The sequence below is a fragment of the Rhizomicrobium sp. genome (assembly GCA_037200985.1).
Lineage (GTDB): Bacteria > Pseudomonadota > Alphaproteobacteria > Micropepsales > Micropepsaceae > Rhizomicrobium.
In genome coordinates, this window is the sequence record JBBCGJ010000001.1 from 911,857 (window position 1) to 1,022,663 (window position 110,807).

The window sequence follows — 110,807 nt, forward strand, 5'->3', positions numbered from 1 at the left end:
GCATTTCCGAATCGCTGGCAAGTGAACGCTTAGAGAACGTTGACGATTCTGTATCACATTGATATCGGCCTAACCCTTTTGTCCGTATAAGGATTTTCGACTTCGACACGTTGCCCCACCGAATCAGACACTTAAGCGACAGTTCCGTGTCGCTGCGTCGCAGCAATGCGCCTGTACAAAGAATTTCAGTCTACGGACAATAAAACGCCCGCCGCAATGCGGTAACGGAGAATCCTCAAAAGGACTCAGCTATTCGCCGAGCTTGGCGAGCCGCTTGGTGAGGCGCGAGACTTTCCGGGCGCCGGTGTTCTTGTGCAGGATGCCCTTGGAAACGCCCCGCATGATCTCCGGTTCCGCCGCCTTGAGGGCCGCCTGCGCCGCCGCCTTGTCGCCTTTGGTCAGCGCTTCCTCGACCTTGCGGACGAAGCCGCGGACGCGCGTCTTGCGCGCCTGGTTGATCTGGGTCCGCTTGGCCGTGGTGCGGACGCGCTTCTTGGACGAGGCGATATTGGGCATCAGGTCTTCCTGCTCGAAATCGGAGGCGGGCGTATAACCCCGTCCGGGTCGGGGGTCAAATCACGAAGGCCGCTTTTCGCGGCTTTTTTCCGCGAGGCGCTGCATCGCGTCATCCTCGTCCATCGGCTCGGAAAATCCTAGCTCCTTCCGGATGCGGCCGGTGTCGACCGCCATGTCTTGGCGGTAGTCGAAAGGCGGTGCCAAGCCGCCGCCGCCGCGGCCGGGAAGCCGCGCCAGCCTCTCGCCCATGGTCGGGGTCGCCGCCTCGCCGACATTGTAGGTGCGGCCGGCCGCCGCCGGATGGCCCGCCGCCAGCGCGATGGCGGCGGCGACATTGTCGACATGGCCATGGGTCCAGCGCCAATGCGGCTGCGACGCGAACCCGTAGACCGTCGCCAACCCCGCATTGTCTTCCGGCCCATAGACTTTCGGCAGGCGCAGGATCGTCGAGGGCAGGACGGCCTCGCGCAGGACGATCTCGGCGAGGATCTTCTCGTAGTCCCGGGCATAGGCGCCGAGCGCCGCCGCCTGGGCGCGGTAGGGATAGAGCGCGCCGCGCAACGGGGCATCCTCGGTCAGCGGTACCGGATCGGGCGGTCCCGGCTCATGCCCGGTCAACCGCCCATAGGCGCGATAGACGTCGCCGCTGGAGATCAGCACAAGGCGTTCCGTCCTGCCGGTGAAACAGTCCACTGCCGCCCGCGCATCGGCCTCGCCCATCGTCACCATGAGGACCACGACGTCCCAATCCCGCGCGCGAACCGCTTCGGGATAGGCCGCGATGGGATATTCGGCCGACGGATCGCGGATATGCATCACCGGCGGCAGGATCGGATTGTCGGTGGTGCCGCGGTGGAAGACCGTGACCGCGGCGCCCGCATCGAACAGTCGTCGCGCGACATGGGCGCCGATGAAGCGCGTGCCGCCGACGATCAGGACGCGCGGAGCCATTATCTGTCCGTGAAATTCGCCTTCCGCTTCTCGGCGAAGGCGGCCATACCTTCCTTCTGGTCGGCGGTGGCGAACATGGAATGGAACAGCCGCCGCTCGAAACGCACGCCCTCGCTCAGCGTCGTCTCATAGGCGCGGTTCACCGCCTCCTTGGTCATCATCACGATGGGAAGCGACTGCTCGGCGATCTTGGCGGCCGCCTTCATCGCCTCGGCCAGCAGATCTGCTGCCGGCACGACGCGGCTGACGAGGCCGGCGCGCTCGGCCTCGGCGGCGTCCATGTTGCGGCCCGTCAGGCACATCTCCATCGCCTTGGACTTGCCGATGAAGCGCGTCAGCCGCTGGCTGCCGCCGATGCCGGGCATGACGCCGAGTGTGATCTCCGGCTGGCCGAATTTCGCCGTGTCGGCCGCGATGATGAAGTCGCAGAGCATGGCGAGCTCGCAGCCGCCGCCCAGCGCCCAGCCGGCGACGGCGGCGATAATCGGCTTGCGGATCGCCGAAATGCGGTCGTTCGCCTCGGCGAAGAAATTCTCCCGGTACATGTCCATGTAGGATTTGGGCGCCATCTCCTTGATGTCGGCGCCGGCCGCGAAGGCGCGCTCCGATCCGGTCAGCACGATGCAGCGCACCGCGTCGTCGCGGTCCCAGGCTTCGAGCTGGGTCACCAGCTCGCCGAGCAGTTCGGAGTTGAGCGCATTGAGCGCCTTGGGCCGGTTCAGCGTGACGACGCCGACCTTGCCCTCGATCGTGGCGACGATGTTGAGATGGTTGGTCATGCCTGGCTCCGTGCTCCTATGCGCGCAATCTTACACCGCGGCCGCCGCCGGTGCTGGCAGTGCCCTCGTTCAGAAGCTCGATCCCGAGTGTTTCCAGCGCCCGCACCAGCTTCATCAGCGAATCGACATTGCCGCGGATCACGCCCTCGCTGGCCTCCATCCGCTGGATGGTGGGAACCGACAGTTCCGACTTCTCGGCGAGCTGGCGCTGGTCGATGCCGGCCAGCGCCCGGGCGGCTCGCAATTGGGCGGCGGTGATCATGCGACATCCCCTGGTTCCGGCACATAGGTACGTTTACCACGTGTCAAATCCATAAATTGATGTTTAAGACATGACATCTTATGTATGGAAAGCATATCCGAGTGGTACAAACCGTGGATTCCGCGGCAGATTTCGAGCCTCCCCACAGTGTGGAAACCCCCGCCCCCGCGCAAGGCGGCGGCTGGCATCTTTTCGTGCCCAAGCTCTACTCGGCCCTGCGGGAAGGCTACCGCCTCGGCGATCTGCGCGCCGACATCTTCGCCGGCCTGACGGTCGCCATCATCGCGCTGCCGCTGTCTCTGGCCCTCGCCATCGCGAGCGGCGTGTCCCCGGAGCGCGGCCTCTTCACCGCCATCGTCGCCGGCTTCTGCATCTCGGCGTTCGGCGGCAGCCGCTTCCAGATCGGCGGCCCGACCGGCGCCTTCGTCGTGGTCGTGTTCAACGTCGTCGCCAAATACGGCTATGACGGGCTGGCGGTCGCGACGCTGATGGCGGGCGTGCTGCTCATGATCGCCGGTCTGGCGCGCCTCGGCTCCTATATCAAATACATCCCCTTTCCCGTGGTGACGGGCTTCACGTCCGGCATCGCGATCATCATCTTCTCCAGTCAGGTCGGCGACATCCTCGGCTTGACGCTGCACGGCGTGCCCGGCGACGTCTGGGGCAAATGGCAGGCCTATGCCGGCGCCATCGGCACGCTCAACCCGGCGGCTTTCGCGGTGGCGGGCGGTACGCTCGGCCTGATCGTGCTGATGCGCCGCTTCGCGCCGAAACTCCCCGCCTTCCTCGTCGCGCTGGTCGCGGCGGCGCTCGCCGTCTGGTTCCTCGGCCTGCATGTCGAGACCATCGGCACCCGCTTCGGCCAGTTGCCGAACCTGCTGCCGGCGCCGCACCTGCCGCATGTCGGCTTCGCGCAGCTGCGCGAACTGGTGCCCTCGGCCTTCACGATCTTCGTGCTCGGCGGCATCGAGTCGCTTCTGTCCGCCGTCGTCGCCGACGGCATGACGGGCCGCCGCCACCGCTCCAATGGCGAGCTTGTCGCCCAGGGCATCGCCAACATCGCCAGCGCCTGCATGGGCGGCATCCCCGCGACCGGCGCCATCGCGCGCACCGCGACGAACATCCGCTCCGGCGCCCGCACGCCGGTCGCCGGTATCGTGCACGCGCTCGCCATCCTCGCGACCCTGGCGGCGCTGGCGCCGCTGGCCTCCTTCGTGCCGCTGGCGGCGCTGGGCGCGGTGCTGCTGATCGTGTGCTGGAACATGGCGGAGATCGATTCCTTCCGCCGCATCCTGTCGGGCCCCACGGGCGACAAGGTGATCCTGCTCCTCACCTTCGCGCTCACCGTGTTCGTCGACCTCTCCATGGCCATCGGCGTCGGCCTGGTGCTGGCTTCCTTCTTGTTCATGCACCGCATGGCGGAGGTCGCGGAGACGCGGCTGAACCTGTCGCTGCTGGAGGACGAGATCGACGAGCTGATGCTGCCCGACGGCACCGCCCTCACGCGCCGCTCGCTGCCGCCGGGCGTCGAGGTGTTCCGCCTGAGCGGCCCGTTCTTCTTCGGCGCCGCGGCGGCGTTCGAGGACGTGCTGGCGCGCGCCGGCGGACGGCCGAAGACGCTCATCCTCTCGATGGACGCGGTGCCGCTGATCGACGCGACCGGCGCGGCCACGCTGGCGAAGTTCATCGCCGCGGCGCGCGACCGCGGCACGCGCATCATCCTGAGCGGCCTGCAGCCCGATCCGGCGCATGTGCTCGACCAGATGGACGTCGTCGCGCCCCGCAGCGCGGATCTGGGCCAGGCACTCCTGCTCGCACGCGGTTAGCGTTCGTCGCGATTTCCGGTCGACGTCATTCCACGCTTGACATGCAACAAAATGGTTGCATATTAGGACGCATGAGCACGGATGCGGTTTTCAAGGCGCTGGCGGACAAGAGCCGCCGCCGCCTGCTGGACCGCCTCCACAAAGAAAACGGGCAGACATTGGGTGAGCTGTGCGAGGGATTGGCGATATCGCGCCAGGCGGTGTCCAAGCATCTGGACATTTTGGAGGACGCCAATCTCGTGGCGACCGAGCGCCGGGGCCGCGAGAAGCTGCATTTCCTCAATCCGGTGCCGATCTTCGACATCGCCGACCGTTGGATCGGCAAATTCGAGCGCGGCCGCCTGCGTGCGTTGTCGGATCTGAAGAAGGGACTCGAAAGGGAAGAGCCATGAGCCAATATGTCTACGTCACCTATATCCGCACCACGCCGGAGAAATTGTGGGAGGCGCTCACCAGGCCCGAGTTCATCAAGCAGTACTGGTTCGGCATGACCCAGGAATCGGACTGGAAGGTGGGAGCCTCCTGGGCGATGAAATTCTCCGACGGCCGCGTCGCGGACGCCGGCGAGATCCTGGAAGTCGATCCGCCGCGCCGCGCCGTGATCCGATGGCGCAACGAATTCCGCCCCGAGCTGAAGGACGAGGGCTTTGCCATCTGCACTTACGAGATCGCCGCCGAGGGCGATGTGTGCAAGCTGACGGTCCGCCACGAGAACGCGGTGGAAAAGGATTCCAAGTTCATAGAGGCGGTGTCGGGCGGCTGGCCGAAAATCCTGTCGAGCCTGAAAAGCCTGCTCGAAACCGGCACGCCCCTGCCGCGGCCTGGGTGATAGCTGGGATTGCCTGCTGCCCTCCCTCAAGGGGAGGGTAGGCTTACCGCTGACACTTCGGGCAATAGAACGTCGAGCGCCCCGCCTGCACGATGCGTTTGATCGTGCCGCCGCCGGGGCAGGGCCCGCCCTCGCGGCCATAGACCGCGAAATTGTGCTGGAACATGCCGAGCTCGCCGTCGGTCCGCTTGTGATCGCGCAGCGAGGAGCCGCCCGCCTTGATCGCCTCGCGCAGCACCGCCTTGATCGCGGGCACCAGCCGCGCGATCTGGTCGGCGCTCACCTTCGCCGCCAGCCGCTTGGGCGACACCCCGGCCCGGAACAGCGCCTCGCACACATATATATTGCCGAGCCCCGCGATCACCCGCTGATCGAGCAGCGCCGACTTGATCGGCGTTTTTTTGCCCTTGAGCGCCGCCGCCAGATAGGCCGCGTCGAAACCGTTCGACAGCGGCTCGATGCCCAGCCCCTGGAACAGCTTGTGCTCCTCCAGTTGCGCGGTCTCGACCAGCAGCATCAGCCCGAAGCGGCGGTGGTCGTTGAACACGATCCGCGCCGGCGCGTCGGTATCCATCACGACATGGTCGTGCTTGTCCGTCCCGACCGTTGCGTCGCCCAGGTCGTGGACATAGGTGCCGAGCTTCCTCGCATGGCCCCCGACATGCACGCTCATCCGCCCGCTCATGCCCAGATGGATGACGAGCGTCTCGCCGTCGTCGAGATCGCCCAGGATGTACTTCGCCCGCCGCCACAGCCGCGTCACGCGCCGCCCTGTCAGCCGCCCGGCGAAATCGTTGGGGAACGGGACCCGCAGGTCGCCGCGCCGCGTCTCGACATGGGTGAAGCGATGGCCCTCCATCACGGGCAAAAGCCCCATCCGGACGGTTTCCACTTCGGGCAGTTCGGGCATGCATTAATCCTGTCATCCCGGCCAGCGAGCGAAGCGAGCGCGAGCCGGGCCCCATGGCGAAACGTCACAATAGGTCCCGGATCGCTTCGCTGCGCTACGCGTCCGGGATGACAATATTGTATGGTTCGGTCAATGAGCGACAGCAACACCACCGCCAGCTTCGGATTTCGCGACGTGCCGGAGGCCGAAAAGGAACGCCTCGTGCGCGAGGTGTTTTCCTCCGTCGCCTCGAAATACGACCTGATGAACGACCTGATGTCGGCCGGCGTCCACCGGCTGTGGAAGGACGCCTTCGTCGAATGGCTCAATCCGCGCCCCGGCTGGCGCGTGCTCGACGTCGCCGGCGGCACCGGCGACATCGCCTTCCGCATCGCGGACGTCGTGCGCAAGCACGGCGGCGAGGCGGAAATCGTCGTCTGCGACATCAATGCCGACATGGTGGGCGAGGGCGTCCGCCGCGCCGAAGTGAAAGGCGAGCGCGCCATCGAATGGATCACCGGCGATGCGGAAGCTCTGCCGATCCCGAGTGCCAGCATGGACGCCTATACGATCGCCTTCGGCATCCGCAATGTGACGCATATCGACAGGGCGCTGGCCGAGGCGCGCCGCGTGCTCAAGCCGGGCGGACGGTTCCTCTGCCTCGAATTCTCCCGCGTCGACGCGCCGGGACTCGACGCGCTCTACGACGCCTATTCGCTGAACGTGCTGCCCCGGCTGGGCGCGATGGTGGCCGGCGACGCCGAGGCCTATCGCTATCTCGCCGAAAGCATCCGCCGTTTCCCGCCGCAGGCGACGTTCGCGAAGATGATCGAGAAAGCGGGCCTCGCCCAGGTGAAGGTCCGCAACCTCACCGGCGGCATCGCGGCGATGCATTCGGCGTGGAAGATATGAGTGCCTTCGCGGACTATCGCCGCCTCTGGCATGCCGCCCGTGTGCTCGCGCGCAACGACGCGCTGTTTCCGAAGGAATACGAAGCCCTGCTGCCGCCCTCGGCGCGGCTGGCGCGGCGCCTGCTCGGCAGCGGCCGCGCGAAGAACGACACCGCACCGCCCGGCGTGCGCCTGGCGCGCGCGCTGGAAAGTCTCGGCCCCGCCTATATCAAGCTCGGCCAGGTGCTCGCGACGCGGCCCGACATCGTCGGCGAAGACGTCGCGACGGCACTCGAACAGCTCCAGGACCGCCTGCCGCCTTTCCCCACCGCCGAGGCGCGCAAGGTCATCGCCGACGCGCTCGACCGTCCCGTCGACAGTCTCTTCGCCGCGCTGTCGGAGCCCGTCGCCGCAGCATCGATCGCCCAGGTCCATGACGGCCTCACCGCCACCGATCCGCCGGTCCGTGTCGCGGTGAAGGTGCTGCGCCCCAACATCGCCGCCGATTTCGGCCGCGACCTTTCCGCCTTCGCGCTGGCCGCGCGCCTGGCCGAACGCTGGTTGCCGGACGCCCGGCGCCTGCGCCCCCGCGCGGTGGTGGAAACGCTGGCCGTATCGGTGGCGCTCGAACTCGACCTGCGCATGGAAGCCGCCGGCGCCTCGGAGCTGGAGGAGCGCACGCGCGCCGATCCCGATTTCCGCGTGCCGCATATAGATTGGAACCGCACCTCCGACCGCGTGATGACCAGCGAATGGATCGACGGTATCGGGATCCGCGACCGCGACGCGCTGATCGCCGCCGGCCACGATCCCAAGCGCATCGCCATGCTCGTGATTCGCAGCTTTCTCAACCAGGCGCTGCGCGACGGCTTCTTCCATGCCGACATGCATCCGGGAAATCTCTTCGTCGACGCGGAAGGCCGCCTCGTCGCGGTCGATTTCGGCATCATGGGCCGGCTCGACGAGTCCATGCGCCGCTTCATGGCGGAGACGCTGGCCGGGTTCCTCGCCCGCGACTACCGCCGCGTGGCGCAGGTCCATTACGACGTCGCCTTCGTGCCGGCGCATCATCCGGTCGAGACCTTCGCCCAGGCGCTGCGCGCCATCGGCGAGCCGATCTTCGGCCGCCCGGTGAAGGAGGTGTCGATGGCGCGGCTGCTGCAGCAGCTGTTCGACACCACGCGCCGCTTCGAGATGGAGGCGCAGCCGCAGCTGCTCCTGTTGCAGAAGACGATGATGGTGGTCGAGGGCGTGGCGCGTTCGCTCGATCCGGATTTCGACATCTGGGAGGCGAGCCGCCCCGTGGTCGAGACATGGATGATCGAGCGCATGGGTCCGGAGGCGCGGCTGCGCGACGCCGCCGACGGGCTGACGGCGATGGGCCGCGTGGCGCAGAACCTGCCGCAGCTCCTGCGCAATGCCGAGATCGTCTCGGCGATGCTGGCCGATGGCGGCGTGCGGCTGCATCCGGATTCGGTGAAGCTGATCGCCGCTGCGCAGGTGTCGCAGACCCGTCACGTCCGCATCGCGATCTGGATCGCCGCCGGCGCGCTGGGCGTGATCGCGGTGCTGCCGTTTATCTAGGATTGATATATAGAGGTGATATCACTATGATATCGCTATGCGCACGCTGGTCGACATCCCGGAAAAGCAGCTCAAGGAGCTGACGCGTCTTTCGAAGGCGCGCAAAACTTCGCGCGCGGCGATCATTCGCGAGGCGGTGACCGACTATCTCGGCCGGAAGCGTTCCTTCGGCGAAGACGATCCCGCGTTCGGGCTGTGGGGAGACCGCAAGATCGACGGTCTGGAATATCAGCGCAAGATCCGCTCCGAATGGTAGGCGTGCTTGTCGATACGAGCATCCTGATCGACTATCTCAATCGCGTTCCGCCGGCGATCGCGGAGCTTTCGCGGCATCCGGGCGCGGCGATAAGCTCCATCGGGTGGATCGAGGTCATGGTCGGCGCCACGCCCGCCTCGGAGGTCGGCACGCGGGCATTTCTGGATCGCTTCGAGATTGTTCCACTGGACGGCGCCGTGAGCGAGCGTGCCGTTCGGCTGCGCAGGGTCTATCGGCTGAAAGTGCCCGACGCGATCTCGCTGGCGTCGGCGCAGGTCACGGGCCGTCTCTTCGTTACGCGCGATGCAAAGGATTTCGCGAAGATCGATCCGACGATTCGGATTCCCTACAAACTCTGATCAGACGATCCGCACCCGGCCCGCATCGCAGGCCCGCGTGCCCTTCGCGTCGGTGACGTAGACCCGCACCTTCACCGTGTGGTTCGCGAGATCGGGAACGTCCGGCACCTCGACCTGCACCGCATGGCGCGCCACGGTCTGCCGCGTCGCCAGCACCGCCGAATAGCCCGTCGGCGCGTCATTGCCGTCCAGCGACATCACCACGCGCACGTCGGTGCTGCTCGACGCAATGCCGTCGCAGGCGATCGCGAATTGCGTGCCGCGCGTCATGGTCGGAATCCCGTCGCCGCCCATGTCGGCCGGGGCATAGGTCGTGATGCGGGCCGTGATGGTCGCGATGCCGTTGGCGAAGGCCGGCGCGGCCGTGGCCAGAAGGACTGCGAAGGCGATACCCAAGGCGCGCATGGCGTATTTCCCGAACCTCATCGAATCCACCATACTCCGGTCTTATGAACTTACCAATAGTGGTTTGCGGCCCCGGGCCCCGTCCGAGGCGGTAGATAGCGACGTTTCCGCCTGAAACGACCGGCGGAAACGCCGCATCTTACCGGCCGCGCGACAGGTACCAGAACCGCCAGCACAGCAGCACGGCGGCGACCAGAAGCCCGAAGGCCAGCCCGATCCAGATCCCGAACCCCTGCATCCCGAGGCCGAAGCCGAGGAAAATGCAGACCGGAAACCCCGCCAGCCAATAGCTCGCGCCCGCGATCCACATCGGCGCCCGCGCGTCCTTCAGGCCGCGCAGGCTGAGCGCCGCCGCCACCTGTACGCCGTCGAACAGCTGGAACGCCGCCGCCACGTGCAGGAACGTCACCGCGAGCGCCAGCGCCGGCAGGTTCTCCTTTGTCGCCGGCAGGATCAGCGAAGCGATCTCGAACGGCCACAAGGCCAGGATCACCGCGCAGAACGACATGAACAGCGCCGCGACGCCGATCGCCGTCCAGCCGGCGCGGCGCACCGCCTCCGCGTCGTTGGCGCCGGCGGCCAGGCCGACGCGCACCGTCGCCGCCATCGCCACGCCCAAGGGCACCATGAAGGTGACCGAAGGGATGTTGAGCGAGACGATATGCGCCGCCAGCACGTCCTTGCCGAGATGGCCCATGATGAAGTTCGAGGAGAAGAACAGCAGCGCCTCGAACAGCATGGTGAACCCGATCGGCAGGCCCAGCACATAGACCTCCTTGAGCTTTGCCCAGTCCGGCCTCAGCGCGTCGATGAAGATGCGATATCGGTGCAGCTTCGGCGTCACCCGCACCACCGCCAGCATGGCGAGGAAGGTGAAGGCGAACGACGTCGCGCTCGCGATGCCAGATCCCATGAGCCCCAGCCGCGGCGCGCCGAAATGGCCGAAGATCAGCGCATAGTCGAACAGCGCGTTGAACAGCACCGCGAGCGAGACCACGATCAGCGACGCCCGCGGCTTCGACAGCGCCGTCGAATAGTTGCGCAGCACCTGGAAGCCCAGGCTGAAGGGCAGGCCGAAGCTCAGCGGCACGACGAATTTGCTCGCGGCTTCCGCGAGTTCCGGCGTCTGGCCGAGCAGGATCAGGATCGGCCTCGCGCACCACAGGAACACCATCAGCGGCGCCGCCACCATCACCACCGACCAGAAGCCCATCCGCGCCACCACGCGCACGTCGCGCGTATTGGTCGGATCGGCGCCCAGGATATGCGCGATCATCGGCGACACCGCCGCGGTGGGCCCGCTTCCCAGGATCCAGCAGAAATAGAACAGCGTGTTGCCCAGGACCGCGCCGGCCAGCGCCGTGGTCGAGAACCGCGCCAGCATGGTGGTGTCGGTCACCCCGATCGCCATCTGCGCGAGCTGGGTGAGGATGAGCGGACCGGAGAGCTTCAGGAGCTCGCGGCCTTCGGCGATCCAGGCGTCGAGGCCGTGCCCCGTTACCGGAAGGCCGGCATGTTCGAGATCGAGTTCGGCGATATCGGTCATGGTACGGACTTGTCTTTTTTAGACCCGAACCCGACACGAAGGTGGCAGCAAGCCAACAAAAAACCCTCCGGAGCCGGGCTCGGAGGGTGGACGTCTGCGCCAGGGCGATCCCCTAGCGCGCGGTTGCCTCGCGAGCGACGAAAGCGGTCTTCCCGCCATTGCGGCGGAAGGGCGCTGTCGTGATGACCTTGAGTACGGAACTGTGCATCAGTCTCGCTCGGTTGCCTCCGCGGGCCCCATGCCCGCGAATGCGTTGGGGTTACGCCCCGAATCTTTCGAAGTCAACACACCGAATTGCGACGCCGCGCATTGCTGCAATGCGTGGCCATGAAGTCACGTTCGCGGGTGCGAAAACAAAAAAAGCGCCGGCAGCTTTCGCCGCCGGCGCCATGGAGCGCAACAGGCAACCGACTTCGGTTGTGGTAAGTTGCGCGACCAACGAAGAGTCTTCAGCCCTTCACGCACACGACCTGGCGCAGCGTGTGGACGATCTCGACGAGATCGGCCTGCGCCGCCATCACCGCGTCGATGTCCTTGTAGGCCATCGGCGTCTCGTCGATGACGCCGGCGTCCTTGCGGCATTCGATGCCCTGGGTCGCCTTGACGTGGTCCTCGACCGTGAACCGCGCCTTTGCCGCCGTGCGCGACAGGGCGCGGCCCGCGCCGTGCGAACAGCTCTCGAACGATTCCGGGTTGCCCAGTCCGCGCACGACGAACGACTTGGCGCCCATCGAACCCGGGATGATGCCCAGATCGCCCTTGCCGGCCTTCACCGCACCCTTGCGGGTCACCCACACTTGCGCGCCGAAATGCGTTTCGCGCGACACGTAGTTGTGGTGGCAGTTGACGGCCAGCTTGTCGGTCGTAAAGCCGCGCAGCGAATTGCGGAGCACGCGCAACACGCGCTCCATCATCGCCTTGCGGTTTTCCATCGCGAAGTCCTGCGCCCAGAGCATCGCCTCGACATAGTCGTCGAACGCGGCTTCGCCCTCGGCCAGCCAGGCGAGGTCCCTGTCCGGCAGATGAACCGCGCGTTGGGTCAGGAGCTCGCGCGCCTTCTCGATATAGGTGCGGCCGATCGCATTGCCGATGCCGCGCGAGCCGGAATGCAGCATCACCCAGACCTCGTCCTGCTCGTCCAGGCAGAGTTCGATGAAGTGGTTGCCGCTGCCGAGCGAGCCCAGATGGATGAGCGCGTTCTCCTTGGCGAGGTGCGGGGTCTTCGCGCAGATCGCCCTGAAGCCGTCGTCCAGCTTGGCCCAGCGCGCCGAGATGGCATTGGGAATCCCTCCCAGCTTTCCCTTCCACCCCGAGCCCGCGCCCTGTCCGCCGACCGGCACCGCGCGCTCGATGTCGGAGCGGATCTCCGCCAGCGAGTCCGGCAGGTCGCTCGCCGCAAGCGAGGTGTGGACCGCCATCATGCCGCAGCCGATGTCGACACCGACCGCCGCGGGCACAATGGCGCCCTTGGTCGGGATGACCGAACCGACCGTCGCGCCGCGCCCGAAGTGAACGTCCGGCATCACCGCGATGTGATCGTGAATGAACGGCAGCGCCGCCGCATTGACGAGCTGATTGCGCGCGGCGTCCTCGAGGGGTACGCCCTCGATCCACGCCTTGATGGGCGCGCCGCCCTCGTGAATGATTTTGTACATGTGAATACGCCCGGACGCGTTGTTGGCGCGCCCGGGCCCCTTGTTGTGATGATAATGATTAGGACGCCGGCTCTTCGGCGGCCGCGATCCAGTCCAGGATCGCTTCCGAAAAGCCGTTGACCCTCGTCCACGCATCGCTGCCGACGCCGTTCTGGTAGGACGCGACGTTGATCAGGTAGTTATGCGTGCCGAACGGTGCTGAGTGAGCGTAGCGAACGAAGCGGAGGGGGCCTGCCCAGCCCTCTCCACCGCTTCGCGGTCCCCCCGCAACAGCGGGGGAGAAAATTATGGCCCCGACAGCGCAGCAGCATGACGCGGCGCGGTCAAGGCGGAAGCGATCACGCGATCCGGGAACGGTCGATGCTGAGACGCTTCCGGGCTTTCGCCCTTCGGCTAGCGCTCTATCCGCTGAGCTACGGGCGCATGGAACGCCCGGCGGGATTCGAACCCGCGACCTCTCGTTTAACAGACGAAGTAACAGCAATCTTCACCACGGATCGCGTGTGATAAGGCGCCGGGGAAGGGGAACGGTCGATGCTGTCGCTGCCCGAAGGCCGAGCTGAGCTACGGCCTCGCGGCCGGCAGGCATTGAACCCTGCGCCTCCGCGCTTTCGCGCGGCGCTCTATCCGAAGTAACAGACATCTTCACCACCGCCTTCGCCCTTGCGGGCGAACGGATGAGACACCGGGGAACGGTCGAGTCCCGTATTGCCTCTTGCGAGGCGATGACGCTCTGCCGCTGAGCTACGCCGGCGCTTGCGCGCCGCCGGGCGGGTCTCGAACCCGCCGGCCTTCACCGTGGCGATGCAACAGGACTCTTCACCACCGGCAGTTTGAAAAAGTACGCTGGGGAACGGGCGATCTCGGCGTTCGACAATCGAAACGCAGGTTCGGCCTTGCGGCTTCCCCGAGACCCGCGACGCACCCGTCTCTCCAGACGGATTCCACGGTACGATCGATTGAAGGCGGTTTCCCGCAGGTGGAGAGAAGTATCCGAAATCTTCACCACCAGCGTTCGCGGAGCCCGCTTCCCGCGGGCAAATCGAAAAACAAATTCAGTCGCGGCGCTCTGGACAATGTCGCGCCGCCATAGCGAACCCTCTTTGGTTCGCCCTGCCATCGGTGGACCGCGATCGCTCGCGCCGTTCCCTCCGGCAGGCCCCGCGCTTGCGACGCGCGCGCGTCTTCGCGCGAGCGCCCGGGATCCGGGTCTCCCGTGCCGGCTCGGGGCCGGCGTTTTTGTTTTCGAACGAGACGCCGCAAAGGAAACAAAAAACCCTCCGGAGCGCGGCTCGGGAGGGTCTGCGGTAAGGCAGATGTCGGCCCGCTTTAAGCGAGGCCGCTCCCATGAGCCGGGCGTGCGCCGTCAAACGGCCGATAGCCGCTTGGCAGTTTCGCGATGCCATTCCATTCGCGCTGCATGACTTGCTCATGTTCGATTCACGGACACGATTGCCCGCGACGACGCGGCTTCTAGGCGCGTGAAAAAACCAAGTCAAGCGACCCGTGAAAAAGAATTCGCGGCGCGATTACTTTGCAACGGCGGGCGCCGTCTCGCGCAGGCCGAAGGCGAGCAGGCCGCCGGCCAGGCACAGCCCGATCATGATCCACAGCGGCGCTGCAAGGCCCCATCCGTCGGCGGCATAGCCGGCCAGGGCCGGGGCGAGGACGCCGCCGACGATTTCGCCCACGCTCATCACCATCGCGATGGCGGTCGCCATGTGATGCGGCCCGACGGATTCGCTCGGCACCGTGCCCATGAACAGCGGGAAGAGTCCCGTCAGCACCCAGCCGACCGCGAACAGCGCCGCCAGGATCCAGACCGGGCCGTCGAAGAAGATCGCGCCCAGGGGCAGGATCACCCCCATGAAGGAGGCGACGATCATCACCGGCTTGCGCCCGAAGCGGTCGGAGATGCCGCTCACCGCGAAGCTGCCGATGGCCGCGGAGACGCCGAGGATCGCCATCAGCCAGCCCATCGCCTCCGGCGAGAAGCCGCGTACCGCGGTCAGGAACAGCGGCATGAACGCCCAGCACACCACCAGATAGGACACCAGCAGGATCGAGATCAGCCCGCAGATCACGATGTTGCGCTGGGCGAGGACGAAGCGGAAACGCTCGGCGAAGGTTTCGTCGGACGCGCCTTCATGGGCCTGCGCCTCGGGCTCGCGCACGAACAGCCACAGCAGCAGCGCCGACACCAGGCCGGGCAGGGCGGTGATGTAGAACGCGGTGTGCCAGCCATAGGCGGTCGCGAACATCACCAGCAGCACCGGCGCGAAGATCGAGCCGAACAGGTTCGAGCCGAGATTCTGCATGATGCCCATGGCGAGGCCGCGCCGCTCCGGCGCCACCGCCAGCGCCGTCATCGATTGCGAGATCGGCGCCACGCCGCCATCGGCCACGCCCATCAAAAGCCGCGCGCCCATCAGCGTCAGGAACGATGCCGCCAGCCCGCTCAGGACCGAGCAGATCGAGAACGCGATCGTGGCGGCGATCAAGAGCGGCTTGCGCCGCCCGCTGCGGTCGGAGGCGGCGCCGATGACGATGGTGGCGATCGCCCAGCTGAAGGACAGCGCCGAGGCGGTCAGGCCGACCTCCGTGTTGCTGAGCCCGAGATCGGGCTTCACGAACGGCATCAGGAAATTCAGCGCGTTGCGGTCGAAGAACAGGATGCCGAAATTCAGGCTGAGCAGGCCGACCAGCAGCACCTGGTACCCCGGGCTTGCCGCCCGCGCCGCCGGCTGGATCGTGTCGTCGAGTACCGCCATGAAAGCCCGCTCTCCGTTTTGCGCAGGGCCAAAGTGTGGCGGACGCCGACGGCGTCGACAAGCCGACGCGTTCGCTCACCGCGTCTTGTTCTTCGCGCGAACTGATCGCGTTCCGCTCGCGAACAAGCGGTGCCAACACGCTCGGCAGGATGCGAAACGCTTTCGCATCCGCACACGCGGAAAATCGTTGCGGCCGAAGCCGTCACGACTCTGTTATGCTCGCGCGACCGAGCGGTCGTCGATTGTTTGGAGTGGTCCCGCGGTGACGCCAGAAGACCGGCACAGATATTATTCCGAGCCCGTGCCCGCGGACATCTTGCCGGCCGCGAGCGTCGAAGACGCCAATCTGCGCTTCACGCTCGACTATTGGGGCAGGCTGAAAGGCGAGCGGCGCATGCCGGCGCGCGCGGACGTCCTGCCCCGGGACATCAAGCACTGCTTGCGCTACATCCACATCTACGACGTGATCGACGGCGGCGCGGATTTCCGCGCCCGCCTCGTCGGCACCAGCGTGTTCCCCGGCCTCGACGACGACCAGACCGGCAAGCTCGTCTCGCAGCATCCCGATCCCGGCATCCGCCTGCGCTTCGCGGCCCTGCTGCGCCATGTGGCGGCCACGGGCGAGCCGGCGCGCAGCATCTCGCGGCGCATCACCGGCAGCCTGCTGCACGATCTGTACACGGAAGGTCTGTGGCTGCCGCTGGGCGAGGGCGACCGGGTGCGGCACGTCCTGGCGCAGTCCTGCCTGCGCCAGGTCGCGCCGGGCGCCGCGCCGACCGCCGCCAAATCGCCGTCCTGAGGGCGCCGACTTCCGCTGCGTCACCGCCCGCTCGACCGCGCGCGCGCCGCCGCGCTACGCTTCGCGCAACCACTATCCCGGAAGGATGCCGCCATGGACTTCGCCATTCCCGACCACATCAAGACGCTGCTCGCCGACATCGACGCCTTCATCGAGCGCGAGATCGTTCCGCTGCAAAAGCAGGACGACAACGACCGTTTCTTCGATCACCGCCGCGAATGGGCGCGCACCGATTTCGAGCATGGCGGGCTGCCGCGCAAGGAATGGGAGCTGCTCTTGCGCGAGATGCGCAAGCGCGCCGATGCCGCGGGTTTCCTGCGCCTGGCGCTGCCCGAGGAATTCGGCGGCAAGAATATCGGCAACCTCGCCATGGCGATCATCCGCGAGCATCTCGCCGCCAAGGGCCTCGGCCTGCACAACGACCTGCAGAACGAAAGCTCCGTCGTCGGCAATTTCCCGCAGGTTCTCATGTACCGCGACTTCGGCACGGAGGAGCAGAAGAAGACCCTGCTGCCCGGCATGCTGAACGGCACGATCCGCATCGCCTTCGGCCTCACCGAGCCCAAGCACGGCTCCGACGCGACCTGGATGGAGACCCGCGCGGTCAAGGACGGAAACGGCTGGCGCATCAACGGCGAGAAGATGTGGAACACCGGCGTCCATGTCGCGACCCACGACATGGTGTTCTGCCGCACCTCGGGGCCGGACGGCGACGCGCGCGGCCTCACCTGCCTGATCGTGCCGATGGATGCCGAGGGGGTGAAGATCGAGGAATATATGTGGACCTTCAACATGCCGACGGACCACGCCCGCGTCAGCTTCACCAATGTCTGGGTGCCCGACAGCGCGGTGTTCGGACCGGTCGACAACGGCCTCGTCCTGGCGCGCCATTTCGTGCACGAGAACCGCATCCGCCAGGCCGCCTCCGGCGTTGGCGCGGCGCAGTATTGCATCGACGAGAGCATCGACTACGCCAATACGCGCAAGCCCTTCGGCAAGCCGCTCAGCCGCAACCAGGCGATCCAATGGCCGCTGGTCGAGCTCAACACCGAGGCGGAGATGATCCGCTGGCTGATCTACCGCACCGCCTGGGAGATGGACCGCATGACCGGACCGGAGATCCAGCTCTATCTCTCCGACAAGGTCTCGATGTGCAACTACCGCGGCAACCGTCTCGTCTGCGAGGCCGCCGACTGGGCAATGCAGGTCCATGGCGGCTGGGGCTATTCGCGCCACAAGCAGTTCGAGCACATCTACCGCCACCACCGCCGCTACCGCATCACCGAGGGCAGCGAGGAGATCCAGATCCGCAACGTCGCCGGCCACATGTTCGGCTTCATCGGCAAGAACCGCAAAGCGGATTGAACGCGCCGCGCGGACGGCATCGGGATATCTACCTAGGCCGTCCGCGCGATCCGCATTGCGCCAGCAAGCGCGCGGGTTTCCGCGCGCGGCGCCGCGCCGGACGGGGCGCGATGGATTCAATTTGACGGCTTGGATTAACCGCCGCCGCCGCGCCATGCGCTATCCTCCGTGGCGCGCCGAAACGCGCCGAGCCCATCGCGCTCGCCCGTATTTTCCACGAAAAGGCAGCCGGACATGCGTTCAGCCTTGCAGCACGCACCGATCGAGGAGAGCGGGCTGGTCAATCACTTCGTGCCGGTTCTTGAGCCGCGCCATCCCGGTGCCCGGCGGCTGCTCGACTATTGGCAGGCCGTGATGGCGCGGGGCGACGGCTTCGTCGCCGGCCGCGACGTTCCGGCCCGGGCCATCGCCGCGCTCCTGCGCAACATCATGCTCAACCAGCCGCTGGTGGACGGCACGGACATCAGAGTGCGGCTGGCCGGATCCTCGGTGCGCCGCCGGTTCGCCACCGTCGACCGGAATACGCTCCTGTCGGCGCTCTTTCCGCCGGAGGATTTTCGCCATCATCTGGCGGCGGCCCTCCAGGTCGTCGCCACGGGACGGCCGCTGGTCGTCGATTCCAGCCTGAAACGCGGCGCGGTGGAGGAACTTCACATGGAGCTCATCATCCTGCCGATCCTGGACAGCGACCGCGCGACGCCGCTGCTTCTCGTCGGCGTCTTCTATTTCGGGTAAAAGCGCGTCTCCCCGAGAGGCAGCGACATGCCCACCCTGAACTTCGCCCATCGCGGCGGTGCCGGACTATATCCAGAGAACACGCTGGCCGCGTTCCGTGACGCGGTGGCGCGCGGCTGCGACGGCAGCGAGCTCGACGTCCAGCTGTCCAAGGACGGCGAGGTCGTCGTGTTCCACGATTTCCGCCTGAAGCCCGAGATCTGCCGCCTCGGCGGCAAATGGCTGACCAGGCCGACGCCGCGCATCAAGGACCTTACGCTGGACGAACTCACCGCCTTCGACATCGGCCGCCTCGATCCCGCCAGCCCCTATGGCCGGTCGCATCCCCACACCATGCCGATCGACGGCGAAACGATCCCGACGCTGGCGCAGGTGCTCGAGATCACGTCCGCCGCGAGGAAGCCGTTCAAGCTCCAGGTCGAGCTCAAGACCTCCTTCGCCGACCGCGACGTCTCCGCCGATCCTATCGCGCTCGCGGAAGCCACGGTCGCCGTCCTGAAGAAGGCGGATTATCTCGACCGCACCATCTTCGTCGGCTTCGACTGGTCCGGCCTGATCCATGCGAAGAAGATCGCGCCCGGCGTCGAATGCTGGTTCACCACCATGGAACTCGACACCTTCCTCGGCCCGGCCAGGGAAGGCGACAAGCCGGTCAATATCCTGCTGCGTCATTGGGCTGAGACCGGAACATCGCCCTGGGCGGCGGGGTTCGACGCGGTGAATTACGGCGGCTCGATCCAGCGCGCGATCAAGGCGGCGGGCGGCGATGGCTGGTTTCCCGCGTATATCGATGCGACGCCTGAGGCGGTCGCGCATGCCAGATCGCTCGGCCTCAAAGTCGGCGCCTGGACGGTCGACGATCCCGCCGACATGAAGCGTCTGATCGCGCTCGGCCTCGACGGCATCTGCACCGACCGGCCCGATCTCCTGGCCAAGGCCTTGAAAGCCGCGGCACCGACCCCATAAGGAATCCAGGTACCAACCTCGCGGAGTACGCATGGCCAATCTCTTCGATCCCTTTACGCTGAAAGACGTCACGCTCAAGAACCGCATCGTCGTCGCGCCGATGTGCCAGTACTCCGCCGACGACGGACGCATCACCGATTGGCATCTCGTGCATCTGGGCAGCCACGCCGTCGGCGGGGCAGGGCTGATCATCGCCGAAGCGACCGCGGTGTCGCCCGAAGGGCGCATCACGCCGGGCGACACCGGCATATGGTCCGACGATCGCGGCAGCCAATGGGAGCGCGTCGTGCGGTTTCTCAAAGCGCAAGGCGCCGTGCCCGGCATCCAGATCGCCCATGCCGGCCGCAAGGCCTCCGCCAACCGGCCCTGGGAAGGCGACGACCATATGAAGCCGGATGATCCCCGCGCCTGGGAGCCCATCGGCCCCTCCGCCGAGGCCTTCGGCGGCAACCTGCCGCGCGTGCCCCATGCGATGACGAAGGACGAGATCGTCCGTGTCCGGAACGATTTCGCCGCCGCCGCACGGCGCGCCGCCGCCGCCGGCTTCGAATGGCTGGAGCTGCATTTCGCCCACGGCTATCTGGCGCAGAGCTTCTTCTCGCCCATCGCCAACAAGCGTACCGACGACTATGGCGGCAGCTTCGAGAACCGCAGCCGCTTCCTCCTGGAGACCTTCGCCGCGGTGCGCGAGGTATGGCCGGCGAACCTGCCGCTGACCGCGAAGCTCGGCATCTCCGACTTCGTGCCGCAGAGCCAGACGGTGGAGGAATCGATCGAACTGGTTCGCCGCATGAAGGCGCTGGGGCTGGATCTGGTGGACGTCTCCATCGGCTTCAACACGCCGGACATGTCGGGCGTGCCCTGGGGTCCGGCCTTCATGGTGCCCTTCGCCGAGCGCTTCAAGAAAGAGGCCGGCATTCCGGTCGGCGTCGGCTGGTTCATCAATGAGCCGAAGCAGGCCGACGGCATCGTCCGCGACGGTAAGGCCGATCTCATCATGCTGGCGCATGCCATGCTCGACGATCCGCAATGGGCCTATCACGCGGCGAAGGCGCTCGAGATCAAGGACTACAAATGGACGCTGCCGGCGCCCTACGCCCATTGGATACAGGCGTGAGCATAGAGGTCCGCATGCTGGAGACGGGCGAGGAAGCGATCCTCGCCCATGTCGCGCCGGCCGTGTTCGACAACGACATCGAGCCCGAGCTGGCGCGCGAATTCCTCGCCGATCCGCATCACCACATCGCGGTGGCGATCGACCAGGGCGTGGTCGTCGCCTTCGCCTCGGGCGTCGACTACATCCATCCGGACAAGGCGCGCGAATTGTTCGTCAACGAGGTCGGCACCGCGCCGACCCATCGCGGCCGCGGCCTGGGCCGGGCGGTGCTCGGCGCGCTGCTGGACCGCGCCCGCGCCGTCGGCTGCAAGATCGCGTGGGTGCTGACCGATACCGACAACGCGGCGGCGCGCGGTCTCTACGCCGCGTTGAACGGCAAGGAACTGACGCTGGACACGGTCCATATCGAATTCGATCTATAACGGGGGGAACGCATGATCGAGAAGGACATCGCCTATTCCTGCGGCGACAAGAAGCTCACCGGCTATCTCGCCGACGGCGCGAACGGCAAACCGGCGCCGGGCATCCTGGTCTGCCACCAGGGCGGCGGCCTGCGCGATCACGAGAAAGAACGCGCCCGCATGCTGGCCGAGCTCGGCTATATTGCCTTCGCGGCCGATCTCTACGGCGAGGTCGCGACCGAGCGCGACGACGCGATGCGCCTTCTGGGCGGCCTTGTCGGCGACCGGCCGCTCTGGGCCGCGCGCATGCTGGCCGGCGTCGCGCAATTGAAGGCGCAGCCCAATGTCGACGCGTCGCGCCTCGCCGCCATCGGCTTCTGCTTCGGCGGCATGACGGTGCTGGAGCTGGTGCGCGTCACGACCGAGGTGAAATGCGTCGTCGCCTTCCATCCCGGCCTGACCGGCTTGCCGGAAAGCGACCCGCGCCCGGTCGCCGGCAAGGTAATGGTCTGCGCCGGCCAGCTTGACCCGCTCATTCCGGACGCGGCGCGCACGCAATTCCTGAAGCTGATGCGCGACGCCGATGCCGACCTGCAATACATCAACTATTCCGCCGCCGGCCACAGCTTCACCGACAAGTCGGTGGACGCCTTCGGCATCCCGAACTTCAAGTATCACGCGCCGACCGACCGCCGCTCCTGGGCCGCGATGCGCGATCTGTTCGGCGAGACGCTGACCTGACTCAGCTCCCCCTTGCGGGGCGGTCCAAAAATCGCGCAGCGATTTTGGGGTGGGGGCGGTGCCGGGCGTCAGCACCACCCTGCGCCTACAGCCCCTCGAACAGCGCCGTCGACAGATAGCGTTCCGCGAAGGAGGGGATGATCACCACGATCGCCTTGCCCGCCATGTCCGCCCGCGCGCCGACCTCCAGCGCCGCGGCGATGGCCGCCCCGGACGAGATGCCGACCGGAATGCCTTCCAGCCGCGCCGCCTTGCGCGCGGTCTCGAACGCCGTCTCGTTGGAGATCGTGACGACCTCGTCGATCACCTTGCGGTCCAGAATCGCCGGCACGAAGCCCGCGCCGATGCCCTGGATCGGATGCGCCCCCGGCGGCCCGCCCGACAGCACCGGCGAATCCTCCGGCTCGACCGCGATCATCTTCACGCCCGGCTTTTTCTCCTTCAGCACATGGCCGACGCCGGTGATGGTGCCGCCGGTGCCGACGCCGCTGACCACCATGTCGACCTTGCCCTCCGTGTCGTTCCAGATCTCCAGCGCCGTCGTCTTGGCATGGATCTCCGGATTGGCGGGGTTCTCGAATTGCTGCGGGATCACCGCGCCCGGCGTCGCCGCCACGATCTCGTGCGCCTTGGCGATGGCGGCGCGCATGCCGCCCTTGGCCGCCTCGGTCAGCACGATCTCGGCGCCGAGCAGGCTCAGCATCTTGCGCCGCTCCAGCGACATCGAATCCGGCATGACGAGGATGAGCTTGTAGCCCTTCGCCGCCGCGACGAAGGCGAGCGCGATGCCGGTATTGCCGCTGGTCGGCTCGACCAGGGTGGACTTGCCCGGCGCGATGATGCCCTGTTTCTCCAGCGCCTCGATCATGCCGACGCCGATGCGGTCCTTGACGCTCGACAGCGGATTGAAGAATTCGAGCTTGAGCAGGATGTCCGCGTGGACGCCCGCCTCCTTCGGCAGGCGGCGCAGCCGCACCAGCGGCGTATCGCCGATGGTCTCGGTGATCGACTCGTAGATACGCCCGCGCCCGGGTTTGCCTTGTTGCATATCAGTCTCCTGCGGGCGTTGTTGCGGCCCAACCATCAAATTCGTCATTGCCCGGCTTGTCCGGGCAACCCAATTTTCTCTCCGCAAAAAGGAAATTGGGTCGCCCGCATTCGCGGGCGATGACGATGAAAGGAAAAGAAGCGCTCATATTGTGAAATCCGCGGCGGTGCCGCCGCCGCAATCGACGCCGGCGGTCCGCGCCCGCTGGCAAAGGTCCTCGATCGAGATCGCGTCCAGCCGCGCCATCACCTCGTCCTGCAAAGTCTGGATCAGCGGCGCCACGATCCGCACGCCGAGCTCGGAGCGTGGATCGATCGGCTCGGCGTCCTCGTCCTCCAGGCTCTCGGCCACCCGCACCACGTCGCCCACCGAGATGCGCCGCCGCTCCTTGGCGAGGCGATAGCCGCCGCGCGGGCCGCGTACGCCCTTGAGCACGCCGGCGCGGACGAGCTGCTGCATCACCTGTTCGAGATAGCGCTGCGGCACGCCCTGGCGCGCGGTGATCTCCTTGGCCTGCACCGGCTCGGGCCGCGCATTGAAGGCGATGTCGATCACCGCTTCGAGCGCCAACAGGGTCTTTCGCGAAAGTTTCAGCATCGTCATGTCGGTTTCACGGAATGGAGTCCGGTGGAGCCGTGCCCGCCCGCGCCGCGCGCGGTGTCGGACAGTGCGGCGGTCTCGACGAGTTCGACATGCTCGTGGCGCGCGATCACCATCTGCGCGATGCGCATGCCGCGCGAAATCCTGAACGGCGCCTCGCCGAGATTGATCAGCACGACCTTGAGCTCGCCGCGATAGTCCGAATCGACGGTCCCCGGCGCGTTGAGCACCGTGATGCCGTGATTGGCGGCGAGGCCGGAGCGCGGCCGGACCTGCGCCTCGAAGCCGGGCGGCAATTCGATGGCGATGCCGGCGGGCACGAGCAGCCGCTTGCCGGGCGCCAGTTCGTAGTCTTCCGGAAGCGCCGCGAGCAGATCCATCCCGGCCGCGCCTTCGGTGGCGTAGGCGGGCAGCGGCAGGTCGCGGGCATGCGGCAGGCGGAGTACGGGGAGCTTCATGTCGACCACTTTTTTCCTCCCCCGCTGTTGCGGGGGAGGTGGCACGCCGAAGCGCAGCGTAGGCGTGACGGAGGGGGCCCCCTCCGCCTCGCTGCGCTCGGCACCTCCCCCGTAACAGCGGGGGAGGAAACGCAATGTATTGGCATGCCAGACTCCACTACGCCGCCCCCTTGAGCGCATCGGCGATCCGCGCCGCCAGCCGCGTGCCGACAGCGGTCTTCGCCATCTCCGGCCAGTCCTCGACGCCGCCCGCCGTCACGATATGCACCGTGTTGCGATCCCCGCCCATGATCCCCGTCGCCGGGCTCACATCGTTCGCCACGATCCAGTCGCAGCCCTTCTTCCTCAATTTCGCCTGGGCATAGGCGACGACATTGTCGGTCTCCGCCGCAAAGCCGATGACGAGGCGCGGCCGCCGCGCGTGCTTCGACAGCGTCGCCAGGATGTCGGGATTCTCCACCAGCCGGATCGAGGGCGTCGCCGCGCCGGCGTCCTTCTTGATCTTGCTGTTGGCCACGATTTCCGGCCGCCAGTCGGCCACCGCCGCCGTCATCACCGCGATGTCTGCGGGCAGGGCGCCCTCGCAGGCCGCCAGCATCTCGCGCGCCGTCGTCACTTTGAGCAGCTTCACCCCGGCCGGCGCCGCCAGCTCCACCGGTCCCGACACCAGCGCCACCTCGGCCCCCGCGCGCGCCAGCGCGTCCGCGATGGCATAGCCCTGTTTGCCCGACGACCGGTTGGCGATGAAGCGCACCGGATCGAGCGGCTCCTGCGTCGGGCCCGCCGTCACCAGCGCCTTGAAGCCGTCGAGGGCACGCGATCCGGCGAGCGCCCGTTCGACCGCGGCAACGATCTCCTCCGGTTCGGCCAGCCGGCCGAGGCCGGTTTCGCCATCCGCCATCTCGCCGTCATTCGGCCCGACGAACGTCACGCCGTCCGCCGCGAGCCGCGCCACGTTCCGCTGCGTCGCCGCGCGATGCCACATCTGCACGTTCATCGCCGGCGCCATCACGACGGGTTTGTTCGTTGCCAAAAGCGTGGTCGAAGCCAGATCGTTCGCCAGCCCGTTCGCCGCCTTGGCGATCAGGTCGGCCGTCGCCGGCGCGACCACGACCAGATCGGCCGAGCGCGACAATTCGATATGGCCCATCTCCGCCTCGTCGGTCAGGCTGAACAGGTCCTGAAAGACCTTCTCCTTGGTAAGTGACCCAACGGAAAGCGGCGTCACAAATTCCGCTCCGGCCTTGGTCAGGATCGCGCGCACGCCGATGCCGCGCTTTTGCAGCAGGCGTATCAAGAGCAGGGACTTGTAGGCGGCGATCCCGCCGCCGATGATGAGCAACACGCTTTTGCCGCGCATGCGGATGAAACCTCTGCCGGAGACCGGCAATTATACCGGTCCTTGCGGGCAAATATAATGATTCACGGACCCGAAGTGTAGTTCGGGCCGCCAGGGAGCAAGTCCATGAATATCCAGGTCAAAAACGCCGACCTTCCGCCGTTTCGCCCACTGCCGCAGAAGCCGCCGGCCGTGGATTGGCGCAAAATGCCCGACGGCACGGTGTACATCGCGCAGACTCACGAACTCGGCGCCATGCACCGCTCCATCGCCCATCTGTTCGCGGATCGGGCCCGGCGCCATCCCGAGCGCAACTTCATCGGCGAGCGGACGCCGCTCGAAGGCGGCAAGACCGGCGAGTGGCGCTTCATCACCTATGGCGAGATGTACGAACGCGCCCAGGCCATCGCGCAGGCGCTGCTCAGCCGCTGCCTGAACGCCGACACGCCGCTCATGATCCTGTCGGGCAACTCGATCCGCCACGCCACGATGATGCTGGGGGCGATGTTCGCCGGCGTTCCCGTCGCGCCGGTCTCCGTCGCCTATTCGCTGATGTCCGGCGATCACTCCAAGCTGAAACACGTCTTCGCCGTCGCCGAGCCCAAGATGATCTTCGCGGAGCAGGGCCCGCTCTACGCCCGCGCGCTCGCCGCGCTCCCTCTCGAAAAGGTCGAGGTCGTGACCGCGATGCCGGTCCCCGGCCGCGAGACGACGTCGTACGAAGACCTGATCCGCACCAATCCCTCACCCGACGTCCCAAAGGCGCTGGATGCGATCGATCACGACACGACGGCGAAATATCTCTTCACCTCGGGCTCGACCGGCATGCCCAAGGGCGTGGTGCAGACCCATGGCATGATGTGCGCGGTGATCGCGGCGCAGGAGGCGCTGCGCACCGAGCCGCCCAATCCGGACGAAATCCCGCAGAGCCTGGAATGGATGCCGTGGAACCATATCAGCGCCGGCAATATCGGCTTCAACAACCAGATCAACGCCGGCGGCACGATCTATCTCGACGCCGGCAAGCCGGTTCCCGGCCTGTTCGACGAGACCATCCGCAACCTGCGCGACATCGTCCCGCTCGGCATCGGCACCGCGCCCATCGCCTTCGGCTGGCTGTGCGACGCGATGGAGCGTGACGAGAGCCTGCGCGACCACGTCTTCAAGAAGCTGCGCATGGCCGGCTATGGCGGCGCGACGCTCAGCCAGGACATCTATGAGCGCTTCCAGGCCCTCGCCGTCGCCTCCACCGGCGAGCGCATCCCGATGACGACGATGTACGGCGCGACCGAGACCCAGGGCGTCACCGTGGTCCACTGGATCACCGAGCGCGTCGGGCTGATCGGCCTGCCGCTGCCCGGCATCACGCTCAAGCTGGTGCCCAATGGCAGCAAGCTCGAAGTGCGCGTGAAAGGCCCCACCGTCACGCCCGGCTATCACAAGCGCCCCGACCTCACCGCCGCTGCGTTCGATGAGGAAGGTTTCTACAGCCTCGGCGACGCCGCCCGCTTCATCGATGAAAACGATCCGGCGCAGGGCCTGGTCTTCGACGGCCGCGTGACGGAGGATTTCAAGCTCGACAGCGGCACCTGGGTCAGCGCCGGCACGCTCCGCGCGCAGGCCGTCGCCGCCGCCTCGCCGCTGATCTTCGACTGCGTGGTCTGCGGCCAGGACAAGCCTTTCGTCGGCCTGCTCGCCTGGCCGGTCGCCGCCGCGGCGGCCGCGCTCAGCGGCAAATCCGATCCCGCCGAGATCGTGAAGGACGAAAAGGTCCGCGCCTTCGTCGCCGAGAAATTCGCCGCCTATAATCGCGCACAGACGGGATCGGCGTCGCGCATCAAGCGCGTCATCCTCATGGCCGAGCCGCCTTCGGTCGACGGCCACGAGATCACCGACAAGGGCTATGTGAACCAGCGCGCCACGATGGATCGCCGCCGCGCGCTGGTCGACAAGCTGTTCGCCGCATCGCCCGATCCCGAGGTGATCGAGATTCCGTAGCTTTCCGCGCGCAACGCGGGTGCGTAGAAAATGCGTATTTTCGGGCCGGCGCAAAGCATTAACTTGGCGCTCAGGTCTTTCTGCTGAGATGACGCCATGCACGCGACGACCCTTCTGACGGCCGACGACATGTGCCGCATCGCGGCCGACCTGGTCGACGAGCATGGCACGGGCGCGCGCGACTATGCGCGGCGCGCGGTCCTGTGCTTCGAGGCCGAAGGCGCCCGCGACCGGGCGCAGTTCTGGCTGGCGCTTTGCGCCTTGCTGGACGACATCGCCGAAAACCGCCTCGATCCGCTCTGCCCGGTGACGCTGAATTGAACCTACCCTCCCCTTGAGGGGTCAGTAGCGCCAGCGTGCGGACCCCTCAAGGGGAGGGTAGAGTCCCTCCCACCTTGCGCGGCGCGCGCGCTTGCCCTCACACTCCCGGTCCGCAACTTGGCACCCGGAACCCCATGCCGCTCGATCCCATCGTCAAGAGCCTTCTCGACCAGATGAAGGCCGCCGGCATGCCCAAGCTCCAGGAGGTCGGCGCCGTCGCCGGCCGCGAGCAGATGGCCGCGATGATGCAGATGGTCGGCCCGCGCGACGTGCCCGTCGGCAAGACCGAGAACGTCACCGTGCCCAGCGCCGCCGGCGGCATTCCCGTGCGCGTCTACACGCCGGTCGCGGCGGGCAAGGAAGCGATGCCGACGCTCGTCTATTATCACGGCGGCGGCTTCGTCATCGGCAGCGTCGATGTCGTGGACGGCCTCTGCCGCATCATGGCGAACGAGGGCGGCCTGCGCGTGATCTCGGTCGACTACCGCCTCGCGCCGGAGCACAAATTCCCCGCCGCGCTCGACGATGCCTTCGCCGTCGTCGCCTGGATCGCGGAGAACGCGGCGGAGATCGGCGTCGATGCCAACCGCGTCGCGGTCGGCGGCGACAGCGCCGGCGGCGCGCTGGCGGCCGAAGTGGCCCAGCTCGCCAAGGCCAGGGGCGGCATCAATCTCGCCGCCCAGATGCTTTTGTTTCCGGTGGTGCAGGTGGGCGAGGAGACCGCCTCGATGCGTGAATTCGCCGTCGGCTATTTCCTCGAAAAGGACACGCTCGACTGGTTCTATGCGAGCTACCTCCCCGCCGACGCCGATCGCAGCGATCCGAGGATTTCGCCCTTGCGCGCCAAGGACCTTTCGGGCCTGCCGCCCGCCTATGTCATGCTCGGCGGCTACGACCCCTTGCATGACGAGGGCATGCAATATGCCGACAAGCTGCGTGCCGCGGGCGTGAAGGTCGAGGTCGCCGACTTTACCGACATGGTGCACGACTTCATCTATTTCCAGGCGATCCTGCCCCAGGCGCGCGAGGCGCTCGCCGGCGCGGTCAAGGCCGTCGCGGCGATGCTGGGGTAGGGATATATGGATGTCATCCCCGGCGAGCTTCAGGCGCGAAGCGCATGAAGCGAGGGAAGGGGACCCAGGCGGTGCAAACGTCCGGTGGCGCAGAAGGAATATCGAACCAATTTCCAGCGTCGCGTTTGTCTCGACCACCTGGGCCCCCTTCCCCTCGCTCACTTCGTTCGCTCGGCGGGGATGACAGTTTGTTAGGAGATAGATGAATGTCCCTCGACGTCCATGTCCGCAACATTCTCGACCAGATGGCGGCGCTGAAGCTGCCCAAGCTGCATGAGATCGGGCCGCAGGCGGCGCGCGCCGCGATGCGCGCCAGCATCTTCCGCGGCGGCGAAACGCCCATCGGCCGCATCGAGAGCCGCGCCGTCCCCGGCCCCGCCGGAGACATCGCGGTCCGCGTCTACACCCCGCTCGGCGAGAGCGCGGAGGTACTGCCCGGCCTCATCTTCTACCATGGCGGCGGCTTCGTCATCGGCGATCTCGACAGCCATGACGATCTTTCCCGCTGCCTGGCGAACGGCAGCGGCTGCCGCGTCGTCTCGGTCGACTATCGCCTGGCGCCCGAGCATCCCTTTCCCGCCGCGGTGGACGACTGTTTCGCCGCCACGCGCTACGTCGCGGCGCATGCATCGGAATTCGGTATCGACCCGAAACGCCTCGCCGTCAGCGGCGACAGCGCCGGCGGCAATCTCGCAGCCGTGGTGTGCCAGCTCGCGAAGATCGAAGGCGGGCCACAGATCGCCTTCCAGCTCCTGATCTATCCCGTGACCCAGCTCGGCGCCGCCGCCGAGACGCGTTCGATGCGCGAGAACGCCAGGGGGTATTTCCTGGAGAAAGAGAGCATGGACTGGTTCACGCGGCTCTACGCGCCCGACGCCGCGCATCGCGGCGACCCGCGCCTCTCGCCCTTGCTGTGCGCCGACCTGAGCGGCCTGCCGCCGGCCTATGTGGTGACCGCCGGTTTCGATCCCTTGCGCGACGAGGGCAAGGACTACGCCGACAAGCTCGACGCCGCCGGCGTTGCGGTGACCTATGTGAACTATCCCGGCATGGTGCACGGCTTCTTCAGCATGCGCAGCCTGATCCCCAAGGCCCGCGAAGCGGTCTCCGCCGCCGCGGCCGCGGTGAAAGAAGGCGTCACCGCGCCGGCGTAAGCCACCTCTTTCCTCCCCCGCAACAGCGGGGGAGGAAATTACGGAATCAGCTTCCCCGGATTCATCACGCCCTTCGGATCCAGCGCCATCTTCACCGCACGCAGCACGTCGATCCCGAGCGCGCCTTTTTCCTTGGCGATCCACGCCAGGTGATCCTCGCCGACGCCGTGGTGATGGCTGATCGTGCCGCCATTGGCGACGATCGCGTCCGACGCCGCCGCCTTGATCGCGCGCCATTGCCCGACCTCGTTCTCCAGCGCGCGCGCGAAGATATAGGTGAAATAGAGGCTCGCACCGTCGGGATAGGAATGGCTGATATGGCATTGCACCACGCCATGCGCGCCGTCGCGCGGCGCGTTCTCGCGGATCGCCTTCTCCAAGGCATCGCGCACCGCGACATGCAGCGTCTCGACGTTCGACCAGCGCGTCGCGGTCTCCAGCGTATCGACGCCGACGCCGCGCTCCAGCATCGGATCGCGCAGATAGGGCCCGTGGAACCGCCCCGCCAGCCAGCGCTTGCCCTGGCCTTCGCCGAGCCTCATCGCGCGATGCTTCTGCACGATGGCCTCGAACGCTTTGCGCGCGCCGCCTACCGCGGCCTGCGCGCCCTCGAAGCCCGCGATCATTGCGCAGGCCTTGTCGTCGAAACCGCGGGAATCGAGCACCATCTGCGCGATCCGGTCGGAGAGCCCGCGCTTCTTGCCCACGCCGCCGAAGGCGCGATAGAACCGCGTCTCCGCCACATCGGAAAGCCGCAGCATGGTGAAGCCGATGCCGCTCTGCACCGCTTCGCGGATCGCCGCCGCGCCGCCCGCGAAGTCGCGGAAGAGATAGCCGCGATAGTCGCGCACGGCCGGCACCGGGCGGATGCGCAGCGTCGCCTCCGTCACCACGCCGAACGCGCCCTCCGAGCCGAGCGCCAGATCGACAAGCTGCGGTCCCGCCGCCGAGGACGGAAAGCCGCCGACGCTCAGCACGCCGCGCGGCGTCGCGAGCTTGGCGCCCACCAGCCAGTTCTCGCTGCGTCCGTAGCCGCTCGAACTTTGGCCCGCGCCGCGATGCGCGATCCAGCCGCCCAGCGTCGAGAATTCGAAGGACTGCGGGAAATGCCCGAGCGTGAATCCCTTGGCCGCCAGCGCCTTCTCCAGCGCCGGGCCGTAGATGCCGGCCTCGACCGTCGCGGTCAGCGATACCGGATCGATCGCGATCACCCGGTCCATGCCGGTCAGATCGAGCGTCACCACCGATTTGAACGCGCCCTTCGCCGCCGTCACGCCGCCGACCACGCTGGTGCCGCCGCCGAACGGCACCACGGCGACGCCGAGCTCGGACGCCGCCTGCAGCACGCCCAGAACTTCCTCGGCGCCGCGCGGATAGAGCACGGCGTCCGGCGCGTTCGACAGATCGCCCGCCCGCAGCCGCACGAGGTCGTGATAGCTCTTGCCCAGCGCGTGGGCGCCGCGCTCGAACGGCTCGCCCGTGACGCGCTCGGCGCCGACGATGCGGGCGAATCGCTCGGCCGCCTCCGGCGGCAGCCGCGACGGCACCAGCGCGATGCTTTCGAGCGGCCGCGCCGGCGTCGCCAGCAGCGCCGGCATGCCGAGTTCGCCCGCCAGCCAGGTCCAGACCTCCTCGCGCCCCGCGAGCTCGTCCGCATGCGCCGCCCAGCCCCAGCCGTTCCAACGGATCCTGCTGCGTTCGATGGTCATCGCGTTCTCAGCATCGCAAATTCAGCGCCCCCGGCAATATGTCGAACGTCGCCGGCAGGCGCCCCGCCATTTCGCCGTCGGTCTCGATCCACACCGGCCGCCCGGCGGTCTCCGCAACCGGCGCCGCCACGACATGCGTCCCGCGCACCACATGGACGTTCGGCTGGTGCACATGCTCGCCGCTATAGATCAGTTTCAGCCCGGCCAGCGATGCGCCCTTGGGCGCGGCCTGCATCACCACCACGTCGAACAGTCCGTCGCTCGTCCTGGCGTCCGGCGCCACCCGCATGCCGCCGCCGAAATACTGGCCGTTGGCGACCGCGACGGTGGAGATCGCCGCCTTCGCGTCGTCCGCGCCGTTCACGATCAGCCGCACCGGCGCGTCGCGGTAGCGCAGCATCCCCAGCACGCTGTGGAACGCGAAGGCGAAGGAGCCGCCGAACAGCTTGGCGATCCGCGACCGGTTGACGGATTCCACGATCAGGCCCGACAGGCCGAAGGACGCGATGTTGATGAAATAGCGCGTGGTCGGCGCGCCCTTGGCGCTCAGGCACGACACGCGTCCGATATCGACGGCGCGGACCGGCGCCTTGCCCAGCCGCGCCACGGCCGCCTCGGCGCCCGCCGCGATGCCGAAGCTCTTGCGGAAGTCGCCGCCCGTGCCGCTGGTGACGAAGGCGAACACCGCATCGGGCGCGATCGCCCCCTCGGCGCAGAACATGCCGTTGACCGCTTCGTTGATCGTGCCGTCGCCGCCGACCGCGACGATCTCCTCATGCCCGTCGTCCAGCGCCTGGCGCACCAGCCGCGTGACGTCGCCGCGTCCCTCGCTGAAGCCGACGCTGAGACTCGGATAGACTTGGCGAAGCGCGCGCGCGATGGCCTCCCACTCGCGCCCGGTGCGTCCGTTGGCCGAGCGCGGATTGACCACCGCGAAGGCGCTCATGTCGACTCGCGCGTGGCGAAAGAGGGCGCGAGCGCCGCGATCTCCGCCGCCTGCCGCTCCGCGCTCCAGCCCAGTTCTGCGGCCATGATCCGTGCCGCCTCTTCCAGCGCTTCGGGCGGCGGCGCGCCGATCTGGCCCATGCAGGTGCGCCGCATCACGACATCGGACAGCGTCAGCGCCATCTCCTCGCGCACCGCGAACAGCACCTGCGCCCCGATATCGCCGGCCCTGCCGATGGCACCGCGCAGCTCCGGCCGGTTGTTCGCCTCCGCCAGCATGTCGGGCAGCCGCGTCCCGTACATCCGCGCCAGGTGCTCGATGCTCGGCAGGTCGCCATGCTCTTTCTTCTGCGCCGCCAGGAAATCGGCGAAGCGTCCGACATCGCCGCCCGCCGTCGGCTCTTCGTCGGTCTCGCACTCCGCCGCCTTCAGCGACAGTTTCTCCACGATGGTGTCGACCACGCCCCGCGCCAGGTCGCGCGAGGTGGTCCATTTGCCGCCGATGGCGGAGAACAAGCCGTCCATCCCGTCGCTTGTCCCGTGATCGACCAGTTCGGCGCGGCGGCTCGCGCCATAGGTGTCGCCGGACCCGTCGTCCACCAGCGGCCTGAGGCCCGCGTAGAAATGCTCGACCTCGCCGCGCACGAGTTTCGCGCCGGGCAGGTATTTGTTGATGAAGGCGAAGAAGCCCGCGATGTCGCCCTCGCTCACGCCGACCGAGCCGGGCTCGCTCTGGAACGCCGTATCGGTGGTGCCGAGCAGGGTATGGCCGTGCCAGGGCAGCACGAAGAAATGCCCGCCGCCGGCCGCGACCGTCAGCGCATTGGTCTTGGTCATCGTCGGCACCAGCACATGGATGCCCTTGGAGCGCAGCAGCTTGTGCGACGCCGGCCTGCCCAGCGCCTGTTCCAGGAAAATGTCCGCCCAGGGTCCTGCCGCGACCAGCGTCGCCTCGGCGCGCACGTCGAACGCGGCGCCGCCGACCGTATCGCGCACCGTGCAGCCTTCCACATGGCCGTCGCGCACAAGGATCTTCTCCGCCGCGACATAGTTCGCGATGGCCGCGCCCTCGTCGTCCGCGTCGATCAGGCAATCCAGCGCCAGCCGCTCCGGCGCGTACATCTGCGCATCGTAATAGCGGTAGGCTCCCATCAGCCCCGGCCCCTCCAGCACCGGCTCGGCGGCGAGCGCGTCGCGCCGGTTCAGCCAATCGTGATTGGGAAGCCGTTGGTCGGGATCGCTCAGCCATCCCTTGTCGAATGAGAGTATATCGTACAGCGTCAGCCCTGCGCCGAGCGTCGCGCGCGCCTGGAATCCGCCGCCATAGAGCGGCACCAGGAAGGGCAGGGGATGGACCAGATGCGGCGCGATGCGCTGCCAGATGCGCCGCTCCTTCAAGGACTCCCGCACCAGCCCGAGCTCGAAATTGCGCAGATAGCGCAGCCCGCCATGCACCAGCTTGGAATTGTGCGCGCTGGTCGCGCCGGCGAAATCGTTCTTCTCGACCAGGGCAACCTTCAGCCCCCGCATCGCCGCGTCGCGCGTCACGCAGGCGCCCGTCACCCCGCCGCCGACGATCAGCAGGTCGAAAGTCTCGTTGGCCAGTCTGTCGAGGGCGCGGCGCATCGTATCCGTGGGCGTTGGGGCCGCAACCTCCGGTCCGCCCCGCCACTTGTCAAGGAACGCATCGCCGCTAAGCTTCTTCGAAATATCGGGAGGGACGCATGGCCAGGATCCGCGCCAACGGCATCGAGATCGAATACGAGGACACCGGTCCGCGCGACGGCATTCCCTTCCTTTTCATCAACGGCTTCGGCAGCCAATTGACCTCCTGGCCGGAGGAATTCCACAAGGGCCTGGAGGCCGCCGGATTGCGCGTCATCCGCTTCGACAACCGCGACGTCGGCCTGTCGCAGAAATGGCACGGCATCCTGCCGGATGTCCGCGCCGCCGCGCGCGCCGGCAACAAGCCCGACGTGCCCTACACGCTGGCCGACCTGGCGTCCGACGCGGCGGGATTGCTCGATGCGCTCGGCATCGACAGCGCGCATATCGCCGGTGCCTCGATGGGCGGGATGATCGCGCAGCTCGTGGTGCTCGATCATCCGAAGAAGGCGCGCTCGCTGATCTCGATCTTCTCGACCACCTCCGATCCGTCGCTGCCGCCGTCGAGCCCCGAGGCGATGGCGGCGCTCACCACGCCCGCGCCGGCGACCGACCGCGCCACGGTGATCGCCCATGCGCTGAAGGGGCGGCGCAGCTACGCCTCGACCGCCTGGCCGTTCGACGAGACGCAGCTCGGCGAACTCATCGGCCTCAACTACGACCGCAGCTTCTATCCGGAAGGCTCAAGCCGCCACTACGCCGCGATCGTGACGAGCCCGCCGCGCACCGAGCGGCTCAAGACGCTGAAGCTGCCGGCGCTGGTGATGCACGGCACCGCCGACATGCTGATCAAGGTGGAGGCCGGCCGCCACACGGCCAGCGTCATTCCAGGCAGCGAATACAATGAGATCGAAGGCTGGGGCCACGACCTGCCGCTCGGGGTCATCCCGACGGTCGCCGGCACCATCGCCGGTTTCGTGCAGCGGGTGGAAGTGGCGCGCGGCGCGAAGGCCGCGGCGGAATAGGCGCTACTTGATCTTGCCTTCGTTGAACTCGACATGCTTGCGCAGCACTGGATCGTATTTCCGGATCTTGAACTTCTCGGTCATGGTGCGCGTGTTCTTCTTGGTCACGTAATAGAATCCCGTGCCGCCGCCCGAATTGAGCTTGATCTTGGCCGTGGTGGGCTTCGCCATGGGAAACTCCTGGTGGTCCGTCGAAGGGCCGGGAATTTAGCCGCCAAGGCCCCAATGTCAAGCCGCGCGGTGCCGCCGGACCATAAGAAAGGCCAGATAAATCAGGCTGATGCCGGCCAGGGCGGCCGTCAGCCCGGTCGGATTCCAGCCATCCAGGGCGAATCCCTCGACCGTGGGCCCGGCCAGGAGGCCCACCGCATAGAGCATTACATAGGCCGCGTTGGCGCTCGCGAGCTCCGTACCCCGGAAGCGCTCGCCCACCAGGGTCAGCCCGATCGTGTAGACGCCCATCACCAGCCCGCCCCAGACGAACAGCAGCGCATAGGTCGCGGCGGGCAGGGCGATCACGAAAGGCGTCGCCGCCGCGCCGACGACCCCCGCGCCGACGCAAACCATCAGCAGCGCGCGGCGGTCGAAGCGGTCGGCCAGCATCCCCAGCGGATACTGGAACGCCATGCTGCCCAGCGAGGTCGCCGCCACGGCGAGCGCCGCATGCGCCTCGCTGTAGCCCGAGCGCACCGCATAGACCGGAAACAGGCCGTAGAGCCCCGCGTCCAGCATCCCGAACACCAGCGCCGCCGACAGCAGCGCCGGCGCCGCCCGCACCGCCCCGAGCACGCCGGCGCCTTTCTCCTCATGCAGCTGCGGCGCTTCCTTGCGCGCGATCAGCACCGGCACGAGCGCGAGCAGCAGCATGGCCGAGCCGGCCGCGAAGGGCGCGACGCCTTGCGTCCCCATGACATAGAGGATCGCCGGCCCCACGCCGAACCCGCCCGAGATCGCGATGCCGTAGAGCGCGACATAGCGGCCGCGATTGGTCTCGTCGGCGAGCTGGTTGATCCAGAATTCGCTAGCGACGAACAATCCGTTGAGCCCCAGGCTCAGCACGAAGCGCAGCGGAAACCAGAACCACAGCGACGGCGCGGCATAGAGGCCGATCAGCGCCAGGGCCGAAATCGCGAGCGAGCCGCAGAGATAGGGCGCGGTCCCGAAGCGGCGCATCAGGCGCGGCACTTGCGGCGTGATGACGAAGGCGGCGAGGCCGGCGGTCGCCAGGTTGAGGCCGTTGACCGTCCCCGGGAAGCCGCGCCGCTCGAGGATCAGCGACAGAAGCGGCAGCGTCAGCCCGATCCCGACCGCGAATGCGCCGCAGGTCGAGAGGATGGCGAGCAGGCTCAGCCGCTTGTGGGATTCAGCCATCATCGCGGGCGAACGCATCGGGGTCGGTAGCGGCAGCGTGTCGACGGGCGGCAATGCGTTCGCCCGCCATTAAATATGCACCAGCGACGGCTTGCCGCGCGCGAAGCGGTAGAACGGCACCGGCCGCGCCGTGTCGCCGGCGATCCGCGCCTCGACCTCGTCCATCACCGTGCGTGTGATGCTCGGCAGGTCCAGCGCGCGCGCCTCGTCCAGCGTCAGCCAGGTCGGCTTGAGCAATTCCTCGTTCTCGGCCGCATCGATCTGGTGCGCGATGACGTCGGCGTCGGCCATGAAGAACCGCGCGTCGAAGCGGCGCGTGCGGTTGGGCGGCGTGATCGCGCGCGCGATCATCTCCAGCGCATCGAGCCTTGGCATCACCTTATGGGCGAAGAACCTGGCCCAGGCCGGCGCGCGCGTGCGCGGCGTTTTCTCGGCGCGCTCGCCCACCAGGATGCCGGTTTCCTCGAAGGTTTCGCGGATCGCGGCCAGCGCCAGCCCGCGCGCCCGCGCCGGCCCGACGCCGGCCCGCGCCGCGACCTCGGGGCGAAGCTCCGATGCCGAACGGATGCGAAGGTCGCCGGGATCGATCCGCCCGCCGGGAAACACATATTTGTTCGCCATGAACGCCATGGAGCCGGGACGCAGCCCCATCAGCACGCGTGGGCTGCCGCCGCCGCGCTTCACCAGGACGAGCGTCGCCGCATCCTTGGGACGCAACGGCTGCTGGGTGATCTTCTCATTGTCGGAATCGAAAATGGCCATGGAAATACTCTAAGGCATTTTCCGAACGCTTTTCACACAGCCCCCAATTGTCATGGCCCGCGAATGCGGGCCACCCAGTTGAAAGCGGTAAAGCGCCGGTGGGTTCGTCCACGTCACCGCCTGAGAAAGGATGCCGGTGTCACCTGGGTGGCCCGCATTCGCGGGCCATGACAGCTCTGGAATTGAAGGAACGCTACCGCCGCTTCCGGCCGCGATGCTGCGTCTTGAACCGCGGCGTCTGTCCGCGTGGCGCGGTTGACGCTTCGGCAAGATCGAAGCGCAGCCCGCCGGTCAAGGGCGCCGCTTCCGCCAGCCGCACGGCCACGATGTCGCCGAGCTTGTACGCCGTGCGCGTGCGGTCGCCGACGAGGGCATGCGCCTTCTCGTCATGCTTGAAGAACTCCGCGCCCAGCGCCCGGATCGGCAGCAGGCCCTCGGCGCCGCAATCCGCCAGGCGAACAAAAAGCCCGAACCGCGTCACGCCCGTGATGCGCGCATCGAACTGCGCGCCCACCCGGTCCTGCATGAACGCCGCGACATAGCGGTCGGTCGAATCCCGCTCCGCCGCCATTGCCCGCCGCTCGGTCATCGAGATGTGCTCGGCGATCTCGCCCAGGCGTGCTTCCTCGCGGTCGGTCAGCCCGCCCTCGCCGAAGCCATGCGCCTTCACCAGCGCGCGATGCACGATGAGATCGGCATAGCGCCTTATCGGCGAGGTGAAATGCGCGTATTTCGCGAGATTCAATCCGAAATGCCCGACATTCTCGGGCGCATAGACGGCCTGCGCCTGGGTGCGCAGCACCACGTCGTTCATCACCGCCTCGTGCGGCCCGCCCTTGGCCTGGCCGAGGATGCGGTTGAACACGCCGGGCCTCAGCACCTGGCCCTTGGCGAAGCCGAGCCCGATGGTGCGCAGGAAGTCCGAGAAGCCGAACAGCTTCTCCTGCGACGGCCGGTCGTGGACGCGGTAGATCAGCGGCGTCTTGCGCTGCTCCAGAACCTCGGCCGCCGCGACATTGGCGAGCACCATGAACTCCTCGATCAGCTTCATCGATTCGAGTCGTTCGCGGAACGCGATCGACGCAACCTTGCCGTCCGGCCCGAGCACGATGCGCCGCTCCGGCAGGTCTAGATCGAGCGGATCGCGCTGCTTCCGCTCCTGCGTCAGCACCTGATAACAAGCCCACACATCCTTCAACGTCGCCTTGGCGATGGCCGACATCGCCGCATCCGGCTTGCCGTCGAAGGCAAGCTGCGCCTGCCGGTAGGTCAGCCGCGCCGCCGAGCGCATCACGCCGCGGATGAATTCCTGCCGCCGCTTCTTGCCGTTTTTGTCGAAGGTCATCCGCACCGCGAGGCAGGCGCGATCCACGCCCTCCTTCAGCGAGCACAGATCGGCCGAAAGATGTTCCGGCAGCATCGGCACGACGCGGTCGGGGAAGTACGCCGAGTTGCCGCGCTTATAAGCCTCGCGGTCCAATGCAGAACCCGGGGTCACATAGTGTGCGACATCGGCGATGGCGACGAGGGCGATATAGCCGCCCGGATTCTTCGGATCGTCGTCCGGCCCCGCCCACACCGCGTCGTCGTGATCGCGCGCGTCCTCCGGATCGATGGTGACGAGCGGAATGGCGCGCAGGTCGGTGCGGGTACGCGGATCGGGCGGCGTCGCGGCCTTCGCCTCGTCGATCACCTCTTTCGGAAATTCCGTCGGAATGCCATGGGCGTGGATCGCGATCAGGCTGACGGTCCTGGGCGCGTTCATGCTGCCCAGCCGCTCGAGCACTTTCGCGCGGGGAAACCCCGAGGCGCGTCCGGCCAGCGGCTCGGCCAGCACGAGTTCGTTGTGTTCGGCCCCGCCGCGGTCTCTGGTCTCCACCGCGAAATCCGTGCGGCTCTTGCGGTCGATCGGCGCGATGCGCAGCCCTTCCGGCCGCACATGCAGCACGCCCAGCACACGGTGCACGCTGGCGCCCAGCCGCTTGATGACCCGCGCCTCGTAGCCGTGCTCGGCGCGTTCCAGCCGCGCCAGCACGCGCTCGCCGGCGCCTAGAGCGGGACCTTTGTCGTCCCGCGCGGGCACGACATAGATCGTCGGCGGCTCCTCGTTGGATTCCCATTTCTGCGGCCGCGCCAGCAGCTCGCCATCGGCATCCTGGCCGGTGATCTCCAGCACCGCGACGTCCGGCAGCGAGCCCGGCGGGGCATAGCCGCGGCGGCGATTGCCCGCGATGGCACCGTCCTCTTCGAGCTCTTTGAGGATGCGCTTGAGCGCGATGCGGTCCGAGCCCTTCACGCCCAGCGCGCGCGACAGGTCGCGCTTGGTGGCGTTCGGCGTCTCGTTCAGAAGCGCGAGCACCCGCGCCTTGTCGAGACGAGGCGCGTTGCCGGGCTGTGGTTTCTTCGCCAAGGTCTACTCGCCGGCCACCGGTTCGGGCTTCTTCTTCGGCGCGGCCTTCTTCTTCGGAGCCGCCGCCGGTTTTTCCGCCTTGGCCTTCGGCTCCTTCTTCGCCTTCGCCTCTTTCTTCGGCTTGGCGGCGGCCTTGGCGGGTCTCTTCTTCTTGCCGCCGCCTTTGGCGGCACGATCACTGATCAGCGCCAGCGCCTGTTCCAGCGTGATGGCCTCGGCATTGTCGGCATCGGGCACCGTCGCATTGACCGAACCGTCGGTGACGTAAGGCCCATAGCGGCCCTTCATCAGCTTGATCTCCGTGCCCGAGGCGTCCTTGCCGAGCTCCTTCAGCGCTTGCGGCCCGCGGCGCTGGCGCGGATTGTTCTTCTTCTCCGCGATCAGGTCGACGGCGCGGTTGATGCCGACGGTGAACACGTCCTCCGGCGCTTCCAGTGAGGCATACATCCCGTCATGCGCGACGTAAGGCCCGAAGCGGCCGAAATTCGCGGTGATCGGCTTGCCGCTCTCCGGATGCAGACCCACCTCGCGCGGCAGCGCCAGCAGCTTCAGCGCATAGGGCAGGTCGACGTTTTCGACTTCCGTGCCCTTGGGAATGCCGGAGCGTTTCGGCTCCTTGCCTTCGCCGAGCTGGACGTAAGGCCCGAAGCGGCCGCTGCGCAGCGACACCTTCTCGCCGGTCTCGGGATCGAGCCCCAATTCGCGCGGCTGGGCGGCCGCCGCCGCCTCGTTGCTCTGGCCGAGCTGCCGGGTGAAGCGGCACTCCGGATAGTTCGAGCAGCCGACGAAGGCGCCGAAGCGGCCGAGCTTGAGGCTCAACTCGCCCTTGCCGCAACTCGGGCAGACGCGCGGATTGGAGCCGTCGGCGTTGGGCGGGAAGATATGCGGCCCCAGGATCGCGTTCATCTCGTCGATGACGTTCTTGATCTTGAGGTCCTTGGTTCCGCCGACCGCCGCCGAAAAGTCGCGCCAGAAATCGCGCAGCAGCTGTTTCCAGTCGAGCTCGCCGGCCGAGACCTCGTCGAGCTGCTCTTCGAGATCGGCGGTGAAGCCGTATTCGACATAGCGCGGGAAATAGGTCGCGAGGAACGCCGTCACCAGCCGCCCCTTGTCGTCCGGATAGAACCGCCCGCGGTCCAGCCGCACATAATTGCGGTCGCGCAGCACAGACAGGATGGTCGCATAGGTCGAAGGCCGGCCGATGCCGAGCTCCTCCAGCTTGCGCACCAGGCTCGCCTCGGAATAGCGCGGCGGCGGCTCGGTGAAGTGCTGCGCCGAGGCGACGTTCTCGATTCTGGCCGGCTCGCCGGCCGCGACCTTCGGCAACCGCGACCCATCCTCATCGGACTCGTCGTCCTTGCCCTCCTGGTAGAGCGTCAGGAAACCGTCGAACAGCGTCACCGTGCCGGTGGCGCGCAGCACGATCTTCTTGTCGGCGCTCGCGACGTCGACCGTGGTGCGCTCCAGCTCGGCGCTTTCCATCTGGCTCGCGATGGCGCGCTTCCAGATCAGCTCGTAGAGCCTGGCGGCATCGCCATCGATGTATTTCGAAACCTCTTCCGGCGTGCGCTCGAACAGCGTCGGGCGGATCGCCTCATGCGCTTCCTGCGCGTTCTTGGCCTTGGAGGTGTAGAGACGCGGCGCGCTCGGCACATATCTCTGGCCATAGCGCGAACCGATGGTCGCGCGCGCTTCGGCGACGGCCTCGGGCACCATCACGATGCCGTCGGTGCGCATATAGGTGATGAGGCCCACGGTTTCGCCGCCGATGTCGACGCCTTCGTACAGCCCCTGCGCGATCTGCATCGTCCGCTTGGCGCCGAAGCCGAGCTTGCGCGAGGCCTCCTGCTGCAAGGTCGATGTGATGAAGGGCGGGGCCGGGTGGCGCTTGACCGGCTTGCTCTCGACGCTCTCGATCGCGAAGCGCTGCGCGTTGATCGCCGCCACCGCGGCGCTCGCCTCGGCCTCGGTCTTCAGCGACAGCTTGTCGAGCTTCTCGCCGCCCAGCTGCGTCAGCCGCGCCTTGAACGTCCCGTTCGGCACCAGCACGTCGGCGTCGATGCTCCAATATTCCTGCGCCTTGAACGCCTCGATCTCGACCTCGCGGTCGACCACGAGCCTGAGCGCCACCGATTGCACCCGCCCCGCCGAGCGCGCGCCCGGCAGCTTGCGCCACAGCACCGGCGACAGCGTGAAGCCGACGAGGTAGTCGAGCGCCCGGCGCGCCATATAGGCGTCGACCAGCTCGGCATTGATCTCGCGCGGATGGGCGATGGCCTCCAGGATGGCGGACTTGGTCACGGCGTTGAACGCGACGCGCTCCACCTTGGCGTGGCCGAGCGCCTTCTTCTGCTTCAGGACCTCCAGCACATGCCAGGAGATCGCCTCGCCCTCGCGGTCCGGATCGGTGGCGAGGATCAGCTTGTCCGCGCCCTTCACGGCGTCGGCGATGTCCTTGATGCGCTTGGCGGCCCGCTCGTCGACCTCCCAGATCATGGAGAAATCGTCGTCCGGCTTCACCGACCCGTCCTTGGAGGGCAGGTCGCGGATATGCCCGAAGCTGGCCAGGACCTTGTAGCCCGCGCCCAGGTACTTGTTGATCGATTTGACCTTGCCGGGGGATTCGACGACGACGACGTTCATGAGGTGTGGGGTACTCGGCCTGTTCGCCCGGCAGCGCCGGATCGTGAAATACCTGCCAAATCGGGGCCCGGCCCCGAAAGGCGGCGGGACACTGATAGGAGCGGCGGACGAGTGTCAACGCCGGACATGCCCGAGCGATGAAACCGAAGGTTGTGAAACTGGCAGATATTGGCGTTGATAAATACTATAAGTTGCAATATCGGCGACGCCTCCCTAGTCTCTGCGGGCCCGCAGAATGCGCGATCCCATGGCCTCCTATGTCCGGGGCGGCAGGCCTCCACCCGGCCTGACGCCCTCCCAAGTCAGTCCGGAAGAATCCGCGCGTTACACCCGCGAGATGCTTGAATCGCTTAGGAAAATCGCGCTGAGCCAGGGCCAGGGCCTGCTCGCCCATCTGCTGGGGCTGGCGGCCATCGAGGCCAAGCATCTGGGCGGTCAGGCCCAGGACACCTGATTGCCCGGATGGCGGACGATTCTGCCCGCCAGTTCCATTTCCAGCAAAATAGTCAGAACCGCCGCCACCGGCGCCCCGCAAATCCGCACCAGCTCGTCCACCGGGACGGGCGCCGGCCCCAGCGCCTCCTCGACTTTGGCCCGGACCTTGTCGGCCTCCGCCTCGCTCGCGGCGGGCGGCGGCGCCGGCTCCCCGCGGCCCGGTTCGCGGAAATCGTGGCCCAGGATCGGGCGTAGCCCGGCCAGCACATCCTGCGCACTTTCGGTCAGCGTCGCGCCCTCGCGCAGCAGCCGGTTGGCGCCCTTGGCGCGCGGATCGAGCGGCGAGCCCGGCACCGCGAAGATCTCGCGGCCCTGTTCCAGCGCGAAGTTCGCGGTGATCAGCGAACCGGATCCCTCCGCCGCCTCAACCACGACGACGCCGCGCGAAAGCCCCGAGATGATGCGGTTGCGGCGCGGGAAGTGCCGCGCCTGCGGCGCCTGGCCGAGCGGCATCTCGGAGACGATGCAGCCCTGCGCCCGGATGGCCTCGTAAAGCCTGGCGTTCTCCGGCGGATAGATATTGTCGACGCCGCCCGCGACCACCGCGCAGGTGCCGCTGTCCAGCGTGCCCTCATGCGCTGCCGCGTCGATCCCGCGCGCCAGCCCCGAGACGACGACGAGACCGGCCTTGCCTAAGTCGTGCGCCAGCGTGCCGGCGAACCTACGCCCCAGCGCCGAAGCATTTCGTGCCCCGACGATCGCGACCGCCTCGCGGCCCAGCAGCGTCGCGTGACCCAGCACCGAAATGATCGGCGGCGGCGGGTCGGCCGCGGCCAGTCCGCGCGGAAATTCGCTCTCGCCGCTCGCGATCATGCGCCCGCCGAGCTTCGCCAGCGCCGCGATCTCGCGCGATGCTTCGTCGATGCTTGGCACCCGGAGGCTCTCGCCGCCGCCGCGCCTGACGAGGCGTGGAATCTCCAGGAGTGCCGCGCTCGCGCTGCCGAAGCGCGCGATGAGCTGCGCGAAGGTGACGGGTCCGACATTCTGGGTGCGCGCCAGGCGCAGCCACGCCAGCCGCTCCGCGTCGGTAAGCGCCGTCACGCCGGCTTGCTTTGGCCGATACGCGGCTCCTCGCCGCGCAACAGGCGGCGGATGTTTTCGTGATGGATGGCGAGGACGAGCACCGCGAGCAGCGCGGTCAGCACCGTCTCATGCGGGCGATGGAACAGGGCCATGTAGACCGGCGTGACGATGGCCGCGACCAGCGCCGAGAGCGAGGAGATGCGGAACACCGCCAGCACCGCGCCCCAGCTCGCGAGGCCCAGCAGCGCCACCGGCCAATAGAGTGCCAGCAGGATGCCGAGCGACACCGCCACGCCCTTGCCGCCCTTGAAGCCGAGCCAGACCGGAAAGAGATGGCCGAGGAACGCGCCGAGCGCCGCGAACAGCGCCGCGTCCGTGCCCCACAGATCCTGCGCGATCAGGACCGGCGCGGCGCCTTTCAGCGCGTCGAACAGCAGCGTCAGCCCCGCCGCCGCGTAGTTGCCGGTGCGCAGCACATTGGTGGCGCCGATACTGCCCGATCCGATCTTGCGCACATCGCCGGCGCCGAAGAGATAGCTGAAGATCAACCCGAACGGGATCGAGCCCAACAGATAGCCGACGCCCAGCGCGACGACGGCGCTGGTCCAGGTGACGGCGAGTTCGGAGAGGGGCATGGATCGCTGCGCGTGATGTGCGACGAACCTTAGCGCAGAAGTCGCCCGTCGAAAACGGCACTTGCAACCCCGCTTTCCTCCCCCGCGTTTGCGGGGGAGGTGCCGAGCGCAGCGGCGCGTAGCGACAGCGTGCGCGCGAGGGGGCGCGCGCGCCGGCCCCCTCCGTCACGCCTCCGCTGCGCTGCGGCGTGCCACCTCCCCCGCAACAGCGGGGGAGGAAAACTCAACGCTTTCTCTCGAACACGCAAACCCCGCCCACGAACGTCATCACCGCCCGCCCATGGAATCTCCGTCCCTCGAACGGCGTATTCCTCGCGCGCGAGCGCAGCTCCGCCTCGCGCACCGTGAACGGCTCGTCGGGATCGATCAGCACCAGGTCGGCCGGCGCGCCCTTGGCCAAGGTCCCTGCGTTCAGTCCGAAGATCTTCGCCGGCGACGCCGTCAGCGCCTTCAGCACATGCGCAAGATGCGCCCGCCCGTCGTGATGCAGCCCGAGCGCCACCGGCAGCAGCGTCTCCAGCCCGATGGCGCCGAACGCGGCCTGCGCGAAAGTCTGCCGCTTGGTGTCCGCCGCCTGCGGATCGTGGCTCGAAACGACGATATCGATCAGCCCCGACGCCACGCCTTCCACCATCGCCGCGCGGTCGGCCTCGGAGCGCAGCGGCGGCTTGACCTTCATGAAGGTCAGGTACGACGCGACGTCCAGTTCGTTCAGCGCCAGGTGATGCGCCGCGACCCCGCAGGTCACCGCCACGCCGCGCTCCTTGGCCGCCGCGATGGCGTCGAGCGCGGCGCGCGTCGAGATCTGCCCGAAGTGATAGCGCGCGCCCGTCATCTCCACGAGGCGGATGTCGCGCTCGACCACGATGGCCTCGGCCGCGGCCGGCGCCGCGGGCAGGCCGAGGCGCATGGCGAATTCGCCCTCGGTGACGGCGGCGCCCTCGGTGAGGTCCGGGTCCTCGGCATGGCCGACGATCAGCGCCCCGAAGGTCGAGGCATAGGCGAGCGCCCGGCGCAGCACCCGCGCATTGGAGATCGTGCGGTCGCCGTCGGTGAATGCCACCGCGCCGGCCTCTTTCAGAAGTCCGATCTCGGTCATCGTTTCGCCGCCGAAGCCCTTGGTCAGCGCCGCCATCGGCGCCACGCGGACCTTGGCGGTCGCCGCGGCGCGGCGCAGGATGAAATCGACCAGCGACGGCTCATCGATCACCGGCTCGGTGTTCGGCATGACGACGATGGTCGTGATCCCGCCCGCCGCCGCCGCCTGGCTGGCCGATTCCAGCGTCTCGCGATACTCGCTGCCCGGCTCGCCGGTGAACACCCGCGCGTCGATCAGCCCCGGCGCCAGCACCAGGCCTTTGCAGTCGATCACTTCGGGATCGTTCGGCTCGGCGTCGTTGAACAGGCGCGGGCCGACATCGGCGATGCGCCCGTTCTCGACCAGGAGGCCGCCCTTCACATCCAGCCCGCTCGCCGGGTCGATCAGCCGCGCATTGCGGAAGGCGATGCGTTTGGTCATGGCGCGTTGCGCCCTTCGATGGCGAGGCCCCGCGACAGCGCGTCGAGCACCGCCATGCGGATGGCGACGCCCATCTCGACCTGTTCCTGGATGACGCTGACCTCAATGTCGTCGGCGACCGCCGAGTCGATCTCCACGCCGCGGTTCATCGGCCCCGGATGCATGACCAGCGCGCCCGGCTTGGCGGCTTTCAGCTTCTCGTGGTCCAGGCCATAGAAGCGGAAATATTCCCGCGTCGAGGGCACGAAGGCGCCCGACATCCGCTCGATCTGCAGCCGCAGCATCATCACGATATCGGCGCCGGCAAGGCCTTGTTTCATGTCGTGGAAAATCTCGACCCCGAAGCGGTCGGCATCGGCGGGCAGGAGCGTGCGCGGCGCGACGAGCCGCACCCGCGCGCCCATCTTGAGCAGCAGATGGATGTTGGAGCGCGCCACGCGGCTATGCAGCACGTCGCCGCAGATCGCCACGATGAGGTTCTCGAACCCGCCGCGCCGCCGCCTTATCGTCAGTGCATCGAGCAGCGCCTGGGTCGGATGCTCGTGGCTGCCGTCGCCGGCATTGACCACGCAGCAATCGAGCTTGCGCGACAGCAATTCCGCCGCGCCGGAATCCTGATGCCGCACCACCAGGATGTCGGGCCGCATGGCGTTCAGCGTCGTGGCGGTATCGATCAGGGTCTCGCCCTTGGAGACCGACGAGGTCTTGACGCTCATGTTCATGACGTCGGCGCCGAGCCTTTTGCCGGCCAGCTCGAACGAGCTCTGGGTGCGGGTGGAGGCTTCGAAGAACAGGTTGATCAGGGTGCGGCCCTTGAGCAGGTCCGTCTTCTTCCGCGCCGAGCGGTTGAGCGCGGCATAGGATTCGCCGAGATCGAGCAGGGCGCCGATCTCGGGCACCGACAGGTGCTCGATGCCAAGCAGATGGCTGGATTTGAGGAAAGGATCGGCGGAGGCCGGGCTGGTCATCAAAGATCGGTGTATAGGCAAGCGGGCCGGCAGGGGCAAGGCGCGGCCGCAGATTGTTGTGGAGCGCCGAAGAATTGCCTGCCTGCTTCCCCGCCCTCAAGGGGAGCGTGGGATGCGCCTGAGCCGCTCCAGCGCCCCCTGCAGGATGTACGCCGCCGCCATCTTGTCCACGACCTCGCCGCGCCGCCGCCGCGAAGCATCCGCGTCGAGCAGCGTCCGCGTCACCGCCGCGGTCGACAGCCGCTCGTCCCACATCAGCACCGGCAGCGGCGAGCGGCCGGCGAAATTCCGCGCGAAGGCCCGCGCCGATTGCGCGCTGGGCCCGTCGCTGCCGTCCATGTTGAGCGGCAGCCCGACCACCAGTCCGCCGGCGCCCTGTTCGGCCGCGATCGTCTCGATCCTGGCGGCGTCGGCGGAGAACTTGCCGCGCTTCAGCGTCTCCATCGGCGTCGCGACGGTGAGCAGCGTATCCGACAGCGCGATCCCGATGGTCTTCTCGCCGAGGTCGAGCCCGATCAGGCGCGCCCGCGCGGGCAGAGCGGCTCGCAGCTCTTCGATGGTGACGACGGGCATGATTACCTCTCCCGCTCGCGGGAGAGGTCGGAAATGCGAAGCATTTCCGGGTGAGGGCCTGTCTGCCGCGGGCACGCCCTCACCCGAAATTCGCTGCGCGAATTTCGACCTCTCCCGCGGGCGGGAGAGGTTATCGAAAGCGACACCGCCCTCACCTTTGCCCGATCTCGATCCGGTTCCCCGCCGGATCGCGCACGAAGAACCGGGCGAGCCCCTCCGCCACGCTCTCCTCCTCGATGGCCACGCCGGCGCGCAGCACCGCCGCCTTGGCCGCCGCCAGATCCTCGGTCAGGAAACAGATATGCCGCTTGCTTCGGGGGCTCGCCTCCGGATCGATCCCGACATGCATCTGCAGCGCGCCCACCTGGAACCACGCCCCGCCGCGCGCCTTCAGCTCCGGCGGCTTCTCCAGTTCGGCAAAGCCGAACACTTCGCGATAGAATGCCAGGCACTGCGCCTCCAGCGCGCGCGGCACGGCGATCTGGACGTGATCGATACCGGTGATTCCGAGCGGCATAGCCGTCACGCACCTCTTGCGGCCTCACGATCCTTGCCAGTGAGCCCCCCGGTTGCTAGCAAGAACCTCGGTTTCTCAAGCCTATAGGCCGCCCCATGACCGTCGGCAAGGACGACGTTCGCAAGATCGCAAAGCTCGCCCGGCTCGCACTCGACGAGGGCCGCGTCGCGCCCATGGTCGAGGAGCTGAACGGCATCCTCAAATGGGTCGAGCAGCTCGATGAGGTGAATGTCGAGGGCATAAAGCCCATGACCAGCGTGGTGGCGCAGACGCTGAAGATGCGCGACGACGTCGTCACCGATGGCGGCGCCGCCGACGCGCTGATGGCCAACGCGCCCGAAGGCGTCGATCATTTCTTCGTGGTGCCGAAGGTGGTGGAGTAGGTCATGGCCGTCACCATCGCGGTCGAGAGCCCGCTCGCCGACGACGTCCGCGCCCTGATCGCCGCGCTGAACGCGGCGCTGCTGGAACTCACCCCGCCCGAGCACTGCTATCACATGACGGCGGAGGAGATGGCGGAACCGCACACCACCGTCTTCGTCGCGCGCGAGGACGGGCGTGCCGTCGCCTGCGGCGCGCTGCGCCGGCACGGCGGCGGCATCGCCGAGGTCAAGCGGATGTACACGATCCCCGCCGCCCAGGGCCGCGGCATCGGCGGCCGGATCCTCGGCCGCATCGAAGACCTCGCGCGGCGCGAAGGCATCGAGCGCCTGGTGCTCGAGACCGGCGACCGCCATCCCGCCGCCTGGCGGGTCTATGAGCGCGGCGGCTTTGCCCGCTGCGGCGCGGTGCTGGATTATCCGGACACGACATGGTCCGTCTTCTACGCGAAGGCGCTCGCGGCATGAGCGGCAAACTCTGTATATCGATAAAAAGGTGTCATGGCCCGCGAATGCGGGCCGCCCAGGTGACGTCTTGTAGAGCAAGGGCGACCTGGGTCCGCCGCATTCGCGGCGGATGACAGAGATGAAGGTTTCAGGCCGGGCAGCATGAGCAATCTCACCGATTTCACCCTCGCAGAGGCGCGGGACGCCGTTCACAAGAAGAAGGTGTCCTCGAAGGAGCTGACAACGGCCTTCGTCAAGGCCATCGCCGATGCGCGGCCGCTGAACGCCTTCGTGACCGAGACGCCCGAGCGCGCGCTGGAGATGGCCATCGCCTCGGACGTTCGCATCGCCCATGGCGACATCCGCCCGCTCGAAGGCCTGCCGCTCGCGATCAAGGATCTGTTCTGCACCAAGGGCGTGCGTACCACCGCCGGCAGCCGCATCCTGTCGTCCTTCGTGCCGCCTTACGAATCCACCGTGACGCAGAACCTCTGGGACGCCGGCGCGGTGATGCTCGGCAAGACCAATATGGACGAGTTCGCCATGGGCTCGTCCAACGAGACCAGCCATTTCGGCGCGGTGTCCAATCCCTGGCGGGCGCGCAATTCGAACGCCAACCTCGTGCCCGGCGGCTCGTCGGGCGGCTCGGCGGCCGCGGTCGCCGCCCATCTCTGCCTCGCCGCCACCGGCACCGACACCGGCGGCTCGATCCGCCAGCCCGCCGCCGTCACCGGCACGGTCGGCATCAAGCCGACCTATGGCCGCTGCTCGCGCTTCGGCATCGTCGCCTTCGCCTCCTCGCTCGACCAGGCCGGGCCGATGACCCGCACGGTCCGTGACGCCGCCATCCTGCTGAAGCACATGGCGAGCGTCGATTCGAAGGACTCCACCAGCGTCGATACCCCCATTCCGGACTACGAGGCGGACCTGGAGAAGAGCATCAAGGGCCTCCGCGTGGGCATCCCGAAGGAATACCGGGTCGCCGGCATGCCGCCCGAGATCGACGACCTGTGGCTCAAGGGCCAGACCTGGCTGAAGGAGCACGGTGCCGAGATCGTGGAGGTCTCGCTGCCCCACACCAAATACGCCCTTCCCACTTATTATATAGTGGCGCCGGCGGAGGCGTCCTCGAACCTCGCCCGCTATGACGGAGTGCGGTTCGGCCACCGCGCCGGGCACGCCCGCGACATCACCGATCTCTACGAGAGAAGCCGGGCGGAAGGCTTCGGCACCGAGGTCCAGCGCCGCATCATGATCGGCACCTATGTCCTCTCCTCGGGCTATTACGACGCCTATTATCTGCGCGCCCAGAAGCTGCGCACCCTCATCGCGCGGGATTTCGACGAGGCCTACAAGACCTGCGACGTGCTGCTGACGCCCGCGACGCCCGGCCCCGCTTTCGGCATCGGCGAGCAGACCGCCGACCCGATCTCGATGTATCTGAACGACGTCTTCACCGTCACCGTGAACCTCGCCGGCCTTCCCGCCGTCGCGGTGCCGGCGGGAACCGACATCCACGGCCTGCCGCTGGGCCTGCAGATCATCGGCAGGGCGTTCGACGAGGCGACCGTTCTGCGCGCCGCCCGCGCCATCGAGCGGAACAGCGAATTGCGCCACAAGCCGACGCCCTGGTGGAGGACCGCGCCATGAGTGCGACGCTTCTCAAAGGCACGACCGGCGATTGGGAGATCGTCATCGGCATGGAGGTCCATGCCCAGATCCTCTCGGAGTCCAAGCTGTTCTCCGGGGCCGCGACCGCGTTCGGCGCCGCGCCCAACAGCCAGGTTTCCTTCGTCGACGCCGCGCTGCCGGGCATGCTGCCGGTGATCAACCGCAAATGCGTCGAGCAGGCGGTGCGCACCGGCCTCGGCCTGAAGGCGAAGATCAATCTGACGAGCGTGTTCGACCGCAAGAACTACTTCTATCCCGACCTGCCGGCCGGCTATCAGATCAGCCAGTACAAAAGCCCCATCGTCGGCGAGGGTGAGATCCTGCTCGACATGAAGGACGGCGAAACGATCCTCGTCGGCATCGAGCGCCTCCATATGGAGCAGGACGCGGGCAAGAGCCTGCACGACCAGCATCCCGATCATTCCTATGTCGATCTCAACCGCGCCGGCGTGGCCCTGATGGAGATCGTGTCCAAGCCGCATATGCGCTCCGGCGAGGAGGCGGCCGCCTTCCTGCGGAAATTGCGCGCCATCGTGCGCTATCTCGGCACCTGCGACGGCAATATGGACGAAGGTTCCATGCGCGCCGATGTCAACGTCTCGGTCTGCCGCGTCGGCGGCTATGAAAAGTTCCGCGCCGACGGCGACTTCAGGCATCTGGGCACGCGTTGCGAGATCAAGAACGTCAATTCGATGCGCTTCGTGGCGCAGGCGGTGGATTACGAAGCCCGCCGCCAGGTCGACCTGATCGAGGACGGCGGCGCCGTGGTGCAGGAAACCCGTCTCTACGACGCCCGCGAGGGCAAGACGCGCTCCATGCGATCCAAGGAAGAAGCGCATGATTACAGGTACTTCCCAGATCCCGACCTGCTGCCGCTGGTGCTCGAACAGGCCTTCGTGGACGGGATCGCCAAGTCGCTGCCGGAGCTTCCAGACGAGAAGAAGGCGCGGCTGATCGCGGCCGGCCTGTCGCCCTACGACGCCTCCGTCCTCGTCGCCGAGAAGGAGAATGTCGATTATTTCGAGGAGATGATCGGCGCCGGCGCCGAGACCAAGGCCGCCGCCAACTGGCTCAACAACGAATATTTCGGCCGCCTCAACAAGGCCGGTGCCTCCATCGCGGACGGTCCGGTGAGCGCCAAAGCCAACGCCGCCATCGTGAAGATGGTCGCCGCGAACACGATCAGCGGCAAGATCGCGAAGGATGTCCTCGACATCCTGTGGACCGAAGGCGGCGATCCGGAACAAATCGTCGAGGCGCGCGGCCTGCGCCAGGTCACCGACGCGGGCGCGATCGAGAAGGCCGTCGATGCCGTGATCGCCGCCAACCCCGACAAGGTCGAAGAGGTGAAGGCCAAGCCGAAGCTCGCGGCATGGTTCGTCGGCCAGGTGATGAAGCAGACCGGTGGCAAGGCGAACCCGCAAGCGGTCAACGCGATCCTCAAGCAGCGACTCCAACTGCCCGACTAGGCGCGCGCGCGACGTGTCGCCGATCGGAACACCGGTTTGCGGCGCATGATTTCGAAAATCGGCACGGCCGGAGACGGCATCGCACGGCGCGCGCGAATCCGAATCACATCGCGCATCGGCGGTGATTCGCACAATTTCGCGAAATCGGGCTTGACGCGCGGAAAATCGCGGTCTGAATATCCGTGTACGGATCGATCAATATAAGCCAATGAAATCGGGGCTTTTGTGAACTTTGCGTGAATCGCGCGATTCACGCAACACCGCCACGTATTGCAATTGAAAATGCAACCCACTCATATTGCTTACGTTTTGGGGGGTGATGCGAATCATCCGACCTGAACGAAACGTTAGAGGAGTCACATCTCATGCCGAAGGCAAAGAAGAAGAAGGTCGTCAAGAAGAAGGCCAAGAAGACGAAGAAGAAGAAGTAAGCGGCGTTGATCAGGTCAACGCTGTCGCTATCGGAGGGGACGGTCGGCTGACCGTTCCTCCGCCTGCGAGGCAAGGCCGCGGCTCGGATGCCTTGAACATTCGCCGCGGCCCAGCCCGCCCTCCAAGACCGCCCCTCGGGGCGGTTTTTTTACCCCTCCCGCTTCGCGGGAGAGGTGTTAATCCGTACACGGACCGATCGCCTAAGGGGTTAACCCTATATTAAAATCAGGGTTAACGCCGTTAACTCTGGCTTAGCTTCTCCTGCGCGACGATCGGAAGCGCGCGAGGGGTGTCTCCTTCGCAACCGAGGAGATCAAACGTGTCATGGCGTGCATAGATGTTGATGCCTTGTCGCAGTTCGAGACCGAAGCCAGAACCGGCCGGCCGGACGCGATGTACAATCTGGGCCTGGCTTATTCGACCGGGCAGGGGGTCGAGGTCGATTTCATCTCGGCCCACAAATGGTTCAACCTGGCGGCCCTGAAGGGCAGCGACGAGGCCAAGTCCTGGCGCGCCTCCATCGCCCGCGAGATGAACACCAGCCAGATCGCCGAGGCCCAGCGCCTCGCCCGCGAATGGCTGTCGGTTTTCCGCTGAACGACTCGGCGCGGCAGCGCCGCTTTTGGCACGCGGAGCCGCGGAGAACGCGGAGTTCTTTATGAACCTCCGCGTTCTCCGCGGCTCCGCGTGAGTCGATCCTTCCGCGAAGACGCTATCCGGGATAAGGCGAAATCACCTTCACGGCCGGCGCGTTCGGCGCATAGAGATCGATCAGGATGCGCGTCTGCACGTCGCGCCCGGCCAGCCGGCCGCGATAGATCTGCGAATTCTCCAGAACCCGCATTACATAGTTCCGCGTCTCGTTGAACGGGATCGTCTCGATCCAGTCGATCGGATCGACGCCCGGGCTCCTGGGATCGCCGTTCGCCGCGATCCATTTCTTCACATTGCCCGGCCCGGCATTGTACGCCGCGATGGCGAGCACCAGCGAGCCGCCGAAATCGCTCACATCGCCCTGGAACTCGGTCATGCCGAGCTGGATGCTGTAATTGGGCACCAGAAGATCGTTCGGCCGGTAGGGTATGCCCGCCCGCGCCGCCGCCGCCCGCGCCGAGCCCGGCATCATCTGCATGATCCCGCGCGCCCCGGCATGGCTCACCGCGTCGGGATCGAATTCGGTCTCCTGGCGGATCAGCCCCAGCACATAGGCCGGCTCCGGCGCGGTGCCGGCGCCCGGATAGGGCGGCAGCAGAATGACCGGATGGGTGAAGGCGAGGAACGTCGTTCCCGTATAGCTCGCGGTCTTCGCAACGCGCACCGCCGCGGCGCGGAAGCCGAGATCGGTCAGCGTCTGCGCCAGGTATTTCACCCGCTTGGGTTCGGGGTGTAGTTCCTCGTCGCGCAGCGCGAAGATGCGCACGAAACCCACCTGGCCGAGATCGGCCAGCACGCGGATCGGCCGCGACAGCGGATCCTTCTCGAAATCGTCGGCCGCGTCCCGCGCGTCGATCGAAAGGTCGTTGACGTGCAGCACCGGCGTCGCGTCGATCCGCGCCAGCGCGACCTGGCCGTAGAAGCTTTCCGGCACCTGCGACGCGAGCTTGTATTGCGCATAGGCATCCGCCGCATTGCCCTGTGCCTCGAAGCAGCGGCCCTTCCAATAGCGCGCCCGCGCCAGGCTGATCGGGCGCGACACGCCGGCCTCCAGCTTGCGGAAATGCGCCAGCGCCGTCGTCGGCCGGTTCAGGTGCCGAAGCGCGATCCATCCCGCGAGGAACTCGGATTCGGAGAACTCCGTCCCGCTCGACAGCCCCGTATCGTCGATCACGTCATAGGCGCTTCTGTAGTTTCCGCTTCCGATCAGGCCGCGCACGACGAGATTCGCCTCGGTCCACCACCGCGTCGGATGCGCCATCGCGAAGGCCTTGAGCGGCCCGCGCTGCAGGAGCGCGCCCGCCGCCGCATTGTCGCCCGCCCGCCGCGCCGCCCGCGCCCGGTCGAACAGAAGGTCCGGATCGTTCGCGAGGCTTGGCGGCAGGGCGGCCGCCAGCCGCTCCCCCGCCGCGCGGCTGGTGCGCAAGGCGAGCCGCGCCCGCCCCAGCTTCTGCACGTCGTCCTCCACCCGCGACAGCTCGCGCTGCGCCGCCGCCGCGTCGTCGCGCGAGATCAGACTGGAGAGCCGCGCCCGGTCGATGTCGGGAGTTAGTATCCCGCCATCCTTGCGCACGATCGCCAGCTCCTGGTCCGGCTGGAAGTCGCCGACGATCCAGCCCTTCTGCACCAGGTCGCGTCCCGCGGCGCTGCGTCCCGTCGCGATCATCGCATCGCCCAGTCGCACCATGCCGAGGCCGGTGACCGGATTGCGCCCGCCATACCAGGCGATCACCGCCTGCGGCGTCGTGGCGGGGTCCATCGCGGCCTCGGCGCGGGCGAGCAGCGTGTCGTGCAGCGGCCAGTCCGGATTGTTCTTCAGAAAGCCGTCGATGTCGGAAAAGCCCGCGCCGCTGTTCTTGTCCAGCAGGTAGCGCCAGGTGATAAGCCGCGTCGCCGTCGCATCATGGCCCTGCTGAGCGAGGCCGCGCGCCGCGGTCCAGTCGCCCCGGTCGGCCGCGTCGAAGGCGCGGCTGTAGACGTCGTGGTCGCCGGCGCTCAGCACGCGGATCGCGCTCGGATGGCGCTCGCGGTCGGGCGTATAGCCGGCGTCGGTCGAGCCGTCCGGGATTGGCTGCATCATGATCACGCCGCCCGATTGCGTCAGGCCGCCGGGCAGGGTGGTCTGGGCGGCCGCGGCGGCCAGCGGCATTGCGATCACGAACAGGGCGGCCCTGGCAAAAGTCATGGATGAATCGCCTCGGGTTGGATCGGCTCAGGGACCACAGCCATATGGCGAAGTCGAGGCCGGGAGGCCTTTATACGTTACGCCTGTGGTTCATGGCGGTTCCCGCCTTGCGGCTGGCGCTGGCGGCCCTGTAGTTTCGCCACGATCAACCGGCAGGCCGTCATGGCGTTCACGCGCGAAAGCATCAAAGGCTCCATCCCCGCCCTCATCACGCCCCTGCGCGGCGGCAGGGTGGACGAGGCCGCGTTCCGCCGGCTGGTGTCCTGGCAGATCGCCGAGGGCAGCCACGGCCTGGTGCCCTGCGGCACGACCGGCGAATCCCCCACGCTCAGCCATGAAGAGCACATGCGGGTGATCGAGCTCTGCGTCGAGGAAGCGAATGGCCGCGTGCCGGTCATCGCCGGCGCCGGTTCCAATTCTACCGACGAGGCCATCGCGCTCACCCGCCACGCCAAGAGCGTCGGCGCCGACGCGGTGCTCTCCGTCACCGGCTATTACAACAAGCCGTCGCAGGAAGGCATGTACCGCCATTTCGCGGCGATCGCGGAAGCCGTGGACATCCCGATCCTGCTCTACAACATCCCCGGCCGCGCCATCGTCGACATTTCGGTGGAGACCATGGCCCGCCTCTCCCGGATCGCCAACGTCGTCGGCGTGAAGGACGCGACCGCCAATCTGATGCGCCCGACGCGCGAGCGCGCCGCCTGCGGGCTTGGCTGGCGCCTCCTCTCCGGCGAGGACGGCACGGCGCTCGGCTACATGGCGCATGGCGGCCATGGCTGCATCTCGGTCACCGCCAATGTGGCGCCCCAGCTCTGCTCGGAGTTCCAGACCGCCTGCATGCAGGGCGCCTTCGCGCGCGCGCTGGAGATCCAGGACCGCCTGATGCCGCTGCACGACGCGATGTTCTGCGAGCCGAGCCCCGCGCCGGTCAAATACGCCGCCTCGCTGCTCGGCCTGTGCACCGACGAAGTCCGCCTGCCGCTCGTCGCGGCCACCGACGTCGCGCGCGAACGCGTGCGCGCCGCCTTGCGCGCCGCATCGCTCATCTGACCGCAGCCACCGGAGTCATCCATGTCGAAATCCCTCATTTCCGCTCTCGTCCTGTTGTCCGCGCTCTCTCTCGGTCTTTCGGGCTGCGAAAAGAAGCCGCAACCGGGCGACGAGTTCCTCGGCCGCTGGGTGTCGCCGACCCACAGCCTCGAGCTCGACATCGCGCGGAAGGACGACAAATATCTCGTTCACGCCAAGAGCGATGGCGGCCTGCTGCACGGCGACTTCCCATCGACCTACGAGGACGGCAAGCTCAACCCGCACAACATGTTCGGCGATATCGTGTACGACAAGAACGCCGACGCGCTCTACTGGGCCGGCACGCATCTGAAGCACGACAAGAAATAGCACCGGGCAGAAGGCCGCATGGCGAAGAAGAAAGACGACGGCACGAAGATCGTCGCCGACAACCGGAAGGCGCGCTACGCCTATGCCATCGACGAGACGCTCGAGGCGGGGATCATGCTCGTCGGCTCGGAGGTCAAGTCGCTGCGCAGCGGCAAGTCGACGATCTCGGAATCCTACGCCCACGCCAAGGACGGCGAGCTTTTCCTCGTCAACGCCTATATCCCCGAATACACCCAGGCCAGCCGCTTCAACCACGAGCCCAAGCGCTCGCGCAAGCTCCTGGTGCACAAGCGCGAGGCGGCGAAGCTCGCCGCCGCGATCCAGCGCGAGGGCATGACGCTCATCCCGCTCAGGCTCTATTTCAATCCGAAGGGCGTCGCCAAGATCGAGCTCGGCATCGCCAAGGGCAAGAAGCTCCACGACAAGCGCGAGACCGAGAAGCAGCGCGACTGGCAGCGCGACAAGGCGCGCCTGATGCGGGACAAGGGATAGCGAGTAGCGAGTAGAGTCGGTCCTGCCCCCCTCTCGCCATTCGCTACTCGCCTATGGCATCCTCGCCGCATGAGCGACGACGACCCCACGCTCCTCGGCAAGATCAAGGACAAGCTCATCCGCTCCAAGCAGGACTGGGCCGCGCAGGGCCGCCTCATCACCGGCCGCCCCGACCTCGGCCACGTCAACCGCCTGCCGCCCGGCCAGAAGGAAGTGAAGACCTGGCCCGTCCTCGACCTCGGCGTGCAGCCCGACGTCAAGCCGGAGAAATGGCGCCTCCAGATCATGGGCCTCGTGGAAAATCCCGTCGCGCTGACGCTCGAACAGTTCAAGGCGCTGCCGCAGGAGGACATCGTCAGCGATATCCATTGCGTGACGTCGTGGAGCCGCTTCGACAATCACTGGCAGGGCGTCGCGTCCAGGACGATGCTCGATCTCGTCAAGCCGAAGGCCGAGGCCAAGCACATCGTCTTCCACGCCTATGACGGTTACACCACCAATGTGAGGACGGACGTCTTCGCCGATCCCAATGTGCTGCTGGCGCATTCCTGGGAGGGCAAGCCGATCCCGCGCGATCACGGCGGCCCGGTGCGCGTCGTGGTGCCCGACTGGTATTTCTGGAAGAGCGCCAAATGGGTGACGCGCATCGTCTTCCACGCCGAGGACCGCCCCGGCTTCTGGGAAACCCGCGGCTACAACAACGAAGGCGATCCGTGGAAAGAGGAGCGGTATTCCTAGCCTCTCCCGCGAGCGGGAGAGGTAAGTCACAGCGCGTGCAGCGCCGCGATCTTCGCTTCCTTCACCGCCGCGTCGAACATCTCCGTCGTCAGGACGCCGGTGTTCGTGTTGTAGCGCGAGCAGTGATAGCTCGACACCAGCGCGATCTTGCCGATCTGATAGGCCCCGCCGTGGCGGAACGGATGCGCCGATTTCTTCGCGCCCAGCGTGTCGCACACGCTGTCATGCGCGATCTTGCCGAGCGCCAGGATCGCGCGCAGATGCGGCATCGCCGCGATCAGCGCGATGAGGAACTGGCGGCAGGTCCTGATCTCGACCGGCAGCGGCTTGTTCTGCGGCGGCACGCAGCGCACTGCGTTGCTGATCGCGCAATGCACCAGCTCCAGCCCGTCGTCCGGCCGCCGGTCGTACACGCCCTTCGCCAGCCCGTGCTTCAGCAGCGTCGCGTAGAGCAGGTCGCCCGCATAATCGCCGGTGAACGGGCGCCCGGTGCGGTTCGCGCCGTGCAGCCCCGGCGCCAGCCCCACGATCAGGAGCCGCGCGTCGCGGCTCCCGAAGGTCGGCACCGGCGCGTTGAAATAGTCGGGATAGGCGACGCGGTTCTCGGCGCGGAAATCCGCCAGCCGCGGGCACAGCGGACAAGTCTTCGGCGGTTCGGATGTCATGGCGGGCGATTCCCCATCGCCTCAATCTGTCATGGCCCGCGAATGCGGGCCACCCAGTCGAGACGTGCGAACCGTTGCCGGCAATAGGGCACGCCATCTCGAAGGCCTGCCTTCGCGGGCCGTGACAGTCGTGTCGTCACCTCTTACGCGGTCTGCGCGTAATGCGGGCTCGAACCCGCGGCGGCGTTCGCGGCGGCCGAGCGCGGCCCGCCCTCGCGCGCGATCTGCGGCTTCAGCTCTTCCAGCTCGATGAAATTGTCGGCCTGGCGCCGCAGCTCGTCCGCCGCCATAGGCGGCTGGGTGCGCACCGTGGAGACCACGCTGACGCGCCGTCCCTTCCGCTGAGCCGCTTCCACCAGGCGGCGGAAATCGCCGTCGCCGGAGAAGATCACGATGTGGTCGACCTGCTCGGCCATCTCCATCACGTCGATCGCGAGCTCGATGTCCATGTTGCCCTTCACGCGGCGGCGGCCCTGCGCGTCGGTGAATTCCTTGAGCGGCTTGGTCACCACCGCGAAGCCGTTGTAGTCGAGCCAGTCGACCAGCGGCCGGAGCGGCGAGAACTCCTGATCTTCCGCCACCGCGGTATAGTAGAAGGCGCGCACGAGGATGCCCTTGCGCGCGAAAAGCTCCAGAAGGCGCTTATAGTCGATGTCGAACTGCAACCCCTTCGCGGCGCCGTAGAGATTGGCGCCGTCGATGAATAGGGCCAGCTTTTCCTGCGGATAGAACAACATATGTGCTCCTGTTCAAGTAAAGGCCGTACCGGCAATAACCCCCGACCGCCAAATGTTCTTCTACGCCAAGTCGTTTCGTTGGCAAGAGCGAAGGCATGCAAATGATATTGATAGCACTCGGCGCCAATCTTGAATCGCGCGTTGGCGTTCCGGCGCAAACATTGGACGCCGCGCTTACGGAGATTGAACGGCGCGGCGCGAAGGTCGTCGGCGTTTCGCCGTACTATGTCACGCCTGCCTGGCCCGACCCGTCCGATCCGCCTTTCGTCAATGCGATTGCGCGGGTTGCGACCGAGCGCACGCCACACGCGCTGATGGCAATCCTGCACGATACGGAAACGGCTTTCGGCCGAGTCCGTTCCGTCCGGAACGCGCCGCGCACGCTCGATCTCGATCTCATCGACTATGACGGCCGCGTCGAGGCGGGCCCGCCCGTGCTGCCGCATCCGCGCATCGCCGAGCGCGCTTTCGTGCTCGTGCCGCTGGCCGATGTCGCGCCGGACTGGATTCATCCCGTCACGGGCAAGGGCGTGGCCGGGCTGATCGCCGCCCTGCCGCGCGACGTGCGCGATCTCGCGCGGCTTACTTCCCGAGCGTGAGCGTGGCGCGTATGCGGTCGAACGCCGCGGTCAGCGTCGCGCGATCGAACGGCTTGACCGTCCCCGGATCGAAATTCTCGATCGCCGAGTAGTGGATGAAATACCGCACCGCGAGGCAGGGCGAAGTCCCCTCCAGCACGAAGACCGTCGTCTCATAGCGGTTGCCGGCGCCGGCATCCGCGCTGGTCGCGACGTCGTAGACGCGGCCGTCGGCATGCAGCGTGTGCACGTTCTCCGCCGGATCGACGAACTGCGCCGGCGCGCAGTCACGGCCCGGCAGGCTCTCGACCGAAAGCCTGGTGTCGCCGCCGAGATTGGTGCCCGCGGCCAGGCTCGCCGGGATCTGGAATGCGACGCCCTTGATGTCGCGTCCCGGACCGAGCGCGTCGAACACGTAATGCGTATCGATCGTCCAGTTCGCCGGATAGGCGATGGCGTAGCCGAGCGTCGGCTCGGTGAAATGCCGGGTGGGCGCCGCCGGCGCGGCCGCCGTTCCGGCCAGGAGGGCCGCGAGCGCAAGACAGGTCAGGACTCTGGCATCGGCCATCGGCGCGTCTCCCGCATGCGACCGCGCCAGCCTATCGCCGCGCCGGGCGCAGTCCAATGAAAAACCCGGGCGGAGAGCCGCCCGGGTTTTCCGGTATTCGAACGGACGCGCTCGGCTACTTCCAATGCGCCCAGGTCTTGCCGGTCTTGGAATTGTAGCTGATCGAAATCTCCGAGATCGTGCAGAGATTGAAATTCTCCCAATGCGCGTCGGTGTCGTCGTCATAGACGACCTTCAGATCCCAATTGCAGCCGCCCGCGTGATGCGGAAAACGGATCAGGACGGATTGGCCGTCGTCGAGCGTGTCCTGCCCGAGAACGTCTTCTTCCCAGTTGTTCGTGGAGACCGGCGACACGTAGACTTCCTTGATCGTGTAGCCGGTGTTGTTCACCAGGTTGAAGTTCTGCCGCCCCGCCGCGTCTGCGACCGTCGGAGCAAGCATCGCCAGGCCGGCCACCATGACGGCAGCCAACATCGTTCTAAAAAACATAAAGTCCCCTTTCTGAGAGCCCCTCAACGGAGCGATAGTGCAGCAAACCCGTCCCGCACGGCAATGGACGCAGTCCAACCGTTCCAAAATAGATCACGACGTGCGACTTCGCCACGGCGTGCCGGCCGCCAAACATTAAGGAACCGACATGAAAGGTCTTGCTCCCTATCTCGTTCCGGCGCTGGCGCTGTATTTCATCGTCCGCCGCGGCGCCAAGCCCCAGCGGATCAAGCCGGATCGGCTCTGGATATTCCCTGGTATCATTACGTTTCTCGCGCTCTCCGCCATCTGGCGCGGCAAGGCGCCCGGCCTCTTGGAAATCGCGGTTTACGTTGCGGCGATCCTCGCCGGCGGCGTGCTGGGCTGGTTCACCACCCAGCATGTCGAGCTGACGCTGGACGACGCGACCGGCACGGTGATGAGCCAGCCGACTTGGTTCGGGACCGTACTGACGGCGGCGGTCTTCGTCGCGCGATTCGCGCTCGATTTCCTGACGACCGGCGACAATGGCGGCGGCGTGAAGGCGCTCGCGCAGCAGCACGGCGCCGGCCTGGTGCTCGTCGCCAATGCCGGCCTGCTGTTCGTCGCGGCGCGCGGCTTGTCGCGCGCCTGGCACATGGTGGCGCGCATCAATCCCTTGCTGGAACAGCACAAGGCCGCGCAGCGGCCGCCGGAGTAAGCGCATGTCCAACGACGAAGCCTGGGTCGCAAGGCTCAACGCGGTGAACCAGGACCGGCTGCCCGGCATGGTCGGGATGATCGTCACCCATGCCGAGCCCGGCCTGATGCGCGCCCGCATGGAGGCGCGGCCCGCGCTGATCGCGCCGATCGGCTTTCTCTTCGCGCCGGCGCTGGTGACGCTGGCCGACACGCTCTGCGCCTACGGCACCGACCTGCCGCAGGGCGCCAGCGGCTTCACCACGGCGGAACTCAAATGCAATTTCATGAGCACGATCCGCGAGGGCAATGTGCTGTGCGAGGCGCGCCGGGTGCACAACGGCCGCACCACGCAGGTCTGGGACGCCGAATTGACCGCCGAGACGACGGGCAAGCTGATGGCGCTGTTCCGCTGCACCCAGATCATCCTGTGGCCGAAATAGTTCCGGGCGCGTCGAACGACTTGTTCACGTTTGTCGTCTAGGTCGTGCGGCGGGAGGGCGATGACCTAGCGTGCGGACCCGCCATGCCCCATCTCCACGATGTCGAGACGCCGGACTTTTCGGTGACGGGGCAGGCGACCGTCGTGGAGATCGCGCCGCGGGACGTCGAATCCCAGGATATTCGCGACGTCCTCGCCGTCTGGAACGCGCGCCGCGGCGCGCACGCCATGCCGACGCGGGAGGACGTGCTGCCGCGCCCGCTCGGCCGGCTCTTGCGGAACGTCAGCCTCGTGAAGGTCATCGACGGCGGGGCGGACTACGAATTCCGCGTCGTCGGCGACGTCCATGTCCAGGCCTATGGCGTCAATTCCCAGGGCACCCGGATCAGCGAACTGATTGCGTCGCCGACATGGTCGCAATTCGGCGATGTCTTGAAGCGGTCCTACGATCTGGTCCGCCTCCGGCGCGCGCCGGTGGGCTTTCGCGGTTCGATCCGGCGCGAGGTGGCGCAGGCCCGTTTCGACTGGGCCGAGACGCTTTATATGCCGCTGCGCAACGCCGCGGACGAGGTGGAATACATCCTGAACGCCAGCGTCTACCGCCCGCGCGACGGGATCTGGCCGGGCAAGTATGTGCTGGGCTGACGGGTCGGCCTTGCTTCGCACCGCGACAGTCTATAGCTTCCGCCGCCTTCTGCCCGGTCTTGTGCCGATTTGCGCCCCTCCGCGCGGCTAAGACCATAGAAAGACAAGGATTTCCATGGCTCGCGTCACCGTTGAAGATTGCGTCGACAAGGTCCCGAACCGCTTCGACCTGGTTCTGATCTCGGCCTTCCGCGCCCGTCAGCTCTCCGGCGGCGCCGAGCCGCTGGTCGACCGCGACCGCGACAAGAACCCCGTCGTGGCGCTGCGCGAGATCGCCGCCAAAGAAGTGAAGCCCGACGAGACCAAGGAGGAGTACATCAAGTCCCTCCAGAAGCATGCCGATGTCGACGAGCCGGAAGAGGCGCGTCCCGACACCGACGACCAGCGCGAGGACTCGACGTTCCGCGCCGTCACCGAGGAAGAGCTGCTGCGCGCCCTCACCTCCGAAGCCCAGCGCCGCGCCGAGCCCCAGCCGGAGCCGGAAGCGGACTACGAAGAGTAGCTCGCAACGCCTTGCATCGATTGGAAAGGCCGGGACTCGCGTCCCGGCTTTTTCGCTTTTTGGCGTCCCCATCTGGGCGGCCGGCGTCCGTGCCGCCATCGCATGCCGGGAGAGCGAGAACGGCGGCGCGTTTTTTCGGGATCGCAAGCAAGACGCCGGCGACGAGACCTGGCACATGCGACCGCCGCCCGCCGTTCCTGCCTCGATAAAATCTCCGGAAAGTGGACTCACATTTATTTGGAGGTATTAAGCCATCTGTATTAAGATATCGGCAAATAAACGAAGTAGAGAAAAATATAGTACAAAGATGGACGTCCATCGGAATTGCGCGTCTGCCAAGACAAGATAGCGCCGAAGGTGACACTCTCATGACGAACACGTCCGCGGGACGCACCGACCTCAGCCGCAGCACCCGCGCCGCGCCGCGCGACGCCTCGATCGTCGGTCCGACCCCGCCGCAGAAGGTCATCGCCGTCTCGGTGATCCTCCGCCGGAAGAATCCTCTCCCGCCGGACGCGCTCGAGCGACGGATCCCGCGCGAGGAATATCTGAAAAATCATGCCGCCGACCCGGCCGATTTCGACCGGCTTCGTCTGTTCGCGCGCGCGCAAGGCCTCGCCGTCGACGAGCCGGCCTCCAGCCTGGCGCGCCGGACCGTCCTGCTGCGCGGGACGGTCGACGCCATGCAGCGCGCCTTCGGCGTCACGCTGCAGGACTACGCGAGCGCCTCCGGCAAGACGTTCCACGGCTTTGCCGGCACGGTTTCGGTGCCCACGGAGATCGCGCCCATCGTCCAGGCCGTCTTCGGCCTCGACAACCGGCCGATCGCGAAGCCGGCCTTTCGTCGCGCGCGCGCCGAAACCGCGAGCGGCGGCTCCTTCTACCCCAATGAGATCGCGAGCATGTATGCTTTCCCGGCCGGCTGCGGACTGGGGCAAACGGTCGGCATCATCGAGCTGGGCGGGGGCTATTGGGATACGGACATCGCGACCTACTTCGCGGGCTTGAATCTCACGCCGCCCAACGTCGTCGCCGTTTCGGTGGACGATGGCACGAACGCGCCCGGCGAGCCCGGAAGCATACCGCCGGACAGTCCCGACTATGAGGTGGCGCTCGACATCCAGGTGATCGGGGCCGCCGCGCCCGGCGTGAACATCGCGGTCTACTTCGCACCCAATAGCGATCAAGGCTTTCTCGACGCGCTCACCACCGCCGTCGCGGACGAAACGAACAAACCTTCGGTGATCTCGATCAGTTGGGGCGCCTCGGAGACGGCCTATTCGCAGGACTTTCTCGATGCGTTCGACGAAGCATGCGAGTCGGCCGGCGCGATGGCCATCACGGTCACCGCCGCTTCTGGCGACGGCGGAGCGACCTATTATGGGACGGCGGACACCGTGCTGTTTCCCGCGTCGAGCCCCCATGTGCTGGCGTGCGGCGGTACCCGCATCGGCAATGGCTCTCCGGAAACGGTCTGGAACGACGCGCCCGACGATGGCGCGACCGGCGGCGGCGTGAGCACCCTCTTTCCCGTGCCGGTCTGGCAAACCGGGATTACCGCGACCCCGGCCGGCGGCTCCGCTGCCGCGCTCACCGGCCGTGGCGTGCCGGACGTCTCCGGCCATGCCTCGCCGGTGGTGGGCTACAATATCCTGGTTGGCGGCAGCCCGTGCGTGGTGGGCGGCACCAGCGCCGTCGCCCCGCTCTGGGCGGGGCTGATCGCCATCTGCAACAGGCAGTTGGGCACCGCGCTCGGCTTCATGAACGGCAAGCTCTACAAAGCGCCTGCGCCGCCGCCCCAGTATTTCGGCGCGACCTTCAACGACATCACATCGGGCAACAACGTGTACGATGCGGAGGTGGGGTACGAGGCGACCCCGGGCTGGGACGCCTGCACGGGCCTCGGCTCGCCCGCCGGCGGTGCCATCGCCTGGACGTTTGGCGTTCCGACGGCACTCTTTCCGCGCGTCGGCGCTCTGGAGGTGAAGTGCGACGGACCTTTCGTGATCGATATCCACGCGCTGTACAAAGGCCCGACCGACAAGAGCTATACGGACCAGGCGAACGACGACCATATCGCGGAGGGCAAAACCAAAACCCTCACGCTCAAGGACAAATGCACCGATCCCGACATCGAGCCGGGCGATGTCGTCCAATGCATGGTATGGGTCGAATCGGGCGGCACGGCGACCTGCAACGATCTTTATGTCTACGACCCGAATGGGCCGACGCGGAGTTTCAAGGCGACGGGCTCGATATCGAAAAGCAAGCTCGATCCGGACTGACGGCGAAACCCCGCCAGGCCGCGCCGCGCGCGCATCGGGTTTCAGCGGGCGCGGCGTGGCGGTCGTCACGGTTTTTTGCGCGGGGCAGGGTGCGGTCGCGAGCCGAGTTGCGGCCGGCGCTATCGCGGTGGCGGATTTCGCGCCTATATTACGTGCATGAGCACACCGGCAGCGCCCGACACAAAGGCCGCGGAGCAGGTTTCGCCTGCGCCGGAGCCCGTCCGCGCGCCCGACGCCAAGCCCAAGGTCCGCCGCCGCCTGATGCGCCAGACCGAGCTCGTCGACCGCGTCAAGGCCTACGATCCCGACGCCGATGAGGGCCTGCTCAACAAGGCCTATGTCTACGCCATGAAGGCGCATGGCAAGCAGTTCCGCGCCTCGGGCGACCCCTATTTCGCCCACCCGCTGGAAGTCGCCGCGATCCTGACCGACCTCAAGCTCGACGTGGCGACCATCGTGACCGCGCTGCTGCACGACACGATCGAGGACACGCTCGCCACCTATGACGACATCAAGGCCAATTTCGGCGAGGAGATCGCCAATCTGGTCGACGGCGTCACCAAGCTCTCCCAGCTCGAACTCTTCAGCGAGCGCACCAAGCAGGCGGAGAATTTCCGCAAGCTGATGCTGGCCATCACGTCCGACATCCGCGTCCTTCTGGTCAAGCTCGCCGACCGGCTGCACAACATGCGCACGCTGGGCTTCATCCCCAAGCCGGAGAAGCGCCGCCGCATCGCGCAGGAGACGCAGGACATCTACGCCCCGCTCGCCGGCCGCATCGGCATGCAGAACATGCGCGAGGAGCTCGAAGACCTCGCCTTCGCCGAGCTCAATCCCGACGAGCGCAATTCCATCGTCACGCATCTGAAGCGCCTGGAAGGCGACAGCGGCGACCGCATCGGGCGCATCGCCGACCAGATCAAGCGCAAGCTCGCAGAGCACGGCATCGAGGCCTGGGTCTATGGCCGCGCCAAGCGGCCGTTCTCGATCTGGCGCAAGCTCCAGAGCAAGCAGCTCAATTTCGAGGCGCTGTCGGACATTTTCGGCTTCCGCGTCATCGTCCGGCACGAGGACGATTGCTACCGCGCGCTCGGCGTGCTGCACACGAGCTGGCAGATGGTGCCCGACCGCTTCAAGGATTTCATCTCCACGCCCAAGACCAACGGCTACCGCTCGATCCACACCACCGTGATCGGCCCGGAGAAGCAGCGCGTCGAGGTCCAGATCCGCACCCAGGAGATGCACGACATCGCCGAGCGCGGCGTCGCCGCCCATTGGCGCTACCGCGAGCACGTCGCCTCGGAAGGCGACGACCGCGCCTATGGCTGGCTGCGCGACATGGTCGACCTCCTGGAGCGCGACAGCGCCGAGGACTTCCTGGAGAATTCGCGCCTCTCCATGTACCAGGACCAGGTCTTCTGCTTCACGCCGAAGGGCGATCTGATCTCGCTGCCGCGCGGCGCCACCCCGATCGATTTCGCCTATGCGCTGCACACCGACATCGGCAATTCGACGGTCGGCGCCAAGGTCAACGGCGTGCATGTGCCGCTGCACACGCCGCTGCGCAACGGCGACCAGGTCGAGATCATCCGCACCAAGGAGCAGACGCCGTCGCCGCTCTGGGAGCAGTTCGTCGTCACCGGCCGCGCCCGCGGCGAGATCCGCCGCTTCCTGCGTCACGCCCAGCGCGACGAGCACGTCAAGTTCGGGCGCAACATCCTCAAGAAGGTCTTCGCCGACGAGGGCGCCGAGCTGACCGAGAAGGCCATCGCCGACGTCGCCAAGAAGCTGCATGCGTCGAAGGCCGAGGACGTCTATGCCGAGGTCGGGCGCGGCGCGCTGCGCGGCCAGGAAGTGCTCGAAGCCGTCTTCCCCGAGCTCAAGAAGGACCCGGAGCGGCGCAAGCGCGCCGCCTTCGCCGAGCCCGCGGCCAAGCGCCCGGTCTCGATCCGCGGCATGACGGAAGGGATTTCCTACCGCCTCGGCCAGTGCTGCCATCCCCTGCCGGGCGACCGCATCGTCGGCCTGCCGACGCCGGGGGAGGGCGTGGTGATCCACACCATCGACTGCGCCGAGCTCGAAAAGGCGCAGGATTCGATCGAGGACTGGATCGACGTCTCCTGGGGCCGCCACGCCGCCGAGGGCGGTCCCTCCATCGCTCGCGTCGCGGTGCGGGTGAAGAACGCGCCGGGCTCGCTGGCGGCGGTGATGAGCGTGATCGCCCACAATGGCGGCAATATCTTCAACATGAAGGTGACGAACCGCAATCCGCTGTTCTTCGAGTTCACCGTGGACATCGAGGTCCGCGACCTGCCGCACCTCCAGAACATCCTGGGCGCGCTGCGGGTGAACGCGGCGGTGGAGTCCGTGGATCGCGTGCGGGAGCAGGAGGCGGCTTAGATCGGCGCTGCCCCGCCATAACGGTGTCATCGCCCGCGAATGCGGGCGACCCTGGTGTCGCCGGAATCGGTTGCGGAGTTTTCCCCGATCCAAATGACGCAGCGACGTCAACTGGGTGGCCCGCATTCGCGGGCCATGACAATTTGAGTTTGTAAAAGCGAGTCGGACCATGACCCCAGAACAAGTCCTCTCCGAATTCGAGAAGGCCGGCGCCCTGCTCAAGGGCCATTTCATCCTGTCGTCCGGCCTGCACGCCGACACCTTCCTGCAGAAGGCGCTCGTCTTCCAGGACGCCAGGCGCACCGCCAAATTGTGCAAGGCGCTGGCTGCCAAGGTGCGCGAGGAGGTCAAGACGCCCTTCACCGCCATCGTCTCGCCGGCGGTGGGCGGCATCGTGCCGGGCTACGAGATGGGCCGCCAGCTCGGCGTGCCGGCGATGTATGTCGAGCGCGTCGAGGGCAAGTTCCAGCTCCGCCGCAACTTCCATCTCGAAAAGAACCAGCCGGTGCTGATGGTCGAGGACATCGTCTCGACCGGCGTGTCGTCGCGCGAATGCATCGAGGCGATCCGCGCCGCCGGCGGCAGGCCGGTCGCCGCCTGCTGCCTGATCGACCGCTCCGGCGGCAAGGCCAAGGTCGGGGTCAAGCTCGTGGCGCTGACCACGCTGAAGGTCCCGGCCTGGGAGGCCGACAAGCTGCCGCCGCATCTGCGCGACACCCCCGCCATCAAACCCGGCAGCCGCGGCCTGGCGTAGTGGCAATATATTTGACCGACTCGGACAAGAATCGGAACTTGCGTCACGTCTTAGAACCTACAATATGACAACCCCGCGCCGATGGGCATATGTGTGTGTGTTCTCGGCAATTCCGCGTATTTTATTGGCTAATTTCCGCCAAAAAGCTCCTATTTTTGGGGCTCCTTATTGACGATTTGGTCAGCGATATGCATCTAGTGTATGGCATTAACCCCCCGTCGGACTTGGCTGCTTGCGGCCCCCGGCGGGGTTTTGCTTTCTGCTGCTCATGGTAGACGAGCCAGATCGCAAATTCGCAATGGCCTTTGTTGATGGACAGAATCTCTTTCAGCATGCAAAGGCCGCGTTTGGGCACTTCCATCCAAATTACGATTTGGTGAAATTGCACGCCGCTGTTTGCGCGGCGAATGGCTGGTCTCCCAATCTCATACGGTTTTACACGGGCGTTCCGAACGCAGCAGAAAGTCAAATGTGGGCCAGTTATTGGTCTAATCGGATTCTCGCAATGAAGCGTGCGGGGATAGTCACGACGACGCGTCCGCTTCGGTACCGGAAGGACATCGTAGAAATCGGAGGGGTACAGACCGTGCACACCACACCGCAAGAAAAGGGAATTGATGTTCGGCTAGCTTTGGATGTGGTTTCGTATGCCAGAAAAGGCAATTTCAACGTGGCTGTGATTTACAGTCAGGACCAAGATTTGTGCGAGGTGGTCGAATTTGTGCGAGGTGGTCGAAGAAGTCAGGCAAATCTCGATCGAAATGAAGCGATGGATTAAAGTCGTCAGCGCGTTCCCACATGGTCCGAACGCAAGCTCGAAGCGTGGAATCGACAGGACGGACTGGGTGAAAATTGACGAAGCGATGTACAACTCATGCATCGACCCCCGCGACTACCGACCAAAGCCCACCGCATGAACCTCGAAGCCCGTTGAGATAAGTTGTTTTTCGCACTTGAAAGATGTTCTCGCCGTCAAACCCGGCAGCCGCGGTCTGGCCTGACCCTTGTCACAAATCTGCCGGCTCGCCACCGCAGGATCGCCGTACCCTGGAGGTCTTCATGTCCGCATTCGATCCGACCGACGCCAAGGCCATCGAGAACCTGATCGCCGCCGAGGACGCCGCCTGGGGGCAGGGCGATGCCGCCGCCTTTTCGAAAGCCGTTCTCCCCGACTGCGTCTTCACCAACATCTTCGGCCAGGTCTTCGTCGGCCACGATCCGTTCGAGGACCAGCATGCGCGCATCTTCTCGACCATCTATCGCGGCACCACGCTGCGCCAGACCGTCACCCATCTGCGCTTCCTGCGGCCGGACGTGGCGACGGTGGACAGCCAGGCGGCGGTCTCGGGCATCGCGCATCTGCCGCCCGGCGTGACCAGCCCGGACGGCGCGCTGCACACCAGGCTGCTCCAGGTCTTCGTCAAGGATCGCGGCGCCTGGGGCATCGCCTCCTTCCACAATGTCGACGTGAAGCCGCCGCCGGGTCCGCCACCGGCGTAAGAGCCATGCGCGCGCGACTTATCCAACAGCGCCGAAACCGTCGTACAATCGCGTCATGAGAACCGACCACGACTCCTTCGTCCTGCCGCCCGCGCTTGCCGCGGCCCGTCTGCGCATGCCGCGATACCGGCGCAAATCGCGCGATCTCGAAAACAATTATATTGCCGAAAATCCGGTAAACCACGGAAAGAAAAGGAAGAATCACGCCGGCGCGCGACCCGGCAACCGCAACGCCGTCACCCATGGCGCCTATACGGCGGAACAGAGGGCGTTCCGCGCCCATGTCCATCGTCTCATCCGCGACGCGCGCGAGACCCTGGCGCTGCGCAAGCTGGCGGTCGCACTGCGGGAGCGGGCGCCATGACGAAGCTCCGTCTCGGCGTGAACATCGACCATGTCGCCACGGTGCGGCAGGCCCGCGGCAGCGCCTATCCCGATCCGGTGCGTGCCGCGCTCCTGGCGCAGGACGCCGGCGCCGACGGCATCACCGCGCATCTGCGCGAAGACCGCCGCCACATCTCCGACAGCGACATCGAGCGGCTCTCGCGCGAATTGAAAATCCCGCTTAACCTGGAAATGGCGGCGACCGACGAGATGCACGTCATCGCGCTGAACGCCAGGCCGCACGCCGCCTGCATCGTTCCGGAGAAGCGCGAGGAGATCACCACCGAGGGCGGCCTCGACGCGGCGCGCCAGCACAATCATCTGGCGCCCATCGTGCGCAGCCTCGGCGCCGCGGAAATCCGCGTCTCGCTCTTCATCGAGCCCGCGCGTGAGCAGCTCGATGCCGCCGCGTCGCTCGGCGCCCCCGTGGTCGAGCTTCACACCGGGGCCTATGCCAACGCGCAAGGCACGGAGCAGGACCGCATCCTCGAACGGCTGCACAAGGCCGCCGCCTACGGCGCCTCCATCGGTCTCGAAATTCATGCCGGACACGGCCTGACCTACGACAACGTGGGGCCCATCGCCGCCATCCCCGAAATCCGCGAGCTCAACATCGGCCATTTCCTCATCGGCGAGGCGATCTTCGTCGGCCTTGACGCCGCCATCCGCCGCATGCGGGCGCTGATGGACGAAGCGCGCGCGTGTTGAATTTCTACATCCTCCTGCCGGTGCTCATCGCCGTCGCCGCGATCCTGCTCCTGTCGCGCCGTATCCCGCGCCGCGTGCTGATGATCCTCGGCATCGCCTTCGCGCTTGCCGGCGCCGGCGCCTTCGCGGCGCTGGAGTGGTGGTACGCGCCGTCGCGCACCCAGGCCCTTGCTATGCGCCTGCCGCTCGCGGAGGCCGGCGCCACGATCGCGAGCCGCCCGTTCACGCTCCGCCTGAGCGGGCCTCACGATCTGCTGCTGCAGCTCGATCGCGGCGACGGCGTTCTTGCCTTCGGCTGCCTGACCGCCGAGCCCGGTTTCGAGGCGCTGTGCCTCGGCCGCGCGCCCGAGCTCGACGTGGCCTGGACCGTCGGCGAAGCCGGCACCCGCGTCGCGAGCGGCACGAGCGGCCTTGCCCGCTGGAAAGACGTTCAGGCCGCGACCGATCCCAAGGCGGCGGCCGCCAAGCTGGCGGCGTTCCGCGCCTATGCCGACCACGCGCAGGAACCGTCCGACCAGACGCCGCTCTATCACGCGCTCGGTACCTTCCGCGGCGAGGCCGGCCACACCTACGAGGTCCGGTTCCGCGTCGGCCGCGCCGCGCCCACCCTGGCCAGGCTCCACCCCCGCGTCATCGTCGGCCTCGGCGCCGCCGTGACCAGGTCCATCGGCCCCACTTTCCTCGGCCTCGCCCTGTTGTGCCTGGGCGGCGGAGCTTTCATGCTGCTCCTGTCCTTTTCGAGGCCCAAGACGGCGCCATGATCATCGGCCTGGGTTCCGACCTCATCGATATCCGCCGCGTCGACAAATCCATCGAGCGCTTCGGCGAGCGCTTCCTCGGCCGCATCTTCACGCCGCTCGAGCGCGAGAAGTCCGACCGGCGCGCCCAGCGCTCCGCCTCCTACGCCAAGCGCTTCGCCGCCAAGGAGGCCTGCTCCAAGGCGCTCGGCACGGGCCTGCGGCGCGGCGTCTTCTGGCGCGACATGGGCGTGGTGAACCTGCCGGGCGGCAAGCCCTCGATGAAGCTGACAGGCGGCGCGTTAAAACGCCTTCAGGAGATCACGCCCAAGGGCCACACCGCCCAGATCGACCTCACCATCACCGACGATTTTCCGCTCGCCCAGGCGGTCGTCATCATTTCGGCCGTCCCGAGCGCCTAAACTAGTTTTCCGACGCCGCCTTGACCTTCGCCGGTCGCCCCCGCAAAAGACCGCACCATGTCCGACGAAGACCCCGAAAAGCTGATCGACGAGCTCATCGACGAGCCGAAACCCGTCGAGCCCGCGCCGCCGCCCGCGCCGGAACCGCCGCCGATCGAGCCGCCGCCGCCCGCCAAGCCGAGCGAATCCTGGGTCGAGACCGCCAAGACCATCGTCTACGCGCTTCTGATCGCGCTCGTGATCCGCACCTTCCTGTTCCAGCCCTTCAACATCCCGTCGGGCTCGATGGAAGCGACGCTCCTGATCGGCGACTATCTCTTCGTCGAGAAATTCTCCTACGGCTACAGCCGCAACTCCTTCCCTTTCAGCTTCCCGCCCTTCTCCGGCCGCGTCTTCGCGTCGCCGCCGACCCGCGGCGACGTCGTGGTGTTCAAGATGCCGAACGAGGCGTCCGACCACTACATGGAGGACTACATCAAGCGCGTGATCGGGATGCCCGGCGACAAGGTGCAGATGATCGACGGCGTGCTCTATCTCAACGACAAGGCGGTGCCCAAGGAGCGCGTCGCCGACTATGTCGAGCCCACGGCTTTCGGCAGCGTGGAGCGCATTCCGCAATTCAAGGAGACGCTGCCGAACGGCAAGTCCTATCTGGTGCTCGACCGCGAGACCACGGCGTTCGACAACACCCAGCCCTATATCGTGCCCAAGGGCGAATACTTCATGATGGGCGACAACCGCGACAATTCCGACGACAGCCGCGGCGATGTGGGCTACGTTCCGGCCGAAAACCTTGTCGGGCGCGCGGAACTGCGCTTCTTCTCCATCGATGACACCGCCGTCTGGTACGAACCTTGGACATGGCCCGGAGCGATCCGCTTCAGCCGGATGTTCACCCTCATCGACTGATCTGGAAGACCGCCTCGGTCACCGCTTCGCCGACCCGGGCCTGCTCAGGCGCGCGCTGACCCATTCCAGCGCCAACGCGATCGTCTCCAATGAGCGCCTCGAATTCCTCGGCGACCGCGTGCTCGGCCTCGTCATCGCGGAGGAGCTGCACAAGCGCTATCCGGGCGACGTCGAAGGCGCGCTCGCCCTGAAGCTCAACGCGCTCGTTCGGGAAGAGGCCTGCGCCCGCGCCGCCGAGGCGGCGGGCCTGGCCGACAGCCTCATCCTCGCCAAGTCGGAATCGCTCAGCGGCGGCCGGCGCAAGGGCGCGATCCTCGCCGGCGCCTGCGAGGCGGTGATCGCCGCGCTCTACCAGGACGGCGGCCTCGAAGCGGCGCGCCGCTTCATCGCATGCTATTGGGCCCCGATGATCGAGACGCTCAGCTCCGACATGCGCGATCCCAAGACCACGCTGCAGGAATGGGCGCAGGCGCGGCGCGGCAATTCCGCCGCGCCGGTCTATGCGCTGGTGAAGCGCGAAGGCCCCGACCACGCGCCGCATTTCGTCGTGGAGGTCCGCGTCGCCGGCCAAGACCCGCTCACCGGCGAAGGCCGCTCCAAGCGCGAAGCCGAACAGGACGCGGCGAAGAAGATGCTGGAAAAGGTACGCGAATGACCCATTGCGGCTTCTGCGCCATCATCGGCGCGCCCAATGCCGGCAAGTCGACGCTGGTCAACGCCCTGGTCGGCTCCAAGGTCGCCATCGTCAGCCCCAAGGTGCAGACCACCCGCATGATGGTGCGCGGCGTCGCGCTTCTGGACGACACCCAGATCGTGTTCGTCGACACGCCCGGCATCTTCAAACCGCGCCGCCGCCTCGACCGCGCCATGGTCGCCGCCGCCTGGACCGGGGCCGGGGACGCCGACGCCGTCGTCCTCCTGGTCGACGCCGCCGAGCTCACCGCCAACCCGAAGGGCCGCGCCGCCGACGACACCCACGCCATCGTCAAGGCCCTGAAGGAAGGCAACACGAAAGCCGCGCTCGCCCTCAACAAGATCGACGGCATGAAGCGCACCGACCTCTTGCCGATGGTGCAGGCCTTCAACGCCGAAGGCGCCTTCGAGGAAATCTTCCTGATCTCCGCGCTGAAGGGCGACGGCGTGACCGATCTGCTCGCCTGGGTGGCGAAGCGGATGCCGGAAGGGCCCTGGCTCTATCCCGCCGACCAGTCCGCCGACATCCCCTCGCGCCTGCTCGCCGCCGAGATCACGCGCGAGAAGATCTATCTGCGCCTGCACGACGAGCTGCCTTACGCCAGCGCGGTCGAGACCGAGAAATGGGAGGAGCGCAAGGACGGCTCGGCCCGCCTCGAGCAGACGATCTACGTCCAGCGCGAGGGCCAGAAGGCGATCGTGCTGGGCAAGGGCGGCGCCACGATCAAGATCATCGGCGAATTGGCGCGCAAGGAGATGGAGGAGATTTTCGCCCGCCGCATCCATCTCTTCCTGTTCGTGAAGGTCCGCGAGGACTGGGCCGAGCAGCGCGCGCATTACAAGGAAATGGGTTTGGAGTTTCCGGAGGAATAGTCCTCTCAAACCCAAATTGTCATGGCCCGCGACTGCGGGCCGCCCGGTTGGGTTCTGCATGCTGCTGCTCTGTTGAGGGCCATGTCTTGTCGGAAACGTCGTCGGCGTCTCTTGGGATCACCTGGGTGGCCCGCGGTCGCGGGCCATGACACATTGGCACGATGGAATGGACCGACGACGCCCTCGTGCTCAACGTCCGCCCCCATGGCGAAACGAGCGCGATCCTCGAAACGCTGACCCGCGATCACGGCCGCCATCTCGGCCTCGTGCGCGGCGGCGCATCGCGCAAATCCAAATCCGTGCTCCAGCCGGGCAACGGCGTGCACCTGCACTGGCGCGCCCGTCTCAACGAGCATCTGGGAAATTTCACCGTCGAGCCGGCGAAGGCCCGCTCCGGCGACATGATGGAAAGCCGCGAGGCGCTGGCCGGCCTCAACGCCTTCACCGCGGTCGCCTCCGCCGCGCTGCCCGAGCGCGAGGTCCATGCCCCGGTGTTCGAGGCCGGCACGCTCCTGCTCGACGCCATCCAGGCGAGCGATTTCGCCCATTGGGGCGCGCTCTATGTCCGCTGGGAGGCGGGCCTCTTGGAGGAACTCGGCTTCGGCCTCGATCTGTCGCGCTGCGCCTCGACCGGCGTGTTGGAAAACCTGATCTACGTCTCGCCGCGCACCGGCCGCGCGGTATCGGGCGAAGCCGGCGCGCCCTACAAGGACCGGTTGCTCGCGCTGCCCGGCTTCCTGCTGGGCTCGCAGAACGCGACGCCCGACGCCGCCGACGTCGCGGCGGGCCTGAAACTCACAGGACATTTTCTTTTGGAGCGCGTGCTTCGCCCCCATAGCAAGGAAATCCCCGCCGCCCGCCTCCGCCTGGACGCGCTGGCCCTGGGCGAATCGAAGTAAACCAACCCTCCCGTTCACGGGAGGGTCGACAAAAATGGCGCGCAGCGCCATTTTTTCGGGGAGGGGACAGCGTCGCCGACGGAGCTCTTCCGGCGAAGCTGTCCCCTCCCCGAAATTTGCTCCGCTGCGCTCTCGCAAATTTCGACCCTCCCGTGAACGGGAGGGTACGACACCAACGCAAGTGATTTACACATGCCCGACCTCACAGACGACATCCGCCCCGAACCGCTGGGCAAAGCCCTCGCCGAGCGCTACCTCGCCTATGCGCTCTCCACCATCACCATGCGCGCGCTGCCCGATGCGCGCGACGGGCTGAAGCCCGTCCACCGCCGCATCCTCTACGGCATGCGCCTCCTGCGCCTCGACTCGACCTCCGCCTTCAAGAAATCCGCCAAGATTGTCGGCGACGTGATGGGCTCGTTCCATCCCCATGGCGACCAGGCGATCTACGACGCGCTGGTCCGCCTCGCCCAGGACTTCGCCACGCGCTACCCGCTGGTCGACGGCCAGGGCAATTTCGGCAATATCGACGGCGACAACCCCGCCGCCTACCGCTACACCGAAGCGCGCATGACCGACGTCGCCGCCATGCTGCTCGACGGCCTGGACGAGAACGCGGTCGACTTCCGCCCCAACTACGACGGCCAGGACGAGGAACCGGTCGTCCTGCCCGGCGCCTTCCCGAACCTGCTCGCCAACGGCTCGTCCGGCATCGCGGTCGGCATGGCGACCTCGATCCCGCCGCACAATGTCGGCGAATTGTGCGAGGCGCTGAAGAAGCTCATCGACAACCCGAACACCCGCGACCGCACGCTCTCCGACATCGTGCGCGGCCCCGATTTTCCCACCGGCGGCATCCTGGTCGACGGGCCGGAGACCATCGCGGAGGCCTACAAGACCGGCCGCGGCTCCTTCCGCGTCCGCGCCAAGTGGAAGAAGGAAGAGGGTGCCCGCGGCGTCTACCAGATCGTCGTCACCGAGATCCCGTACCAGATCCAGAAAGCCAAGCTGATCACCCAGATCGCCGAGCTTCTGGAACAGAAGAAGCTGCCGCTGCTGGACGACATCCACGACGAATCCGCCGAAGACATCCGCATCGTGCTGACGCCCAAGAGCCGCACGGTGGAAGCCGAAATCCTCATGGAACAGCTCTTCCGCTCCAGCGATCTGGAATCCCGCTTCCCGCTGAACATGAACGTGCTCGACCACGGCACCGTGCCGCGCGTCATGAGTCTCAAGGACGTGCTCCAGGCCTTCGTCGATCACCGCCGCGAGGTGCTGGTGCGCCGCTCGGCGCACCGCCTCGAAAAGATCGCCGCCCGACTCGAAATCCTCGAAGGCTATCTGGCGGTCTTCCTGAATCTCGACAAGGTCATCAGGATCATCCGCACCGAGGACGAGCCCAAGCCCGTCCTGATCAAGGCGTTCAAGCTCACCGACAACCAGGCCGAGGCCATCCTCAATATGCGCCTGCGCAGCCTGCGCCGGCTGGAGGAGATGGAAATCCGCGCCGAGCACGACGCGCTGACGAAAGAACAGAAGGACCTCAAGAAGCTGCTCGCCTCCGACAAGCTGAAGGACGAAAAGCTGATCGAGGAGGTCAAGGCGATCGACGCCAAATTCGGGCCTAAGACCGCGCTCGGCAAGCGCCGCACCCAGATCATCGAGGCCAGGCATATCGACAAGATCGAGGCCCTGGCCGAAGAAGCCGTGGCGCTGGCGAGCGCGGTGGAGAAAGAGCCGATCACCGTTGTCCTTTCGGAAAAGGGCTGGCTGCGCTCCTTCAAGGGCCACATGGAGGAGAACGACAGCGTCAAATACCGCGAGGGCGATAAGCGCAAATTCTGGATCCACGCCCAGACCACCGACAAGCTGATGCTGTTCTCGACCGACGGCCGCTTCTTCACCCTGGAGGCGAGCAGGCTTCCCGGCGGGCGCGGCAATGGCGAGGCGATCCGCACCTTCATCGACCTTCCGCCCGACGCCGACATCGTGACGATGTTCGCGCACGTCCCCGGCCGCAAGCTGCTGCTCGCCGCCGAAAGCGGCCACGGCTTCGTGACGGCGGAGGACGACGCGGTGGCGATGACCAAGGCCGGCAAGCGCGTGATGAACGTGAAGACCGGCGTCGAGGCCAAGGCCTGCGCCTTCGTGACCGGCGACAGCGTCGCGACGATCGGCGACAACCGCAAGCTCCTGATCTTCGGCCTCGACGAAGTGCCCGAGATGGCGCGCGGGCAGGGCGTCTATCTGCAGCGCTACAAGGACGGCGGCCTCTTGGACGCGACGACCTTCGTGGCCAAGGACGGCCTCAAGGACGAGAACAACCGCGAATTTCCCGCCGCCGAACTGAAAGACTGGCGCGGCGAACGCGCGCAAGCGGGCCGCCTGCAGCCCCGCGGCTGGGCGAAGAGCGGCAGGTTCGCGCGCTAATAACCCTCCCGTTCACGGGAGGGTCGACAAAATCCGAGCGCAGCGAGGATTTTTCGGGGAGGGGACAGCGGCGCAGGTCGAGATCAGGCGGCGGGGCTGTCCCCTCCCCGAAATTTGCTTCGCTGCGCTCTCGCAAATTTCAACCCTCCCGTGAAGGGGAGGGTTAAGTTGGACGCAGACCCCAGGAAAACCGCCCATGCCCTTCCACGACATCCTCTATTCCACCGACGGCGGCGTCGCGACGATCACGATGAACCGGCCGAAGTTCAAGAACGCGCTCTCCTATCGCCTGCTCGACGAGATCGATGCCGGCTTCACCCTGGCGCAGAACGACAAGGCCGTCCGCGTCGTCGTGTTGCGTGGCGCCGGCGGGAATTTCTCTTCCGGCCACGACCTCGGCACGCCGGACGCGCTGGAATACCGCAAAGCCCTCGGCGCCGAGCCCGGCACGATCGAGGCCTATGACGAGTTCAAGAAATACAATCTCGACATCCACCTGCGCTGGCGCAATTTCCCCAAGCCGACCATCGCCATGGTCGAGGGCTTCTGCATCTATGCCGGCTGGATGACGGCCGCCTGCTGCGACGTCGTCTTCGCCGCCTCGAACGCCGAATTCCTCGCCGGCTTCGTCGAATACATGTCGATCCCCTGGGACATCGGCGTCCGCAAGGCCAAGGAGCTCTGCTTCGAGAGCCGCTTCATCTCGGCGCAGGAGGCGCATGATTACGGCTTCGTGAACCGCGTCGTCGCGCCGGAGACGCTGGAGCGGGAGACCTACGACTACGCCCACCGCGTCGCGGAGAATTCCCCCGACGCGCTGCGCTTCGCCAAGATCCAGATGAACAAGGCGCAGGACGCGCAGGGCTTCACCAATGCGGTCGAGGATTCCCTGGGCGACTACCAGGCGATGATGTACCTGCTGGGCTCCGAGCAGATGCGGGTGGGCGGGCAGCGCCGGCTCCTGACCGTCGATCTGGCCGTCAAGGGCCGCAAGAAGGAACGCCGCGGGCAGAAATAGCAATCTTTGCTGCCGCCACGCCTCGGTTGTCATGGCCCGCGAATGCGGGCCACCCAGGTGACGCCCGGCACGGATGGAGGCAGACTGTCGATGCGCGAAACTGGCGCGATCCAAGAAGATGTCAACTGGATGGCCCGCAGTCGCGGGCCATGACAGGTTGAGCAGGGGGAGAAATCATTGTCGATCGAACGGACCGTCGCGCGCCCCGCCACCGGTGGCGTCTCGCGCCGCTACATCCTGGTGATGCTGACGCTCGTCTATGTCGTCAATTACCTCGACCGCAACATCCTCAACATCCTGCTCCCCGCGATCAAAGCCGAATTCCACCTCACCGACGCGGCGCTCGGCCTCTTGTCCGGCACCAGCTTCGCCATCCTCTACGCCATCCTGGGCGTGCCGCTCGCCTGGCTGGCCGACCGGGTGAACCGGCGCAACGTCATCGCCTATTCGATGATCCTGTTCGCCGCGATGACGGCGGTCTCGGCGCGGGCCGCGAATTTCTTCCAGCTCATCGTGGCGCGCATCGGCACCGGCATCGGCGAGGCCGGCACCAGCCCGTCCGTCAACTCGATCATCTCCGATCTCTACGAGCCGCATGAGCGGGCAGGGGCGCTCTCCTTCTATGCCGCCGGCCTCAATGCCGGCCTCCTGCTCGCCTTCTTCGGCGGCGGCTGGATCGAGCAGCATTACGGCTGGCGCACCGCCTTCCTCGCCGCCGGCCTGCCGGGCCTGGTGCTCGCGCTGCTCTTCCTCTTCACCGTGCCCGAACCCAAGCGCGGCCAGGTGGACAAGATCGTCGACGACGGCCGCGCCCCGCACCTGCCCGAGACCATCGCCTTTCTCTGGTCGCGCAGATCCTTCCGCTTCATCGCCTTCGGCACCGCGATGGCGTCGTTCGGCGGCTATGCCGGCAATTCCTTCGTGCCGGTCTTCCTGGCGCGGACGCACCATATGAGCCCGTCCGAGATCGGCGTGACGCTGGCGATCCTCTTCGGCGTGGTCGGCGGCATCGGCACCTACATGTCCGGCGTGCTGGCCGACCGGCTCGGCAAGCGCGACGTGCGCTGGAACATGTATGTCGTCATGCTCTTCATCCTCTGCGCCCTGCCGTTCTTCCCGTTCTATTTCCTCGCGCCGAGCCTTCCCGTGGCGCTCGTCTGCGCCGTGATGCCGACGGCGAGCGGCGCCGCCTATCTCGCGCCCTCCTATGCGATGGTGCAGAGCCTGGTGCCGTTGCGCATGCGCGCCCAGTCGGCCGCGATCCTGCTCTTCGTGCTCAACATCATCGGCTTCGGGCTCGGGCCGCTCTCGGTCGGCAAGCTCAGCGACCTCTTGACGCCTGCGCTCGGCAGCGACGCGCTGCGCTGGGCGCTGCTCTCGACGGTCGTCACCTGGATGATCGCGGCCTGGTGTTTCTGGATGGCGAGCCGGCGCCTGCCCGCCGAGCTGGCCGCGGCCAGGGCGCCGCGCGCCGACACGGTCGAGATCGGCGCTTGATCCCTTCGCGCTTTGCGGCAGGATGCGCGCGATGGCCAGACCCGGGATCGGCAGTTTGAGAGGCTTCGCGTCGGCCGCGGCGATCGCGATGGCCGCGATGAGCATCGCCATGGCGCTTGGCGAGCGGGGCCGACATGCGGCAACGCCGGTTGCGGCTGCCTCGCACCGCGTCGCCGCGCGTGTGCAGAAGCCCGCCGCGACGACCTCCACTGCGACGGTCAAGGTCCTCGTTGCGGCGCCGCGCGCCACGCCGCTCGTTCCGCGAACCGTCGCCCGCGCGGTGTCGAAACCGGTCCTGCCGCCCGAAGCCGTCGCGGCCGCGCCGCTGCCGCCGCAAGCCATCGCGCCGGATCCCGCCATGCCGGCCGAGGAGGCGACCCGCGTCGCCGGCCGCGTCTCCGCCAAGGTGCCGTCCGCGCTCGCGCCCTATTTCGACACCTTCATCTATGTCAGCAAGGCGGCGAGCGGCCCCTGGGCGCAGCACCTTTTCCTCTTCCGCAAGCAGGCCGACGGCACGCTCGCCTTCGACCAGAGCTTTCCCGTCTCCACCGGGCGCGAGCGCTCCGAGCAGTATTTCACCGCCACGCCCACCGGCCTGTTCGAGCTCGACGTGCACCGCTTCATGCCCATGGCCCGCTCGGGCAAGTGGAACAACGCGGCGATGCCCTGGGCGATGTTCCTGAACTACGCCTACCGCACCCAGATGTCCGGCGTGGCGCTGCACGCCGCCATCGGCCGCCGCGAGCTTGCCGATATCGGCCATCGCGCCTCGGGCGGCTGCGTCCGCCTGCCGCTCGAAAAGGCCGATCTGCTCTTCCACCGCTTCCTGGCCGAGGAGCGCGGCCAAGTCCCCGTCTTCACCTTCGATCCGGCGCGGGGGACCACGAACACCGACGGAAACGTCACCCGCGACGCGGCGGGCAACATCGTCCTCGCCGACGGCCTTCGCGTCCTTGTCGTCATCGACAACTTCGCGGGCGAATCGGCGGCCTCGCCGCAATCCTGAGTATCGGCAACCAAATGTCGCGATCCGGAATTAACCGGTATGGTCCCGGAGCGGGACAGACGGTTTATTTTTGGTTATCATCGGGGGAGCCCTGTTTACGGATTCCATGTCGGCGCTGCGAAAACTGAGCGTGGTCTACCTGCTGTGCGCTGCGGCGTTCGGCGTGGCGGTGGCGTTCGACCGCGACCCGCCGCTAGAACGGGCCAGCCGCGCGACCGTCGCCGCCGGGTTGCAGGCCACCCGGACTTACGTGATCGACCCGGCCGCCGGCGTCTTCCATGATGCGAGCCGGCGCGTCGCCGATTTGATCGCCGGACCGGCCGCGCCCAAGGCGCCACCCACGCCCCATCGCGACATCGCGCGGGTCAAGCTGCCGCCACCGGCCCTGCCGGCGGCACCCGAGCCGGTTCTCGCCGCGCCGCAAGTGCCGGACGTCGCGCCGCCGGATATCCGGACGGCGGAGGACGCGGCACCGGTCGCCGCGGCGGCACCCGCGGCCGCTCCGCCTCCGGAAGCCATGGCCGCGGCACGTCCCGAATTGTCCCTCGCGCCGCCGCCGCCCTCGCGCGCCGCCGCGAGCCCGGTCGATGTCGTGCGCGTGTCGATGCGCCTGAAGGAAAGCCTGACGCGCGAGATGTTCGAGAATTTCTCGCTCTTCCTCTACGTGTCGAAGGCCGACACCGGCCCCTGGGCGCAGCACATGTATGTCTTCCGGAAGGACGATTCGGGCAATCTCGCCATGCTCTACGCCTGGCCGGTCTCGACCGGCCGCGAGAAGGACGAGATCGCGCCCAACGGCACGCGCCAGCCGAGCTTCACGCCGCGCGGCTATTACCAGCTCGATCCGGGCCGCTTGTACAAGACGCATTTCTCCGGCCAGTGGCACGAGCCGATGCCGCACGCCATGTTCTTCAACTGGCAGCATGACGGGCTGCAGACCGGGCTCGCCATCCATGGCGCGGTGGGGATCGAAGTCGGCCAGCTCGGCAGCCGCGCCTCCGCCGGCTGCATCCGCATCGCGCCGCAGAACGCGGCGCTGCTCTTCAACCTGATCCGCACGCAGTACAAGGGTCTGGCGCCGCGCTTCGCCTTCGACCGCCGCACCGCGACGATGAGCAATGACGGCCTGATGATGCACGACGCCGACGGCAATCTTAAGATGGCCGAGGGCTACAAGGTGCTGGTCTTCGTCGAGAACTACGGCGGCGAGAACATCGTCGCGGCGTTGTACTAAGCCCCGCTGTCATCCCCGGCGAGGCGCGCGATAGCGCGCCGAGGGAAGGGGACCCAGGCGGTCAAACGCGGACGGTCTGACAGAAAGTGCAGTTCTTCGCTGCTTGCGGCAGCGAGCCGAGGTTCACCACCTGGGTCCCCTTCCCCTCGCGATGCTTCGCATCGCTCGGCCGGGGATGACAGGCGTGCCCTATTACCCCCGCGTCATCTCATACAGCGCCACCGCCGCCGCGTTCGACACGTTGAGGCTCTCCATCGCCGCCGCGATCGGCACATGCGCCGCGACGTCGCATTTCTCGCGCACCAGCCGGCGCACGCCCGCGCCCTCCGAGCCCAGCACCAGCGCGATGTCGCCCTTGTGCATGGCGTCGGCCAGCGTCAGCTCGCCGTCGCCGGCCAGCGCGACGCGCCAGAACTCGCGCTTGCCGAGCTCCTCCAGCGTCCGAGCGATGTTCACCACCGTGATCACCGGCACGATGTCGAGCGCGCCCGATGCCGCCTTGGCCAGGACGCCGGTCTCCGGCGGCGAGTGGCGATCCTGCACCACCACCGCCGTCACCCCGAACGCCGCCGCGGTCCGCAGGATCGCGCCTTCGTTGTGCGGATCGGTGATCTGGTCCAGCACCAGCACGATGCGCCGCTTGCCGACGACCTCGTTCAGGATCGCTTCGAGCTCCCGCCGGGGCAGGGGCTCGACCAGCAGCGCCACGCCCTGGTGCACCGCGCCCTCGGGCAGGATCTTCGAGACGCCCGCCATGTCGGCGATCTCGTGCTTGACGCGATTGAGCAGCTTGGCGCCGATCTCCTCCGCCGCCCGCTCCGTCAGCACCGCCCGGCGCGCGAAGCGCTTGGGGTTGGCGAGCGCGGCGCGCACCGCATGGGTTCCGTAGAGCCACAGCCCGCTTTCGGGCTTGGCCTGCGGCTTGAAGAATTTTCGCTCCGGCTTGCGCTCGGATTTGCCGGACGGGCGGCGCCCGCGTTCTGGTCGTGCCATGGCGGGCGCTTATAGGCGAAACGCGGGCCGCGCAAGTCGTCGCAGCTTTGCCGATCACGGCAAATTGGCTTTCCTGCTGCATTGCGGTAGGCTCAACTCCGAGCCATGCAGCAGATTCCGCACCCGAGACCGAAGGTCCGCGCCGCCGCGCGCGGGATGTTCTCGCATGCGCTGCTGCTCTTGACGCTGCTGGCCTTCACCTTCCAGGGCTTCGTCACCCAGACCCATATCCATGCCCGCATCGCCGGCGCGCCCGCGACCCTCGACCTGTTCGACGGGATCAAGGCGCCGGCCAAGAACGCGCCCTCCAAGAACGACGAGGCGAACTGCCCGCTCTGTCAGGCCTTCGCGAATTCCGGCCAGTTCCTCACGCCCGCGGCCGCCGCGACGCTGCTGCCGACCTTCTCCGTTTCCGTCATCGAACTCGTCCCGCTCGCGACGAAGTTCGTCCGCTCCGCCAGCCATGCCTGGCGCGGCCGCGCACCGCCTCTCGGTTGATCCCTTCCCAGTGATCGCGTGACGCGACGGCAAATATTCGCCGCCGCTTCGCATTCCATTTTCGTCTCGTCCGGTCCGTCACTGCGCGCCGGCGAGCCCCGAATGCCGAGGGCACCATGTATCGTTCCTATCTTCTCGCCACCGCTGCGGCCGTGGCCGTTTCCGCCATTCCCCTGTCTTCCGCGCGCGCCGACACGGCGACCGCCAGCCAGGGCATCGAGACCGTCGTCGTCACCGCCTCGCCGATCGCCGGCGACATCGACCGCTTCGCGACCATCGTCGCCAAGGTCGACCGCGACGACATCATCCGCCAGGGCGGCGGCACCCTGGCCGACGCGCTGTCCAACGTTCCGGGCGTCGCCTCCAGCGGCTTCGCCGCCGGCGTCGGCCGTCCCATCATCCGCGGCATGGACGCGGTCCGCGTCCGCGTCCTGGAGGACGGCACCAGCAGTTCCGACGTCTCCGATGTCGGCCCCGACCACGGCGTGCCGATCGATCCCCTGTCGGTCCAGAGCATCGAGGTGGTGCGCGGCGCCGCCACGCTGCGCTATGGCAGCCAGGCGATCGGCGGCGTGGTCAACGCGCTGAACAACCGCGTGCCCACCGCCTTGCCCGACAAGCCGTTCTCCGCCGAGGCCGACGCCGCCTATGACAGCGTCTCCGACGCCGGACAGACCGCCGTCATGGCCGACGCTCGGGAAGGCGACTTCGCCTTCCACGCCGACGGTTTCTACCGCCACGCCGATGACTACGACACGCCCATCGGCACCCAGGCCAATTCCTTCCAGCGCGGCGACGGCTACACCGCCGGCGCCTCCTACTTCCCCGACGACGACACCCATTTCGGCATCGCCGCCATCCACTACGATTCCAAATACGGCATCCCGAGCGACACCACCTTCATCGACATGCGCCAGACCAAGGTCCTGGCGCGCGGCTCGATCGGGCTGGGCGGGCCGCTGTTCCAGACCCTCAATGTCGACGCCAGTTACGCGACCTACACCCACAACGAGGACGATCCTCTGGGCGGCGGCGCCTTCGACGTCGTCTCGACCTTCAAGAACCGCGAATATGACGGCCGCGCCGAGCTGGTCATGGGCCCGATCGGGCCGCTGGCCAGCACCGCGGTCGGCATCGAGCTGCAGAGCCGCGAATATTCCGCCCTGGGCGACGACAGCGCCTTCCTGTTCCCGACCGTCACCCACACCGCGGCGGCCTTCGTCTTCACCGAGCTGCCGGTCGGCGACGCGCTGCACATCCAGGGCAGCGCCCGCATCGAGAACTCCGACATCAACGGCACGCCCGCCTCCAACGTCTTCACCCAGCGCAGCTTCGTGCCGATCAGCGGCGCGATCGGCGTGCTCTACGACGTGAGCGATGCGGTGAAGGTCGGCGTGACCGCGTCGAGCACGGCGCGCTCGCCGGCGATCACCGAACTCTTCGCCCGCGGCGCTCATGACGGCCCCGCGACCTTCGAGACCGGCAATCCGGCGCTCCACATGGAACGCGCGAACTCGGTCGAGACCACGCTGCGCCTGCGCCTGGACCGGTTCCGCTTCGACGCCAGCGCCTATTACACCTCGTTCGACAACTACATCTTCGGCCAGTTGACCGGGCGGACCTGCGACGACGACGGCGTCTGCGTCGCCGGCCCCGGCGAGGAGCTGAAGGAACTCAACTACGAGCAGGCCGGCGCGCATTTCTACGGCGCCGAGGCCCAGGGCTCCTATGAAGTATGGCGGACCGGCACCGGCGGCCTGACGGCCGACGTCCTGGCCGATTCCGTCCACGCCAAGCTGACCGGCGGGCTCAACGTGCCGCGCATCCCGCCCTGGCGGGTCGGCGGCGGCTTCTCCTGGAAAAGCGACATGATCGACGCCTCGCTCCGGGCCTTCTATATCGGCGAGCAGACCGATTTCGGCTCCTTCGACACGCCGACCGCCAGCTATATCTCGCTGGACGCCAACCTGGCCTGGCGGCCCTTCGTCAGCCATCCCGGCTACGAGATCGCCCTGGTCGGCCACAACCTGACCGACGACCTGCAGCGCAACGCCGCCTCGTTCAACAAGGACGTCGTGGCGCTTCCCGGCCGCGACATCCGCGTGGTCCTGCGGATCGCGACGTAAGTCCGGACGGCGCGGGCGATCCGTCGCCCGCGCCGGCGCATCTTGCGAACGGATAGGCTCGCCATGACTGACGACCGAAAGCCGGACAACGCCGTCCTGACGACCGCCGGCGTGCTCCTGGAGCGCGGCGGAAAAGCGTTCGCGCGGCTCCCCGATCTCGGCGTCGCCGCGGGGCGGTCCGCGGCGATTATCGGCCCGTCGGGCTGCGGCAAGACCACGGCGCTGATGGCGCTGGCTGCGATCCGCGCCCCGCGGCACGGCACGATCCGCATCGAGGGCACCGAGCTTTGGTCCCTGGGCCGGGGCGGACGCGACGGGTTCCGCGGCCGCCGCATCGGCCTCGTGTTCCAGTCCTTCCATCTGATCGACGCCTTGAGCGTTCGGGCGAACATCCGCATGGCGGCGCAATGCGCCGGCCATCCGGTCCACGATCCGCAGCGCCTCGAAAGGCTGATGGAGCGCCTCGGCCTGACCGCGATCCAGTCGCGGCGCGCCGACCGCATCAGCCACGGCCAGGCGCAGCGTACCGCGATCGCGCGCGCCCTGATGAACCGGCCGGCCGTCATCCTGGCCGACGAGCCGACCTCGGCGCTGGACGATGCGAACACCCGGGCGCTGATGGCGCTGCTGGTCGAATGCGCCGTATCGGAAGGCGCCGCCCTGGTCGTGACGACGCATGACCGCCGCGTTCTGGACGCCGTCGACACCGTCGTCGCCATGGAGGCGCTGCCATGATGCCGCTCACGCTGGCCTTCGCCTATCTGCGGCGGCGCTGGGGACAGGCGCTGCTGTCGATCCTGGTCGGCGCGCTCGGCGTCGCCGCGGTGGCCATCGCCTATGTCGGACTCGATGCTTTTCCGGCCGCGGCGGAGCGCGCCTGGGGCGGCGTCGACCTCGTGATCGGGCCGAAAGGCTCGGCGCTGGATCTGGTGCTCTGCTGCGCGCTGCACGTCTCCGATCCGCGCGGGCTGGTGTCGGAAAAGGCGGCGATGGCGGCCGCGTCGCATCCCCTGATCCGCGTCGCCGCGCCCATCGCGCTGGGCGACAATGTGGATGGCTGGCGCATCGTCGGCACCACGCCGCGGCTTCTCTGGGTCTATCGCACCGACGTGGCGCAGGGCCGCGTCTGGAACAAGCCGCTCGAAGCGGTGCTCGGCGCGGACGCGGCGGATGCGCTGCATCTCGCGATCGGCCAGACCTTCATCGGCGCGCACGGCCTCAGCGCCGGCGGCGAGATGCATTCCCAGTTTCCCTACCGGATCGTCGGCATCCTGCCGCGCACCGGCTCGGCGCTCGACCGGCTGGTGCTCTGCGACATCGCAACCGTCCGCTACATCCACAAGATGCACCAGGAGGACGAAGCCGCCGAGACCGGCGTGGCCGAGACCTATGTCAACCTCCCCGACGCCGCGACGGCCGTCATCGCGTCCTACAAGAGCCCTGTGGCGGCGCTTCTGGTGCCGCGCCTGATCGATGCCAGCCCGGATCTCACCGCGGCGAGCCCGAGCTTCGAGATCGCCCGGCTGATGAGCTATCTGCGGCCGCTGACCCTGGCGGCGACGGCGCTCGGCATCCTGCTCGTCGCCATCGCGGCGGCGGCGGCCGCCGCCGGCCTGATGGCGACGATGAACGCGCGGACCCGCGACCTCGCCCTGCTGCGCGCGCTCGGCGCCGGGCCCGCGACCATCGCGGCGGTCGCGATCGCGGAGGCGGCGATGATCGCGCTCGCCGCGCTGCTGCTGGGCGCCGGCCTCGCCGCGCTCCTGTTCCAGGCGGGCGCCGGCCTCCTGGAGGCGCGCACGGGCCTTGTGATCGCGCCGCAGATCGATCCCGACGCGGTTCTCTATCTCGTTCTCGGCGCCCTCGGCACGGCCCTGGTCGCCGCGCTTTTCCCCGCCATCCGTGCCGCGCGCACACCCATAGAGGAGCTGCTCCAGTCATGATCCGCAAAATGCTGACCTTGGCACTCGTCATCCCGGTCTTCCTGCTCGGCGCGGGCTTCCGCCCGCAGCAGAAAGTCCTGACCACCGATCCCAACGCCCAGCCCGCTGACGAGCGCGCGCTGCAGGACCGCCTGCCGAAATCGCACGATGCCCTGTGGTCGAAGCTGCTGGACAGCAAGGTCGCCTACGACAACCGCACCGGCATCTACAGCATCACGGTGTCGCCTGGGATCAAGGCGCTGGCGAACCGCCAGGTGACGGCCAGCGGCTGGGTCCTGCCGCTCGACGGTTCCGACCGGACGAAGCATTTCCTGCTGACGCGGCGCACGCCGGTCTGCATGTTCTGCCCGCCCGGCGAGCCCAACGAGGTCGCCGAGGTCGTCAGCCCCACGCCGATCGCCTGGACCGACAAGCTGGTGACGGTCACCGGCCAGTTCAGCCTCGTGAACAACGGCGAGAAGGGCATCTTCTTCAGGATCGCGGCGAACGCGATCCGCTGACCCGGCAGGCGGCGAGCAGCGCCCTGGCCCGCGCCATCGTCAGCCCGCCGCGCCAGGCGGCGCAGGTCCCGCCCGCCAGCGCCCGTGCATAGGGCAGGATGGCGTCCGTGTCGCCGGCGGCCAGCAGCGCCTTGCGCGGCGGCTGCGTAGCGGCCCGGATGGCGAGCCGTTCCAGGGCCGGCGACACGGCGCCGATGGTCGCGCGTGCCCGGCTCTCCTGATCCAGGATGACGATCCGCAGCCGCCGGCCGTCCTTGTCGAGCGCCGCCAGCACGGGAAGTTCCATCCGGCATGGGATGCAGGTCGGCGAATAATAGACTTCGAGAATCGGCGGCGGCGGAACGGGCATGGCGGAAATCCTAGCCGGGCAGGGGGCCATTCGCCATCGCCGTGCGCCTCCGTGCCCGAATCTGCCGCGCCGGCTGTCAAGCAATCAATTTGCTTGCGCCGCCCGCCGGACCGGGAATAGCTTTCCGCCAAGCTGTTGTTCGCGGGGGCAAATTCGGGCCTGTTCCGCGCTAATAAACTGTTGACAGCTTGATCCTCTTAGCCAATAACCCGCGATCCGCAGCCAACCCTTTCGAAAGGCACGTACACACGTTCGTTCCACAAAAACGGACGCGCATCGGTGCCGCCTCGGAACTGGCGCGTAAGCATTTGAGCCGGTTGAACATTCTAAAGGAGGGGTGCCCGAGTGGCTAAAGGGGACGGACTGTAAATCCGTTGGCTACGCCTACGCTGGTTCGAATCCAGCCCCCTCCACCAGCCGGCTGGAACGAGAAGAGAAGAAGAGAAGAAGGAAGTCGAATAAGGCGGGTGTAGCTCAATGGTAGAGCAACAGCCTTCCAAGCTGATGACGAGGGTTCGATTCCCTTCACCCGCTCCAACATTTCGGCTTCGCCGCAATGTTGTCACGCCGAAGTCCGAAGGACCGGGCGGACGGACGAGAGAAAGAACTGAGTGCCGTTCAGGCGGCATGTGAAGAACGAAGGATAACAGGTTATGGCGAAGGCCAAATTCGAGCGTAACAAGCCGCATTGCAACATCGGGACGATCGGCCATGTCGACCATGGCAAGACGTCGCTGACGGCCGCCATCACCAAGGTCCTGGCCGAGACGGGCGGGGCGACGTTCACCGCCTATGACCAGATCGACAAGGCGCCGGAAGAGAAGGCGCGCGGCATCACGATCTCGACGGCGCATGTCGAGTACGAGACCGCGAACCGCCACTACGCCCATGTCGACTGCCCGGGCCATGCGGACTATGTGAAGAACATGATCACCGGCGCCGCCCAGATGGACGGCGGCATCCTGGTGGTGTCGGCGGCGGACGGCCCGATGCCCCAGACCCGCGAGCACATCCTCTTGGCCCGCCAGGTCGGCGTGCCGGCGCTGGTGGTGTTCCTGAACAAGTGCGACATGGTCGACGATCCGGAGCTCCTGGAGCTGGTGGAGATGGAAGTGCGCGAGCTTCTCTCCTCGTACTCGTTCCCGGGCGACGACATCCCGATCATCCGCGGTTCGGCCCTGATGGCCTTGGAAGACAAGAACAAGGAACTCGGCCATGACGCGATCCTGAAGCTGATGGCGGAGGTTGATCGCTACATCCCGCAGCCGGAGCGTCCGATCGACCAGCCCTTCCTGATGCCGATCGAGGACGTGTTCTCGATCTCGGGCCGCGGAACCGTGGTCACCGGAAGAGTCGAGCGCGGCATCGTGAAGGTGGGCGAGACGGTGGAGATCATCGGCATCCGTCCGACCTCCTCGACCACGGTGACGGGCGTGGAGATGTTCCGGAAGTTGCTGGACCAGGGCCAGGCGGGCGACAACATCGGCGCCTTGCTGCGCGGCGTGGAGCGCGAGGGCGTGGAGCGCGGCCAGGTCCTGGCCAAGCCGGGCAGTGTCACCCCGCACACGAATTTCACGGCGGAGATCTACGTGCTGACGAAGGACGAGGGCGGCCGTCACACGCCGTTCTTCGCGAACTACCGTCCGCAGTTCTATTTCCGCACCACGGACGTGACCGGCATCGTGAAGCTTCCGGAAGGCACCGAGATGGTGATGCCGGGGGACAATGTGTCGATCGAGGTCGAGCTGATCGTTCCGATCGCGATGGAAGAGAAGCTGCGCTTCGCCATCCGCGAGGGCGGCCGCACCGTCGGCTCGGGAGTTGTGGCGAAGATCATCAAATAACTCGGCCGTCATCGCCCGCTCTATGCGGGCGACCCGATTTTCTTCTTGGAAGAGAAATTGGGTCCCCCGGACAAGCCGGGGGATGACGGAAGAGGAAAGTGGAAGAAGCAGGAGCTTGGTGCATCTAGGAGTGTAGCTCAGTTGGTAGAGCGGCGGTCTCCAAAACCGTAGGCCGTGGGTTCGAGTCCCTCCACTCCTGCCAGTACCTTTTAGGATCGAACGAAGAAAGTCTGATGGCGGACACGACAAAAAAGACGGCGGATGCGGCGGGCAAGGATTTGCCGGCGCCGGCACGCCGGCGCACCAATCCGCTGGCCTTCATCGGCGAGGTCCGGCGCGAGGTTTCCAAGGTCACCTGGCCCTCCTGGAAGGAGACCTGGCTCACCTCGGCGATGGTTTTCATCATGGTGGGCCTCACCATGGTGTTCTTTTTCGGCGTCGATGCGCTGCTCGCCTATGGCGAGAAGCTGCTGATCGGCGCGGCGAGCTAGAGCGATGAGCGAAGCAGGAACCAAGACCGTCAACGCCAACGCGAAGTGGTACATCGTCCACACCTACTCGAATTTCGAGAAGAAGGTGGCCGAGGAGATCAAGCGCCAGGCGAAGATCCAGAGCCTCGAGGAAGAGATCGTCGACGTCGTGGTGCCGACCGAGGAAGTCCTCGAAGTGCGCCGCGGCCAGAAGGTCAAGGCGGAGCACAAATTCCTCCCCGGCTATGTGCTGCTGCACGCCCATCTGACGGATCACTGCTACCACCTGGTCAAGAACGTCGCGAAGGTCACGGGCTTCCTCGGCCAGAACAACAAGCCGATGCCGCTCCGCCAGGCCGAGGTCGACCGCATCCTCAACCAGGTCAGCGAAGGCGCCGAGAATCCGAAATCGACGATCACCTTCGAGATCGGCGAGCAGGTCCGCGTCGCGGACGGTCCCTTCACCTCCTTCACCGGCACGGTGGAAGAGGTCGACGAGGACCGCAGCCGCGTGAAGGTCGCGGTCTCGATCTTCGGCCGCGCGACGCCGGTCGAATTGGAATTCACTCAGGTCGAAAAGGTCTGAGCGACAACGCGGGAGGGGCTGCCAGCTCCGTCTGCACCGCAAACCGCTAAGGAGGCGGATTTAAGTGGCAAAGAAGATTACCGGTTACATCAAGCTGCAGGTGCCCGCCGGCGCGGCCAATCCGTCGCCGCCGATCGGCCCTGCGCTCGGCCAGCGCGGCCTCAACATCATGGAGTTCTGCAAGAGCTTCAATGCGAAGACGCAGGACCAGGAGAAGAGCACCCCGATCCCCGTGACCATCACCGTGTTCTCGGACAAGTCCTTCACCTTCGAGATGCGCACGCCGCCGGCGTCCTTCTTCCTGAAGAAGGCCGCCAAGCTCACCTCCGGTTCGAAGTCGCCCGGGCTCACCTCCGCCGGGTCGGTGACCAAGGCGCAGGTCCGCCAGATCGCGGAAGCGAAGATGAAGGACCTGAACGCCAACGACGTCGAGATGGCGATGCTCATGATCGAGGGCTCCGCGCGCTCGATGGGCATCGAGGTGAAGGGATAACCGCCATGGCACTCTCCAAGCGATTCAAGAAAGCGATCGAAGGCGTCGACGCCGCCAAGGCCTATCCAGTCGAGGAAGCCGTCAAGCTGATCAAGTCGCGCGCCACCGCCAAGTTCGACGAGACGATCGAGCTGTCGATCAATCTCGGCGTCGATCCGCGCCATGCCGACCAGATGGTGCGCGGCGTGTCCTCGCTCCCCAACGGCACGGGGCGCAAGCTGCGCGTCGCGGTGTTCGCCAAGGGCGCCAAGGCCGACGAGGCCAGGAAGGCCGGGGCCGACATCGTCGGCGCCGAAGACCTCGCCGCCGAGGTCACGGCCGGCAAGATCGACTTCGACCGCTGCATCGCGACGCCCGACATGATGGGCATCGTCGGCCGCCTCGGCAAGGTGCTGGGTCCGCGCAACCTGATGCCGAACCCGCGCGTCGGCACGGTGACGATGGACGTGACCCAGGCGATCAAGGACGCCAAGGGCGGCGCGGTCGAGTTCCGCGTCGAGAAGGCGGGCATCGTTCAGGCCGGCGTCGGCAAGGCGAGTTTCACCGAGGACGCCATCGTCCAGAACGTGAAGTCCTTCGTTGACAGCGTGATGAAGGCCAAGCCGACCGGCGCCAAGGGCGTCTATATGAAGAAGGTTTCGCTGTCCTCGACGATGGGCCCGGGCGTGAAGATCGCGCTCTCCTCCGTCGGCGCGGGGTCGGAGGCCTAGAGGAATTGCAGAATTCCGGCGGACGATCGCCGGAACTGTCCGAGACCGCTGGAGTGCTTCGGCACTTAAATGTCCAGCGCAGACAGGGAAGAGAACCGGAATTCGGGGGCGAAAGCTCTCGCGCATCGGGTTTGAGCCCTGGGACAGGAATTGTGTGTCACAGGGCAGGGCTCCGGATCGTCACGGAGACCTGTTGAGAACTGGTCTGGACGCCAAGCTACGGCCTTTTTGGCCTCAAGTAGCGAAGCGATAGGCCAAAAAGGAGCAGAAGTGGACAAAGCAGAGAAAGCGGAAGTCGTCGAGGAGCTGAAAGGCGTCTTCGCGAATGCCGGCTCCCTGGTTGTCGCCCACTATACCGGCATGACGGTGGCCCAGATGAACGATCTTCGGGGGCGCATGCGCGCCGCCGGAGCGTCCTTCCGGGTCTCGAAGAACCGTCTGGCGGTGCGCGCGCTCCAGGGTACGCCCGTGGAAGGCATCTCCCACCTCTTCAAGGGTCCGACCGGCATTGCGTACAGCAACGACCCGGTCGCGGCTTCGAAGGTGGCGGTCGCCTACGCCAAGGACAACGAGAAACTCGTGATCCTGGGCGGTTCGGTCGGAACGACGGCGCTGGATGCCGAGGGCGTGAAAGCCCTTGCCACCCTGCCGTCGCTCGACGAACTGCGGGGCAAGCTCGTGGGCCTCATTCTGGCGCCCGCGACCAAGATCGCCGGGGTGGTTCAAGCCCCCGCCGCATCGCTGGCCCGCGTCATCGCGGCGTATTCCAAGAAGGAAGCCGCTTAGGAGCAGCGGCCGCCGCGAAGCGGCGTCCGGACGTGCGACCAAACAAAGTGGACGACAACCTCAACATCAGCATCGAACCCGAACCAACTGAAGGAACTACTGAAATGTCGAAGATTGAACAGCTCGTCACCGATCTCTCGGGCCTCACCGTGCTCGAGGCCGCGGAACTCGCCAAGCTTCTCGAAGAGAAGTGGGGCGTCTCGGCCGCCGCTCCGGTTGCCGCCGCTGCTGCCGCGCCGGCCGCCGCCGCTGCCGCCGCCGTGGAAAAGACCGAGTTCACCGTCGTCCTGACCGACGCCGGCGACAAGAAGATCAACGTGATCAAGGAAGTGCGTCAGATCACGGGCCTGGGCCTCAAGGAAGCCAAGGACCTGGTCGAAGGCGCGCCGAAGGAAGTGAAGGCGGACGTCTCCAAGGACGAGGCCGCCAAGATCAAGAAGCAGCTCGAGGACGCAGGCGCGAAGGTCGAGCTCAAGTAAGGAGGCGAGGAGGGTTGAAGAACCCACCCCGCGTACATATTTCGTTCAACCCACCCCCTTCCGGCGATTCGCGCGCCGGGAGGGCCGGTGGAACTCGTCATTGGTTTAGCAATTACTCGCACACCGCAGCGGTCAATTAGGACCGCAAGAAGGACGCAAGAATGACGCTCTCGTTCACCGGACGCAAAAGGCTCCGCAAATACTTCGGCAAGATCGCCGAGGTCGCGGAGATGCCCAACCTCATCGAGGTCCAGAAGACCTCCTACGACCAGTTCCTCCAGGTGGATAAGCCGGAGGAAGGCCGCAAGGACGAGGGGCTGGAGACGGTGTTCCGCCACGTGTTCCCGATCAAGGATTTCTCGGAATCCTCGCTTCTGGAATACGTGGATTACCACTTCGAAGAGCCGAAATACGACGTCGAGGAATGCCAGCAGCGCTCCATGACCTATGCCGCGCCCTTGAAGGTGACGCTGCGCCTCATCGTGTTCGATGTGGACCAGGAAACCGGCGCCAAGTCCGTCAAGGACATCAAGGAGCAGGACGTCTATATGGGCGACGTCCCCTTCATGACCGAGAACGGCACCTTCATCATCAACGGCACGGAGCGCGTGATCGTCTCCCAGATGCATCGCTCGCCGGGCGTCTTCTTCGACCACGACAAGGGCAAGACGCACTCCTCGGGCAAGCTCCTGTTCGCCGCCCGCGTCATCCCCTATCGCGGCTCGTGGCTCGATTTCGAGTTCGACGCCAAGGACATCATCCATGTCCGCATCGACCGCCGCCGCAAGCTGCCGGCGACGACGCTGCTCTATGCGCTGGGTCTCAGCCAGGAAGACATCCTCGACTATTTCTACACCAAGATCGTCTTCAAGCGTCACAAGGACGGCACCTGGCACACCCCGGTCGAGCCGGGCTGGATGCGCAACGCCAAGGTCAATGCCGACTGGAAGAACGGCAAGACCGGCGAGGTCATCGCCGAGGCCGGCTCGAAGATCACCGTGCGCCTGCTGCGCAAATGGCAGGAAGACGGCATCAAGAATGTCGCGCTGGCCGAGGAAGAGCTGCTCGGCCGCTACAACGCGCTCGACATAGTCAACCCGGAGACGGGCGAGATCTATGTCGAGGCGGGCGACGAGCTGACGGCGGCGAACATCGCCACCCTGGTCGAGGCCGGCGACAACGAGATCACCACGATCAACGTCGACGGCATCACCATCGGCAGCTATGTGCGCAACACGCTGGCGGTGGACAAGAACCACTCCCGCGAGCAGGCCCTGATCGACATCTACCGCGTCATGCGCCCCGGCGAGCCGCCGACGCTGGACACGGCGGAGACGCTGTTCGGCCAGCTCTTCTTCGACTCGGAGCGCTACGACCTTTCCTCGGTCGGCCGCGTGAAGATGAACATGCGCCTCAACCTCGACGCGCCGGACACCTATCGCACGCTGCGCAAGGAAGACATCCTGGCGATCCTGAAGGCCCTCACGGAGCTCCGTGACGGCCGCGGCGAGATCGACGACATCGACAATCTCGGCAACCGCCGGGTGCGTTCGGTCGGCGAGCTCATGGAGAACCAGTTCCGCGTCGGCCTCCTGCGCATGGAGCGCGCGATCAAGGAGCGGATGTCCGCCGTCGACATCGACACGGTCATGCCGCACGACCTGATCAACGCCAAGCCCGTGGCGGCCGCGGTGCGCGAGTTCTTCGGCTCCTCGCAGCTCAGCCAGTTCATGGACCAGCAGAACCCGCTCAGCGAGCTCACCCACAAGCGCCGCATGTCGGCGCTCGGACCGGGCGGCCTGACCCGCGAGCGCGCCGGCTTCGAAGTGCGCGACGTTCACCCGACGCATTACGGCCGCATCTGCCCGATCGAGACGCCGGAAGGCCCGAACATCGGCCTGATCAACTCGCTCGCCACCTATGCGCGCGTCAACAAGTACGGCTTCATCGAGAGCCCGTACCGCAAGGTCGTCAACAAGCACGTCACCGACGAGGTCATCTACCTCTCGGCGATGGAAGAGGCGAAGTACACCATCGCCCAGGCCAACGCGACGATCGACGCCCGCAACCGGCTGAACGACGAGCTCGTGTCGTGCCGCAAGGGCGGCAATTTCGTCATGACCACGCCCGACCAGGTCGAGTTCATCGACGTCTCGCCCAAGCAGCTCGTCTCGGTCGCCGCCGCCCTCGTGCCGTTCCTCGAGAACGACGACGCCAACCGCGCCCTGATGGGCTCGAACATGCAGCGCCAGGCCGTGCCGCTCCTCAGGCCGGAAGCGCCGCTGGTCGGCACCGGCATGGAAGAGGTCGTGGCGCGCGATTCCGGCTCGGCGATCGCCGCGCGCCGTTCGGGCATCGTCGACCAGGTCGACGCCACCCGTATCGTCATCCGCGCCACGGAAGAGGCCGATCCCACCAAGCCGGGCATCGACATCTACCGCCTGCGCAAGTTCCAGCGCTCCAACGCCTCGACCTGCATCAACCAGCGTCCGCTGGTGAAGGTCGGCGACGTTCTGCGCAAGGGCGACATCATCGCCGACGGTCCGTCTACCCAGCTCGGCGAGCTGGCGCTCGGCAAGAACGCGCTCGTCGCGTTCATGCCGTGGAACGGCTACAACTTCGAGGACTCCATCCTCATCTCCGAGCGCATCGTGCGCGACGACGTCTTCACCTCGATCCATATCGAGGAATTCGAGACGATGGCGCGCGACACCAAGCTCGGGCCGGAGGAAATCACCCGCGACATTCCGAATGTGGGCGAAGAGAACCTCAAGAACCTCGACGAGGCCGGCATCACCTATATCGGCGCCGAAGTCGTCGCGGGCGACATCCTGGTCGGCAAGGTGACGCCGAAGGGCGAAACCCCGATGACGCCGGAAGAGAAGCTGCTGCGCGCCATCTTCGGCGAGAAGGCGGCCGACGTGCGCGACACCTCGCTCCGCGTTCCGCCGGGCGTCACCGGCACGGTCGTCGAAGTGCGCGTCTTCAACCGCCACGGCGTCGACAAGGACCAGCGCGCCATGGCGATCGAGAAGGCCGAGGAAGAGCGCCTGGCCGAGGATCGCGACGACGAGCTCGCCATCCTGGAGCGCAACATCTTCGCGCGCCTGCAGGAGATCCTGCTGGGCAAGACCGCGTCCCACGGCCCCAAGGGCATGGCGCCGGACACCAAGATCACGCAAGCCGTGCTCGATACCATCGCCAAGCATCAGTGGTGGCAGATCGGCCTGCGCAACGAAAAGGCGATGGCCGAGCTGGAAGGCATGCGCCAGCAATACGACGAGTCCAAGTCGCGCCTCGACAAGCGCTTCGCCGACAAGGTGGAGAAGCTGCGCCGCGGCGACGAGCTGTCGCCCGGCGTCATGAAGATGGTCAAGGTGTTCGTCGCGGTGAAGCGCAAGCTGCAGCCCGGCGACAAGATGGCCGGCCGCCACGGCAACAAGGGCGTCATCAGCCGCATCGTTCCGATCGAGGACATGCCGCATCTGGAAGATGGCACGGCGGTCGACGTCGTGCTCAATCCGCTCGGCGTGCCGTCGCGCATGAATGTCGGCCAGATCCTGGAGACCCATCTCGGCTGGGCCTGTTCGGGCCTCGGCAAGATGATCGGCGAGACGCTGGACAAGGTGAAGCGCGACGGCAAATACGAGCCGCTGCGCAAGCAGCTCAAGGCGTTCTACGAGGACGACGAGCGCCTCAAAGAGCTCGACGAGGCCGGCATGTCCGAGCTCGCCGAGAATGTGCGCTTCGGCATCCCGATCTCGACGCCGGTGTTCGACGGCGCCAAGGAGAAGGACATCGTCGACATGCTCCGCCAGGCGGGCCTGACCGATTCCGGCCAGGTCACGCTCTATGACGGGCGCACCGGCGAGTCGTTCAAGCGCGCCGTCACGGTCGGCTACATCTACATGCTGAAGCTGAACCATCTGGTGGACGACAAGATCCACGCGCGTTCGATCGGTCCGTACTCGCTCGTCACGCAGCAGCCCCTGGGCGGCAAGGCCCAGTTCGGCGGCCAGCGTTTCGGCGAGATGGAGGTCTGGGCGCTCGAGGCTTACGGCGCCGCCTACACGCTGCAGGAAATCCTGACGGTCAAGTCGGACGACGTGGCGGGAAGAACCAAAGTGTACGAAGCGATCGTACGGGGCGAAGACACGTTCGAGGCCGGCATTCCGGAATCGTTCAACGTCCTCGTCAAGGAAATGCGTTCGCTGTCCCTGAATGTGGAGCTGCTCAATGGCTGAATCTTTCGAGACTGAAGCAAGATCGCACCGCCGCGACTCGGCGCGCGCCAACCAGGAGCTGGCCAACGTCTTCCAGGCGGTGAAGGAAATCCCGACCTTCGACCGCATCCGGATCTCGCTGGCGAGCCCGGACCAGATCCTTCGCTGGTCCCATGGCGAGGTGAAGAAGCCGGAGACGATCAACTACCGCACGTTCAAGCCGGAGCGCGACGGCCTTTTCTGCGCCCGCATCTTCGGGCCGGTGAAGGACTACGAGTGCCTGTGCGGCAAGTACAAGCGCATGAAGTACAAGGGCATCGTCTGCGAGAAGTGCGGCGTCGAGGTCACGGTGCAGAAGGTGCGCCGCGACCGCATGGCCCATATCGAGCTGGCCTCGCCCGTCGCCCATATCTGGTTCCTGAAGTCGCTCCCGTCGCGCATCGGCCTGATGCTCGACATGACGCTGAAGGACCTGGAACGCGTCCTCTACTTCGAGAACTACATCGTCATCGAGCCGGGCCTCACTCCGCTCAAGGAGCGCCAGCTCCTGACGGAGGACGAGTTCTACAAGGCGCAGGACGATTACGGCAACGACAGCTTCACCGCCGAGATCGGCGCCGAGGCGATCCGCAAGCTCCTGATGGCGATCGACCTGGAAAAGCTGCGCGATCAGCTCCGCGTCGACATCGCCGGCTCCAATGGCGGCGAGAAGCAGAAGAAGCTCGTCAAGCGCCTCAAGGTGGTCGAGGCCTTCATCGATTCCGGCAACCGCCCGGAATGGATGATCCTCACCGTCGTTCCGGTCATTCCGCCGGACCTGCGTCCGCTCGTTCCGCTCGACGGCGGCCGTTTCGCCACGTCCGATCTGAACGACCTCTATCGCCGCGTCATCAACCGCAACAACCGCCTCAAGCGCCTGATCGAGCTGAAGGCGCCGGACATCATCGTGCGCAACGAAAAGCGCATGCTGCAGGAATCGGTGGACGCACTGTTCGACAACGGCCGCCGCGGCCGCGTCATCACCGGCGCCAACAAGCGTCCCTTGAAGTCGATCGCCGACATGCTGAAGGGCAAGCAGGGCCGCTTCCGCCAGAACCTGCTCGGCAAGCGCGTCGACTATTCCGGCCGCTCTGTCATCGTGGTCGGTCCGGAGCTCAAGCTGCACCAGTGCGGGTTGCCCAAGAAGATGGCGCTCGAGCTGTTCAAGCCGTTCATCTATGCGCGGCTTGAGGCCAAGGGCTTCTCGCAGACTGTGAAGCAGTCGAAGAAGCTGGTGGAGAAGGAGAAGCCGGAAGTCTGGGACATCCTCGAAGAGGTGATCCGCGAGCATCCGGTTCTGCTCAACCGCGCGCCCACGCTGCACCGCCTGGGCATCCAGGCGTTCGAGCCCGTGCTGATCGAAGGCAAGGCGATCCAGCTTCATCCGCTGGTCTGCACCGCCTTCAACGCGGATTTCGACGGCGACCAGATGGCCGTGCACGTTCCCCTGAGCCTCGAGGCCCAGCTGGAAGCGCGCGTCCTGATGATGTCGACCAACAACATCCTCAGCCCCGCCAACGGCAAGCCGATCATCGTGCCGACGCAGGACATCGTCCTTGGCCTGTATTATCTCAGCCAGGAACGTCCGAACGAGCCGGGCGAGGGCATGGTGTTCAACGACATCGGCGAGATCGAGCATGCGCTGTTCGCCGGCTCCGTCACGCTGCACGCCAAGATCAAGTGCCGCTACAAGACGGTCGATGCCGAGGGCAAGCCGGTGACGCTGCGTGTGGATTCCACGCCCGGCCGCATGATGATCGCGGAGATCCTGCCGCGTAATCCGAAGATCCCGTTCGCCCTGGTCAACAAGCTCCTGCGCAAGCAGGAGGTGTCGCACATCATCGACGAGGTCTACCGCCATTGCGGCCAGAAGGAGACCGTGCTGTTCGCCGATGCGGTTATGGGCCTGGGCTTCCGCGAGGCCTGCAAGGCCGGCATCTCGTTCGGCAAGGACGACATGGTCGTGCCCGACACCAAGGTGAAGCTGATCGACGAGACGCGCCATAAGGTGCGCGAGTTCGAGCAGCAATACCTGGACGGCCTGACCACCGACAAGGAGAAGTACAACCTCGTCGTCGACACCTGGTCGAAGTGCACCGACCTCGTGGCCGCTGAAATGATGAAGGAGATTTCGGAATCCAAGATCGACCCGAAGACGGGCCGCATGGAGGAGATGAACTCCATCTACATGATGAGCCACTCCGGTGCCCGCGGTTCGCCGCAGCAGATGAAGCAGCTCGCCGGCATGCGCGGCCTGATGGCGCGTCCCGACGGCTCGATCATCGAGACGCCGATCCTGTCGAACTTCAAGGAAGGCCTCACCGTGCTCGAGTACTTCAACTCGACCCACGGCGCCCGCAAGGGCCTGGCCGACACCGCGCTGAAGACCGCCAATTCCGGCTATCTGACGCGCCGCCTCGTCGACGTGGCCAATGACTGCATCATCACCACCGAGGATTGCGGCACCAAGAAGGGCGTCTACGTCCAGGCCGAGATCGACGGCGGCACGGTCGTGTCCTCGCTCAGCGAGCGCATCCTGGGCCGCACCGCGGCGGAGGACGTCAAGCACCCGGACACGGGCGACGTCATCGTCAAGCGCGGCAAGGAAGTCACCGAGGACATCGCCGACAAGATCGAGCAGTCGCATATCCAGCGCGTCCGCGTGCGTTCCGTGCTCACCTGCGAGCTCAAGGACGGCGTGTGCGGCAAGTGCTACGGGCGCGATCTGGCGCGCGGCACCCCGGTCAATATCGGCGAGGCGGTCGGCGTGATCGCGGCGCAGTCGATCGGCGAGCCGGGTACCCAGCTCACCATGCGCACCTTCCACATCGGCGGCGCGGCCCAGGTTGCGGGCCAGTCCAAGATCGAGGCGTCGTATGACGGCAAGATCAAGCTCGTGAACCGCAACATCGTCAAGAATTCCGACGGTGAGCTGATCGCGATGGGCCGCAACATGCAGGCGGTGATCACCGATCCCAAGGGCCAGGAGCGTGCCTCGTACCGCATCGTGTACGGCGCCCGCCTCAAGGTCGACGAGGGCGCGACCGTCAAGCGCGGCGACCGCCTCGCGGAGTGGAACCCGAACTCGCTGCCCGTCCTCACCGATGTCGAAGGCACGGTGAAGTACGAGGAGCTGATCTCGGGCGTCTCCTTCCGCGACGTGTCGGACGAGAAGACCGGCGTGTCGAACAAGGTGGTGATCGACAGCCGCACCGGCACCGGCGCCAAGGCGACGGAGCTCAGGCCGGCGATCGTCATCGTCGACAAGAAGGGCAAGACCGTGCAGGTGCCGGGCGGCGGCGAGGCGCGCTATGCGCTCTCCGTCGACGCCATCCTCTCGGTCGAGGACGGCTCGGAGGTCCGCGCCGGCGACGTCGTCGCGCGCATCCCGACCGAGGGCGCCAAGACCCGCGACATCACGGGCGGCCTGCCGCGCGTGGCGGAGCTGTTCGAGGCGCGCAAGCCCAAGGAAGCCGCGGTGCTCGCGGAAGCCGACGGCTTCGTCGAGTTCGGCAAGGACTACAAGAACAAGCGCCGCGTCATCGTGCGTCCGAAGAACGAGAAGCTGGAGCCGACGGAATATCTCATCCCGAAGGGCAAGCACATCTCGGTGCGCGAGGGCGATTATGTGGAGAAGGGCGACTACATCGTCGAAGGCAATCCCTCTCCGCACGACATCCTGCGCATCAAGGGCATGGAGGAGCTGGCGACCTATCTCGTGAAGGAGATCCAGGACGTCTATCGTCTCCAGGGCGTGAAGATCAACGACAAGCATATCGAGGTGATCTGCCGCCAGATGATGCAGAAGCTGGAAGTCACCGAGGGCGGCGAGACCACGCTGCTCGCCGGCGAACAGGTCGACCAGCTCGAGATGGACGAGGCGAACCAGAAGGCGACCGACGAAGGCCTCAAGCTCGCCGAAGGCCGCCCCGTGCTGCTGGGCATCACCAAGGCGTCGCTGCAGACGCGCTCGGTGTTCTCGGCGGCGTCCTTCCAGGAGACCACCCGCGTGCTCACCGATGCCGCCGTCAACGGCAAGGTCGACACGCTGGAGGGCCTGAAGGAGAACGTGATCGTCGGCCGCCTCATCCCGGCCGGCACCGGCGGCGCCATCGCGCGGCTGCGTCACGTGGCGACCGAGCGCGACCGTGCGATCCAGGAGGAGCAGGCGAAGACCAACGCGCCCGTCCCCCAGCTGGAAGGCCCGGCCCCGCAGGAAGCCGCGGAGTAGTTTTCCTCCCCCGCCTTCGCGGGGGAGGTGCCGCTGGAGCGAAGCGACAGCGGCGGAGGGGGGAAGTCTCTCTCCGAACGATACGAAAAGGGCCGCTGGCGACAGCGGCCCTTTTTGTTTTCCGTCATGTCTCAAAAAGAGCTGTCATGGCCCGCGAGTTGATAGCGACAGCGTATCGACGGGCCATCCAGTTGGGCTCTGCACATTCTTGGCAGGCGTTGGTACGTCCGTTGCGAAAAACCGACGGCGCCATCTTGCGTCACCTGGGAGGCTTGCAGTCGCGGGCCATGACATGCGGATTGGCGACCGGCGCGCTTGCGCGCCAAAGATTCACGCGGAGAACGCGGAGGTTCGTCGAACTCCGCGCCTCCGCGTGAAAAATTACGGAGTCCGAATCCGGCGCAAGAACCGGGTGGCACGCCGCGCCGCGCGGAGTCATTCTCCCGCCATGTCCGACGCCCAACACCGCTGGTCCGCCTTCGACACGCGCTTCGCCCGCTTCGCCGCCGCGATCGACGCGGACGGCCGCGTCGTGCGCTTCTGGCTGCACGCGGACAAAGCCCACCCACACGGCATCGAGGACGCCGCCGCGCTCGCCCCTATCCGTGCCCAGGTCGCGGACTACTGCGCCGGCACGCGCCGGACTTTCGACCTCGCCATCCACGCGGAGGAGGGCAGCGCCTTCGAACGCGCCGTCTGGACCGCAATCGCGCAAATCCCGTTCGGCGAGACCGTCAGCTATGGTGCGATCGCCAAGAGCCTCGGCGGCGGCCCCGAAACGGCGCGCGCGGTCGGCGCGGCCTGCAACGCCAACCCGATCCCGCTGATCGTCCCCTGCCACCGCGTCGTCGGCGCGAACGGCGCCCTGGTCGGTTTCGGCGGCGGCCTCGCCCTCAAGCGCGCGCTGCTCGACTTCGAGAGCGTCGTCGTCGGGCGCCCCCGAGACCTGTTTGCCACGGCCTGACCTGCGGCAGATTTGCTCTTGCGAATAAGTTGCAACTGCGGTCCCGCCTCGCTATGGTCCGCGTCCGAACATTGGGGATTCGTAATCTTTGTCCGACCTGCAGCCCTTCGAGCCTGTTCCTGCGCCCGTGCGTCCGCCGCGGCGCATCGACCTGCGCGATCTGCTGAAGGGCGGACGCGAGGCGATCATCCTGCACGACGGCCAGGAATACCGCCTGCGTCTGACCGCCAATTCCAGACTGATCCTGACCAAATGAGCGCACGCCGTTTCCGTCTGCGCTCCGTCCCAACCGTGACCGAGCCAGCCCTTCCGCCAGCCAGGTTTTTCCACCGAGCCGAGGGGTAGCCATGTTTAGTTCCAACTCATCCAAGCCGTTCGTCGACCGCGCGCGCGATAATGCGTCTCAGTTCGTCCTTGCCGGCATCCTGATGGCGGCCGCGGGGCCGCTCTTCGCCGCGCCCGCCCATGCCGAAGACGCGCCGATCGTGCTCGGCCCCGTCAAGGTCGAGGACCAGAACCAGCGCAACAACAACCTTCAGCACGACACGCATGTGCCCGGCCTGCCGACCGCCAGCGTGCAGGACACGCCGCAGGCGGTGACGGTGGTGAGCGGCGAGGTCATGCAGCAGCAGGCGACCACCACGCTGGGCGATGCGCTTAAGAACGTGCCGGGCATCACCATCGCGATCGGCGAGGGCGGCACGCTGGCCGGCGACCAGTTCAAGATCCGCGGCTTCGATGCCAAGGACGACGTCTATCTCGACGGGATGCGCGACTTCGCCGCCTATACGCGCGACAGTTTCGCTTACGAGGAAGTGCAGGTGCTGAAAGGCCCCTCGGGCCTGATGTTCGGCCGCGGCACGACCGGCGGCGCGATCAACACCATCACCAAGACGCCGCATCTGGGCGACAGCTATATCGTCAACGGCGAGATCGGCAACGGTGACCACTACCGCGCCACGGGCGACGTCAACTACCAGCTCGGCGACACCAGCGCGGTGCGCGTCAATCTCATGTACACCGACACCGGCGTGGTCGACCGCGATCTCGTCCATTCCACGCGCTTCGGCATCGCGCCGACCATCGCTTTCGGCCTCGGCACCGACACCACCTTCACGCTCGGCCTGATCCATCAGCAGACCGCGGCGCGCCAGGACTACGGCCTGGTGGTCGCCTCGCCGCCCAACTCGATCTACGCCAAGCCGGTGTCCGAATTCGGCGTGCCGCGCAATACCTACATGGGCTTCAAGGCGGACCACGACAAGAACACCGCGGACCTCGTGACCGCCAAGCTCGTCCACACCGCGGTCGACTGGCTGACGCTGGAGAACGACACCCGCGTGGCCGTCTATTCCCGCGACTTCCGCTATACGCCGACCGATTCCTGCGACAACACGATCACGACGCATTACTGCAATCTGCATCTGTTCGGCATCGATCACCCCGGCGCGGCGCCGGGCTCGTTCGATCCGACCCAGACGCTGGTGCGCACCGGCGGCAGCGGTCCCTATCATCAGGCGAGCTGGGGCGTGCAGGATATCGCCAGCGCCAATGCCGACTTCCACATCGGCCGCTTCCACAACGTGCTGATCGTCGGCCTCGACGCCTCGTATCAGACCGCGGATCGCACGGTTTACGCCTATTCGCTGCCCGATCCGGCGACCTATACCTACCAGCTGAGCCCGCCCGGAACGAACGTTGCCTCGCGCGGAAATATCGGCTTCCCGCTGTTCGGCTTCAATCATCAGACGCCGCCGGGCTATGCGCCGATCCTGCCCACGCCCACCAATCTGGGCAGCGATACCGCCACGAGCGTGCTTTATTCCAGCGCCGCGGCGACCGACCTGGCGGCGTTCGCCACCGATCGGCTCTGGTTCACCGATCAGCTTTCGCTGATCGCGGGCTTGCGCGTCGACCAGTATCGCGCCAACTGGAAGACGGTGACGGTCGGCACGCCGGGCGCGCCCTATCCCTTTGCCAACCTCAAGATGCCGTCCTTCCTGTTCGATCCGCGCGCCAGCCTGGTGTTCGAGCCGGATGAGACCCAGACCTATTATTTCTCCTGGGGCAAGGCGGCGACGCCGCAAGGCACGTCGGTGGTCGGATCGCCAAACCCGCCATCCGCCGCCGTATCGGCGCTCCGGCCCGACAAGAGCGAGAACATCGAGCTCGGCGCCAAATTCGCCCTGTTCGATGGCGCGCTGGGTCTCTCGGGCGCGGTGTTCAAGGAGACCAAGTCGAACGCGCTGCAGATCGACCCCGCCACCGGCGACGTCCTGCTGCAATCCAGCCAGAAGCAGCGGGTGCAGGGCTTCGAGGGTTCGGCGACCGGCGAGGTGGTGGAGCACCTGTACGTCACCGCATCCTACACCTATCTCGACCCGGTCGTGACCTTCGACACCACGACGTTCAACATCGGCAAGCAGATCACCTTCGTGCCGAAGAATTCCGCCTCGCTGTGGGTCGACTACAACGCCGTCGAGCTGCTGCGGGGCCTGTCCTTCGGCGGCGGGTTGTTCTATCAGAGCCATCTTTTCAACGGCTATACCGCGCCGAACCCGGCGACCTATCCGCTCGGCCGCGTCGTCGAGATTCCGGAGACGGTGGAGCTCGACGCGGTCGTGGCCTACACGATCGACAAGGTGCGCCTCCAGCTCAACGTCAACAATCTGGCGGACCGGCTCTACTATTCCCAGTCCTTCGGCAACCGCGGCACGCCGGCGGCGGGCCGCACCTTCATCTTCTCGGTGGGCTGGGCGCAATGAAGAAGGCCGCCTCCCGATGATGGTGCGCGTTCCCGCCGTTCTCACGGCCAAGGAAGTCGCCCATTGCCGGGAGGTGATGGCCGCCTCCGACTGGGTGGACGGCAAGGTGACGGCCGGCGAACAGTCGGCGGGCACGAAGAGAAACCTTCAGCTCGCGGAGAATTCGCCGGCCGCCCGCGAGCTCGGCGACCTCGTCCTCGGAAAGCTCGGCCGCAACCCGCTGTTCACCGCCGCGGCCCTGCCGCTGCGGGTCTTTCCGCCGCTGTTCAACCGCTACGACCCCGGCATGACCTTCGGAACCCATATCGACAATTCGATCCGTTTCGCGGCCGGCACGCCGCTGCGCTTCCGCACCGACATCTCCGCGACGCTCTTCCTCACCGCGCCGGACGACTATGACGGCGGCGAACTGGTGGTCGAGGACACCTATGGCAACCAGTCGGTGAAGCTGCCCGCCGGCGACATGGTCCTCTATCCGGGCACCAGCCGACACCATGTCACGGCCGTCACGCGCGGCAGCCGCTGGTCGTCCTTCTTCTGGATTCAGAGCATGGTGCGCGACGACGTGCGCCGCGCGCTGCTGTTCGATCTCGATATCGCGATCCAGAACCTGCGCAAGTCCATCGGAGACAACGCCGAGGTCGTCCGTCTGACCGGCGTCTATCACAACCTCATCCGTCAATGGGCCGACACATGATCCGCCGCATCCTGTTCCAGGTCCATATGTGGATCGGCCTCGTCCTGGGCGTGCTGTTCGTCGCGCTCGGCCTGTCGGGCAGCGTGCTCGTCTACCACGAAGAGCTGGACGGGCTGTCCGCCCCGCCGCCGCGTGCCTCGGCGACCGGCGTGCCGCAGCCGCTCGATGCCGTTCTCGCGGCGGCGCGGCAAACGGCGCCCGACGCCAAGGGCAACGTCTTCCTCACCCTTCCCCAAGAGCCGGGCGATCCGGCCATGATCCGCTTCCTGCCGGCCCAGCGCGACGGGGCAGGGCGCGGCGCCGCCCGCCGCCCCCAGCAAAGCGCGACCGTCTTCGTCGATCCGGTCTCGGCCAAGGCGATCGGCACGCGCGCCTCCGCGATGTCGCCGCTGGTGCAGTTCGCCCACGACCTGCATGGCGGCCTCCTCCTCGGCCGCGACGGCCGGCCGCTGGTCGGCTGGCTCGGCATCGGCATGGTGATCCTGGGCCTCACCGGCCTGGTGCTGTGGTGGCCCAAGCCGCATTTGTGGAAATACGCCTTCCTCGTGCGCCGCACCGCCCGGGGCCTGCGCTTCCACCGCGAACTGCACGCCGCCGTCGGCATCTGGGGCTTCGTCGTCTTCATCCTGGTCAGCTTCACCGGCGTCGGCATCGCCTTTCCGGAGACGCTGCGCGCCGCGACCGGCGGCGGGGCCACGCCCGCCTTCAACCTGCGCACCGGTCCCGAAGTCGAGCCGGTGCACGGCGCGCCGCGCATCGGCGCCGACGAGGCGGTCCGCGTCGCGCTTGCCGCGGTGCCGGGCGGCGTCCCCCGCTCGGTCATGCTGCCCGGCCGCAAGACCCAGGCGATCAGCGTCGCGCTCGCCTCGACCGCCGGCAGGACGCCGCTGCAGACCATGGTCTATGTCGATCCCTATCGCGCCACGGTTATGGCGGTGCGCGATCCGGGATCGCTGTCCTTCGCCGACGGCTTCGTCGCCTGGCAGCGCCCGGTGCATGACGGCGATCCGCTGCTCGGCCCGGTCTGGCGCTTCCTCGTCTTCCTCAGCGGTTTCCTCCCGCTCGTCTTCGTCGTCACCGGCGTGACCATGTGGATCAAGAAGCGCCGGGCCCATATCGCGATGGACGCGCCGCTGGCGGAAGGAGCCGCGCCGTGAACATGCACGTCGCCATGGAGGAGAAGCCCCTCGACATGGAGCACCTGCCGTCCTTCCTGCGCACGCAGCCGCCGCGCGGCTTCGATGCCGGCCGCGCGATCGGCCTCGGCTTCACCATCGCGCTGCATGTGATTGTCGTCGCGGTGATCGTGTTCGCGGGCATCAAGGTGCGGCAGGCGGTGGCGCCGCCGCCGATCATGGTCAGCGTCGCCGAGGACAAGCCGACCAAGCCGCCTGAGCCGCCCAGGCCGCTGCCGCTCGTCCGGCCCCGCCTCGACATGGCGCCGATGCCCGAGATCGACATCGCGCCCGAGACGCCGACGCAATCCATCCACATTCCCGTCGCGCCGCCGCCGGCCGCGCCCGCCGAGCCGGTGCCGTCCGTCGCGCCGGCGGAGACCCAGCAAAGCTATCTCGCGCAACTTCTGGGCTATCTCAACCGCTACAAGCACTATCCGCCCGCGGCGCGCGCGGCGCGCATCCAGGGCGTCGTGATGCTGCATTTCGTGATGGACAAGACCGGCCATGTCACGACCTTCGACATCAGCCGCAGCTCGGGCAAGCCGGCGCTGGACGAGGAGGCGCTGGCCCTGATCCAGCGTGCCCAGCCCCTGCCGCCGATCCCCGCCGATTTCGGCAAGGACACGATCAACGCCGTCGTCCCGATCGAGTTCTCGCTGCATTAGAAGGACAACTGTCATGCCCGCGCAGGCGGGCATCCGGCGGCGCCGCAGATCGGCCTGATGGCGATGGCGATGCGTGAGGTCGTGGCGCTGAGCTGAACCGCCGGCGGGCCTAAAAGTCGACCATCTTGAGGACGAACGAGGCCGCCAGGAGAAATGCACCGCCGAGCAGGCAAAGCGCCTCCCATCCTGCGACCGAGGCGCGGTTCTCGTCGTAGACCTGAAGCGTGACCTCCCGGATGGAATCGAACAGCTTGGAGCCTTCCTTTTGCCGGGCCCGCTCGATCCGCTGCCTGAGATCGTTCAGGGGCGGGATCGCGAGCGCGATACCGCCGACGGCGCCTGCCGCATCGGACAGCGAGATCACTTCAATTCCGCGAGATAATGATCGATCTGCGCCGCGACCTGCTTCTTCAGCTCCTTGGCGACGCGATTATGGGCGCTGCCGGATGCGGCATTGCCGGCGGAAGACTGCAACTTGGCGACCGCTTCCTGAAGCGTCGAGACCACGGTCCGGTGCGGAAGGCCGGTCTCCCGCGCGATCCTGGCAGCCGGCACGCCGTCGACGCTCAGAAGGACGCATTCGATCAATTGGGGACGGACCGTCCGGTATTTCGCCCAGCCAACGGCATGCGCCGGCGCCGCGGGACGGGGATGTTGCGAGGGGGCGTCGGGTTCCGAAAATCCGACCGAAAGCTCGCCCTCCAGCGCCGCCGCATAGCGCAGGAGCGTCTTTATTCCGATGTCGCCGTCGCCGTTTTCGATCTTGTTGATTGCCGGCTGCATCACACCCATCCTCGCCGCGAGATCGCCCTGTGTGAGGCCCTTCGCCTCGCGCTTTCTGCGAAACATGGCGCGTATGGCTTTGCATTGGGCATCGACCGACGCCTCGGCCTCGCGCTCCGCGGCCAGTGCCTTGGCATAGCCGGGCACGTCGACGGCGAGGTCTTCGTCGAACGCTTGCAGCGCGCCGGACAATCCGGGAGGCTTATTCTTGTTCTTGGTCATCGTCATTCTCCGGATAGGCAAGGGCCGCCTGGATCAGGCGCGCGAATTCGTCGGCGAAGGGTGGAAGCTTGTCGGGCTCGCTGACATGTCCGATGCACACCGTATTGCGCGTATGATCGACACGGACGAGCGCGAACATGGCGCCGTCATACGGCCCGTGGAACCGCGGCGGAACGTGGAAAATCTCGACGCCGCCGGGTGAAGGGTGCACGCATTCAACATCCTCGAGCTCCGCCGCGGCAAAGCCGTCGAGCTGCAGCCGCAGCTTGGCCACGGCCTTCAGGTTCCTACGGGCATATTTCTTCAGCAAACGCAGGATCTTGCCGTTTGTCCGGTTCGTAAACCGATAATCGTCAAAAGGCATATAGGCGGCACCCCCGACCAGTCAATAACCTATACGGAATATTTGGATAGTAGCCCCACGCGATTTTGCCCCACGCCGCGCGGGCCACAACCTTAGGACGCGAGTTTTTTCCCTCCGGGATCGTCCGAGGAGCGGGCCAATTGCCCGCGAAATTTCCTGTC

The 110,807-nt window shown here is 66.7% G+C and carries 112 protein-coding genes and 4 tRNA genes; 76 read left to right on the forward strand and 40 right to left on the reverse strand.

The annotated features are described in order from the left end of the window. Positions 1–249 precede the first annotated feature (249 nt). The 4 genes from rpsT to WDN01_04165 are packed head-to-tail and all read right to left on the reverse strand — an operon-like array spanning position 250 to position 2,508. Positions 250–516, reverse strand: a complete 267-nt coding sequence (rpsT, locus tag WDN01_04150; protein MEJ0025202.1) for a 30S ribosomal protein S20 — start codon at positions 514–516, stop codon at positions 250–252. Positions 517–576: 60 nt separating this feature from the next. Then, on the reverse strand, positions 577–1,467 hold the full coding sequence (locus tag WDN01_04155; protein MEJ0025203.1) for an NAD-dependent epimerase/dehydratase family protein: 891 nt from the start codon (positions 1,465–1,467) through the stop codon (positions 577–579). Beyond that, the gene (locus WDN01_04160; GenBank protein ID MEJ0025204.1) at positions 1,467–2,246 is read right to left on the reverse strand and encodes an enoyl-CoA hydratase; all 780 of its coding nucleotides are present in this window, start codon (positions 2,244–2,246) and stop codon (positions 1,467–1,469) included. Before WDN01_04160 ends, WDN01_04155 begins: the two co-directional genes overlap by 1 nt. A gap of 16 nt (positions 2,247–2,262) precedes the next feature. Further along, the gene (locus tag WDN01_04165; protein MEJ0025205.1) at positions 2,263–2,508 is read right to left on the reverse strand and encodes a helix-turn-helix domain-containing protein; all 246 of its coding nucleotides are present in this window, start codon (positions 2,506–2,508) and stop codon (positions 2,263–2,265) included. A 194-nt stretch (positions 2,509–2,702) separates the two neighbouring features. On the opposite strand from WDN01_04165, the gene WDN01_04170 reads away from it, so the two are divergent. From WDN01_04170 to WDN01_04180, 3 genes are all read left to right on the forward strand, one after another. Continuing rightward, the gene (locus tag WDN01_04170) at positions 2,703–4,334 is read left to right on the forward strand and encodes a SulP family inorganic anion transporter (protein MEJ0025206.1); all 1,632 of its coding nucleotides are present in this window, start codon (positions 2,703–2,705) and stop codon (positions 4,332–4,334) included. Positions 4,335–4,405: 71 nt separating this feature from the next. Then, positions 4,406–4,726 carry a metalloregulator ArsR/SmtB family transcription factor gene (locus tag WDN01_04175; GenBank protein ID MEJ0025207.1) on the forward strand — a complete coding sequence of 107 codons (321 nt, stop codon included), beginning with the start codon at positions 4,406–4,408 and terminating at the stop codon, positions 4,724–4,726. After that, positions 4,723–5,163, forward strand: coding sequence for an SRPBCC family protein (locus WDN01_04180; protein ID MEJ0025208.1), 441 nt, complete (start codon positions 4,723–4,725; stop codon positions 5,161–5,163). The genes WDN01_04175 and WDN01_04180 overlap by 4 nt, the downstream gene beginning before the upstream one ends. A gap of 43 nt (positions 5,164–5,206) precedes the next feature. Here the strand turns inward: WDN01_04180 and mutM are convergent, their stop codons facing one another. Then, positions 5,207–6,073 carry a bifunctional DNA-formamidopyrimidine glycosylase/DNA-(apurinic or apyrimidinic site) lyase gene (gene mutM / locus WDN01_04185; GenBank protein ID MEJ0025209.1) on the reverse strand — a complete coding sequence of 289 codons (867 nt, stop codon included), beginning with the start codon at positions 6,071–6,073 and terminating at the stop codon, positions 5,207–5,209. Positions 6,074–6,205: 132 nt separating this feature from the next. On the opposite strand from mutM, the gene ubiE reads away from it, so the two are divergent. Genes ubiE through WDN01_04205 form a run of 4 tightly spaced genes read left to right on the forward strand, consistent with a single transcriptional unit; the run spans position 6,206 to position 9,141 of the window. Then, positions 6,206–6,964, forward strand: coding sequence for a bifunctional demethylmenaquinone methyltransferase/2-methoxy-6-polyprenyl-1,4-benzoquinol methylase UbiE (gene ubiE, locus WDN01_04190; protein MEJ0025210.1), 759 nt, complete (start codon positions 6,206–6,208; stop codon positions 6,962–6,964). Beyond that, positions 6,961–8,526: a 2-polyprenylphenol 6-hydroxylase gene (ubiB, locus tag WDN01_04195; GenBank protein MEJ0025211.1), complete on the forward strand. Its 1,566-nt coding sequence runs from the start codon at positions 6,961–6,963 to the stop codon at positions 8,524–8,526. Before ubiE ends, ubiB begins: the two co-directional genes overlap by 4 nt. 37 nt (positions 8,527–8,563) lie before the next feature. Then, complete coding sequence (locus WDN01_04200) at positions 8,564–8,782, forward strand: CopG family transcriptional regulator (GenBank protein MEJ0025212.1); 219 nt, start codon at positions 8,564–8,566, stop codon at positions 8,780–8,782. Then, positions 8,776–9,141 (forward strand): type II toxin-antitoxin system VapC family toxin, encoded by a 366-nt coding sequence (locus WDN01_04205; GenBank protein ID MEJ0025213.1) that lies wholly within the window; start codon positions 8,776–8,778, stop codon positions 9,139–9,141. The genes WDN01_04200 and WDN01_04205 overlap by 7 nt, the downstream gene beginning before the upstream one ends. Here WDN01_04205 and WDN01_04210 read toward each other — a convergent pair whose 3' ends face one another. From WDN01_04210 to WDN01_04230, 5 genes are all read right to left on the reverse strand, one after another. Then, the gene (locus WDN01_04210) at positions 9,142–9,546 is read right to left on the reverse strand and encodes a hypothetical protein (protein ID MEJ0025214.1); all 405 of its coding nucleotides are present in this window, start codon (positions 9,544–9,546) and stop codon (positions 9,142–9,144) included. It abuts the gene before it with no gap. A 139-nt stretch (positions 9,547–9,685) separates the two neighbouring features. Further along, complete coding sequence (locus WDN01_04215) at positions 9,686–11,092, reverse strand: MATE family efflux transporter (GenBank protein MEJ0025215.1); 1,407 nt, start codon at positions 11,090–11,092, stop codon at positions 9,686–9,688. Between the two features lie 449 nt (positions 11,093–11,541). Further along, positions 11,542–12,747 (reverse strand): RtcB family protein, encoded by a 1,206-nt coding sequence (locus WDN01_04220; GenBank protein ID MEJ0025216.1) that lies wholly within the window; start codon positions 12,745–12,747, stop codon positions 11,542–11,544. Between the two features lie 424 nt (positions 12,748–13,171). Next, a tRNA-Asn gene (locus WDN01_04225) sits at positions 13,172–13,250 on the reverse strand. Positions 13,251–14,276: 1,026 nt separating this feature from the next. Next, complete coding sequence (locus WDN01_04230; GenBank protein MEJ0025217.1) at positions 14,277–15,518, reverse strand: MFS transporter; 1,242 nt, start codon at positions 15,516–15,518, stop codon at positions 14,277–14,279. Between the two features lie 262 nt (positions 15,519–15,780). On the opposite strand from WDN01_04230, the gene WDN01_04235 reads away from it, so the two are divergent. From WDN01_04235 to WDN01_04265, 7 genes are all read left to right on the forward strand, one after another. Further along, positions 15,781–16,317: a PAS domain-containing protein gene (locus WDN01_04235; GenBank protein ID MEJ0025218.1), complete on the forward strand. Its 537-nt coding sequence runs from the start codon at positions 15,781–15,783 to the stop codon at positions 16,315–16,317. 93 nt (positions 16,318–16,410) lie between these two features. Beyond that, the gene (locus tag WDN01_04240) at positions 16,411–17,682 is read left to right on the forward strand and encodes an acyl-CoA dehydrogenase family protein (protein MEJ0025219.1); all 1,272 of its coding nucleotides are present in this window, start codon (positions 16,411–16,413) and stop codon (positions 17,680–17,682) included. A gap of 234 nt (positions 17,683–17,916) precedes the next feature. Continuing rightward, a complete protein-coding gene (locus WDN01_04245; protein MEJ0025220.1) occupies positions 17,917–18,417 on the forward strand; it encodes a PAS domain-containing protein in 501 nt (166 codons plus the stop codon). A gap of 27 nt (positions 18,418–18,444) precedes the next feature. After that, the gene (locus WDN01_04250; protein MEJ0025221.1) at positions 18,445–19,383 is read left to right on the forward strand and encodes a glycerophosphodiester phosphodiesterase family protein; all 939 of its coding nucleotides are present in this window, start codon (positions 18,445–18,447) and stop codon (positions 19,381–19,383) included. A gap of 31 nt (positions 19,384–19,414) precedes the next feature. Then, the gene (locus WDN01_04255; GenBank protein ID MEJ0025222.1) at positions 19,415–20,500 is read left to right on the forward strand and encodes an NADH:flavin oxidoreductase/NADH oxidase; all 1,086 of its coding nucleotides are present in this window, start codon (positions 19,415–19,417) and stop codon (positions 20,498–20,500) included. Further along, positions 20,497–20,922, forward strand: coding sequence for a GNAT family N-acetyltransferase (locus WDN01_04260; GenBank protein MEJ0025223.1), 426 nt, complete (start codon positions 20,497–20,499; stop codon positions 20,920–20,922). The genes WDN01_04255 and WDN01_04260 overlap by 4 nt, the downstream gene beginning before the upstream one ends. Before the next feature lie 12 nt (positions 20,923–20,934). Continuing rightward, entirely contained in the window at positions 20,935–21,642 is a 708-nt protein-coding gene (locus WDN01_04265; GenBank protein ID MEJ0025224.1) for a dienelactone hydrolase family protein, read from the forward strand. An 85-nt stretch (positions 21,643–21,727) separates the two neighbouring features. Here the strand turns inward: WDN01_04265 and cysK are convergent, their stop codons facing one another. The 5 genes from cysK to coaBC form a co-directional block, all read right to left on the reverse strand. Then, positions 21,728–22,690 carry a cysteine synthase A gene (gene cysK / locus WDN01_04270; GenBank protein ID MEJ0025225.1) on the reverse strand — a complete coding sequence of 321 codons (963 nt, stop codon included), beginning with the start codon at positions 22,688–22,690 and terminating at the stop codon, positions 21,728–21,730. A gap of 1 nt (position 22,691) precedes the next feature. Then, positions 22,692–22,838 (reverse strand): hypothetical protein, encoded by a 147-nt coding sequence (locus tag WDN01_04275; protein ID MEJ0025226.1) that lies wholly within the window; start codon positions 22,836–22,838, stop codon positions 22,692–22,694. Next, complete coding sequence (locus tag WDN01_04280; protein ID MEJ0025227.1) at positions 22,835–23,293, reverse strand: Rrf2 family transcriptional regulator; 459 nt, start codon at positions 23,291–23,293, stop codon at positions 22,835–22,837. Before WDN01_04280 ends, WDN01_04275 begins: the two co-directional genes overlap by 4 nt. After that, positions 23,290–23,748, reverse strand: a complete 459-nt coding sequence (gene dut / locus WDN01_04285) for a dUTP diphosphatase (protein MEJ0025228.1) — start codon at positions 23,746–23,748, stop codon at positions 23,290–23,292. Before dut ends, WDN01_04280 begins: the two co-directional genes overlap by 4 nt. A 157-nt stretch (positions 23,749–23,905) precedes the next feature. Beyond that, positions 23,906–25,108: a bifunctional phosphopantothenoylcysteine decarboxylase/phosphopantothenate--cysteine ligase CoaBC gene (gene coaBC / locus WDN01_04290; GenBank protein MEJ0025229.1), complete on the reverse strand. Its 1,203-nt coding sequence runs from the start codon at positions 25,106–25,108 to the stop codon at positions 23,906–23,908. Between the two features lie 105 nt (positions 25,109–25,213). Here coaBC and WDN01_04295 point away from each other — a divergent pair, with 105 nt between their 5' ends. The 4 genes from WDN01_04295 to WDN01_04310 all read left to right on the forward strand — a co-directional run bounded on the left by WDN01_04295 (position 25,214) and on the right by WDN01_04310 (position 29,633). After that, the gene (locus WDN01_04295; GenBank protein MEJ0025230.1) at positions 25,214–27,085 is read left to right on the forward strand and encodes an AMP-binding protein; all 1,872 of its coding nucleotides are present in this window, start codon (positions 25,214–25,216) and stop codon (positions 27,083–27,085) included. Between the two features lie 96 nt (positions 27,086–27,181). Then, positions 27,182–27,406 (forward strand): hypothetical protein, encoded by a 225-nt coding sequence (locus WDN01_04300; GenBank protein MEJ0025231.1) that lies wholly within the window; start codon positions 27,182–27,184, stop codon positions 27,404–27,406. Between the two features lie 134 nt (positions 27,407–27,540). Next, positions 27,541–28,479, forward strand: a complete 939-nt coding sequence (locus WDN01_04305) for an alpha/beta hydrolase (protein MEJ0025232.1) — start codon at positions 27,541–27,543, stop codon at positions 28,477–28,479. Between the two features lie 206 nt (positions 28,480–28,685). Then, complete coding sequence (locus tag WDN01_04310; protein MEJ0025233.1) at positions 28,686–29,633, forward strand: alpha/beta hydrolase; 948 nt, start codon at positions 28,686–28,688, stop codon at positions 29,631–29,633. 38 nt (positions 29,634–29,671) lie between these two features. Here the strand turns inward: WDN01_04310 and WDN01_04315 are convergent, their stop codons facing one another. From WDN01_04315 to WDN01_04325, 3 genes are read right to left on the reverse strand one after another with little or no spacing between them, the layout of a single operon-like run. Then, positions 29,672–31,342 carry an FAD-binding oxidoreductase gene (locus WDN01_04315; GenBank protein ID MEJ0025234.1) on the reverse strand — a complete coding sequence of 557 codons (1,671 nt, stop codon included), beginning with the start codon at positions 31,340–31,342 and terminating at the stop codon, positions 29,672–29,674. Positions 31,343–31,349: 7 nt separating this feature from the next. Further along, positions 31,350–32,288, reverse strand: a complete 939-nt coding sequence (locus WDN01_04320; protein ID MEJ0025235.1) for a diacylglycerol kinase family protein — start codon at positions 32,286–32,288, stop codon at positions 31,350–31,352. Then, positions 32,285–33,913 carry a glycerol-3-phosphate dehydrogenase/oxidase gene (locus tag WDN01_04325; protein MEJ0025236.1) on the reverse strand — a complete coding sequence of 543 codons (1,629 nt, stop codon included), beginning with the start codon at positions 33,911–33,913 and terminating at the stop codon, positions 32,285–32,287. The genes WDN01_04320 and WDN01_04325 overlap by 4 nt, the downstream gene beginning before the upstream one ends. 98 nt (positions 33,914–34,011) lie before the next feature. On the opposite strand from WDN01_04325, the gene WDN01_04330 reads away from it, so the two are divergent. Next, positions 34,012–34,917 carry an alpha/beta hydrolase gene (locus tag WDN01_04330; GenBank protein ID MEJ0025237.1) on the forward strand — a complete coding sequence of 302 codons (906 nt, stop codon included), beginning with the start codon at positions 34,012–34,014 and terminating at the stop codon, positions 34,915–34,917. Between the two features lie 3 nt (positions 34,918–34,920). Here WDN01_04330 and rpmG read toward each other — a convergent pair whose 3' ends face one another. The 5 genes from rpmG to topA all read right to left on the reverse strand — a co-directional run bounded on the left by rpmG (position 34,921) and on the right by topA (position 42,103). Continuing rightward, positions 34,921–35,088, reverse strand: a complete 168-nt coding sequence (gene rpmG / locus WDN01_04335) for a 50S ribosomal protein L33 (GenBank protein MEJ0025238.1) — start codon at positions 35,086–35,088, stop codon at positions 34,921–34,923. A gap of 57 nt (positions 35,089–35,145) precedes the next feature. Then, positions 35,146–36,288, reverse strand: a complete 1,143-nt coding sequence (locus tag WDN01_04340; protein MEJ0025239.1) for an MFS transporter — start codon at positions 36,286–36,288, stop codon at positions 35,146–35,148. Between the two features lie 69 nt (positions 36,289–36,357). After that, positions 36,358–37,050, reverse strand: a complete 693-nt coding sequence (locus WDN01_04345) for a hypothetical protein (protein ID MEJ0025240.1) — start codon at positions 37,048–37,050, stop codon at positions 36,358–36,360. A 193-nt stretch (positions 37,051–37,243) separates the two neighbouring features. Continuing rightward, entirely contained in the window at positions 37,244–39,460 is a 2,217-nt protein-coding gene (gene rnr / locus WDN01_04350) for a ribonuclease R (GenBank protein MEJ0025241.1), read from the reverse strand. A 3-nt stretch (positions 39,461–39,463) separates the two neighbouring features. Continuing rightward, positions 39,464–42,103 carry a type I DNA topoisomerase gene (gene topA, locus WDN01_04355; protein MEJ0025242.1) on the reverse strand — a complete coding sequence of 880 codons (2,640 nt, stop codon included), beginning with the start codon at positions 42,101–42,103 and terminating at the stop codon, positions 39,464–39,466. Between the two features lie 235 nt (positions 42,104–42,338). Here topA and WDN01_04360 point away from each other — a divergent pair, with 235 nt between their 5' ends. Then, positions 42,339–42,557, forward strand: a complete 219-nt coding sequence (locus WDN01_04360; protein ID MEJ0025243.1) for a hypothetical protein — start codon at positions 42,339–42,341, stop codon at positions 42,555–42,557. Here WDN01_04360 and dprA read toward each other — a convergent pair. The 6 genes from dprA to WDN01_04390 all read right to left on the reverse strand — a co-directional run bounded on the left by dprA (position 42,539) and on the right by WDN01_04390 (position 47,833). Further along, positions 42,539–43,639 (reverse strand): DNA-processing protein DprA, encoded by a 1,101-nt coding sequence (gene dprA, locus WDN01_04365; protein ID MEJ0025244.1) that lies wholly within the window; start codon positions 43,637–43,639, stop codon positions 42,539–42,541. The two genes, WDN01_04360 and dprA, sit on opposite strands and share 19 nt — an antisense overlap. Then, positions 43,636–44,256 (reverse strand): glycerol-3-phosphate 1-O-acyltransferase PlsY, encoded by a 621-nt coding sequence (plsY, locus tag WDN01_04370; protein ID MEJ0025245.1) that lies wholly within the window; start codon positions 44,254–44,256, stop codon positions 43,636–43,638. The genes dprA and plsY overlap by 4 nt, the downstream gene beginning before the upstream one ends. A gap of 223 nt (positions 44,257–44,479) precedes the next feature. Then, positions 44,480–45,775 (reverse strand): dihydroorotase, encoded by a 1,296-nt coding sequence (gene pyrC / locus WDN01_04375; GenBank protein MEJ0025246.1) that lies wholly within the window; start codon positions 45,773–45,775, stop codon positions 44,480–44,482. Beyond that, positions 45,772–46,743, reverse strand: a complete 972-nt coding sequence (locus WDN01_04380; GenBank protein MEJ0025247.1) for an aspartate carbamoyltransferase catalytic subunit — start codon at positions 46,741–46,743, stop codon at positions 45,772–45,774. The genes pyrC and WDN01_04380 overlap by 4 nt, the downstream gene beginning before the upstream one ends. Positions 46,744–46,839: 96 nt before the next feature. Continuing rightward, complete coding sequence (ruvX, locus tag WDN01_04385; protein MEJ0025248.1) at positions 46,840–47,316, reverse strand: Holliday junction resolvase RuvX; 477 nt, start codon at positions 47,314–47,316, stop codon at positions 46,840–46,842. A 151-nt stretch (positions 47,317–47,467) separates the two neighbouring features. Beyond that, complete coding sequence (locus tag WDN01_04390) at positions 47,468–47,833, reverse strand: VOC family protein (GenBank protein ID MEJ0025249.1); 366 nt, start codon at positions 47,831–47,833, stop codon at positions 47,468–47,470. Between the two features lie 95 nt (positions 47,834–47,928). Between WDN01_04390 and gatC the strand changes: the two genes are divergently transcribed. The 4 genes from gatC (at position 47,929) to gatB (ending at position 51,800) form a co-directional block, all read left to right on the forward strand. Beyond that, entirely contained in the window at positions 47,929–48,216 is a 288-nt protein-coding gene (gene gatC / locus WDN01_04395; GenBank protein ID MEJ0025250.1) for an Asp-tRNA(Asn)/Glu-tRNA(Gln) amidotransferase subunit GatC, read from the forward strand. Between the two features lie 3 nt (positions 48,217–48,219). Continuing rightward, positions 48,220–48,681 carry a GNAT family N-acetyltransferase gene (locus WDN01_04400; GenBank protein ID MEJ0025251.1) on the forward strand — a complete coding sequence of 154 codons (462 nt, stop codon included), beginning with the start codon at positions 48,220–48,222 and terminating at the stop codon, positions 48,679–48,681. 141 nt (positions 48,682–48,822) lie between these two features. Next, positions 48,823–50,310, forward strand: a complete 1,488-nt coding sequence (gatA, locus tag WDN01_04405) for an Asp-tRNA(Asn)/Glu-tRNA(Gln) amidotransferase subunit GatA (protein ID MEJ0025252.1) — start codon at positions 48,823–48,825, stop codon at positions 50,308–50,310. Continuing rightward, positions 50,307–51,800 (forward strand): Asp-tRNA(Asn)/Glu-tRNA(Gln) amidotransferase subunit GatB, encoded by a 1,494-nt coding sequence (gene gatB / locus WDN01_04410; protein ID MEJ0025253.1) that lies wholly within the window; start codon positions 50,307–50,309, stop codon positions 51,798–51,800. Before gatA ends, gatB begins: the two co-directional genes overlap by 4 nt. On the opposite strand, the gene WDN01_04415 is transcribed toward gatB, so the two are convergent. Beyond that, positions 51,797–52,054: a hypothetical protein gene (locus tag WDN01_04415; protein ID MEJ0025254.1), complete on the reverse strand. Its 258-nt coding sequence runs from the start codon at positions 52,052–52,054 to the stop codon at positions 51,797–51,799. The genes gatB and WDN01_04415 overlap by 4 nt on opposite strands. Positions 52,055–52,556: 502 nt before the next feature. Here WDN01_04415 and WDN01_04420 point away from each other — a divergent pair. Continuing rightward, on the forward strand, positions 52,557–52,829 hold the full coding sequence (locus WDN01_04420; GenBank protein ID MEJ0025255.1) for a hypothetical protein: 273 nt from the start codon (positions 52,557–52,559) through the stop codon (positions 52,827–52,829). Positions 52,830–52,944: 115 nt separating this feature from the next. Here the strand turns inward: WDN01_04420 and WDN01_04425 are convergent, their stop codons facing one another. Beyond that, on the reverse strand, positions 52,945–55,071 hold the full coding sequence (locus WDN01_04425; GenBank protein ID MEJ0025256.1) for a lytic transglycosylase domain-containing protein: 2,127 nt from the start codon (positions 55,069–55,071) through the stop codon (positions 52,945–52,947). A 2-nt stretch (positions 55,072–55,073) separates the two neighbouring features. Between WDN01_04425 and WDN01_04430 the strand changes: the two genes are divergently transcribed. From WDN01_04430 to WDN01_04450, 5 genes are all read left to right on the forward strand, one after another. Then, positions 55,074–55,205, forward strand: a complete 132-nt coding sequence (locus WDN01_04430) for a hypothetical protein (protein MEJ0025257.1) — start codon at positions 55,074–55,076, stop codon at positions 55,203–55,205. Between the two features lie 28 nt (positions 55,206–55,233). Further along, positions 55,234–56,124 (forward strand): 4-hydroxy-tetrahydrodipicolinate synthase, encoded by an 891-nt coding sequence (gene dapA / locus WDN01_04435; GenBank protein MEJ0025258.1) that lies wholly within the window; start codon positions 55,234–55,236, stop codon positions 56,122–56,124. A 21-nt stretch (positions 56,125–56,145) separates the two neighbouring features. Next, the gene (locus WDN01_04440) at positions 56,146–56,472 is read left to right on the forward strand and encodes a hypothetical protein (protein ID MEJ0025259.1); all 327 of its coding nucleotides are present in this window, start codon (positions 56,146–56,148) and stop codon (positions 56,470–56,472) included. Positions 56,473–56,490: 18 nt separating this feature from the next. Next, positions 56,491–56,964 carry an SsrA-binding protein SmpB gene (gene smpB, locus WDN01_04445; GenBank protein MEJ0025260.1) on the forward strand — a complete coding sequence of 158 codons (474 nt, stop codon included), beginning with the start codon at positions 56,491–56,493 and terminating at the stop codon, positions 56,962–56,964. A 69-nt stretch (positions 56,965–57,033) separates the two neighbouring features. Beyond that, positions 57,034–57,702: a sulfite oxidase-like oxidoreductase gene (locus tag WDN01_04450; protein ID MEJ0025261.1), complete on the forward strand. Its 669-nt coding sequence runs from the start codon at positions 57,034–57,036 to the stop codon at positions 57,700–57,702. Between the two features lie 26 nt (positions 57,703–57,728). Here WDN01_04450 and WDN01_04455 read toward each other — a convergent pair whose 3' ends face one another. Both WDN01_04455 and WDN01_04460 read right to left on the reverse strand, forming a co-directional pair. Then, positions 57,729–58,367 (reverse strand): uracil-DNA glycosylase, encoded by a 639-nt coding sequence (locus WDN01_04455; GenBank protein ID MEJ0025262.1) that lies wholly within the window; start codon positions 58,365–58,367, stop codon positions 57,729–57,731. Between the two features lie 143 nt (positions 58,368–58,510). Then, positions 58,511–59,104 (reverse strand): NYN domain-containing protein, encoded by a 594-nt coding sequence (locus WDN01_04460; protein MEJ0025263.1) that lies wholly within the window; start codon positions 59,102–59,104, stop codon positions 58,511–58,513. Positions 59,105–59,205: 101 nt separating this feature from the next. Between WDN01_04460 and folK the strand changes: the two genes are divergently transcribed. Further along, positions 59,206–59,703, forward strand: a complete 498-nt coding sequence (gene folK, locus WDN01_04465) for a 2-amino-4-hydroxy-6-hydroxymethyldihydropteridine diphosphokinase (protein MEJ0025264.1) — start codon at positions 59,206–59,208, stop codon at positions 59,701–59,703. On the opposite strand, the gene WDN01_04470 is transcribed toward folK, so the two are convergent. Together WDN01_04470 and WDN01_04475 are read right to left on the reverse strand one after the other, a co-directional pair. After that, entirely contained in the window at positions 59,687–60,250 is a 564-nt protein-coding gene (locus WDN01_04470) for a hypothetical protein (GenBank protein MEJ0025265.1), read from the reverse strand. The two genes, folK and WDN01_04470, sit on opposite strands and share 17 nt — an antisense overlap. A gap of 115 nt (positions 60,251–60,365) precedes the next feature. Continuing rightward, the gene (locus WDN01_04475) at positions 60,366–60,740 is read right to left on the reverse strand and encodes a hypothetical protein (protein MEJ0025266.1); all 375 of its coding nucleotides are present in this window, start codon (positions 60,738–60,740) and stop codon (positions 60,366–60,368) included. Between the two features lie 148 nt (positions 60,741–60,888). On the opposite strand from WDN01_04475, the gene WDN01_04480 reads away from it, so the two are divergent. The 22 genes from WDN01_04480 (at position 60,889) to WDN01_04585 (ending at position 82,738) form a co-directional block, all read left to right on the forward strand. Beyond that, positions 60,889–61,419, forward strand: coding sequence for a hypothetical protein (locus WDN01_04480; GenBank protein MEJ0025267.1), 531 nt, complete (start codon positions 60,889–60,891; stop codon positions 61,417–61,419). A gap of 4 nt (positions 61,420–61,423) precedes the next feature. Next, positions 61,424–61,840 carry a PaaI family thioesterase gene (locus WDN01_04485; GenBank protein MEJ0025268.1) on the forward strand — a complete coding sequence of 139 codons (417 nt, stop codon included), beginning with the start codon at positions 61,424–61,426 and terminating at the stop codon, positions 61,838–61,840. A gap of 83 nt (positions 61,841–61,923) precedes the next feature. Next, positions 61,924–62,484 carry a PAS domain-containing protein gene (locus WDN01_04490; protein ID MEJ0025269.1) on the forward strand — a complete coding sequence of 187 codons (561 nt, stop codon included), beginning with the start codon at positions 61,924–61,926 and terminating at the stop codon, positions 62,482–62,484. 115 nt (positions 62,485–62,599) lie between these two features. Further along, positions 62,600–62,986: a DNA-directed RNA polymerase subunit omega gene (gene rpoZ / locus WDN01_04495; protein MEJ0025270.1), complete on the forward strand. Its 387-nt coding sequence runs from the start codon at positions 62,600–62,602 to the stop codon at positions 62,984–62,986. Between the two features lie 368 nt (positions 62,987–63,354). After that, the gene (locus WDN01_04500) at positions 63,355–65,271 is read left to right on the forward strand and encodes a S53 family peptidase (GenBank protein ID MEJ0025271.1); all 1,917 of its coding nucleotides are present in this window, start codon (positions 63,355–63,357) and stop codon (positions 65,269–65,271) included. Positions 65,272–65,427: 156 nt separating this feature from the next. Then, the gene (locus tag WDN01_04505; GenBank protein ID MEJ0025272.1) at positions 65,428–67,671 is read left to right on the forward strand and encodes a bifunctional (p)ppGpp synthetase/guanosine-3',5'-bis(diphosphate) 3'-pyrophosphohydrolase; all 2,244 of its coding nucleotides are present in this window, start codon (positions 65,428–65,430) and stop codon (positions 67,669–67,671) included. Positions 67,672–67,840: 169 nt separating this feature from the next. Continuing rightward, positions 67,841–68,425 (forward strand): orotate phosphoribosyltransferase, encoded by a 585-nt coding sequence (gene pyrE / locus WDN01_04510; protein ID MEJ0025273.1) that lies wholly within the window; start codon positions 67,841–67,843, stop codon positions 68,423–68,425. Between the two features lie 298 nt (positions 68,426–68,723). Beyond that, positions 68,724–69,203: an NYN domain-containing protein gene (locus WDN01_04515; GenBank protein MEJ0025274.1), complete on the forward strand. Its 480-nt coding sequence runs from the start codon at positions 68,724–68,726 to the stop codon at positions 69,201–69,203. Between the two features lie 281 nt (positions 69,204–69,484). Beyond that, positions 69,485–69,925: an SgcJ/EcaC family oxidoreductase gene (locus WDN01_04520; protein ID MEJ0025275.1), complete on the forward strand. Its 441-nt coding sequence runs from the start codon at positions 69,485–69,487 to the stop codon at positions 69,923–69,925. 55 nt (positions 69,926–69,980) lie between these two features. After that, entirely contained in the window at positions 69,981–70,289 is a 309-nt protein-coding gene (locus WDN01_04525) for a hypothetical protein (protein ID MEJ0025276.1), read from the forward strand. Then, the gene (locus WDN01_04530) at positions 70,286–71,017 is read left to right on the forward strand and encodes a pyridoxine 5'-phosphate synthase (GenBank protein ID MEJ0025277.1); all 732 of its coding nucleotides are present in this window, start codon (positions 70,286–70,288) and stop codon (positions 71,015–71,017) included. The genes WDN01_04525 and WDN01_04530 overlap by 4 nt, the downstream gene beginning before the upstream one ends. Beyond that, positions 71,011–71,778: a hypothetical protein gene (locus WDN01_04535; GenBank protein ID MEJ0025278.1), complete on the forward strand. Its 768-nt coding sequence runs from the start codon at positions 71,011–71,013 to the stop codon at positions 71,776–71,778. Before WDN01_04530 ends, WDN01_04535 begins: the two co-directional genes overlap by 7 nt. After that, a complete protein-coding gene (acpS, locus tag WDN01_04540) occupies positions 71,775–72,176 on the forward strand; it encodes a holo-ACP synthase (protein MEJ0025279.1) in 402 nt (133 codons plus the stop codon). Before WDN01_04535 ends, acpS begins: the two co-directional genes overlap by 4 nt. A 57-nt stretch (positions 72,177–72,233) precedes the next feature. After that, a complete protein-coding gene (gene lepB / locus WDN01_04545; protein ID MEJ0025280.1) occupies positions 72,234–73,085 on the forward strand; it encodes a signal peptidase I in 852 nt (283 codons plus the stop codon). After that, the gene (gene rnc / locus WDN01_04550) at positions 73,006–73,740 is read left to right on the forward strand and encodes a ribonuclease III (protein MEJ0025281.1); all 735 of its coding nucleotides are present in this window, start codon (positions 73,006–73,008) and stop codon (positions 73,738–73,740) included. The genes lepB and rnc overlap by 80 nt, the downstream gene beginning before the upstream one ends. Further along, entirely contained in the window at positions 73,737–74,651 is a 915-nt protein-coding gene (era, locus tag WDN01_04555; protein MEJ0025282.1) for a GTPase Era, read from the forward strand. Before rnc ends, era begins: the two co-directional genes overlap by 4 nt. Before the next feature lie 161 nt (positions 74,652–74,812). Next, entirely contained in the window at positions 74,813–75,550 is a 738-nt protein-coding gene (gene recO, locus WDN01_04560) for a DNA repair protein RecO (GenBank protein MEJ0025283.1), read from the forward strand. Positions 75,551–75,742: 192 nt separating this feature from the next. Further along, complete coding sequence (gene parC, locus WDN01_04565) at positions 75,743–77,983, forward strand: DNA topoisomerase IV subunit A (GenBank protein MEJ0025284.1); 2,241 nt, start codon at positions 75,743–75,745, stop codon at positions 77,981–77,983. A gap of 196 nt (positions 77,984–78,179) precedes the next feature. Then, complete coding sequence (locus tag WDN01_04570; protein ID MEJ0025285.1) at positions 78,180–79,001, forward strand: enoyl-CoA hydratase-related protein; 822 nt, start codon at positions 78,180–78,182, stop codon at positions 78,999–79,001. A gap of 177 nt (positions 79,002–79,178) precedes the next feature. After that, positions 79,179–80,498, forward strand: a complete 1,320-nt coding sequence (locus tag WDN01_04575) for an MFS transporter (protein ID MEJ0025286.1) — start codon at positions 79,179–79,181, stop codon at positions 80,496–80,498. 31 nt (positions 80,499–80,529) lie between these two features. Further along, positions 80,530–81,504, forward strand: coding sequence for a L,D-transpeptidase family protein (locus WDN01_04580; protein MEJ0025287.1), 975 nt, complete (start codon positions 80,530–80,532; stop codon positions 81,502–81,504). 106 nt (positions 81,505–81,610) lie between these two features. Beyond that, positions 81,611–82,738: a L,D-transpeptidase gene (locus WDN01_04585; protein MEJ0025288.1), complete on the forward strand. Its 1,128-nt coding sequence runs from the start codon at positions 81,611–81,613 to the stop codon at positions 82,736–82,738. Between the two features lie 192 nt (positions 82,739–82,930). Here the strand turns inward: WDN01_04585 and rlmB are convergent, their stop codons facing one another. Further along, positions 82,931–83,731, reverse strand: a complete 801-nt coding sequence (gene rlmB, locus WDN01_04590) for a 23S rRNA (guanosine(2251)-2'-O)-methyltransferase RlmB (GenBank protein ID MEJ0025289.1) — start codon at positions 83,729–83,731, stop codon at positions 82,931–82,933. Between the two features lie 105 nt (positions 83,732–83,836). Here rlmB and WDN01_04595 point away from each other — a divergent pair, with 105 nt between their 5' ends. The 5 genes from WDN01_04595 (at position 83,837) to WDN01_04615 (ending at position 88,798) form a co-directional block, all read left to right on the forward strand. Continuing rightward, positions 83,837–84,229 carry a hypothetical protein gene (locus WDN01_04595; GenBank protein MEJ0025290.1) on the forward strand — a complete coding sequence of 131 codons (393 nt, stop codon included), beginning with the start codon at positions 83,837–83,839 and terminating at the stop codon, positions 84,227–84,229. Positions 84,230–84,345: 116 nt separating this feature from the next. Next, a complete protein-coding gene (locus tag WDN01_04600; GenBank protein ID MEJ0025291.1) occupies positions 84,346–86,355 on the forward strand; it encodes a TonB-dependent receptor in 2,010 nt (669 codons plus the stop codon). Between the two features lie 63 nt (positions 86,356–86,418). Further along, on the forward strand, positions 86,419–87,090 hold the full coding sequence (locus WDN01_04605; protein MEJ0025292.1) for an ATP-binding cassette domain-containing protein: 672 nt from the start codon (positions 86,419–86,421) through the stop codon (positions 87,088–87,090). Further along, positions 87,087–88,298, forward strand: a complete 1,212-nt coding sequence (locus tag WDN01_04610; protein ID MEJ0025293.1) for an ABC transporter permease — start codon at positions 87,087–87,089, stop codon at positions 88,296–88,298. Before WDN01_04605 ends, WDN01_04610 begins: the two co-directional genes overlap by 4 nt. Continuing rightward, a complete protein-coding gene (locus tag WDN01_04615) occupies positions 88,295–88,798 on the forward strand; it encodes a DUF3299 domain-containing protein (GenBank protein MEJ0025294.1) in 504 nt (167 codons plus the stop codon). Before WDN01_04610 ends, WDN01_04615 begins: the two co-directional genes overlap by 4 nt. Here the strand turns inward: WDN01_04615 and WDN01_04620 are convergent. Continuing rightward, positions 88,770–89,147 carry a thioredoxin family protein gene (locus WDN01_04620; GenBank protein MEJ0025295.1) on the reverse strand — a complete coding sequence of 126 codons (378 nt, stop codon included), beginning with the start codon at positions 89,145–89,147 and terminating at the stop codon, positions 88,770–88,772. The genes WDN01_04615 and WDN01_04620 overlap by 29 nt on opposite strands. A gap of 331 nt (positions 89,148–89,478) precedes the next feature. Between WDN01_04620 and WDN01_04625 the strand changes: the two genes are divergently transcribed. From WDN01_04625 to WDN01_04710, 18 genes are all read left to right on the forward strand, one after another. Beyond that, positions 89,479–89,563: transfer RNA gene (locus tag WDN01_04625), tRNA-Tyr, on the forward strand. 47 nt (positions 89,564–89,610) lie between these two features. Next, a tRNA-Gly gene (locus WDN01_04630) sits at positions 89,611–89,684 on the forward strand. A gap of 116 nt (positions 89,685–89,800) precedes the next feature. After that, complete coding sequence (tuf, locus tag WDN01_04635) at positions 89,801–90,991, forward strand: elongation factor Tu (protein MEJ0025296.1); 1,191 nt, start codon at positions 89,801–89,803, stop codon at positions 90,989–90,991. A gap of 126 nt (positions 90,992–91,117) precedes the next feature. Next, a tRNA-Trp gene (locus WDN01_04640) sits at positions 91,118–91,193 on the forward strand. A gap of 31 nt (positions 91,194–91,224) precedes the next feature. Then, entirely contained in the window at positions 91,225–91,482 is a 258-nt protein-coding gene (gene secE, locus WDN01_04645; protein MEJ0025297.1) for a preprotein translocase subunit SecE, read from the forward strand. 4 nt (positions 91,483–91,486) lie between these two features. Continuing rightward, the gene (gene nusG / locus WDN01_04650) at positions 91,487–92,047 is read left to right on the forward strand and encodes a transcription termination/antitermination protein NusG (GenBank protein MEJ0025298.1); all 561 of its coding nucleotides are present in this window, start codon (positions 91,487–91,489) and stop codon (positions 92,045–92,047) included. A 64-nt stretch (positions 92,048–92,111) separates the two neighbouring features. After that, a complete protein-coding gene (rplK, locus tag WDN01_04655) occupies positions 92,112–92,540 on the forward strand; it encodes a 50S ribosomal protein L11 (GenBank protein ID MEJ0025299.1) in 429 nt (142 codons plus the stop codon). Between the two features lie 5 nt (positions 92,541–92,545). After that, on the forward strand, positions 92,546–93,250 hold the full coding sequence (rplA, locus tag WDN01_04660; protein ID MEJ0025300.1) for a 50S ribosomal protein L1: 705 nt from the start codon (positions 92,546–92,548) through the stop codon (positions 93,248–93,250). 270 nt (positions 93,251–93,520) lie between these two features. Beyond that, complete coding sequence (gene rplJ / locus WDN01_04665) at positions 93,521–94,036, forward strand: 50S ribosomal protein L10 (protein MEJ0025301.1); 516 nt, start codon at positions 93,521–93,523, stop codon at positions 94,034–94,036. Between the two features lie 104 nt (positions 94,037–94,140). Beyond that, entirely contained in the window at positions 94,141–94,515 is a 375-nt protein-coding gene (rplL, locus tag WDN01_04670; GenBank protein MEJ0025302.1) for a 50S ribosomal protein L7/L12, read from the forward strand. A 161-nt stretch (positions 94,516–94,676) separates the two neighbouring features. After that, on the forward strand, positions 94,677–98,759 hold the full coding sequence (gene rpoB / locus WDN01_04675) for a DNA-directed RNA polymerase subunit beta (GenBank protein MEJ0025303.1): 4,083 nt from the start codon (positions 94,677–94,679) through the stop codon (positions 98,757–98,759). Continuing rightward, positions 98,752–103,008, forward strand: coding sequence for a DNA-directed RNA polymerase subunit beta' (gene rpoC / locus WDN01_04680; GenBank protein MEJ0025304.1), 4,257 nt, complete (start codon positions 98,752–98,754; stop codon positions 103,006–103,008). The genes rpoB and rpoC overlap by 8 nt, the downstream gene beginning before the upstream one ends. A gap of 448 nt (positions 103,009–103,456) precedes the next feature. Continuing rightward, positions 103,457–103,972, forward strand: coding sequence for a methylated-DNA--[protein]-cysteine S-methyltransferase (locus WDN01_04685; protein ID MEJ0025305.1), 516 nt, complete (start codon positions 103,457–103,459; stop codon positions 103,970–103,972). A gap of 127 nt (positions 103,973–104,099) precedes the next feature. Beyond that, complete coding sequence (locus WDN01_04690; GenBank protein MEJ0025306.1) at positions 104,100–104,228, forward strand: hemin uptake protein HemP; 129 nt, start codon at positions 104,100–104,102, stop codon at positions 104,226–104,228. A 91-nt stretch (positions 104,229–104,319) separates the two neighbouring features. After that, the gene (locus WDN01_04695; GenBank protein ID MEJ0025307.1) at positions 104,320–106,737 is read left to right on the forward strand and encodes a TonB-dependent receptor; all 2,418 of its coding nucleotides are present in this window, start codon (positions 104,320–104,322) and stop codon (positions 106,735–106,737) included. 19 nt (positions 106,738–106,756) lie between these two features. Continuing rightward, positions 106,757–107,434: a Fe2+-dependent dioxygenase gene (locus tag WDN01_04700; protein MEJ0025308.1), complete on the forward strand. Its 678-nt coding sequence runs from the start codon at positions 106,757–106,759 to the stop codon at positions 107,432–107,434. Beyond that, a complete protein-coding gene (locus WDN01_04705) occupies positions 107,431–108,591 on the forward strand; it encodes a PepSY-associated TM helix domain-containing protein (protein ID MEJ0025309.1) in 1,161 nt (386 codons plus the stop codon). Before WDN01_04700 ends, WDN01_04705 begins: the two co-directional genes overlap by 4 nt. Positions 108,592–108,593: 2 nt before the next feature. Beyond that, positions 108,594–109,277: an energy transducer TonB gene (locus tag WDN01_04710; protein MEJ0025310.1), complete on the forward strand. Its 684-nt coding sequence runs from the start codon at positions 108,594–108,596 to the stop codon at positions 109,275–109,277. 109 nt (positions 109,278–109,386) lie between these two features. On the opposite strand, the gene WDN01_04715 is transcribed toward WDN01_04710, so the two are convergent. The 3 genes from WDN01_04715 to WDN01_04725 are packed head-to-tail and all read right to left on the reverse strand — an operon-like array spanning position 109,387 to position 110,646. Beyond that, on the reverse strand, positions 109,387–109,641 hold the full coding sequence (locus tag WDN01_04715) for a hypothetical protein (protein MEJ0025311.1): 255 nt from the start codon (positions 109,639–109,641) through the stop codon (positions 109,387–109,389). Beyond that, positions 109,638–110,282 (reverse strand): helix-turn-helix transcriptional regulator, encoded by a 645-nt coding sequence (locus WDN01_04720; protein MEJ0025312.1) that lies wholly within the window; start codon positions 110,280–110,282, stop codon positions 109,638–109,640. Before WDN01_04720 ends, WDN01_04715 begins: the two co-directional genes overlap by 4 nt. Then, entirely contained in the window at positions 110,263–110,646 is a 384-nt protein-coding gene (locus tag WDN01_04725) for a hypothetical protein (protein MEJ0025313.1), read from the reverse strand. The genes WDN01_04720 and WDN01_04725 overlap by 20 nt, the downstream gene beginning before the upstream one ends. Positions 110,647–110,807 lie beyond the last annotated feature (161 nt).

What these genes read in the sequence shown, in the direction of transcription:
- rpsT (MEJ0025202.1), bottom strand. Translation starts at nt 516, where the DNA reads ATGCCCAATATCGCCTCGTCCAAGAAGCGCGTCCGCACCACGGCCAAG.
- WDN01_04155 (MEJ0025203.1), bottom strand. Translation starts at nt 1,467, where the DNA reads ATGGCTCCGCGCGTCCTGATCGTCGGCGGCACGCGCTTCATCGGCGCC.
- WDN01_04160 (MEJ0025204.1), bottom strand. Translation starts at nt 2,246, where the DNA reads ATGACCAACCATCTCAACATCGTCGCCACGATCGAGGGCAAGGTCGGC.
- WDN01_04165 (MEJ0025205.1), bottom strand. Translation starts at nt 2,508, where the DNA reads ATGATCACCGCCGCCCAATTGCGAGCCGCCCGGGCGCTGGCCGGCATC.
- WDN01_04175 (MEJ0025207.1), top strand. Translation starts at nt 4,406, where the DNA reads ATGAGCACGGATGCGGTTTTCAAGGCGCTGGCGGACAAGAGCCGCCGC.
- WDN01_04180 (MEJ0025208.1), top strand. Translation starts at nt 4,723, where the DNA reads ATGAGCCAATATGTCTACGTCACCTATATCCGCACCACGCCGGAGAAA.
- mutM (MEJ0025209.1), bottom strand. Translation starts at nt 6,073, where the DNA reads ATGCCCGAACTGCCCGAAGTGGAAACCGTCCGGATGGGGCTTTTGCCC.
- ubiE (MEJ0025210.1), top strand. Translation starts at nt 6,206, where the DNA reads ATGAGCGACAGCAACACCACCGCCAGCTTCGGATTTCGCGACGTGCCG.
- ubiB (MEJ0025211.1), top strand. Translation starts at nt 6,961, where the DNA reads ATGAGTGCCTTCGCGGACTATCGCCGCCTCTGGCATGCCGCCCGTGTG.
- WDN01_04200 (MEJ0025212.1), top strand. Translation starts at nt 8,564, where the DNA reads ATGCGCACGCTGGTCGACATCCCGGAAAAGCAGCTCAAGGAGCTGACG.
- WDN01_04205 (MEJ0025213.1), top strand. Translation starts at nt 8,776, where the DNA reads ATGGTAGGCGTGCTTGTCGATACGAGCATCCTGATCGACTATCTCAAT.
- WDN01_04210 (MEJ0025214.1), bottom strand. Translation starts at nt 9,546, where the DNA reads ATGCGCGCCTTGGGTATCGCCTTCGCAGTCCTTCTGGCCACGGCCGCG.
- WDN01_04215 (MEJ0025215.1), bottom strand. Translation starts at nt 11,092, where the DNA reads ATGACCGATATCGCCGAACTCGATCTCGAACATGCCGGCCTTCCGGTA.
- WDN01_04220 (MEJ0025216.1), bottom strand. Translation starts at nt 12,747, where the DNA reads ATGTACAAAATCATTCACGAGGGCGGCGCGCCCATCAAGGCGTGGATC.
- WDN01_04230 (MEJ0025217.1), bottom strand. Translation starts at nt 15,518, where the DNA reads ATGGCGGTACTCGACGACACGATCCAGCCGGCGGCGCGGGCGGCAAGC.
- WDN01_04240 (MEJ0025219.1), top strand. Translation starts at nt 16,411, where the DNA reads ATGGACTTCGCCATTCCCGACCACATCAAGACGCTGCTCGCCGACATC.
- WDN01_04245 (MEJ0025220.1), top strand. Translation starts at nt 17,917, where the DNA reads ATGCGTTCAGCCTTGCAGCACGCACCGATCGAGGAGAGCGGGCTGGTC.
- WDN01_04250 (MEJ0025221.1), top strand. Translation starts at nt 18,445, where the DNA reads ATGCCCACCCTGAACTTCGCCCATCGCGGCGGTGCCGGACTATATCCA.
- WDN01_04255 (MEJ0025222.1), top strand. Translation starts at nt 19,415, where the DNA reads ATGGCCAATCTCTTCGATCCCTTTACGCTGAAAGACGTCACGCTCAAG.
- WDN01_04265 (MEJ0025224.1), top strand. Translation starts at nt 20,935, where the DNA reads ATGATCGAGAAGGACATCGCCTATTCCTGCGGCGACAAGAAGCTCACC.
- cysK (MEJ0025225.1), bottom strand. Translation starts at nt 22,690, where the DNA reads ATGCAACAAGGCAAACCCGGGCGCGGGCGTATCTACGAGTCGATCACC.
- WDN01_04275 (MEJ0025226.1), bottom strand. Translation starts at nt 22,838, where the DNA reads ATGAGCGCTTCTTTTCCTTTCATCGTCATCGCCCGCGAATGCGGGCGA.
- WDN01_04280 (MEJ0025227.1), bottom strand. Translation starts at nt 23,293, where the DNA reads ATGACGATGCTGAAACTTTCGCGAAAGACCCTGTTGGCGCTCGAAGCG.
- dut (MEJ0025228.1), bottom strand. Translation starts at nt 23,748, where the DNA reads ATGAAGCTCCCCGTACTCCGCCTGCCGCATGCCCGCGACCTGCCGCTG.
- coaBC (MEJ0025229.1), bottom strand. Translation starts at nt 25,108, where the DNA reads ATGCGCGGCAAAAGCGTGTTGCTCATCATCGGCGGCGGGATCGCCGCC.
- WDN01_04295 (MEJ0025230.1), top strand. Translation starts at nt 25,214, where the DNA reads ATGAATATCCAGGTCAAAAACGCCGACCTTCCGCCGTTTCGCCCACTG.
- WDN01_04300 (MEJ0025231.1), top strand. Translation starts at nt 27,182, where the DNA reads ATGCACGCGACGACCCTTCTGACGGCCGACGACATGTGCCGCATCGCG.
- WDN01_04305 (MEJ0025232.1), top strand. Translation starts at nt 27,541, where the DNA reads ATGCCGCTCGATCCCATCGTCAAGAGCCTTCTCGACCAGATGAAGGCC.
- WDN01_04310 (MEJ0025233.1), top strand. Translation starts at nt 28,686, where the DNA reads ATGTCCCTCGACGTCCATGTCCGCAACATTCTCGACCAGATGGCGGCG.
- WDN01_04315 (MEJ0025234.1), bottom strand. Translation starts at nt 31,342, where the DNA reads ATGACCATCGAACGCAGCAGGATCCGTTGGAACGGCTGGGGCTGGGCG.
- WDN01_04320 (MEJ0025235.1), bottom strand. Translation starts at nt 32,288, where the DNA reads ATGAGCGCCTTCGCGGTGGTCAATCCGCGCTCGGCCAACGGACGCACC.
- WDN01_04325 (MEJ0025236.1), bottom strand. Translation starts at nt 33,913, where the DNA reads ATGCGCCGCGCCCTCGACAGACTGGCCAACGAGACTTTCGACCTGCTG.
- WDN01_04330 (MEJ0025237.1), top strand. Translation starts at nt 34,012, where the DNA reads ATGGCCAGGATCCGCGCCAACGGCATCGAGATCGAATACGAGGACACC.
- rpmG (MEJ0025238.1), bottom strand. Translation starts at nt 35,088, where the DNA reads ATGGCGAAGCCCACCACGGCCAAGATCAAGCTCAATTCGGGCGGCGGC.
- WDN01_04340 (MEJ0025239.1), bottom strand. Translation starts at nt 36,288, where the DNA reads ATGGCTGAATCCCACAAGCGGCTGAGCCTGCTCGCCATCCTCTCGACC.
- WDN01_04345 (MEJ0025240.1), bottom strand. Translation starts at nt 37,050, where the DNA reads ATGGCCATTTTCGATTCCGACAATGAGAAGATCACCCAGCAGCCGTTG.
- topA (MEJ0025242.1), bottom strand. Translation starts at nt 42,103, where the DNA reads ATGAACGTCGTCGTCGTCGAATCCCCCGGCAAGGTCAAATCGATCAAC.
- WDN01_04360 (MEJ0025243.1), top strand. Translation starts at nt 42,339, where the DNA reads ATGCGCGATCCCATGGCCTCCTATGTCCGGGGCGGCAGGCCTCCACCC.
- plsY (MEJ0025245.1), bottom strand. Translation starts at nt 44,256, where the DNA reads ATGCCCCTCTCCGAACTCGCCGTCACCTGGACCAGCGCCGTCGTCGCG.
- pyrC (MEJ0025246.1), bottom strand. Translation starts at nt 45,775, where the DNA reads ATGACCAAACGCATCGCCTTCCGCAATGCGCGGCTGATCGACCCGGCG.
- WDN01_04380 (MEJ0025247.1), bottom strand. Translation starts at nt 46,743, where the DNA reads ATGACCAGCCCGGCCTCCGCCGATCCTTTCCTCAAATCCAGCCATCTG.
- ruvX (MEJ0025248.1), bottom strand. Translation starts at nt 47,316, where the DNA reads ATGCCCGTCGTCACCATCGAAGAGCTGCGAGCCGCTCTGCCCGCGCGG.
- WDN01_04390 (MEJ0025249.1), bottom strand. Translation starts at nt 47,833, where the DNA reads ATGCCGCTCGGAATCACCGGTATCGATCACGTCCAGATCGCCGTGCCG.
- gatC (MEJ0025250.1), top strand. Translation starts at nt 47,929, where the DNA reads ATGACCGTCGGCAAGGACGACGTTCGCAAGATCGCAAAGCTCGCCCGG.
- WDN01_04400 (MEJ0025251.1), top strand. Translation starts at nt 48,220, where the DNA reads ATGGCCGTCACCATCGCGGTCGAGAGCCCGCTCGCCGACGACGTCCGC.
- gatA (MEJ0025252.1), top strand. Translation starts at nt 48,823, where the DNA reads ATGAGCAATCTCACCGATTTCACCCTCGCAGAGGCGCGGGACGCCGTT.
- gatB (MEJ0025253.1), top strand. Translation starts at nt 50,307, where the DNA reads ATGAGTGCGACGCTTCTCAAAGGCACGACCGGCGATTGGGAGATCGTC.
- WDN01_04420 (MEJ0025255.1), top strand. Translation starts at nt 52,557, where the DNA reads ATGGCGTGCATAGATGTTGATGCCTTGTCGCAGTTCGAGACCGAAGCC.
- WDN01_04425 (MEJ0025256.1), bottom strand. Translation starts at nt 55,071, where the DNA reads ATGACTTTTGCCAGGGCCGCCCTGTTCGTGATCGCAATGCCGCTGGCC.
- WDN01_04430 (MEJ0025257.1), top strand. Translation starts at nt 55,074, where the DNA reads ATGAATCGCCTCGGGTTGGATCGGCTCAGGGACCACAGCCATATGGCG.
- dapA (MEJ0025258.1), top strand. Translation starts at nt 55,234, where the DNA reads ATGGCGTTCACGCGCGAAAGCATCAAAGGCTCCATCCCCGCCCTCATC.
- WDN01_04440 (MEJ0025259.1), top strand. Translation starts at nt 56,146, where the DNA reads ATGTCGAAATCCCTCATTTCCGCTCTCGTCCTGTTGTCCGCGCTCTCT.
- smpB (MEJ0025260.1), top strand. Translation starts at nt 56,491, where the DNA reads ATGGCGAAGAAGAAAGACGACGGCACGAAGATCGTCGCCGACAACCGG.
- WDN01_04450 (MEJ0025261.1), top strand. Translation starts at nt 57,034, where the DNA reads ATGAGCGACGACGACCCCACGCTCCTCGGCAAGATCAAGGACAAGCTC.
- WDN01_04455 (MEJ0025262.1), bottom strand. Translation starts at nt 58,367, where the DNA reads ATGACATCCGAACCGCCGAAGACTTGTCCGCTGTGCCCGCGGCTGGCG.
- WDN01_04460 (MEJ0025263.1), bottom strand. Translation starts at nt 59,104, where the DNA reads ATGTTGTTCTATCCGCAGGAAAAGCTGGCCCTATTCATCGACGGCGCC.
- folK (MEJ0025264.1), top strand. Translation starts at nt 59,206, where the DNA reads ATGATATTGATAGCACTCGGCGCCAATCTTGAATCGCGCGTTGGCGTT.
- WDN01_04470 (MEJ0025265.1), bottom strand. Translation starts at nt 60,250, where the DNA reads ATGGCCGATGCCAGAGTCCTGACCTGTCTTGCGCTCGCGGCCCTCCTG.
- WDN01_04475 (MEJ0025266.1), bottom strand. Translation starts at nt 60,740, where the DNA reads ATGTTTTTTAGAACGATGTTGGCTGCCGTCATGGTGGCCGGCCTGGCG.
- WDN01_04480 (MEJ0025267.1), top strand. Translation starts at nt 60,889, where the DNA reads ATGAAAGGTCTTGCTCCCTATCTCGTTCCGGCGCTGGCGCTGTATTTC.
- WDN01_04485 (MEJ0025268.1), top strand. Translation starts at nt 61,424, where the DNA reads ATGTCCAACGACGAAGCCTGGGTCGCAAGGCTCAACGCGGTGAACCAG.
- WDN01_04490 (MEJ0025269.1), top strand. Translation starts at nt 61,924, where the DNA reads ATGCCCCATCTCCACGATGTCGAGACGCCGGACTTTTCGGTGACGGGG.
- rpoZ (MEJ0025270.1), top strand. Translation starts at nt 62,600, where the DNA reads ATGGCTCGCGTCACCGTTGAAGATTGCGTCGACAAGGTCCCGAACCGC.
- WDN01_04500 (MEJ0025271.1), top strand. Translation starts at nt 63,355, where the DNA reads ATGACGAACACGTCCGCGGGACGCACCGACCTCAGCCGCAGCACCCGC.
- WDN01_04505 (MEJ0025272.1), top strand. Translation starts at nt 65,428, where the DNA reads ATGAGCACACCGGCAGCGCCCGACACAAAGGCCGCGGAGCAGGTTTCG.
- pyrE (MEJ0025273.1), top strand. Translation starts at nt 67,841, where the DNA reads ATGACCCCAGAACAAGTCCTCTCCGAATTCGAGAAGGCCGGCGCCCTG.
- WDN01_04515 (MEJ0025274.1), top strand. Translation starts at nt 68,724, where the DNA reads ATGGCCTTTGTTGATGGACAGAATCTCTTTCAGCATGCAAAGGCCGCG.
- WDN01_04520 (MEJ0025275.1), top strand. Translation starts at nt 69,485, where the DNA reads ATGTCCGCATTCGATCCGACCGACGCCAAGGCCATCGAGAACCTGATC.
- WDN01_04525 (MEJ0025276.1), top strand. Translation starts at nt 69,981, where the DNA reads ATGAGAACCGACCACGACTCCTTCGTCCTGCCGCCCGCGCTTGCCGCG.
- WDN01_04530 (MEJ0025277.1), top strand. Translation starts at nt 70,286, where the DNA reads ATGACGAAGCTCCGTCTCGGCGTGAACATCGACCATGTCGCCACGGTG.
- acpS (MEJ0025279.1), top strand. Translation starts at nt 71,775, where the DNA reads ATGATCATCGGCCTGGGTTCCGACCTCATCGATATCCGCCGCGTCGAC.
- lepB (MEJ0025280.1), top strand. Translation starts at nt 72,234, where the DNA reads ATGTCCGACGAAGACCCCGAAAAGCTGATCGACGAGCTCATCGACGAG.
- rnc (MEJ0025281.1), top strand. Translation starts at nt 73,006, where the DNA reads ATGACACCGCCGTCTGGTACGAACCTTGGACATGGCCCGGAGCGATCC.
- era (MEJ0025282.1), top strand. Translation starts at nt 73,737, where the DNA reads ATGACCCATTGCGGCTTCTGCGCCATCATCGGCGCGCCCAATGCCGGC.
- recO (MEJ0025283.1), top strand. Translation starts at nt 74,813, where the DNA reads ATGGAATGGACCGACGACGCCCTCGTGCTCAACGTCCGCCCCCATGGC.
- parC (MEJ0025284.1), top strand. Translation starts at nt 75,743, where the DNA reads ATGCCCGACCTCACAGACGACATCCGCCCCGAACCGCTGGGCAAAGCC.
- WDN01_04570 (MEJ0025285.1), top strand. Translation starts at nt 78,180, where the DNA reads ATGCCCTTCCACGACATCCTCTATTCCACCGACGGCGGCGTCGCGACG.
- WDN01_04580 (MEJ0025287.1), top strand. Translation starts at nt 80,530, where the DNA reads ATGGCCAGACCCGGGATCGGCAGTTTGAGAGGCTTCGCGTCGGCCGCG.
- WDN01_04585 (MEJ0025288.1), top strand. Translation starts at nt 81,611, where the DNA reads ATGTCGGCGCTGCGAAAACTGAGCGTGGTCTACCTGCTGTGCGCTGCG.
- rlmB (MEJ0025289.1), bottom strand. Translation starts at nt 83,731, where the DNA reads ATGGCACGACCAGAACGCGGGCGCCGCCCGTCCGGCAAATCCGAGCGC.
- WDN01_04595 (MEJ0025290.1), top strand. Translation starts at nt 83,837, where the DNA reads ATGCAGCAGATTCCGCACCCGAGACCGAAGGTCCGCGCCGCCGCGCGC.
- WDN01_04600 (MEJ0025291.1), top strand. Translation starts at nt 84,346, where the DNA reads ATGTATCGTTCCTATCTTCTCGCCACCGCTGCGGCCGTGGCCGTTTCC.
- WDN01_04605 (MEJ0025292.1), top strand. Translation starts at nt 86,419, where the DNA reads ATGACTGACGACCGAAAGCCGGACAACGCCGTCCTGACGACCGCCGGC.
- WDN01_04610 (MEJ0025293.1), top strand. Translation starts at nt 87,087, where the DNA reads ATGATGCCGCTCACGCTGGCCTTCGCCTATCTGCGGCGGCGCTGGGGA.
- WDN01_04615 (MEJ0025294.1), top strand. Translation starts at nt 88,295, where the DNA reads ATGATCCGCAAAATGCTGACCTTGGCACTCGTCATCCCGGTCTTCCTG.
- WDN01_04620 (MEJ0025295.1), bottom strand. Translation starts at nt 89,147, where the DNA reads ATGCCCGTTCCGCCGCCGCCGATTCTCGAAGTCTATTATTCGCCGACC.
- tuf (MEJ0025296.1), top strand. Translation starts at nt 89,801, where the DNA reads ATGGCGAAGGCCAAATTCGAGCGTAACAAGCCGCATTGCAACATCGGG.
- secE (MEJ0025297.1), top strand. Translation starts at nt 91,225, where the DNA reads ATGGCGGACACGACAAAAAAGACGGCGGATGCGGCGGGCAAGGATTTG.
- nusG (MEJ0025298.1), top strand. Translation starts at nt 91,487, where the DNA reads ATGAGCGAAGCAGGAACCAAGACCGTCAACGCCAACGCGAAGTGGTAC.
- rplA (MEJ0025300.1), top strand. Translation starts at nt 92,546, where the DNA reads ATGGCACTCTCCAAGCGATTCAAGAAAGCGATCGAAGGCGTCGACGCC.
- rplL (MEJ0025302.1), top strand. Translation starts at nt 94,141, where the DNA reads ATGTCGAAGATTGAACAGCTCGTCACCGATCTCTCGGGCCTCACCGTG.
- rpoB (MEJ0025303.1), top strand. Translation starts at nt 94,677, where the DNA reads ATGACGCTCTCGTTCACCGGACGCAAAAGGCTCCGCAAATACTTCGGC.
- rpoC (MEJ0025304.1), top strand. Translation starts at nt 98,752, where the DNA reads ATGGCTGAATCTTTCGAGACTGAAGCAAGATCGCACCGCCGCGACTCG.
- WDN01_04685 (MEJ0025305.1), top strand. Translation starts at nt 103,457, where the DNA reads ATGTCCGACGCCCAACACCGCTGGTCCGCCTTCGACACGCGCTTCGCC.
- WDN01_04695 (MEJ0025307.1), top strand. Translation starts at nt 104,320, where the DNA reads ATGTTTAGTTCCAACTCATCCAAGCCGTTCGTCGACCGCGCGCGCGAT.
- WDN01_04700 (MEJ0025308.1), top strand. Translation starts at nt 106,757, where the DNA reads ATGGTGCGCGTTCCCGCCGTTCTCACGGCCAAGGAAGTCGCCCATTGC.
- WDN01_04705 (MEJ0025309.1), top strand. Translation starts at nt 107,431, where the DNA reads ATGATCCGCCGCATCCTGTTCCAGGTCCATATGTGGATCGGCCTCGTC.
- WDN01_04710 (MEJ0025310.1), top strand. Translation starts at nt 108,594, where the DNA reads ATGCACGTCGCCATGGAGGAGAAGCCCCTCGACATGGAGCACCTGCCG.
- WDN01_04720 (MEJ0025312.1), bottom strand. Translation starts at nt 110,282, where the DNA reads ATGACCAAGAACAAGAATAAGCCTCCCGGATTGTCCGGCGCGCTGCAA.
- WDN01_04725 (MEJ0025313.1), bottom strand. Translation starts at nt 110,646, where the DNA reads ATGCCTTTTGACGATTATCGGTTTACGAACCGGACAAACGGCAAGATC.